91 protein-coding genes (1 of these 91 running past the window's edge) are annotated in these 115,343 nt (G+C 65.9%); 52 read left to right on the top strand and 39 right to left on the bottom strand.

All coding sequences use genetic code 11. The annotated features are described in order from the left end of the window. The 7 genes from QX108_RS21675 to QX108_RS21645 all read left to right on the top strand — a co-directional run. A protein-coding gene (locus QX108_RS21675) for a methylmalonyl-CoA mutase family protein (protein WP_315782438.1) crosses the window boundary here: on the top strand, positions 1-1,135 show its 3' portion. 728 nt of this gene lie to the left of the window's left edge; the window shows 1,135 of its 1,863 coding nt (coding positions 729-1,863); the start codon falls outside the window, past its left edge; the stop codon is at positions 1,133-1,135. 2 nt (positions 1,136-1,137) lie between these two features. Further along, positions 1,138-1,602 (top strand): GFA family protein, encoded by a 465-nt coding sequence (locus QX108_RS21670; RefSeq protein ID WP_315719267.1) that lies wholly within the window; start codon positions 1,138-1,140, stop codon positions 1,600-1,602. Between the two features lie 20 nt (positions 1,603-1,622). Then, positions 1,623-3,779, top strand: a complete 2,157-nt coding sequence (gene scpA / locus QX108_RS21665; protein WP_315782440.1) for a methylmalonyl-CoA mutase — start codon at positions 1,623-1,625, stop codon at positions 3,777-3,779. Positions 3,780-3,904: 125 nt separating this feature from the next. Beyond that, positions 3,905-4,681: a DUF3298 and DUF4163 domain-containing protein gene (locus QX108_RS21660; protein WP_315782442.1), complete on the top strand. Its 777-nt coding sequence runs from the start codon at positions 3,905-3,907 to the stop codon at positions 4,679-4,681. A gap of 35 nt (positions 4,682-4,716) precedes the next feature. Then, complete coding sequence (gene meaB, locus QX108_RS21655) at positions 4,717-5,709, top strand: methylmalonyl Co-A mutase-associated GTPase MeaB (RefSeq protein ID WP_315782443.1); 993 nt, start codon at positions 4,717-4,719, stop codon at positions 5,707-5,709. Then, complete coding sequence (locus QX108_RS21650; RefSeq protein WP_315782445.1) at positions 5,706-6,350, top strand: pyroglutamyl-peptidase I; 645 nt, start codon at positions 5,706-5,708, stop codon at positions 6,348-6,350. The genes meaB and QX108_RS21650 overlap by 4 nt, the downstream gene beginning before the upstream one ends. Positions 6,351-6,740: 390 nt before the next feature. Beyond that, on the top strand, positions 6,741-8,117 hold the full coding sequence (locus QX108_RS21645) for a TIGR03808 family TAT-translocated repetitive protein (protein WP_315782447.1): 1,377 nt from the start codon (positions 6,741-6,743) through the stop codon (positions 8,115-8,117). Between the two features lie 13 nt (positions 8,118-8,130). Here QX108_RS21645 and QX108_RS21640 read toward each other — a convergent pair whose 3' ends face one another. From QX108_RS21640 to QX108_RS21615, 6 genes are all read right to left on the bottom strand, one after another. Further along, entirely contained in the window at positions 8,131-8,997 is an 867-nt protein-coding gene (locus QX108_RS21640) for a DMT family transporter (protein WP_172180613.1), read from the bottom strand. A gap of 70 nt (positions 8,998-9,067) precedes the next feature. Then, on the bottom strand, positions 9,068-9,664 hold the full coding sequence (locus tag QX108_RS21635) for a TetR/AcrR family transcriptional regulator (RefSeq protein WP_315782449.1): 597 nt from the start codon (positions 9,662-9,664) through the stop codon (positions 9,068-9,070). Between the two features lie 142 nt (positions 9,665-9,806). Then, positions 9,807-10,448 (bottom strand): TIGR03809 family protein, encoded by a 642-nt coding sequence (locus tag QX108_RS21630; protein ID WP_315799603.1) that lies wholly within the window; start codon positions 10,446-10,448, stop codon positions 9,807-9,809. Positions 10,449-10,917: 469 nt separating this feature from the next. Further along, complete coding sequence (locus QX108_RS21625; RefSeq protein ID WP_315782453.1) at positions 10,918-12,591, bottom strand: S8 family serine peptidase; 1,674 nt, start codon at positions 12,589-12,591, stop codon at positions 10,918-10,920. A gap of 27 nt (positions 12,592-12,618) precedes the next feature. Then, entirely contained in the window at positions 12,619-13,467 is an 849-nt protein-coding gene (locus tag QX108_RS21620) for a hypothetical protein (protein ID WP_315719257.1), read from the bottom strand. After that, positions 13,464-14,033 (bottom strand): sigma-70 family RNA polymerase sigma factor, encoded by a 570-nt coding sequence (locus tag QX108_RS21615; protein ID WP_008961196.1) that lies wholly within the window; start codon positions 14,031-14,033, stop codon positions 13,464-13,466. Before QX108_RS21615 ends, QX108_RS21620 begins: the two co-directional genes overlap by 4 nt. A 315-nt stretch (positions 14,034-14,348) precedes the next feature. Here QX108_RS21615 and QX108_RS21610 point away from each other — a divergent pair, with 315 nt between their 5' ends. Continuing rightward, a complete protein-coding gene (locus QX108_RS21610; protein WP_172112104.1) occupies positions 14,349-15,497 on the top strand; it encodes a GGDEF domain-containing protein in 1,149 nt (382 codons plus the stop codon). 11 nt (positions 15,498-15,508) lie between these two features. After that, the gene (locus QX108_RS21605) at positions 15,509-16,618 is read left to right on the top strand and encodes a DUF2336 domain-containing protein (RefSeq protein WP_315782456.1); all 1,110 of its coding nucleotides are present in this window, start codon (positions 15,509-15,511) and stop codon (positions 16,616-16,618) included. A gap of 17 nt (positions 16,619-16,635) precedes the next feature. Here QX108_RS21605 and QX108_RS21600 read toward each other — a convergent pair whose 3' ends face one another. Next, positions 16,636-17,274 (bottom strand): DUF1109 domain-containing protein, encoded by a 639-nt coding sequence (locus tag QX108_RS21600; protein WP_315782458.1) that lies wholly within the window; start codon positions 17,272-17,274, stop codon positions 16,636-16,638. A 2-nt stretch (positions 17,275-17,276) separates the two neighbouring features. Further along, complete coding sequence (locus QX108_RS21595) at positions 17,277-17,822, bottom strand: sigma-70 family RNA polymerase sigma factor (RefSeq protein WP_172112101.1); 546 nt, start codon at positions 17,820-17,822, stop codon at positions 17,277-17,279. Between the two features lie 335 nt (positions 17,823-18,157). Here QX108_RS21595 and QX108_RS21590 point away from each other — a divergent pair, with 335 nt between their 5' ends. The 4 genes from QX108_RS21590 (at position 18,158) to QX108_RS21575 (ending at position 22,691) form a co-directional block, all read left to right on the top strand. Continuing rightward, entirely contained in the window at positions 18,158-18,532 is a 375-nt protein-coding gene (locus tag QX108_RS21590; RefSeq protein WP_315782460.1) for a hypothetical protein, read from the top strand. A 74-nt stretch (positions 18,533-18,606) separates the two neighbouring features. Continuing rightward, entirely contained in the window at positions 18,607-19,386 is a 780-nt protein-coding gene (locus QX108_RS21585) for an enoyl-CoA hydratase (protein WP_315719252.1), read from the top strand. A 466-nt stretch (positions 19,387-19,852) separates the two neighbouring features. Next, a complete protein-coding gene (locus QX108_RS21580) occupies positions 19,853-21,271 on the top strand; it encodes a TolC family outer membrane protein (protein WP_315719251.1) in 1,419 nt (472 codons plus the stop codon). Between the two features lie 460 nt (positions 21,272-21,731). Then, positions 21,732-22,691 carry an amidohydrolase family protein gene (locus QX108_RS21575; protein ID WP_315782463.1) on the top strand — a complete coding sequence of 320 codons (960 nt, stop codon included), beginning with the start codon at positions 21,732-21,734 and terminating at the stop codon, positions 22,689-22,691. A gap of 592 nt (positions 22,692-23,283) precedes the next feature. Here QX108_RS21575 and QX108_RS21570 read toward each other — a convergent pair. After that, positions 23,284-24,363, bottom strand: coding sequence for an AI-2E family transporter (locus QX108_RS21570; RefSeq protein ID WP_315719249.1), 1,080 nt, complete (start codon positions 24,361-24,363; stop codon positions 23,284-23,286). A 1,560-nt stretch (positions 24,364-25,923) separates the two neighbouring features. Here QX108_RS21570 and QX108_RS21565 point away from each other — a divergent pair. From QX108_RS21565 to QX108_RS21535, 7 genes are all read left to right on the top strand, one after another. Beyond that, positions 25,924-27,099, top strand: a complete 1,176-nt coding sequence (locus QX108_RS21565; RefSeq protein WP_315782465.1) for a transporter substrate-binding domain-containing protein — start codon at positions 25,924-25,926, stop codon at positions 27,097-27,099. A gap of 14 nt (positions 27,100-27,113) precedes the next feature. Beyond that, entirely contained in the window at positions 27,114-27,737 is a 624-nt protein-coding gene (locus tag QX108_RS21560; protein ID WP_011925683.1) for an ANTAR domain-containing response regulator, read from the top strand. A 240-nt stretch (positions 27,738-27,977) separates the two neighbouring features. Beyond that, a complete protein-coding gene (locus tag QX108_RS21555) occupies positions 27,978-28,853 on the top strand; it encodes a nitrilase family protein (protein WP_315782468.1) in 876 nt (291 codons plus the stop codon). A gap of 42 nt (positions 28,854-28,895) precedes the next feature. Then, complete coding sequence (locus QX108_RS21550) at positions 28,896-30,056, top strand: substrate-binding protein (RefSeq protein WP_315782470.1); 1,161 nt, start codon at positions 28,896-28,898, stop codon at positions 30,054-30,056. 75 nt (positions 30,057-30,131) lie between these two features. Continuing rightward, entirely contained in the window at positions 30,132-30,968 is an 837-nt protein-coding gene (locus tag QX108_RS21545) for a branched-chain amino acid ABC transporter permease (protein WP_315782472.1), read from the top strand. Between the two features lie 46 nt (positions 30,969-31,014). Continuing rightward, positions 31,015-32,775: a branched-chain amino acid ABC transporter ATP-binding protein/permease gene (locus QX108_RS21540; protein ID WP_315782474.1), complete on the top strand. Its 1,761-nt coding sequence runs from the start codon at positions 31,015-31,017 to the stop codon at positions 32,773-32,775. Continuing rightward, complete coding sequence (locus tag QX108_RS21535; RefSeq protein ID WP_315782475.1) at positions 32,772-33,473, top strand: ABC transporter ATP-binding protein; 702 nt, start codon at positions 32,772-32,774, stop codon at positions 33,471-33,473. Before QX108_RS21540 ends, QX108_RS21535 begins: the two co-directional genes overlap by 4 nt. Here the strand turns inward: QX108_RS21535 and QX108_RS21530 are convergent. The 6 genes from QX108_RS21530 to QX108_RS21505 form a co-directional block, all read right to left on the bottom strand. Beyond that, positions 33,470-36,592 (bottom strand): CusA/CzcA family heavy metal efflux RND transporter, encoded by a 3,123-nt coding sequence (locus QX108_RS21530; RefSeq protein WP_315782477.1) that lies wholly within the window; start codon positions 36,590-36,592, stop codon positions 33,470-33,472. The two genes, QX108_RS21535 and QX108_RS21530, sit on opposite strands and share 4 nt — an antisense overlap. A gap of 41 nt (positions 36,593-36,633) precedes the next feature. Further along, positions 36,634-37,881, bottom strand: a complete 1,248-nt coding sequence (locus tag QX108_RS21525) for an efflux RND transporter periplasmic adaptor subunit (RefSeq protein WP_315782479.1) — start codon at positions 37,879-37,881, stop codon at positions 36,634-36,636. Positions 37,882-38,711: 830 nt separating this feature from the next. Beyond that, complete coding sequence (locus tag QX108_RS21520; RefSeq protein ID WP_315782481.1) at positions 38,712-39,440, bottom strand: hypothetical protein; 729 nt, start codon at positions 39,438-39,440, stop codon at positions 38,712-38,714. 102 nt (positions 39,441-39,542) lie between these two features. Further along, complete coding sequence (locus QX108_RS21515; RefSeq protein ID WP_315782483.1) at positions 39,543-43,160, bottom strand: error-prone DNA polymerase; 3,618 nt, start codon at positions 43,158-43,160, stop codon at positions 39,543-39,545. A 364-nt stretch (positions 43,161-43,524) separates the two neighbouring features. Then, positions 43,525-45,114 carry a DNA polymerase Y family protein gene (locus tag QX108_RS21510; protein ID WP_315782485.1) on the bottom strand — a complete coding sequence of 530 codons (1,590 nt, stop codon included), beginning with the start codon at positions 45,112-45,114 and terminating at the stop codon, positions 43,525-43,527. After that, complete coding sequence (locus QX108_RS21505; RefSeq protein ID WP_315782487.1) at positions 45,014-45,802, bottom strand: DNA repair protein; 789 nt, start codon at positions 45,800-45,802, stop codon at positions 45,014-45,016. Before QX108_RS21505 ends, QX108_RS21510 begins: the two co-directional genes overlap by 101 nt. Positions 45,803-45,985: 183 nt before the next feature. On the opposite strand from QX108_RS21505, the gene QX108_RS21500 reads away from it, so the two are divergent. Continuing rightward, positions 45,986-47,224, top strand: a complete 1,239-nt coding sequence (locus QX108_RS21500) for a putative DNA modification/repair radical SAM protein (protein ID WP_315782489.1) — start codon at positions 45,986-45,988, stop codon at positions 47,222-47,224. 109 nt (positions 47,225-47,333) lie between these two features. Continuing rightward, positions 47,334-48,815 (top strand): UdgX family uracil-DNA binding protein, encoded by a 1,482-nt coding sequence (locus QX108_RS21495; protein WP_315782491.1) that lies wholly within the window; start codon positions 47,334-47,336, stop codon positions 48,813-48,815. A 68-nt stretch (positions 48,816-48,883) separates the two neighbouring features. Here QX108_RS21495 and QX108_RS21490 read toward each other — a convergent pair whose 3' ends face one another. Then, positions 48,884-50,053, bottom strand: a complete 1,170-nt coding sequence (locus QX108_RS21490) for a M20 aminoacylase family protein (RefSeq protein WP_315782493.1) — start codon at positions 50,051-50,053, stop codon at positions 48,884-48,886. A 185-nt stretch (positions 50,054-50,238) separates the two neighbouring features. Here QX108_RS21490 and QX108_RS21485 point away from each other — a divergent pair, with 185 nt between their 5' ends. Then, a complete protein-coding gene (locus QX108_RS21485) occupies positions 50,239-51,858 on the top strand; it encodes a GMC family oxidoreductase (RefSeq protein WP_315782495.1) in 1,620 nt (539 codons plus the stop codon). 437 nt (positions 51,859-52,295) lie between these two features. On the opposite strand, the gene QX108_RS21480 is transcribed toward QX108_RS21485, so the two are convergent. Then, positions 52,296-53,468: an acyltransferase gene (locus tag QX108_RS21480; protein WP_315782497.1), complete on the bottom strand. Its 1,173-nt coding sequence runs from the start codon at positions 53,466-53,468 to the stop codon at positions 52,296-52,298. A gap of 217 nt (positions 53,469-53,685) precedes the next feature. Between QX108_RS21480 and QX108_RS21475 the strand changes: the two genes are divergently transcribed. The 4 genes from QX108_RS21475 (at position 53,686) to QX108_RS21460 (ending at position 56,399) form a co-directional block, all read left to right on the top strand. Then, the gene (locus QX108_RS21475; protein WP_315719234.1) at positions 53,686-54,630 is read left to right on the top strand and encodes a metallophosphoesterase family protein; all 945 of its coding nucleotides are present in this window, start codon (positions 53,686-53,688) and stop codon (positions 54,628-54,630) included. Positions 54,631-54,641: 11 nt separating this feature from the next. Continuing rightward, positions 54,642-54,968: a cupredoxin family copper-binding protein gene (locus tag QX108_RS21470; protein WP_315719233.1), complete on the top strand. Its 327-nt coding sequence runs from the start codon at positions 54,642-54,644 to the stop codon at positions 54,966-54,968. Positions 54,969-55,065: 97 nt separating this feature from the next. Continuing rightward, positions 55,066-55,617: a sigma-70 family RNA polymerase sigma factor gene (locus QX108_RS21465; RefSeq protein WP_315782499.1), complete on the top strand. Its 552-nt coding sequence runs from the start codon at positions 55,066-55,068 to the stop codon at positions 55,615-55,617. Further along, on the top strand, positions 55,617-56,399 hold the full coding sequence (locus QX108_RS21460; protein WP_315782929.1) for an anti-sigma factor: 783 nt from the start codon (positions 55,617-55,619) through the stop codon (positions 56,397-56,399). Before QX108_RS21465 ends, QX108_RS21460 begins: the two co-directional genes overlap by 1 nt. 375 nt (positions 56,400-56,774) lie before the next feature. Here the strand turns inward: QX108_RS21460 and hpnO are convergent, their stop codons facing one another. Further along, positions 56,775-58,166 (bottom strand): aminobacteriohopanetriol synthase HpnO, encoded by a 1,392-nt coding sequence (gene hpnO / locus QX108_RS21455; protein ID WP_172112076.1) that lies wholly within the window; start codon positions 58,164-58,166, stop codon positions 56,775-56,777. A gap of 101 nt (positions 58,167-58,267) precedes the next feature. On the opposite strand from hpnO, the gene QX108_RS21450 reads away from it, so the two are divergent. Next, the gene (locus QX108_RS21450; protein WP_172134228.1) at positions 58,268-58,894 is read left to right on the top strand and encodes a DUF2147 domain-containing protein; all 627 of its coding nucleotides are present in this window, start codon (positions 58,268-58,270) and stop codon (positions 58,892-58,894) included. Positions 58,895-58,967: 73 nt separating this feature from the next. On the opposite strand, the gene QX108_RS21445 is transcribed toward QX108_RS21450, so the two are convergent. Beyond that, positions 58,968-61,556, bottom strand: a complete 2,589-nt coding sequence (locus QX108_RS21445; RefSeq protein ID WP_315782503.1) for an MMPL family transporter — start codon at positions 61,554-61,556, stop codon at positions 58,968-58,970. Positions 61,557-62,035: 479 nt separating this feature from the next. Here QX108_RS21445 and ispH point away from each other — a divergent pair, with 479 nt between their 5' ends. Together ispH and hpnH are read left to right on the top strand one after the other, a co-directional pair. After that, positions 62,036-62,962 carry a 4-hydroxy-3-methylbut-2-enyl diphosphate reductase gene (gene ispH / locus QX108_RS21440; protein WP_315719229.1) on the top strand — a complete coding sequence of 309 codons (927 nt, stop codon included), beginning with the start codon at positions 62,036-62,038 and terminating at the stop codon, positions 62,960-62,962. Between the two features lie 34 nt (positions 62,963-62,996). Further along, a complete protein-coding gene (hpnH, locus tag QX108_RS21435; protein ID WP_172112072.1) occupies positions 62,997-64,145 on the top strand; it encodes an adenosyl-hopene transferase HpnH in 1,149 nt (382 codons plus the stop codon). Between the two features lie 414 nt (positions 64,146-64,559). Here the strand turns inward: hpnH and QX108_RS21430 are convergent, their stop codons facing one another. The 5 genes from QX108_RS21430 to QX108_RS21410 all read right to left on the bottom strand — a co-directional run bounded on the left by QX108_RS21430 (position 64,560) and on the right by QX108_RS21410 (position 69,179). Next, positions 64,560-65,324, bottom strand: coding sequence for a phosphorylase (locus tag QX108_RS21430; RefSeq protein ID WP_376698580.1), 765 nt, complete (start codon positions 65,322-65,324; stop codon positions 64,560-64,562). Between the two features lie 439 nt (positions 65,325-65,763). Continuing rightward, positions 65,764-67,008, bottom strand: a complete 1,245-nt coding sequence (gene hpnE, locus QX108_RS21425; RefSeq protein WP_315782505.1) for a hydroxysqualene dehydroxylase HpnE — start codon at positions 67,006-67,008, stop codon at positions 65,764-65,766. Then, complete coding sequence (gene hpnD, locus QX108_RS21420; RefSeq protein WP_315719226.1) at positions 67,008-67,847, bottom strand: presqualene diphosphate synthase HpnD; 840 nt, start codon at positions 67,845-67,847, stop codon at positions 67,008-67,010. The genes hpnE and hpnD overlap by 1 nt, the downstream gene beginning before the upstream one ends. Then, positions 67,844-68,722: a squalene synthase HpnC gene (gene hpnC / locus QX108_RS21415; RefSeq protein WP_315719225.1), complete on the bottom strand. Its 879-nt coding sequence runs from the start codon at positions 68,720-68,722 to the stop codon at positions 67,844-67,846. The genes hpnD and hpnC overlap by 4 nt, the downstream gene beginning before the upstream one ends. 223 nt (positions 68,723-68,945) lie before the next feature. Further along, entirely contained in the window at positions 68,946-69,179 is a 234-nt protein-coding gene (locus QX108_RS21410; RefSeq protein WP_172112067.1) for a hypothetical protein, read from the bottom strand. A 482-nt stretch (positions 69,180-69,661) separates the two neighbouring features. Between QX108_RS21410 and QX108_RS21405 the strand changes: the two genes are divergently transcribed. Continuing rightward, on the top strand, positions 69,662-70,156 hold the full coding sequence (locus QX108_RS21405) for a hypothetical protein (RefSeq protein ID WP_172112066.1): 495 nt from the start codon (positions 69,662-69,664) through the stop codon (positions 70,154-70,156). Positions 70,157-70,391: 235 nt separating this feature from the next. On the opposite strand, the gene QX108_RS21400 is transcribed toward QX108_RS21405, so the two are convergent. Continuing rightward, entirely contained in the window at positions 70,392-72,749 is a 2,358-nt protein-coding gene (locus QX108_RS21400; protein ID WP_315782509.1) for an efflux RND transporter permease subunit, read from the bottom strand. A gap of 393 nt (positions 72,750-73,142) precedes the next feature. Next, on the bottom strand, positions 73,143-74,729 hold the full coding sequence (locus QX108_RS21395) for a B12-binding domain-containing radical SAM protein (RefSeq protein ID WP_315719223.1): 1,587 nt from the start codon (positions 74,727-74,729) through the stop codon (positions 73,143-73,145). Positions 74,730-75,166: 437 nt separating this feature from the next. On the opposite strand from QX108_RS21395, the gene QX108_RS21390 reads away from it, so the two are divergent. From QX108_RS21390 to lepB, 10 genes are all read left to right on the top strand, one after another. Then, positions 75,167-76,903, top strand: coding sequence for a methyl-accepting chemotaxis protein (locus tag QX108_RS21390; protein ID WP_315719222.1), 1,737 nt, complete (start codon positions 75,167-75,169; stop codon positions 76,901-76,903). A 106-nt stretch (positions 76,904-77,009) separates the two neighbouring features. Beyond that, on the top strand, positions 77,010-77,630 hold the full coding sequence (gene folE, locus QX108_RS21385) for a GTP cyclohydrolase I FolE (RefSeq protein ID WP_315719221.1): 621 nt from the start codon (positions 77,010-77,012) through the stop codon (positions 77,628-77,630). A 205-nt stretch (positions 77,631-77,835) separates the two neighbouring features. Next, complete coding sequence (locus tag QX108_RS21380; protein ID WP_315726065.1) at positions 77,836-78,381, top strand: sigma-70 family RNA polymerase sigma factor; 546 nt, start codon at positions 77,836-77,838, stop codon at positions 78,379-78,381. After that, complete coding sequence (locus tag QX108_RS21375) at positions 78,378-79,028, top strand: ChrR family anti-sigma-E factor (RefSeq protein WP_315782512.1); 651 nt, start codon at positions 78,378-78,380, stop codon at positions 79,026-79,028. The genes QX108_RS21380 and QX108_RS21375 overlap by 4 nt, the downstream gene beginning before the upstream one ends. Before the next feature lie 158 nt (positions 79,029-79,186). Beyond that, positions 79,187-79,789, top strand: coding sequence for a sigma-70 family RNA polymerase sigma factor (locus QX108_RS21370; protein ID WP_315719219.1), 603 nt, complete (start codon positions 79,187-79,189; stop codon positions 79,787-79,789). An 8-nt stretch (positions 79,790-79,797) separates the two neighbouring features. Further along, a complete protein-coding gene (locus QX108_RS21365) occupies positions 79,798-81,324 on the top strand; it encodes a cryptochrome/photolyase family protein (RefSeq protein ID WP_315719218.1) in 1,527 nt (508 codons plus the stop codon). A 112-nt stretch (positions 81,325-81,436) separates the two neighbouring features. Then, entirely contained in the window at positions 81,437-82,720 is a 1,284-nt protein-coding gene (gene nhaD / locus QX108_RS21360; protein WP_315782515.1) for a sodium:proton antiporter NhaD, read from the top strand. Positions 82,721-82,733: 13 nt separating this feature from the next. Continuing rightward, complete coding sequence (locus QX108_RS21355; protein WP_315782517.1) at positions 82,734-84,815, top strand: PQQ-dependent sugar dehydrogenase; 2,082 nt, start codon at positions 82,734-82,736, stop codon at positions 84,813-84,815. Between the two features lie 319 nt (positions 84,816-85,134). Beyond that, complete coding sequence (locus QX108_RS21350) at positions 85,135-86,022, top strand: SMP-30/gluconolactonase/LRE family protein (RefSeq protein ID WP_315782519.1); 888 nt, start codon at positions 85,135-85,137, stop codon at positions 86,020-86,022. Between the two features lie 148 nt (positions 86,023-86,170). Beyond that, the gene (gene lepB / locus QX108_RS21345) at positions 86,171-86,971 is read left to right on the top strand and encodes a signal peptidase I (RefSeq protein WP_172112056.1); all 801 of its coding nucleotides are present in this window, start codon (positions 86,171-86,173) and stop codon (positions 86,969-86,971) included. Positions 86,972-87,420: 449 nt separating this feature from the next. Here lepB and QX108_RS21340 read toward each other — a convergent pair whose 3' ends face one another. The 4 genes from QX108_RS21340 to QX108_RS21325 all read right to left on the bottom strand — a co-directional run bounded on the left by QX108_RS21340 (position 87,421) and on the right by QX108_RS21325 (position 94,655). Then, on the bottom strand, positions 87,421-87,801 hold the full coding sequence (locus tag QX108_RS21340) for a hypothetical protein (protein ID WP_315782522.1): 381 nt from the start codon (positions 87,799-87,801) through the stop codon (positions 87,421-87,423). Positions 87,802-87,903: 102 nt separating this feature from the next. Continuing rightward, positions 87,904-88,782, bottom strand: a complete 879-nt coding sequence (locus tag QX108_RS21335; protein ID WP_315782524.1) for a transglutaminase family protein — start codon at positions 88,780-88,782, stop codon at positions 87,904-87,906. Beyond that, on the bottom strand, positions 88,779-91,310 hold the full coding sequence (locus QX108_RS21330) for a circularly permuted type 2 ATP-grasp protein (protein ID WP_315782526.1): 2,532 nt from the start codon (positions 91,308-91,310) through the stop codon (positions 88,779-88,781). Before QX108_RS21330 ends, QX108_RS21335 begins: the two co-directional genes overlap by 4 nt. Before the next feature lie 30 nt (positions 91,311-91,340). Then, positions 91,341-94,655, bottom strand: a complete 3,315-nt coding sequence (locus QX108_RS21325; RefSeq protein WP_315782528.1) for a transglutaminase family protein — start codon at positions 94,653-94,655, stop codon at positions 91,341-91,343. A 434-nt stretch (positions 94,656-95,089) separates the two neighbouring features. Here QX108_RS21325 and QX108_RS21320 point away from each other — a divergent pair, with 434 nt between their 5' ends. Beyond that, positions 95,090-95,287 carry a hypothetical protein gene (locus tag QX108_RS21320; RefSeq protein ID WP_008964013.1) on the top strand — a complete coding sequence of 66 codons (198 nt, stop codon included), beginning with the start codon at positions 95,090-95,092 and terminating at the stop codon, positions 95,285-95,287. Positions 95,288-95,471: 184 nt separating this feature from the next. Here the strand turns inward: QX108_RS21320 and QX108_RS21315 are convergent, their stop codons facing one another. The 4 genes from QX108_RS21315 to hpaR form a co-directional block, all read right to left on the bottom strand. Continuing rightward, complete coding sequence (locus QX108_RS21315) at positions 95,472-96,995, bottom strand: UxaA family hydrolase (protein WP_172134217.1); 1,524 nt, start codon at positions 96,993-96,995, stop codon at positions 95,472-95,474. A gap of 111 nt (positions 96,996-97,106) precedes the next feature. Continuing rightward, entirely contained in the window at positions 97,107-97,886 is a 780-nt protein-coding gene (locus QX108_RS21310) for an HpcH/HpaI aldolase family protein (protein ID WP_315782530.1), read from the bottom strand. 130 nt (positions 97,887-98,016) lie between these two features. Next, positions 98,017-99,102, bottom strand: a complete 1,086-nt coding sequence (locus QX108_RS21305; RefSeq protein ID WP_315719209.1) for a malate/lactate/ureidoglycolate dehydrogenase — start codon at positions 99,100-99,102, stop codon at positions 98,017-98,019. A 167-nt stretch (positions 99,103-99,269) separates the two neighbouring features. Next, on the bottom strand, positions 99,270-99,785 hold the full coding sequence (gene hpaR, locus QX108_RS21300; RefSeq protein WP_172134215.1) for a homoprotocatechuate degradation operon regulator HpaR: 516 nt from the start codon (positions 99,783-99,785) through the stop codon (positions 99,270-99,272). 118 nt (positions 99,786-99,903) lie between these two features. Between hpaR and hpaH the strand changes: the two genes are divergently transcribed. Genes hpaH through QX108_RS21275 form a run of 5 tightly spaced genes read left to right on the top strand, consistent with a single transcriptional unit; the run spans position 99,904 to position 105,207 of the window. Further along, complete coding sequence (gene hpaH / locus QX108_RS21295; protein ID WP_315782532.1) at positions 99,904-100,710, top strand: 2-oxo-hept-4-ene-1,7-dioate hydratase; 807 nt, start codon at positions 99,904-99,906, stop codon at positions 100,708-100,710. Positions 100,711-100,734: 24 nt separating this feature from the next. Continuing rightward, on the top strand, positions 100,735-101,127 hold the full coding sequence (locus QX108_RS21290) for a 5-carboxymethyl-2-hydroxymuconate Delta-isomerase (protein ID WP_315782534.1): 393 nt from the start codon (positions 100,735-100,737) through the stop codon (positions 101,125-101,127). A 15-nt stretch (positions 101,128-101,142) separates the two neighbouring features. Continuing rightward, positions 101,143-102,681 (top strand): 5-carboxymethyl-2-hydroxymuconate semialdehyde dehydrogenase, encoded by a 1,539-nt coding sequence (gene hpaE, locus QX108_RS21285; protein WP_315782536.1) that lies wholly within the window; start codon positions 101,143-101,145, stop codon positions 102,679-102,681. Positions 102,682-102,693: 12 nt separating this feature from the next. Next, positions 102,694-103,563 (top strand): fumarylacetoacetate hydrolase family protein, encoded by an 870-nt coding sequence (locus QX108_RS21280; RefSeq protein WP_315782538.1) that lies wholly within the window; start codon positions 102,694-102,696, stop codon positions 103,561-103,563. 18 nt (positions 103,564-103,581) lie between these two features. Then, on the top strand, positions 103,582-105,207 hold the full coding sequence (locus QX108_RS21275; RefSeq protein WP_315782540.1) for a thiamine pyrophosphate-dependent enzyme: 1,626 nt from the start codon (positions 103,582-103,584) through the stop codon (positions 105,205-105,207). A gap of 15 nt (positions 105,208-105,222) precedes the next feature. Here QX108_RS21275 and QX108_RS21270 read toward each other — a convergent pair whose 3' ends face one another. The 3 genes from QX108_RS21270 to QX108_RS21260 form a co-directional block, all read right to left on the bottom strand. Then, complete coding sequence (locus QX108_RS21270; protein WP_315782542.1) at positions 105,223-106,449, bottom strand: MFS transporter; 1,227 nt, start codon at positions 106,447-106,449, stop codon at positions 105,223-105,225. A gap of 74 nt (positions 106,450-106,523) precedes the next feature. Next, positions 106,524-107,177, bottom strand: a complete 654-nt coding sequence (gene alkB / locus QX108_RS21265) for a DNA oxidative demethylase AlkB (protein ID WP_315782544.1) — start codon at positions 107,175-107,177, stop codon at positions 106,524-106,526. 5 nt (positions 107,178-107,182) lie between these two features. Next, the gene (locus QX108_RS21260) at positions 107,183-107,926 is read right to left on the bottom strand and encodes a 2OG-Fe(II) oxygenase (RefSeq protein ID WP_315782546.1); all 744 of its coding nucleotides are present in this window, start codon (positions 107,924-107,926) and stop codon (positions 107,183-107,185) included. A 204-nt stretch (positions 107,927-108,130) separates the two neighbouring features. Here QX108_RS21260 and QX108_RS21255 point away from each other — a divergent pair, with 204 nt between their 5' ends. Further along, positions 108,131-108,916, top strand: coding sequence for a transglycosylase domain-containing protein (locus QX108_RS21255; protein ID WP_315782548.1), 786 nt, complete (start codon positions 108,131-108,133; stop codon positions 108,914-108,916). Positions 108,917-109,113: 197 nt separating this feature from the next. On the opposite strand, the gene QX108_RS21250 is transcribed toward QX108_RS21255, so the two are convergent. Continuing rightward, positions 109,114-110,466, bottom strand: coding sequence for an amidase (locus QX108_RS21250; protein ID WP_315782550.1), 1,353 nt, complete (start codon positions 110,464-110,466; stop codon positions 109,114-109,116). 6 nt (positions 110,467-110,472) lie between these two features. Continuing rightward, complete coding sequence (locus QX108_RS21245; RefSeq protein ID WP_315782552.1) at positions 110,473-110,796, bottom strand: hypothetical protein; 324 nt, start codon at positions 110,794-110,796, stop codon at positions 110,473-110,475. A 190-nt stretch (positions 110,797-110,986) separates the two neighbouring features. Between QX108_RS21245 and QX108_RS21240 the strand changes: the two genes are divergently transcribed. From QX108_RS21240 to QX108_RS21225, 4 genes are all read left to right on the top strand, one after another. Then, on the top strand, positions 110,987-111,400 hold the full coding sequence (locus QX108_RS21240; protein WP_315782554.1) for a Zn-ribbon domain-containing OB-fold protein: 414 nt from the start codon (positions 110,987-110,989) through the stop codon (positions 111,398-111,400). A 4-nt stretch (positions 111,401-111,404) separates the two neighbouring features. After that, positions 111,405-112,544: a thiolase C-terminal domain-containing protein gene (locus QX108_RS21235; RefSeq protein WP_315782556.1), complete on the top strand. Its 1,140-nt coding sequence runs from the start codon at positions 111,405-111,407 to the stop codon at positions 112,542-112,544. Positions 112,545-112,657: 113 nt separating this feature from the next. Next, positions 112,658-113,572: an SDR family oxidoreductase gene (locus tag QX108_RS21230; protein ID WP_315782558.1), complete on the top strand. Its 915-nt coding sequence runs from the start codon at positions 112,658-112,660 to the stop codon at positions 113,570-113,572. Between the two features lie 127 nt (positions 113,573-113,699). Next, entirely contained in the window at positions 113,700-114,815 is a 1,116-nt protein-coding gene (locus QX108_RS21225; RefSeq protein ID WP_315782560.1) for an SMP-30/gluconolactonase/LRE family protein, read from the top strand. Positions 114,816-115,343: the final 528 nt, after the last annotated feature.

The following is a 115,343-nucleotide window of genomic DNA, read 5'->3' as shown; positions in this document are numbered from 1 at the left end:
AGCCGGCGGCATCGCGCTTGAGACGGCACGCGAGCTGATCTACGCTCGGCTCGCCGCCGACACCGATCAGTTCCTCACCTTGGCAAAATTCCGCAGCCTGCGCCGGCTGTGGGCGCGCATCGAGCAGGCCTGCGCTCTGCAACCGAGGCCGCTCTTCATTTCCGGCGAGACGGCGTGGCGCATGCTCACGCGGCGCGATCCCTATGTGAACATTCTGCGCGCCACCATCGCCACCTTCGCGGCCGGTCTTGGCGGCGCCAACGCAGTCACCGTCCTTCCGCACACTGCAGCACTCGGCCTGCCCGATGCGTTAGCGCGCCGCGTCGCGCGCAACACGCAACTGGTGCTGCTGGAGGAGAGCAACCTTGCCCGCGTCGCCGATCCAGCCGCCGGTGCCGGCGGCATCGAGGCGCTGACAACGGAGCTTTGCACCACGGCCTGGGCGCTGTTCCAGGAGATCGAGACGGCCGGCGGCGTCGTGGCCGCGCTACAGGCCGGGCTGATCCAGTCCAAGGTCGCCGTGGTGAAGCAGGCGCGCGATGCCAACATCGCCAAGCGCCGCGACGTGCTGACCGGGGCCAGCGAGTTTCCGAACCTCAACGAGGCCGAGGTCGCGGTCGAACCGGTCGCGCCGCTGGCTTCGCCCTCGCCTGCCAAGGCCGCGCTCAGCTTCGCGCCGCTGACGCCGATCCGTCTTGCCGATGCCTTCGAGCAGCTGCGCGATCGTTCCGACAGCCTGCTCGAGAGCAAGGGTCAGCGTCCTCGCGTGTTCCTCGCCAATCTCGGCACCGCCGCCGACTATACCGCCCGCGCGACCTTCGCCCGCAGCTTCTTCGAAGCCGGCGGCATCGCCGCGGTGGATGGCCCGGGTGGCTCCGATCCGGCTGCACTCGCAGAAGCCTACCGCGCCTCCGGCGCCGCCATCGTCTGCCTGTGCTCGTCCGACAAGGTCTACGCCGATACCGCGGTTCCAGCGGCCAAGGCCCTGCAAGCGGCCGGCGCGCGACATATCTATCTCGCAGGCCGCGGCGGGGAGCAGGAAGCAGCCTTGCGCGAGGCCGGGATCGGCAGCTTCGTGTTCGCCGGCGGTGATGCGCTGAAGACGCTCGAAGACGCCTATACGCATCTGGAGTGAGCATGACCGAGGCCAGCAAACCCGTCCTCACCGGCGGATGCCAATGCGGCGCGATCCGCTTCGCGCTGATGTCGGCGCCGACGCGCGTCAGCATCTGCCATTGCCGGATGTGCCAAAAGGCCTCCGGCGCGCCGTTCGCGTCCTTCGCCGACGTCAATCGCGAGAACTTCGCCTGGACGCGCGGCACGCCGGGGACGTTCCGCTCTTCCTCGATCGCCGACCGCTACTTCTGCGCCGCCTGCGGCACGCCGCTCGGCTTCGGCGCGATCGACGGGCCGCGGATCGAGATCATGACCGGCAGCTTCGACCGGCCCGACCGCGTCGTGCCGACGCGGCAGTTCGGCTCGGAATCCCGGCTCGGCTGGGTGGTCGCGATCGCCAATCTGCCGAGCCAGACCACGCAGCAGAACTACGGACCGGAGAAGATGGCGCGCATCGTCAGCCATCAGCATCCGGATCATGACTAACGCGATGAGGACACGAGGCCATGAGCCGCATTCCTGATTTCAGCGCCATCGCATTCGAACCGATCGCGGCGCCCGCGCCCGCAGGCGCCGCCGAGCCGTGGCTGACGCCGGAGGGCATTCCGGTGAAGCCGGCCTATGGCGAGGCCGATCTCGCCGGCATCGACTTCCTGGAGACATGGCCGGGCACCGCGCCTTTTCTGCGCGGTCCCTACCCGACCATGTATGTCAACCAGCCCTGGACCGTCCGGCAATATGCCGGCTTCTCCACGGCGGAGGATTCCAACGCGTTCTATCGCCGCAACCTCGCCGCGGGACAGAAGGGCCTGTCGGTCGCGTTCGATCTCGCCACCCATCGCGGCTATGATTCCGATCATCCGCGCGTCGGCGGCGACGTCGGCATGGCCGGCGTCGCGATCGACTCGATCTACGACATGCGCACCTTGTTCGCCGGTATCCCGCTCGACCAGATGAGCGTGTCGATGACCATGAACGGCGCGGTGCTGCCGATCCTCGCTTTGTTCGTCGTCGCCGCCGAGGAGCAAGGCGTGCCGCCGGAGAAGCTGTCGGGCACCATTCAGAACGACATTCTGAAAGAGTTCATGGTGCGCAACACCTACATCTATCCGCCGTCGCCCTCGATGCGGATCATCTCCGACATCTTCGCCTTCACGTCGCAGCGGATGCCGAAGTTCAACTCGATCTCGATCTCCGGCTATCACATGCAGGAGGCCGGCGCGACGCAGGACCTCGAGCTCGCCTACACGCTCGCCGACGGCGTGGAGTATCTGCGCGCAGGCATTGCCGCGGGCCTCGACGTCGACCGCTTCGCACCAAGGCTGTCGTTCTTCTGGGCGATCGGCATGAACTTCTTCATGGAGGTCGCCAAGCTGCGCGCGGCGCGCCTGTTGTGGGCCAAGCTGCTGAAGCCGTTCAATCCGAAGGACCCGCGCTCGCTGTCCTTGCGCACGCACAGCCAGACCTCGGGCTGGTCGCTGACCGCGCAGGACGTCTACAACAACGTGGTGCGCACCGCCGTCGAGGCGATGGCGGCGACGCAGGGCCACACCCAGTCGCTGCACACCAACGCGCTCGACGAGGCGCTCGCGCTTCCGACCGACTTCTCCGCCCGCATCGCCCGCAACACGCAGCTGTTCCTGCAGCAGGAGAGCGGTACCACCCGCATCATCGATCCCTGGGGCGGCTCGTACTACGTCGAGCGCCTCACCCGCGATCTCGCTGCAAAAGCCTGGGGCCACATCCAGGAGATCGAGCAGCTCGGCGGCATGGCCAAGGCGATCGAGGCCGGCGTGCCGAAGCTGCGCATCGAGGAGGCCTCGGCCAAGACGCAGGCGCGCATCGACACCGGCCGCCAGTCGGTGATCGGCGTCAACAAATACAAGCCGACCGACGAGCCGCCGCTCGACGTGCTCAAGGTCGACAATTCGACCGTGCGCCGGCTGCAGATCGACAAGCTGTCGCGGCTGAAGTCCGAGCGCAAGCAGGCCGAGGTCGATGCAGCATTGGCCGCGCTGACGCGGTCGGCCGGCGACGGCAACGGCAATCTGCTGGCGCTGGCGATCGAGGCGGCGCGCGCCAAGGCCACCGTCGGCGAGATCTCCGACGCGCTGGAAAAAGTGTTCGGCCGCCATCGCGCCGAGATCAAGTCCATCACCGGCGTCTACAAGCGGGAGATCGCCGCCATGTCCGGCAAGGCCGAGAAGTTGCAGGCGCTGATCGAGGCGTTCGAGGAGGCCGAGGGCCGCCGTCCGCGCATCCTGGTCGCCAAGATCGGCCAGGACGGCCACGACCGCGGCCAGAAGGTCATCGCGTCCGCCTTCGCCGACATCGGCTTCGACGTCGACATCGGACCGCTGTTCGCCACCGCCGACGAGGCGGCACGGCAGGCGGTCGAGAATGACGTCCACATTCTCGGCGTCTCTTCGCTGGCCGCCGCGCATCTCACCGCGGTGCCGGAGCTCAAGGCCGCGCTCAAGAAGCAGGGCCGCGAGGACATCATGATCATCGTCGGCGGCGTGGTGCCGCCGCAGGACTACGACGCGCTGTACAAGTCCGGCGCCGAGGCGATCTTCCCGCCGGGCACCGTGATCGCCGACGCCGCCGAGGAGCTGATCCACAAGCTCAACATGCGGCTGGGGCACAGCGAGGCGGCGGAATAGTCCTTCAAGCTTCGGAAGAACAGTCGTCGGCGCGCGGTCATGCGATCGCGCGCCGCTCCGTTTGCGGTCCTGAACCTCAGCAGTCCCTCGCGCTACGCATCTTTACTCACTGGATATCGATTGCCATGACCCGTTCCTCGCTCTGCATTGCCGCTCTCCTCGGCCTCTTTGCCGCGTCTCCCATGATCGCCGCCGAGCCCAAGCCGGACGCCACCATCAACAGCAAGGCGGTCGAGGCCAACGTCACGCTCGACGCGGAGATCAAGGCCGACGGGCCGCTCGCCGCCTATTGTCTTGCCGATGGCAGGAAGTGGATCGACCGGAACGCCGCCGACGCCGCCAAGGAGCGCAAGGAGGACCCGCAAGCGTTCCGCGACCGCAAATGGTCGTTCGAGCGCAAATATTCGCTCCGCTCGATCGTCGCCGACCGCTATGTCAGCGTGCTCAGGGACGACTACATGGACACCGGCGGCGCGCATCCGAACAGCGACGTCAACACCATCCTGTGGGACAAGGCCGCCGCCAAGCCGATCAGCATCCGCCCGTTCTTCACCGAGACCGCCGACAATGGCCCTGCGATGAAGGCCATGCTCGCGGCGATCATCACCTCGCTCAAGGCCGAGAAGAAGAAGCGCGATGCGACGGAGACCGCGACCGCCGAATGGTTCAAAGGCCTGGAGCCGAAGCTCCTGAAGATCGGTGCGGTGACGCTCGCGCCCTCCACCGAGGCCGGCAAGAGCTCCGGCCTGACCTTCCATTATCCGCCTTACGCGGTCGGCCCCTATGCCGAAGGCCAGTACGTCGCCTTCGTGCCATGGGAGACGCTGAAGCCTTATCTCTCGGCCGAGGGCCAGGCGATCTTTGCCGGCGCCAGGCCGAAGAAGGATGCGGACGACAACTAGCTGGCCGCGCGGCGCGCATCCGGTATAACGGGCGCATGTCCCCTCGCTCTCCGTCCTCGCCTGACATCACGGTTCTGGCCGACGACATCCGCGCCGGCAGCCGCGCGGCGCTGGCGCGTGCGATCACGCTGGTCGAGAGCCGGCGCGCCGACCATCAGGCGGCGGCCCGCGAGCTCGTACAGGCGCTGCTGCCGCAGACCGGAAGCGCGTTCCGCGTCGGCATCACCGGCTCGCCGGGCGTCGGCAAGTCCACCACGATCGACGCGCTTGGGATGTATCTGATCGCCGAGGGCCACAAGGTCGCGGTGCTCGCGGTCGACCCCTCCTCGGCGCGCACCGGGGGTTCCATCCTCGGCGACAAAACGCGGATGGCGCGGCTGTCGCATGACACCAACGCCTTCATTCGCCCCTCGCCATCGTCCGGCACGCTCGGCGGCGTCGCCGCCAAGACGCGCGAGGCGATGCTGCTGTGCGAGGCCGCGGGCTTCGACGTGGTGCTGGTCGAGACGGTCGGCATCGGCCAGTCCGAGACCGCCGTCTGCGACATGACCGATTTCTTCCTTGCGCTGATGCTGCCCGGCGGCGGCGACGAGCTGCAGGGCATCAAGAAGGGCCTGGTCGAGCTCGCCGACATGATCGCGATCAACAAGGCCGACGGCGACAACATCAAGCGCGCCAACATCACCGCCGCCGACTATCGCGGCGCGCTGCATCTCCTCAGCCCGCGCTCCGAGCATTGGCATCCGCCTGTCGTGACCTATTCGGCCATGGCGGGCTCAGGCATCGCGGAGCTCTGGCAGAAGGTCGTCGATCATCGCAAGGCGATGGTCGCCTCAGGCGACTTCGCCGCGCGCCGCAGGGATCAGCAGGTGAAGTGGATGTGGACCATGCTGGAGCAGCGCCTGATGGCGCGGCTGCGCACCGATCCGTCGATCCGCGCCAAGGTGAAGAAGCTCGAGACCGAGGTTGCCGAAGGCCGGATCGCGCCGGCGCTCGCCGCCGAGCAGCTTGCGGAGCTACTGAATTGAGCGATCGGGTCCGCATTCTCATCACCGGCTTCGGCCCGTTCCCCGGCGCGCCATCCAACCCGACCATGCCACTGGTCAAGCGGCTGTCGGAGCTGCGACGGCCTGCGCTGGATCACGTCGAGATCGGCAGCCACATCTTTCACGTCACCTACTCTACGGTCGATCGCGAGCTGCCGCAGTTGATCGCCGAACGGCGGCCACATGCGCTGCTGATGTTCGGCCTGGCCGGACGTACCTCCTATCTCCGCGTCGAGACCCGCGCCCGCAACGCCGTGACGACGACCTTCCCTGATGCCGATCGCACCGTCGCGCGCAAGGGCGTGATCGTGCCCGATGCGCATCCAGTGTCATTCGGCCCGCACATGGCGCGCCTGCTGCGCGCCGCCCGCGCCACCGGCATCGACGCAAGGCCGTCCCGCGATGCCGGCAGCTATCTCTGCAACTATCTGAGCTGGCGCGCGATCGAGTCGACGCAGATCGAAGGCGGCCCGCGCCTCGCCGGCTTCATCCACATCCCGCCGCTGCCACGCACGGGAACGGTGCTGCCACACGGCAGCTCACGCATCACCCTGGAAGCGCTGGTCGATGCCGGCGAGGCGATGCTGATGGAGCTGGTGAAGCTCGCGCGGATGAAGCGTTAGTCGAATTCGTCCACACGCCGGCCGGCTCGGGGGCGATCGACACTCTTCGTCTCTGGTCGATCGAAGCGAAACGCGGGACAGATCACCGAGCCTCAACCTGTGCTGGGCGGTCCTCGCCCTCTCCACGCGTCATTCCGGGGCGCGCGGAGCTCGAGCCCGGAATCCATACCCACCGGCCGCGCTGCTTCAAGATGGCTGGGCCATCTTGCGCGCGAATGCCCCGGAATGACGGCGTAGCGCCGGCGAGCCGATTCATGTCCACCGGCTTCGCGGCGGGTAAAGATTTAACCCTACCAGCAACAAACAGCTGCTGCGACGCCCCGCCCAAGCCTGTCGTGAGCGCATTTGCGTTATCCCAGACGCAATAGCCACCAACACGAGCCGGACATCATGGACGTCAACCGCCGCAACCTGCTGGGGGCCTCCGCGGCTGGCGCTGCGGGCGCGCTGGCGCTGCCGAGCGAGCCGGCACGAGCCGCCCCGTTGATCTCGCCCCTCGGCCGCGACGCCACGCAATACGGTGTCAAGCCCAACAGCCCGGACGACCAGACCCGCGCGTTGCAACGCGCGATCGACGAAGCGGCGCGGGCCCAGGCGCCGCTGGCGCTGCCGCCCGGCCTCTATCGCAGCTCGATGCTGCGCCTCGGCAGGGGCAGCCAGTTGGTCGGGGTGCGCGGCGCCACCAAGCTCGTATTCACCGGCGGTGGCCCCTCGCTGCTCTCCGCCGAAGGCGCCGACGGTCTCGGCATCAGCGGCATCTCGCTCGACGGCGGCCGCGTCGCCCTGCCCCAGCGCCGCGGTCTGCTCCATGTTGCGGCCGGCAACGATGTCAGGATCGTCGACTGCGAGATCACGCGCTCCGGCGGCAGCGGCCTCTGGCTCGAGCAGGTCTCCGGCGACGTCAGCGGCAACATCCTGACCGACATCGCGGTCACCGCGATTGTTTCCTTCGATGCCCTCGGGCTGATCGTCTCGCGCAACACCATCAAGGGCACCCGCGACAACGGCATCGAGATCCTGCGCACAGCACTCGGCGACGACGGCACGATGGTGCTCGACAACAGAATCGAGGACATCAAGGCCGGCCCCGGCGGCTCCGGCCAGTACGGCAACGCCATCAACGCCTTCCGCGCCGGCAACGTCATCGTCAGGGGCAACCGCATCCGAAATTGCGACTACTCGGCGGTGCGCGGCAATTCCGCCTCCAACATCCAGATCACAGGCAACAGCGTGACCGACGTCCGCGAGGTCGCGCTGTATTCGGAGTTCTCCTTCGAGGGCGCGGTCATCAGCGGCAACACGGTCGACGGCGCCGCCTTCGGCGTGTCCGTCTGCAACTTCAACGAAGGCGGCCGCATCGCCGTGGTCCACGGCAACATCATCCGCAATCTGATTCCGAAGCGCCCGATCGGCACCGCGCCCGACGACGACGCCGGCATCGGCATCTATGTCGAGGCGGATTCCTCGGTGACCGGCAACGTGGTCGAGAACGCGCCGTCCTACGGCATCGTCGCCGGCTGGGGCCGCTATCTCCGCGACGTCGTGATTTCCGGCAATGTCATCCGCAACGCGCTGGCGGGCGTCGGCCTCTCCGTCGTCCCGGGGGCCGGTGCGGCTGTCGTCAGCAACAACATGATCTCGGGCACGCCTGGTGGCGCCGTGATCGGGCTCGATCACATCAAGCCGGTCACCTCAGACCTGACCCAGGACGGCGCGCAGCGATTTGCGCAGCTCCTGGTCAGCGGCAACGCCGTGCGTCGAAGCTGAGCCTGCCCTCCGCTCAGGCGCGCATTGGTCGAAGGCCGGGCCTGACTTGCGTCAGGGCGACGCCGATGATTGCGAGCAGCCCACCCGCAATCAACTGGGGGGTCACGAGGTCGTCAAGGAACAGAACGCTCGAGCCGACTGCAAACACTGGAAGCAACAGGCCAAAGGGCGCCACGCGGCTCATCGAGCAGCGCTCTATCAACCAGAACCAAAGTCCGAACCCGACAATTCCTCCAATGAATATCGTGTAGGCGAGCGCCAGCCAGCCGCGCCCATCCGCTGCGACAAGGCTGCCCAGTTGCCCATGTTCGACGACCAACGACATCAGCATTACCTGCGGCACCGTGAGCAGCGACGACCATCCCGTCAGCATCAGAGGGTCAAAAGGGCCGTGGCGCTTGGTCAGCACATTGGACACTGCGAATGCGAAGGCTGCTCCAACCACCAGCAGCAGCGGAAGCACGTTGGCCGACAGCCCCGGCCCTGCGGCCAACACGACCACGCCGACGAAGGCAAGCACGACTCCAGCGGACGTTGTGAGAGACGGCCTCTCCGCGAGCAGCGGCCAGGCCAGCAGGACGGTGAAGGGCGTCGCGAGTTGATACGCAACGGCCGACATGCTGCCCGAGCCGAGCCCGAGGCCGACATAGAACAGCCCGAAATTCAGTCCGCCGAGAAAGAGGGAAATCGCCGCGATATGACCGAGCTGTCGACGCGTGGGCGTCTTGACGAAGGGGACGAGCAGCAGCGCGATCGCCAGAAAGCGGAGCGCGAGAAAGAACAGCGGCGGAAACTCCGTCACGCCGACCTTGATGACCACGAACTGATACCCCCAGAGCAAGGGGACGGCTACGGCGCAGACGATCTGAATGGCAGACATGGAATTCTTCCTTTCAAGACCAATCAGTCCAGATATCGACGCACTCATTGCCGAGGCCACGATCTGTGATCTAGCTGATGAAACGGTCGATTAGCGCGTCGACGGTGGCTTGCGATGTGGTGGGTGTCGGACCCGGCTTCGCGACCACGCGCAGCCCCTCGACGAAACAGACAAGGATACGAGCGGCGCTTGAAGGCTCGACCCCATCGGCCAGCCTGCCCGCCGCCTTCGCCCGGGACAATGCATCCGCCACCTTGACTTCCATGGCTTTGAAAAAGCCTGCGATGCGTCGGCCAACTTCGGCATCCTGGCCGGCAAGCTCCATGGCCGTGGCGACCAGCAGGCAGCCGCGCCGGCCATTGGTGCCGCGCGTGCGTTCGACGTAGCCGGTCAGGTAGGCCCGCAGGCCGTCGACGGGATCTCTGCCGGGGGCGAGCTCGCTCTCCATCCGTGTCAGGGCATCGGCGATGTAGCGATCGAGTGCGAGCAGGAACAGCGAGTGCTTGTCACCGAAAGCGGCGTAAAGGCTGCCACGCGAGAGCTTCGTTGCCTGAAGAAGGTCCGGGAGCGCGGTGGCGTGGTAGCCGCGCGACCAGAACACACCCATGGCCCGTTCGACGGCGGTGTCCACGTCGAAGCTTCGCGGGCGGCCACGTTGCAACTGCATCGGGGTTCGGCGGCTCATGGACGATATATAGACCGATCGGTCCTTAAATCGCAAGCAGCTGCTACTGCTACGAACTCGCCGGATATGAATGGTGCGCCATCAAGCAGCACTGCCGAACACGACGGCGTCCGAGGTCCGTTGCCTAGAACGCGACAGCCAGCGCCGGATAGCGGCGCTCGATGGCGTCGAGGTCGACCACCGGCTCGCCGTACTCGGCGTCGCCTTCGATCCCGATGCTCAACGCCTGCTCGAGCGCCGACATGTCGATGCGCAAGGGCGGGTCGGTAAGCTCCGGCGCGATGTCCTCTTCGACCACATCGTCGGGCGCGATGACGTCGTCGGGCTCGATGTCATCCCCTGCCAGCTCGATCTCGGGCTCGACGACGATCTCGGACTCCGCAAGGAGGGTTTCCAGCGAGCGCGGCAGCTCGATCGGGCGATGCGCGATCAGCCGGTGCTCGACGGGATGGTCCTGGATGAGACGGAGCTCGATCGGCTCCGGCGCCGCGAGGCGCAGCGGAGCTGGCGGCGCAGCCACCATCGGCACCGGCCTCTGGCTCGGCACGATGCTCACCTGCTCGGGCTCGACGCGGGATAGCGCCTGCCAAGTCTGGACCGCAGCCTTGGCGTGCCGAAGGTCGTCCAGGAACGATTGCTCGGTGTAGTAGCGGCGCCAGCGGCCGCTATCGAACAGCTCGGTGAGATGATCGAGGCGCCGCTCGGCAAGCGCGCACCAGCGCGCGGCCAGTTCGCGGCTGCAAGCCACGTCCGGTCGATGTGTCATAGATAAGCCCGTGGAAAAGGGGGACGGACGCACTCGGCACGAATCAACGCAACGTGACGTGAATATTTTGTGGAAAAGGTTAACAAAGTCTAGCTAACGCCATGTTCTTTGGCGGCCAAACCGTAGTCGTGCGGAATTTTCGTCCGCGTTCGAACGGGCCGCGGCCGCATCCGACAACGCAGGCGTGATCGCTCAGCTCATCCAGCAACCCGGACGTGCAGCGCTGCCAGTCGAACACACGGGTGGTCGGACGCAGCCTGCGCGAGCGCATCGCCTGAAAATGAAAGAGCCGTCCGGGGGGACAACCGGACGGCTCGAGCCATATGGGCGCTTGGGGTGGATGGGCGCTCGCGCCGTATATAGCCTTGGGGAGGGGATCACCGCTCCCACATACCTTCTGTCGTGATCGCCCGAACACACGTTCAAAATGAAGGTAGGAATTTTCCGGCGTTCACGAAAACGTTGACGTCTATTGCTGCGCGGGCCGAACGCCGCCTTCGGCCGGAGAGCCCCCGGTTGCCATCGCTGCGGCGGAGGCCGGGCGGAGCTCGCGCACGGGCGCTGCGTGCTGCTCCTCATCACGCTTCAATCCGGCCGCAGGCGCCGCCGAGACCGTTGGCTCATCCTGGGGCGACGCCACGGCCTGGACCGCAGCCAACGCATCCGCCTGCCCTGCCCCATACAGCTCGTCCTGTCCGGGCGCGCCGAGGTCGCGCGCGGTCCTGGTCAGCACCGTGCGCACCGTCTCCGGCTTCAGCGCAGGGTTGCGCTCCAGCACCAGCGCTGCGAGGCCGCTGACATAGGCCGCGGAGAACGACGTGCCTGAAATGATCTGATACTTGCCGTCCGGCGCCGGCAGGAAGATGTCAGCGCCGGGGGCCGCGAGCGCGACGTAGTTGCCGCGGTTCGACGCCGGCAGCAGCTGATCCCTGGTGTCGGTCGCACTGACGGCGATGACGTTCGGATTGGCGGCGGGATAGAGCGGCGGTGATTTCGCGCCGGCATTGCCGGCGGCGGCGATCATCACGACGTCCTTCGCCGCGACGGCCGCGATCGCCCGCTCGATCACTGCATCCTTCGGACCGGCGAAGCTCATGTTGACGATCTGCGCGCCGTGCAGCGCCGCGTAGTCCAGCGCCTTGAGGATCACGTAGGAGCTGCTCTCCGGGCCGCCGCCCTTCTTGACCACGCCGAACGCGCGGATCGCGATGATCCGCGCATAGGGCGCGCTGCCCATCAGCCGCTTGTGCGACACGATCACGCCGGCGATGCCGGTGCCATGGACATGCGGCGCTTCGTCTCCGCCGAGCGCGTCGAACGCATCGAAGGCGGCTTCGGCGAATTCCGGATGCTTGAGGTCGACGCCGGAATCGATCACGGCGATGGTGACGTTCGAGCCCTGGGCCAGCCTGTGCGCCTCGGGCAGCCGCAGCTTGGTCAGCGCATATTGCGCCGGATCGCCTTCGGCGGGCGGCGCGCTCTGCTGCAGCGTGTAGCGATAATTCGGCTGCACCGAACGGACGCTGCGATCGGCGGCAAGACGGCGGCTGACCGCCGCAAGCGAGCTTCGATCGGTGATCCGGAACAGCCCGACGGTGGCGCCGATCAGGGGAAAGCTCTGCGAGCTGATGCGCTGCAGGCCGTGACGGCGCGCCAGCGCGTCGGCCTGGTCCGGCGAGAGGTTGCCGTCGATCTCGGCGACCAGCTCGCCGGCGATGATGTTGGGGCTTGCGGCCGCCGTGACCTGAGGCGCGCGGCGCTGCGCGGCCTTGACGGATTTCGGCTTGCCCGACCGTCCGCCGTTCGACGTCTCCTTGTCAGGGCCGCTGTCGGCTGTCTGAGGCGGCCGCCTCAGACATTCACCCGACGCGCTGCGGTCGGGCGGGCTGCAGGATGTCTGCAGGTTTGGCGAGAAGCGCGCAGTTGGCAGCGCCGGCCGCAGGGCGATGCCGGAGCCGGGCCCCGGCGTGCGCATGGCCGCGCCCGGATTGAGGGTCGGTACGCGGCTCGGCATGTTGATGGCGGGCGAGCGCATCATCGCCTGCGCCGATGCGCTGACGGCTCCGCCCACGAGAGCGAGGGCCACGGCAGCGCTCAGTGCGGCCGGACGACGTGCGGAACGCAGCAACGCGCGGAACGACATGGAGCCTCCGATTGACGCCTCGGACGGCTATTGAGCAGCCACCGCAAGGTTGACGATCTTCTCCCGCGCAAGGCGGCCGATCAGGCCATCGGCGTCGGCCTTCGACAGCGGCTGGCCGCCGAGCTGCAGCTTGAACAGCCCGCCCTTGGCGCCCTCGACGATCGAGGCTTGGTAGCTGTCGAGCAGCGCCGTGATCTCGGCCATCCGCGCATCCGGCGCGAACCGCACCAGCGCATAGACGGGCGCCGTCGAACCGGCGACCTGCGGTCCGAGGCCGCGGATCAGCGGCGCAGCCGGTGCCGGGGCCTCGGCCATGCGCGACGACGCCATGCGCTCGGGCGCCCGCTCGACCGGAGCCGGGGCCGCGGCGCTGGGCGGCGGCGGAGCCGGCATCGGCTTGCTCGCAGGCTCGGGAGCGGCACTCTTGTCCTGGAGAACCGAAGCTGTCTGGTAGGTCGCAATCTGCGAGCGCATCAGCACGGTGCCGATGACGCCGGCCTGCGCCACGACGAGCAGCGCGCCCAGGCTCACGGTCCACACCAGCGTGCGCGGCGACAGGCTCTCGAAGAACGCCATGACGCGCGCACCGACGCCGGGCGCCGCCTTGGGCGCCTGCTCCGGCTCGGCCTCGATTGCCGCGAACAGCTTCTGCATCGCGCGCATCGACGGCGCGCCGAGGCTCTCGTTCAGCGCGATGGTCTCGGCATATTCCTTCTGGATCTCGGCATATTGCCGGGCGAGATCCGCGTCCTGCGCCAGCGCCTCCTCGACGCGGCGCATGTCGCGCGCATTCAGCGTGCCGGCGGCGTACCACGGCAACAGCAGCTCGACGTCACCGGGCTCTTGCTCCAGCATCTTCTTGCTCAAAGCCATCATGGCCAGCCTCTTTCAATGCCGGCCGCCTTCAGGAGTTCGGCCAATTTCTTGCGCGCATAGAACAGGCGCGTCTTGACGGTGTTTTCCGGAATTCCGACGATCTCGGCCACCTCCTCCACGGACTTCTCGTGGTAGTAGACGAGATCGACGATCTCCCGGTGATCAGGCGAAAGCGCCGTCAGGCACTTGCGCAGGGCTTCGCCGGTATTCTTCTTCTGGACCGCCACCTCCGGATCGTCGGACGTGTCCTCGATCGCGTTGGCGGCTTCGTCCTCCAGCTCAACGTCCTTGCGGCGCCGAAGTGCCGAGAGGGCCTTGAACCGCGTGATGGCCAGCAGCCAGGTGGAGACGGCAGAACGGCCCTCGAATTTGCCGGCCTGACGCCACACGTCGAGAAAGACCTCGCTGATGAGATCCTCCGCGACCTGTTCGTCCCGCACGAGCCGGAGCCCGAAGCGGTACACCCTGACATGATGCCGTCCGTACAGCACCTGCATGGCGAGCCGGTCGCCTTGAGCGATCCTGGCAATCAGGGTTTCATCTGACGCCGCTGCTGTCACGCTCAATGGCCGTCTCGCAAAGTTGGTCGGGAGGAACGAGCTTGCGGTTCGAATACAACCGCAAAATTCTTGAAAATACCGGAAAGATACGTCCCCACGTGTGAGCTGGCGCACAGACACGCGAATTTTGCTGCACCGATCGGGCCGATCGCGTCCTGCCGGTTCCCGGCTGCCATGCTACGCCCTACCCTCACCAACTGCCCCCAAAGCCGTGAATTCCCTGTCGCGGCACGACACCGGCGCGACCGTCGTCCCAGTTCCATAGATACCAAAGCTAAAGGCTTTCCCACGTAGATTTTTCGACGATCGATCAGCGAACAGATGGGCATTATGGCACCACCAGTTTCGATACCGCTCGTTGGCGAGACGGGTGGCTCGAAGTCGTCCCCGTCGGGCGACCTGCGCGTGCGCCGGGCCGGCCGCCGCCGGCAGATGCTGGCCCTGATCGCCGGTTGCTACCTGATCGACGCCGTCATCCTGCTGATCTACGCCCAGGCCGGAACCGTGCCGGTCACGATCGCGCCATCCTATGCCGCGATCGGCATTCTCACCGTCGCGCTGTGGACCGCCTTGTCGGAGAGCGGCTTCAACGACCGCTTCCGCGATCACTATCTCGTGGTGCCGCAATCGCTGGTCAGCATGATGGTGACGGTGGCCTTCTGCTACATCGCGCCTGAAGTCAGCATCCTGTTCCTGTGCACGCTGTACATCGTCGTCGCCTTCGCCTCGCTGCGCGCCACCCCGCGGCAGAGCGCGATCTGCTGGACGTTCCTGGCGCTCGGGCTCGCCGCCTTGTTCCTGCTCACCGACAAGCCGCTCGGCATGCCGCATGACAGCGGGTTGGAGCGGCTCGCGACGCTGCTGGTGTTCCTGCTGACGATCGCCGGCTGCATGTTCCTCGGAATCTTCTCCAGCGCGCTGCGCGAGACGCTGTATCAGCGCGGCCTGAAGCTGACGGAGGCCTATCGCCGCATCGAGGAGCTCGCCGAGCTCGACGAGCTCACCGGCGCGCTGAACCGGCGCTCCATCATGCACGTGCTGGACGAGGAGATGGCGCGATCGCGCCAGGCCGGCAAGCCGTGCTCAGTCGTGCTGATCGACCTCGACTGGTTCAAGCGCATCAACGACAGCCATGGTCATCCGACCGGCGACGACGTGCTGCGCACCTTCGCCATCACGATGTTCGCCAACATTCGCGGCAGCGACCGCTTCGGCCGCTATGGCGGCGAGGAATTCCTGCTGGTGCTGCCCGGCGCGCCGGCGGAGCCCGCGGCGCGGCTCGCCGAGCGCCTGCGCCGGATCGTCGCCGAGCTCGAATGGAGCGCGTTCTCGACCGGCCTGCAGGTCACGTTCTCGGCCGGCGTCGCGACCGCGCGTGGCGACGAAACCGCCGATTCGCTGCTCGCCCGTGCCGATCGCGCGCTCTATGATTCCAAGGCGCAGGGACGCAACCGCGTCACCAGCGCCTGAGCGATCCCAAGATGTCCGCGAAACCCGCCCGCAAACAAGGCCTGCTGGAGGAGCTGGAGGACACCCTCGCGCACGGCACCGTGGCGCGCCGGGTCGAGACCTTGCGCAAGGTGACCGACCTGTTCGTCGATGGCGCAGCCGACTTTGCCGACGACCAGGTCGCGCTGTTCGACGACGTGTTCGAATGCCTGATCGACCATATCGAGGTCTCGGCCCGTGCCCTGCTCGCGCGACGGCTCGCGCCGCTCGCGTCGGCGCCGCCGCGAACGCTGCACCGGCTGGCCGACGACGACGCCATCGAGGTCGCCGGTCCCGTGCTGTCGAAATCCGAACGGCTCGACGATGCGGCCCTGATCCGGACCGCGGAGACCAAGAGCCAGGCACACCTGCTGGCGATCTCGATCCGCCGCGTGCTCAGCCGCGCCGTCACCGACATTCTGCTCCGGCGCGGCAATGACGAGGTCGTTCACAGCACCGTCAGCAATCCCGGCGCCGACCTGTCGGACAGCAGCTACGACACGCTGCTCGACCGCGCCGCACTGGACGAGAACCTCGCCGCATGCCTCGCGATGCGGCCCAATCTGCCCCGCCACCACTATCTGAAGCTCGTCGCCAAGGCCTCGGCCACAGTGCGCGCACGGCTGGAAGCGGCCAATCCCAAGCTGGCGCAAGAGGTCTCGTCCGCGGTGCGGACCGCAGGCCGGCGCGCGCGATCGAGCGCCGTGGCGCTCACCAGCCAGACCGAGATCGCCCATGCCCTGGTGCGCTCGCTGCATGCCGATGGCCGGCTCGACGACCGTCTCGTCGTGCAGTTCACCGAGCAGCGCAAGTTCGACGAGGCCAATGCGGCGGTCGCCGCCCTGGCCAACGTTCCGGTCGCGACTGCCGAGAGCATCATGGTCGAAAGCCGCGCCGAGGGCGTGATGATCCTCGCCAAGGTCGCGGGCCTGTCATGGCCGGCGGTCGAGTCGATCATCCGGATGCGCGACGAGCTGGCCGGCTCCGCGCCGACCGACCTGATCGCCTGCAAGGCGACCTATGCGCAGCTGCGGCGCTCCACGGCGCAGCAGGTGCTGCGCTTCCATCGCGTGCAGGACACCGCGGCCGCGCCGCAGGCCTGATCGATCCTGCCGTCACCTCAGTAGCGCAGCACGCGTGCCCCGATGGCGGCGCCGAGCCCGGCGACGATCAGCGCTGCGGCCGTGTACCAGGTGGCGACGAACAGCGGTGAGTCGTCGTTGCAGTGCGCGGCGTAGAGCGTGGCCGCAACGCCCGCCGAGACCAGCCCGGCAATGGCGCCCGCAACCGCCGGGCGCGCCGGCGCGCCGTGGCGCAGCCCGAACAGCGCGGCCGCCAGGACCGGCAGCGACAGCGCGGGAATCGCGGCCATGCACAGCATCGAATTATGCCCCATCAGTCGCGTCATCATCGGCTCCCGCTGCGGCAGCATCATCTCGGCGGCGATGCCGCCGATCAGAACCACGATCGGTGCGATCAAGAGCCAGCTCCAGCCATGCAGCGACGCTTCGGGCCGCGACAAATGCAGGCTGAGGATCAACGCCGGGATGGCCAGCGCCGTGGTGACGATGAACTTCAGGTCGAAGAAGGGATTGCGGACCGCGATCCAGATGTCCGGCCGGACGCCGAGGCCGATCAGCAGCATCGCGGTCGACACCGGCGTCGCCGCCATCAGCGCCAATGCCATGACGATGCCGACGGGCTGCGCGCGCTGCCCATTGTCTGCGGCCAAAGTGCGGATGAGCTGATCGGTGTCCATGATCAATTGTCCCGTAGCTTGGCCGTGAGGGTTGAGAGCGCCCGGTGCAGCGCCACCCGCACCGCGCCCTCGCTCATTGAGAATTTCTGCGCCGTCTGCTTGATCGAGGCGGCCTCGACCGCGATCGACTGCAGCACGTCGCGCTGGCGCTGCGGCAGCGTCTTCAGCTGCGCCTCGACCTCGCCGGCGGACACGCTCGGCGCCGGCGGCTCGTCGGCCAGCGTCTCCGAGAAATCGTCGATGTCGACGAACACCCGCCGGCCGCGCCGGCGCAGCATGTCGATCAGCTTGTTGCGCGCGATCGCGAACAGCCACGGCGCGAACGGCGCGCTCGTGTCCCAGGTGTGCCGCTTCAGATGAACCGCCAACAGAATTTCCTGCACGATGTCCTCGGCCTGATCGGGGGGCTGACCGGCGCGCGACAGCCCGCGCCGTGATGCTGCCCGCAACACCGGCGTGATCGCCTTCAGCAGACGATGATAGGCCTCGTCGTCTCCGGCGACGGCCTGGCGCATCCAGGCTGTCCACTCGTCGTCACGCTCGCGCACCTACGCTCCCACCCCGATAGTTCGCCTCGGCCTGGAGTTTGTTACGTCACGAGGCCCGATGATCACAAATTCGTGATCATTCGTTTAGCCTCCGAACGATCCGAGTTGCGCCACACGGAGAGCACGCAACCGGGCAAATCTCGGAACCGCTCCATAGCACTGAATCGGTCCGCGCAGGATCGGTTTGTGAGCCGTGCCGCAGAGGCCGTCGACCGGGTTCGACGCCGCCTCGCTTTTGCCGTGAGCGGCAGGAAGATACCCATTTTCTGCCCCGTTCTCGACATCTGTCGAGGTCCAACTCCGTCATGGGCTGGCAGGATGGGGAGAAGGCCAACATGACGATCCAAGCCAGTGGACGTTCAGCAGTCATCATCGCCGCCGCGTTCGTCCTGAGCCTCGCCGGCACTGGATTGGCACGCGCGGCCGAAACGCAGACCTACAGTCCCTTCCTGCCGGTGGGGTCGGACAGCGCGCCCGCCGCCAAGCAGGACGTGTTCCCGGCGCCGCAGGCCGAGGCACAGGCGCAGCCGCAATCGGCCGACGCCGCAGCGGGTGATTCGGAGCAGGCCGAGCCCACGACCGTGAACATGGTCACCGTCAGCAATGACGACGGCTCCGGCTGGGACAGGGCCTCGATCATCGGCAAGATCTTCATCGCCTGCGGCACCCTGCTCACCCTGGGCTCGGCGGCGCGGATGTTCATGATCTGAGGCGCTGCGGCTACTTGATGCGCACCCCTGCAGCGGGCAGATTGCCCGCTGTTTGATTTTGCGGGGGTCGAATCATGAGCGTTTACGAGCACATCATCGTCGAGGGCAAAGGCGCGGTCGGTGTCATCACCTTGAATCGGCCGAAGATGCTCAACGCGCTGTCGTTCGGCGTCTTCCGCGAGATCGCCGCGGCGGTCGACGATCTCGAGGCGGACGACGCCATCGGCTGCATCGTCATCACCGGCAGCGAGAAGGCGTTCGCCGCCGGCGCCGACATCAAGGAGATGCAGCCCAAGAGCTTCATCGACATGTTCTCGAGCGACTTCACCGCCATCGGCGGCGACCGCGTCGCGCGCTGCCGCAAGCCGACGATCGCCGCCGTCTCCGGCTATGCGCTGGGCGGCGGCTGCGAGCTGGCGATGATGTGCGACTTCATCATCTGCTCCGATACCGCCAGGTTCGGCCAGCCCGAGATCACGCTCGGCACCATTCCGGGCATCGGCGGCACGCAGCGCCTGACCCGCGCCATCGGCAAGGCCAAGGCGATGGACCTCTGCCTCACCGGACGGATGATGGATGCGGCGGAGGCCGAGCGCGCCGGCCTGGTCAGCCGCATCGTGCCGGCCGACAAGCTGATGGAAGAGACCATGGCCGCCGCCGAGAAGATCGCCGCGATGTCGCGCCCCGCCGCGGCCATGGCCAAGGAGGCGGTCAACCGCGCCTTCGAGACCCCGCTCTCCGAAGGCATGAACGTCGAGCGCAACCTCTTCCACGCGACGTTCGCGCTGGAGGACCGCGCCGAGGGCATGGCCGCGTTCATCGAGAAGCGCAAGCCGGTGAACAAGAACCGGTGACGTGTCGCGACGTGGTTCGGTCGAACCGAGTCTTCCAAGATTGAGCTCGAGCTATCGCCCGCGTTCACAGTGCGCTCCCTCGCCCCGTTCTTTCGGGGAGAGGGTCGGGGTGAGCGGCAGCCGCACGGGTGGTGCATGTGGTTAGACCTGTACCCCCTCACCCGGATTGCATCTTCGATGCAATCCGACCTTTCCCCGCAAGCGGGGCGAGGTGCACTGAGCAAGCCGCAAGCTGCTCGCAAATGGCTGACGCGATTCGCGCCGAGCACTTGCAACCTCCCCTCGCCCGTCCACCCACCTACCGCGCGCCTATGCCACAGCACCTGCGACCAACGGTCTGTGGCGGGACCGCCACAACAATCCATGGAAAAGCCCGCCTAATTCCCCATCAGTGGTTTGTGTGTGGCCGCCCTCCGCCGTAAACAGGTAAACGACGGGTTAAGACAGTGGGACGCGGCGGAGTCGGATGGTGGGTCGAGCCAAAGAATTTGGCGTCGGCGGGGTGCGTGCAAAGCGGGTCGGTCTTGGCCTGACCGTGATTGCCGGCCTTGTCACAATCTGCTCGCCCGTGCGCGCCGAGGATCTCGCGGCTGCGCTGGCGAAAGCCTATCAGACCAATCCCGCGCTCAACGCCGAACGCGCCCGGCAGCGCGCCACCGACGAGAACGTGCCGCAGGCGCTGGCCGGCTACCGCCCGCAGCTCATCGCAAGCCTCGGCGCCGGCCTGCAGGCCGTCCGCAACCTCCTGCCCGCCAACACCGTCCAGACTGCGACCCTGAAGCCGTGGACGATCGGCGTGACCGTGACGCAGACGCTGTTCAACGGCTTCCGCACCGCCAACAGCGTGCGCGTGGCCGAGTTGCAGGTGCAGTCCGGCCGCGAGGCGCTGCGCAATGTCGGCCAGGGCATCCTGCTCGACGCCGTCACCGCCTACACCAACGTGCTGGCCAACCAGTCGCTGGTCGAGGCGCAGCGCTCCAACGTCGCCTTCCTGCGCGAGACCCTGTCGGTGACGCAGCGCCGCCTCAACGCCGGCGACGTCACGCCGACCGATGCGGCCCAGGCCGAAGCGCGGCTGTCGCGCGGGCTGTCCGATCTCAACGCCGCCGAGGTCAACCTCGCCATCAGCCAGGCCACCTATGCACAGGTCATCGGCATGGCTCCGGGGCAGCTTCGCACCGCTGATCCCATCGATCGCCTGCTGCCGCGCTCGCGCGAGGACGCGATCGCGCTTGCCAACAGGGAAAATCCGGCCGTGGCGGCGGCAAGCTTCGACGTCGACGTCGCCTCGACCGCGATCAAGGTCGCCGAGGGCGCGCTGCTGCCGAGCGTGACGCTGCAGGGCAGTGTCAGCCGCAGCCGCGATTCGGATCAGACGCTCGGCACCTTCGGCACCGACCAGGCCTCGATCGTCGGCAGCGTCACCGCGCCGATCTATGACGGCGGCACCGCGGCGTCGCAGACCCGGCAATCCAAGGAGCTTGCGGCGCAGAGCCGGCTCGTGCTCGACCAGGTCCGCAATCAGGCCCGCACCGCCGTGGTCAGCGCCTGGGTCGCCAATGAGGGCGCCAAGGTCGCCGTCAGCGCCTCCGAGTCCGAGGTGAAGGCAGCCACCGTCGCGCTGCAAGGCGTCTCGCGCGAGGCGCAGGGCGGCCAGCGCACCACGGTCGACGTCCTCAACTCGCAATCCGACCTCATCCAGGCCAAGGCCCGGCTGATCGGCGCCCAACGCGACCGCGTCATCGCCTCCTACACCCTGCTCAGCGCCGTCGGCCGGCTCGACGTCAAGAACCTCAACCTGAACACGCCGGACTATCTGCCTGAAGTCCACTACCACCAGGTCCGCGACGCCTGGCACGGCCTGCGCACGCCCTCGGGGCAGTAGGCACGGTGGGCCGGCGTGAAGGCCGGATTCGGTCGAGACGATCAGGATGACGCGGGCAAAGCGTTTACTCGCCGTGTAGATGCTCTCTCTCTGTCAGCTCGTGCGCCTATCTCGCCACACACTCCGCGCTCACCCTCCCCTGGAGGGGGAGGGTCGCTCGAGCGCGAAGCGGTCGAGCGGGGTGGGGTGATCTCTCCTCGGGCACAGGCGCTCGTGGAGAGATCACCCCACCCCGCCTCACGTTTCGCTTCGCTCCTCGTGAGGCGACCCTCCCCCTCCAGGGGAGGGTGGCACCGTCTCCTTGGTTGCTCGCCCGGAGTCAGAGGCATGGTTTGGATCAACGGCAGCGCGAGCCGTTCGGCTGTTCGCCCTTGCCCCCTGCCCCGCCCCGGTTCACGCTCCTCCCGCAACACCACGCGCGTCACGCTCAACGCACGCGCGACATCCGGGGAGACCCATCATGCTCGACCGCCGCAGCCTGCTGCTGGCCTCGCTCGCCGCCGGAGTGACGATGACGACAGCCCGCGCCAAACCCTCGCAGCCCGCCACCCCGGTCGACTTCGACGTGCCCGCCGATGCCTGCGACTGCCACACCCACATCCACGGCGATCCCGACAAGTTCCCGTTTGCGGCGACCCGCGTCTACACGCCCGAGCCGGCCTCACCGGAAGAGATGGCCGCCCTGCACAAGGCGCTGCACATCAAGCGCGTGGTCATCGTGACGCCGAGCGTCTACGGCACCGACAATTCCGCGACCCTGTTCGGCATGAAGGCCAGAGGCAACGACGCTCGCGGCGTCGCCGTGATCGACGACAAGACCACCGAGGCGCAGCTCGACGCGATGAACGCGGATGGCTTCCGCGGCATCCGCCTCAATCTCGCGACCGGCGGCATCAACGATCCCACCATCGGCCGCGCACGCTTCCAGGCCGCCGTCGAACGCATGAAAGCGCGCGGCTGGCACGTCCAGCTCTACACGACGCCTGCGATGATCGCCGCCATCAAGGACCTCGTGATGCAGTCGCCGGTCACGGCGGTGTTCGATCATTTCGGCGGCGCGCAGGCCGCGCTCGGCCTCGAGCAGCCCGGCTTCTCCGACCTCGTCGAGCTCGTCCGCATCGGCAAGGCCTATGTGAAGATCTCCGGCGCCTACCGCGCCTCGACGAAGGGTCCTGACTACACCGACGTCATCCCGTTCGCGAAAGCCCTGATCGCCGCCAACCCCGACCGCATCGTCTGGGGCACCGACTGGCCGCATCCGGACTCGTCGCCCCATCCCGAGCTGAAGGCGACGGATGTCAGGCCGTTCTATCCGATCGACGACGGCCGCCTGATGAACCAGCTGCCGGTGTGGGCACCAGACGCCGCGATCCGGAAGAAGATCCTGGTCGACAACCCGGCCCGACTTTACGGCTTCTGAGCCGAGACCGCGGCCTCAATCCCCGTCATTGCGAGGGGCGAAGCGACGAAGCAATCCAGTGTGGTGGGCGGGACCCTGGATTGCTTCCGCCGCCGCCCTTCGGGCTATGGCGGACACGTCGCTCCGCTCGCAACGACGGTTGGGCAAGCAGCCTGCGCCACTCTCCGCCGTCATCGTCCGCGAAGGCGGACGATCCAGTACACCGGGACGGTCGTGATCAACCCGTTACGCCGCGGCGTACTGGATGCCCGCCTACGCGGGCATGACACCGAGTTTTTGCCGCGCATGCTTTGCCGTAGCCCGCATGAGCGCAGCGACATGCGTGTTCTCACACGCCGTGCCGGAGAACCCGGGGCCGCTTCGCTCGCCCGGGGCTACGCACCTTTCGTCATTCCGGGGCGCGCGTAGCGCGAGCCCGGAATCCATAGCCACAACTATCTCGATCGAAGCGCGATGGATGTGGCCAAAACTCGTACAACGATCACCATTCGTGGTTATGGATTCCGGGCTCAGCCGCTCGCGCGGCTGCCCCGGAATGACGACCGTTTGCGTGACAACGAGCTTGGCTCACAAAAGCAGATGACGCTGCGCGCTAATTCGACCTACTCGTCACATCAGCTACCGCGCGATTCTCGCTCCGCACCGTGGTGAACATGTCCCAGATCGCGATGAACATCGCCGCGATGACCGGGCCGATGATGAAGCCATTCAATCCGAACACCTCGATGCCTCCCAAGGTCGAGATCAGCACCACATAGTCCGGCATCTTGGTATCCTGTCCGACCAGGATCGGGCGCAGCAGATTGTCGACGAGGCCGATGACCAGCGCGCCATAGGCGATCAGGATCACGCCATGCCAGATCGAGCCGGTGGCCAGCAGATAGAGCGCGACCGGAAACCACACGATCCCCGCGCCCACCGCGGGGAGCAGCGACATGAAGGCCATCACCACCGCCCACAGCAGCGGCGCGGTGATACCGAGGAACCAGAAGATCAGTCCGCCCAGCGCGCCCTGCGCCAGGGCGACGACCAGATTGCCCTTTACGGTCGCGCGGATGACGATGATGAACTTCGCGAGCAGCGCGTTGCGTTGCTCGTCGCGCAGCGGGATGGCGTCCGCGATCCGCTTCGACAAGGTCTCCTCGTCGCGCAGCAGGAAGAACAACAGATAGAGCATGAGAAAAAGGCTGACGAAGAACTCGAACGTCCCCTGCCCGATGTTGAGCGCTTGGCCCGCGATCACCTGGCTGCCGCGCAGCAGCAACGCCGACAACCGGTCTTTCAGGCCGGCCAAGCTGCCGAGCCCGAACCGATTCAGCAGATCGACGATCCAACCGGGCAGCGCGTCCAGCATCTTCTGAAAATACTGCGTGACGTCCAACTGGCCGCCCTGCACCTGCCCGTACACGCCGGCCGCCTGTTGCGCCAGCGCCGCCGCGACCAGCGAGAATGGAATGATGATGATCAGAATGACCAGCAGCACGACGATGGCCGCCGCCAGCCCGTCACGACCGTGCATCGACTGTGACAGCCGGCGGTGCAGCGGAGCGAACACGATCGCGCCGACCACACCCCACAGCAGCGCGCCATAGAACGGCAGCAAAATCCAGCCGAGCGCGAGCGTGATCACGGCGAGCAGGAACAGCAGGACTCGGTCTTCGAAGCTGCGCATGTCAATCTTTCGTCTGGCCGCGACTTCCGTTCACGCGCCCAGGTTTCAGGGAGGCTCGTGAGCCGGACATCGCCGCATTCTTAACGTCAACGCACGAACGCGCCAATCGGGCTCCAATCTCGTCGCGGACCAAGCGACCCGCGTGCGACATGATCATCGCAGCCCATATCACGCTCAGCGTGAGGGATACACGCCGCCTCCACATCGTCATTCCGGGGCGCGCGCAGCGCGAGCCCGGAATCCATAGCCACAACCGTCCAAGAGGAAGCGAGCTGCACGTGGCCCGATCCCGCCCGGCAACTGCAGTTCGGGAGTATGGATTCCGGGCTCAGCCGCTGTGCGGCTGCCCCGGAATGATGGCGGAACACGAGGTAAAGCCTTGCACTAGATTGGCCCAGGGACTGCACGGCGAGCAAAACAGCATCAAGGACGCGCGCTCCTCCCCGCGGTCATTCCGGGGCGCGCGCAGCGCGAGCCCGGAATCCATAACCACGACCGTCCGAGAGGGAGCGAGCTGCGCGTGGCAGCCGCTTCGCCCCGCACGGCAGTTCGTCAGTATGGATTCCGGGCTCAGCCGCTGCGCGGCTGCCCCGGAATGACGGCTGAGCAAGTGGCATGGAGTGCGCCAAAAGACTGATTTTACCAGCGCTGACAACAACAAAGCCCGTTTCAAGAGCCGACGCGAAAAATAAATCACTTCCGAAAATCAGCAAATCATGGGTATAACGTCCGCGTTCCGGCCCGGATGAGGGGCGTACGCGTCGTCACGACACGTTGGGCCGGCAATGCGGTGGACGTGAGGGCATCGGCGCGCATCCTGTGCGGACGAACGATGCACTGACGTACGTGAAGTCGCGTGGTCCTGGCCTCCCGGTGCTGAGGCCAAGGTTTGCGGAGGTCTGACGAGCTCTGCGGCCGACGGGGTCAATCAAGCCGGTCCCCGAGGAGAGCGCGTATAAGCGTGAAGCCCACCGCGCAGGGAATGCTGGGATGTCTCGGCTGACCTGTGGTGACTGCCGCCTGCTTTTCTTTCTGCAGGCGGGCCATGGGTGCGGCCAGCGCCCGGCATTCCCTGCGCCCTCATCATTATCGAGGGCCCGCCATCTGGATCAGCTCGGGCGCCCAGCGCCGCGGGATCGAGAGCGTGCGCCGATTGCTCGACTGGTTGTCGTACAAACGAGTCTCGATGCTGCCGCTCCACACGTGCAGAGGCAAGTGACGTCGATGATGAGATCGCTCGCGCAGCAATCACAGCCACCCTCCCCTGGAGGGGGAGGGTCGATCGCACGCGAAGCGGGCGAGCGGGGGTGGGGTGAGCCACGAGCGCCGTCGCATGTGGAGAGATCACCCCACCCCGGCTCACATTCGCTCCGCTCATGCGAGCCGACCCTCCCTCTCCAGGGGAGGGTGGCAGCCGGGTTCCCACGCAATTCGCGGTCAGAACCGAGAGCCAGCGAGTGCGCCGCCATCGCCTGCCCCGTTGCCAACCGCGCGGCAAGTCGCAATAAACAGCGCTTTCCGAGCCGGTCCCAGCCGGCCCGTCGACCTGGAGGCATGATGATGACGACGACACCGGCCGCAAAATCATCCGACAAGGATGTCTGGCGCGTCGGCGTGCTGTTCTCGCGCAGCGGCCTGATGCAGGTCACGGAGTCCGAGCACTTCTTCGGCACGGCGCTGGCGATCCAGGAGATCAACACCGCCGGCGGCGTGCTCGGCCGCGAGATCGAGGTCATCGCCTATGATCCGGGCTCACAGCCCGAGACCTTCCGCAAGCTCGCCGACCGCCTGCTGACCGAGGACGGCGCCTCCGTCATCTTCGGCTGCTCGACATCAGCGGAGCGCAAGGCGGTGCTGCCGGCGATCGAGCGCCGCAACGGGCTGCTCTGGTATCCCTCGCTCTACGAAGGCTTCGAATACTCACCGAACGTGATCTACACCGGGCCGGCGCCGAACCAGAACGCGTTCCAGCTCGCCGAATACATCGTGCGCAAGCACGGACCGCGCGTCTATCTGATCGGCTCCGACTACATCTATCCGCGCGAATCCAACCGCATCATGCGTGACCTCGTCGAGTCCTATGCCGGCCGCGTCGTCGGCGAGCAATATGTGACGATGGAAGCGACCGATGCCGAGCTGACGCGCGGCCTCGACGCCATCCGGGACGCCGCGCCGGACGTCGTGTTCTCGACCATCGTCGGCCGCACCGCGCAGCGCTTCTACCGGATGTATGCACAGGCCGGCTTCGATCCCAAGCGGCTGCCGATCGCGAGCCTCACCATGGCCGAAGGCGAGGTACGCGCCATCGGCGCCGAATATTGCGCGGGCCATCTCACCGCGGCGAGCTACTTCGGCACCTTGGCGCGCGAGAGCAACGATCGCTTCAAGGCGGCGTTCGCGGCCACCTTCGGGGCCGACACGCCGGTCAGCATGTGGAGCGCCTCGGCCTATGCGCAGATCAAGCTGTTCGCGCGGGCGCTCGAACAGGCCGGCAGCCTCGACACGCAGAGGCTGGTGGAGGCCGCGCTCGGTCTCAGCCTCGAGGCGCCGGAGGGACCGATCCGCATCGATCCCGACAACAACCATGTCTGGACCACGCCGCGGATCGGCCGCGTCCGCGCCGACGGCCAGTTCGACATCGTCTGGGAGAGCAAGAGCCCGATCAAGCCGGATCCGTATCTGTCGGTGTCGCCGATCGGGGGCCGCTGGCTGAGCGAAGAGGCGCTGTCAGCATGAGGCCGGATGACCGCATGAAGCCCGGCGTGCGCCGCCTGATCGAGGAGCTGCGCGGCGCCCGCGTGCTGGTGATCCATCCGCGCGACGCCGAGGGCGACGCGCTGATCGATCAGCTCAAGCGCATCGGCTGCAACGTGCGCGGCGTGTGGCCGCCGCCGGCCGCGATCCCGCACGATATCGACACGGTTTTCCAGCTGATCGAGACCTCCGAGGAGATGATCTTCCCCGAGGGCACCACCGAGCATCCGCTCACCTTCATCGCCATCGTCGACTACGAGAACCCGACGATCCTGAAGCGCCTGCTCGACAGCAATGCGCACGGCGTCGTCAACAAGCCGATCCGCTCGTTCGGTATTCTCTCCTCGCTCGTGCTGGCGCGCTCGCTGCGCGGCTACACGCGCCGGCTCGAAGGCAAGGTGCAGAAGCTCGAGGAGACGCTGAAGGCGCGACGCGACGTCGACAAGGCGGTCAAGATCCTGATGGGGTTGAAGCAGGTCGGCGAGGTCGAGGCCTATGAGCTGATCCGCGCCCAGGCGACGCAGAAGCGCGTCGCGATGGCCGACATTGCGATCTCCATCATCAATGCGCAGGAGACGCTGGGAGGATTGGGGGTGCTGGATGCGCCGGTGTCGCGCTGAGGGCAGATTGTCGCGCCCACGGGTTGGGCAGCCGCGGCCTCAAATTTTTGCAAGCGACGGCGTTGACTTCGCTTCGCGCATTTGAGTTACTTGAGGCCAGCGCGGACATCGAATGTCCGCCAATGGCCGGTCGGCCATTTCACATCAGGCTATGCAGCCCTCGTATTGCGCCGCAAGGCGCAGTCGGGGGCTTTTTGTTTGGCGCGCGCGACCCTCGCGAACGCAACGGAGACTCGTGCCTTGACGACGGATGACGACAGCAAACTGCGGATCGCCTGCATCCAGATGCAGCCGATGGTCGGCGAATTGGAAACCAACCTCGCCCACAGCCTCGATCTGATCCAACAGGCGGTGGCGCAAGGCGCCAAGCTCGTGGTTCTCCCCGAGCTCGCCTCCTCCGGCTACGTGTTCAAATCCCGCGAGGAGGCCTTCGCCGCCTCCGAGACCATTCCCGGCGGCCCCGCCGTGACCGCCTGGAGCGAGATCGCGGCCAGGCATGGCCTGCACCTCGTCGCCGGCATCTGCGAGCGCGACGGGACCAAGCTCTATAACAGCGCGGTGCTGATCGGGCCGAAGGGCTACATCGGCACGTTCCGCAAGGTGCATCTGTGGAACGAGGAGAACCTGTATTTCGAGCCCGGCAATCTCGGCTTCCCCGTCTACCACACCGAGATCGGCCGCATCGGCATGGCGATCTGTTACGACGGCTGGTTCCCCGAGAGCTACCGCCTCAACGCGCTGCAGGGCGCCGACATCGTCTGCGTGCCGACCAATTGGGTGCCGATCCCCGGCCAGGCCGAGGGCCGCGAGGCCATGGCCAACATCCTGGCGATGGCGGCCGCCCATTCCAACTCCATCTTCATCGCCTGCGCCGATCGCGTCGGCGTCGAGCGCGGCCAGCCGTTCGAGGGCCAGAGCCTGATCGTCAGCTACACCGGCTGGCCGGTCGCCGGCCCCGCGAGCCGTGACAAGGAGGAGATCGTGATCGCCGACGTGGCGCTCGGCGAGGCCCGCCGCGCCCGCAACTGGAACGCCTTCAACCAGGTCCTGCGCGACCGCCGCTCCGACGTCTACGACGAGATGCTCGGCAGCGAGGTGAAGCGCGGCTGGTACTGACAACTTCGCCTTTCTGTTTTCACCATTCACGGAGGACAATCGATGACATCGCGTTTGCTCACCACCTCACTCGCGCTCGCCCTCGCGGCGACCGCGCTCTCGTCTGCCTTTGCCGCCGATCCGATCAAGATCGGCGTCCCCGTCGGCCTGTCCGGCGCCAACTCCGTCGTCGCCCCGTCGGTGGTGCAGTCCGCCGAACTGGCGGTCGAGGAGATCAACGCCAAGGGCGGCGTGCTCGGCCGCAAGCTGGAGCTCGAGGTCGCCGATGACGCCTCGGGCGCGGCCGGCGCGCAGAAGGCGTTCGACGCGCTGATCTTCCAGAAGAAGGTCAACGTGCTGATCTCGATGGAGACCAGCGCCGCCCGCAACGCCGGCCTGCCGATCGTCGCCCGCGGCAAGACGCCCTACATCTACACCTCGTTCTACGAGGGCAAGTCCTGCAGCCCGTATCTCTACGTCAACGCCTGGGTACCGGACCAGCAGGTGCCTCCGATCGTCGACTACTTCAACAAGGAGAAGAAGGCGAAGAGCTACTTCCTGATCGGCTCCGACTACGCCTTCGGCCGCGGCATGCTCGCATTCACGAAGACGTATATCGAAAAGACGGGCGGAAAGGTCGTCGGCGAAGAATACCTGCCGATGGATGGCTCCGACTGGACCTCGATCATCTCCAAGCTCAAGGCCTCCGGCGCCGACGCGCTGATCACTTCCACCGCGGGCGGCGCGCCGAACGTGACGCTGACCAAGCAGCTCCGCGCCGCCGGCGTGAACCTGCCTTACGGCAATCTCGCCGTCGACGAAGGTACGGCCAAGGGCATGGGTGCTGACGCGGCCGGCATCTATCTGTCCGCCTCGTACGTCACGGGCATCGATACGCCGGCCAACAAGACCTTCCTGGCCTCGATGGCCAAGAAGTTCGGTGCCGAGCTGAAGACCCCCAACGATCTGTCGGTCCCGCAATACGAGGCGGTGTACGCCTACAAGGCGGCGGTCGAGAAGGCCGGCGGCATCGACCAGGACAAGGTGCTCAAAGCACTCGCCGAGGTCTCGGTCGACGGTCCGCGCGGTACGATCAAGATGGACAAGCAGCGCCATGCGCCGCTGACCATGTATCTCGGCCAGGTTCAGGCCGACGGCAGCGTCAAGGTCATCCAGAGCTTCAAGGACGTCGATCCCGGCGCGCAGTGCCCGGGCAAATCGTGAAACAGCACGCCTGATCGCGCATGATCCCGCGGGGCGGACGACAGCCCGCCCCGCTTCTCTCAAGTGGAAGTCACCATGCTGACCGTCGCTCTCGATGCCGTCACGACGGCCGCCATGCTCTTCATCATCGCCGCCGGTCTCCTGATCGTGTTCGGCGTGATGAAGATCATCAACTTCGCCCACGCCGCCTTCCTCACGGTAGGCGCCTATTCGGCCCTCGTCGGCGCGCAGTTGGGCCTGCCTTGGTTCCTGGTTCTGCCGCTGGCCTTCGTCGCCGGCGCGGTCTGCGGCGGCGTCACGGAGATCGTGATCGTCCGCCGGCTCTACAAGCGCCCGCTCGATGCGATCCTCGCGACATGGGGACTCGGCATCGTACTCGGACAGCTCATCACCCTGACGTTCGGCCGTGAGGTGCAGTTCGTGCGGGCGCCGATCTCGGGCACGGTGCATGTGTTCGGCGCCGACTACTCCGCCTATCGGCTGGTGATGATCGTTGCGGCCGTCATCGTCGGTTTGCTGTTCACTGGCTTGCTCAATGGCACCCGGCTCGGCCTGTCAACCAAGGCCGTGATCATGAACGAAATGCTGGCGCAGGGACTTGGCGTCGATTCCTCGCGCGTCCGGCTCATCACCTTCGCGCTCGGCAGCGGCCTCGCCGCGATGTCCGGCGCACTGATCACGCCGCTGTCGAGCGTCGATCCGAACATGGGCGTGCCCTGGCTGATCGGCGCCTTCATGCTGGTCATGGTGTCCGGCGGCTCGCTGCTGGCGCTGGCCGGCTCCTGCGCCGTGCTCGGGACGCTGCAAGTTCTGGTCTCGACCTTCATCAATCCGATCCTCGGCGGCCTGACCATTGCAATCTGCGCCGCCATCGTGCTGCGGATCCGGCCGGAGGGGTTTGCCCGTGCCTGATGCGCGTCCCCTCGCCTCTCCCGCGACAGCAGCGACGAGCCGCGCGATGCCGCGCCTGATCATCCCCGCTTTGCTGGTGGCGCTCGCTGCCGCCGTGATCCTCGTCGCGCCGCTGCTGCTCGACACCTATCTCGTGAACATCCTGGTGCGCGCCTGCTTCGTGGCGATCGCGGCGATCACCGTCGACATCATGTGGGGCTATTGCGGCACGCTGACTTTCGGGCAGTCCGCCTTCTTCGGCATCGGCGCCTACGCGCTCGCGATCATGTTCACCGAATATGGCTTCGGCACCTGGCAGATTTTTGCTGCGATCGGCGCCGCGGTCGCCGTTGCTGCGGCCGTTGCCGCCTTCACCGGCTGGCTGTCGTTCTATCCCGGCTCGACGCCGCTCTACGCCTCGGTGATCTCGCTGGTGGTGCCGATCGTGCTGGTGCAGATCCTCTACTCCGGCGGCACGTTCACCGGCTCGTCGAGCGGCCTCGTCGGCTTCGAAAGTTTCGACCTGGAGATCGAGACCTGGCTGCGCCTCGCGGGTCTTGGCCTGCTCGCGACGGCGGTGCTCGCGCTTATCGTGATGCGCAGCGACACCGGCCGGCTGCTGTCGGCGCTGCGCGACAACGACTCGCGCTGCACCTATCTCGGCATCGACACGTCGCGCCTGCGCATCGTCGTCCTGGTCCTGTCCGCGATCGTCTCCGCGCTGGCCGGCTTCTTCTATGCCGGCTTCGGCGCGGTCGCCGCGCCGGAGAATGCCAGCTTCGCCTTCGGCACCAACCTCGTGATCATGGTCGCGCTCGGCGGCCGCGGCACGGTGATCGGCCCTGTCATCGGCGCGCTGTGCATCGAGGTCGCCAGCGCCTATCTCGCCAACAGTCTTCCTTACGTTTGGGAGCTGATCGTCGGCCTCGCGCTGATCGTGGTGATCTTGGTGTTCCCCGATGGCCTGCTCGGCGCGGTCATGCGCCTGGTCAAGCGCGGGCGTTCGGCAGTCGCGACGACGATCCTGCAGCCCGCTATAGCCGCCACTGCTGTCAGCAATCCCGACGCCGTCGCCATCGAAGTGCGCGCGCTCGGCAAGCATTACGGCAGTCTTGCCGTGCTGGACGGCGTGCAGTTCACGGCCTACCGAGGCGAGTTGCTGAGCCTGGTCGGTCCTAACGGCGCCGGCAAGACCACCTTGATCCGCTGTCTGTCCGACGGCCGTGAGCGCTCGACCGGCAACGTCGCGATCGCCGGCCACGACATCGCCCGCCTGCCGCCGGATCGCGTCGTGCGCTTCGGCTTGGGACGCAAGTTCCAGACCGCGTCGGTGTTCGAGACGCTGACCGTCGCCGAATGCCTGCGCGTGGCGCGGACGCATGCCGATCCGCCTGCTCTCACGTCGCGCTCGGCCACCCTGGCGCTGCCGCCCGCGGCGATGTCGGTCGTCGAACGCTCCGGACTCGCCGAACGGCTCGACGAAGAGGCGCGCAATCTCAGCCACGGGCTGAAGCAGGCGCTCGAGCTCGCGATGGTGCTCTCGCTCGAGCCCGATGTGCTGCTGCTGGATGAGCCCACCGCCGGATTGACCCGCGCCGAGCGGCAAGGGTTTGCCGACATCCTGACCACCCTCGCCCGCCGCGACCGGCTCTGCATTCTCCTGGTCGAGCACGATCTCGATTTCGTCCGCGAGATCTCCTCGCGCATCATCGTCCTGCACCAGGGCCGGCTCGCGCTCGACGGCTCGGTCGACGAGGTCGTCAACAGCGAGCTCGTCCGCGAGATCTACACGGGTCAGCACGTGTCGCATGCGGAGGTGCCGGCATGAGCACGATGCTGGAAGTCAAAGAACTCGCGAGCGGCTATGGCTCCTCGGAGGTCATCAGCAATGTCGGCTTTGCGTTGGCGAAGGCCGAGACGCTGGCGATCGTCGGCAAGAACGGCATGGGCAAGACCTCGCTGCTCAAGGCCATTCTCGGCTTTCTGCCAGCGTGGCGCGGCAGCGTGAGGCTTGCCGGCAAGGACGTGACGCGGGTTGCGCCGCATCTGAAGCGCAAGATGGGGCTGGTCTATGTGCCGCAGGAACATGCGCTGTTCCAGGACCTCTCGGTGCGCGACAATCTTCGGCTCGGCCTGCTGTCGGACAAGGACATCGACGCGCTGTTCGAGCAGGTCGGCGGCTGGTTTCCCGTGCTGACCAAGCGGCTCGGCCAGCGCGCCGGAACATTGTCGGGCGGCGAGCAGAAGATGCTGATCGTGGCGCGGGCGCTGATGGCCAGGCCGGACGTGCTGCTGCTCGACGAGGTCACCGAGGGATTGCAGCCCTCCGTCGTCGATCGCCTGTCCGAGGTGCTGGTGCGGGTCCGCCGCGAGATCGGCACCTCCATGATCGTGGTCGAGCAGCATCTGCCTTTTGCCCTCTCGATCAGCGACCGCTACCTCGTGTTCAAGCGCGGCGAGATCGTCGATGCCGCCACTGTCGATGCTGATGCCGCGGCGCGGATCGACGAGCACATGCGCATCTAGCGGACCCTCCGGCGGGAGAACAGCGAGATCAAGACCGGCAGCGTGATCAGGATGACGACAGGCGCCAGCATCATGCCGGTCACGACCACGATCGCGAGCGGCTTCTGCACCTGCGAGCCGATGCCGGTCGACAGCGCCGCCGGCAGCAGCCCGATGCCGGCGACGACGCAGGTCATCAGCACCGGCCGTAGCTGCAGCTCGCCGGTGCGGATCACCGCCTCGATGCGCTCGACGCCCTCGTCGATCAGCTGGTTGAACTGCGACAGGATGATGATGCCGTCCATCACGGCGATGCCGAACAGCGCGATGAAGCCGATCGCCGCGGACACGCTGAACGGAATCCCCGACAGCACGAGGCCGACGACGCCGCCGAAGATCGCCATCGGGATCACGCTCATGGCGAGCAAGGTGTCCGCCATCGAGCCGAAATTGAACCACAGCAGCACGCCGATCAAAGCCAGGCTGATCGGCACCACGATCGACAGCCGCTTGATGGCGTCCTGCAGATTGCCGAACTCGCCGACCCACTCCAGATGCGAGCCCGGCGGCAGTTGCACCTGGTTGGCGACCTTCTGCTGCGCCTCCTGGATGGCGCTGCCGAGGTCGCGCTCGCGCACCGAGAACTTGATGGGGAGATAGCGTTCCTGCTGCTCGCGATAGATGTAGGCCGCGCCCGACACCAGCTTGATGGTCGCGACCTCGCTCAGCGGAATCTGCGTGATGCCATTCGGACCCTGCGCGCCGATGCGCAGATTCTCGATCGCCTCGGCGCTCTTGCGATATTCCGGCGCGAGCCGAACGATGATCGGGAAATGCCGGTCCGACCCCGGCTCGTACAAATCGCCGGCGGTGTCGCCGCCGATCGCGACCTTGATGGTGGCGTTGATGTCGCCGGGCGCGAGCCCGTAGCGGGCGGCCTTGGCGCGGTCGATGTCGATTTGCACCGTCGGCTGGCCGAGCGAGGTGAACACGGCGAGATCGGTGACGCCCTGCACCGTCGACAGCACCTGCTTGATCTTGTTGGCGGTATCGGTCAGCGCCTGCAGATCGTTGCCGTACAGCTTGATCGAGTTCTCGCCCTTCACGCCGGACACGGCCTCGGAGACGTTGTCCTGCAGATATTGCGAGAAGTTGAACTCCACGCCGGGGAAGCGGTCGTCGAGTTGCTTCAACAGCTCGGCCGTGAGCTGGTCCTTGTCCTTGGTGCCGGGCCAGTCCTTCACCGGCTTCAGCGGCGCGAAGAACTCGGCGTTGAAGAAGCCGGCGGCGTCGGTGCCGTCGTCGGGGCGGCCGTGCTGCGAGACCACGGACTCGACCTCCGGCCGGGCGCGGATGATCTTGCGCATCTCATTGACGTAGGCGTTGCCTTCCTGAAGCGAGATCGTCGGCGGCAGGGTCGCGCGAATCCAGAGATTGCCCTCTTCGAGCTTGGGCAGGAATTCCAGGCCGAGCAGCCGGCCGACCACCACGGTCAAAAGCACGAGCCCGATCGCGCCGGTCATCACCAGATTGCGGTTGCCGACGGCCCAGCGCAGCACCGGCCCGTAGATCGCATGCAACAGGCGCATCAGCCGCGTCTCGGTCTCCTCGACATGCGACGGCAGAATGATGGCACTCAGCGCCGGGGTGACCGTGAAGGTCGCGAGCAGGCCACCGGCGAGCGCATAGGCATAGGTGCGCGCCATCGGTCCGAAGATGTTGCCCTCGACGCCACTGAGCGTGAACAGCGGCAGGAAGGCGGCGATGATGATGGCCGCGGCAAAGAAGATCGAGCGCGACACGTCGGCGGCTGCCGAGAGGATCGCGTGGCTCTTCATGCCCATCATCGTCTCGGGCGAGATGTGGCTCTCCTCCGCCTCGGACAATGGCGTGGTCTGCGTCAGCCGACGGAAGATCGCCTCGACCATGATCACGGTCGCATCGACGATCAGGCCGAAATCGATCGCACCGACCGACAGCAGGTTGGCGGACTCGCCGCGCAGCACCAGGATGATGACAGCGAAGAACAGCGCGAACGGAATCGTCGCGCCGACGATCAGCGCGCTCCGGAGATTACCGAGGAAAATCCATTGCAGCAGCACGATCAGGCCGATGCCGACCACCATATTGTGCAGCACGGTGTGGGTCGTGGTGTCGATCAGGTCCTTGCGGTCGTAGATGCGCTCGATGCGGACGCCAGGCGGCAGGATGGTCGAGCTGTTGATCTGCTCCACCAGTTGCTCGACGCGGGCGATGGTCGGCGAGCTCTGCTCGCCGCGCCGCATCAGCACGATGCCCTGGACGATGTCGTCATTGTTGTTGAGGCCGGCGATGCCAAGTCGCGGCTTCTCGGCCACCGTGACGTTGGCGACGTCCTTGACCAGCACAGGATTGCCGCCGCTCTGCGACACCATAGTGTTGGCAAGATCCTCCATCGAACGGATCAGGCCGACGCCGCGCACCACCGCGGACTGCGTGCCGATCTCGACCGTGTTGCCGCCGACATTGATGTTGGAGTTGCCGACCGCCTGCAAGAGCTGCGGCAGGGTCAGGCCGTTGGCGACCAGCTTGTTGAAGTCGACCTGGATCTCATAGGTCTTGGTCTTGCCGCCCCAGCCGGTGACGTCGATCACGCCCGGCACGGCGCGGAAGCGCCGCTGCAGCACCCAATCCTGCAAGGTCTTGAGGTCGAGCACGCTGTATCCGGGCGGACCGCGCAGCCGGTAGCGATAGATTTCGCCGACCGCGCTGAGCGGCGAGATCTGCGGCGTGACGTTGCCCGGCAGCGGCGAGAGCTGCGACAGCCGGTTCAGCACCTGCTGCAAGGCTTCGTCGTAGGTGTAGTCGAACGAGAACTGCAGCTTGACGTCCGACAGGCCGTACAGCGAAATCGTTCTGATGGTGCGCAGGTTCTTGATGCCGGCGACCTGGGTCTCGATCGGGATGGTGATGTAGCGCTCGATCTCCTCCGCCGAGAGCCCCGGGCTCTGGGTCACGATGTCGACCATCGGCGGCGTCGGATCGGGATAGGCCTCGATGTTGAGCTGACGGAAGGCGATCAGGCCGCCGATGAGGATGGCGACGAATAGTCCAACCATCAGGAAGCGCCGCTGGACGGCGATGGCAACGAGGCGATCCATCAGGTCGGAACTTTCAGAACGTCAGGCAGGCGGATGGCATCTCAGCTGCCCGACGCGGCACGGTCGATGAACAGGCTGCCCTTGGTCACGATCTGCTCGCCCGCGCTCAGATTGCTTTCGACCGCGACCTGGTCGCCATTGATCAAGCCGACCTTGATCTTGCGAAGCTCGATCGACTTGTCGGGACGGGCGACCCAGACGCGAACCTGGTTGCCTTCATAGATCAGCGCCTGCCGGGGAACCGCGACGGCAGGCTGCTCGCCGGGCGAATAGATCGTGACGTTGGCGAACATCTCGGGCTTGAGCAGGCCGTCCTTGTTATCGATGGTGGCTCGCACCAGAAGTCGCCGCGTCGCAGGATCGATCGAGGTGGCCACATAATTGATGCTGGCCTTCAGCGGACGGCCGGGCAGCGCCAGCACGTTGACGAGAATCTCCTCGCCGATGTTCACCAGCGCCGCATCGCTCTCGCGGACGAAGGCGGTCAGCCACACCGTCGAGAGATCGCCGATGACGAACACCGGATCGCTCGCGCCGGAGTTGACGTACTGACCGGGACCGACCTTGCGCTGCACGACCGTGCCGCCGATCGGCGCGTGGATCGTGATCTCCCGGTCGATCGCGCCCTTGCTCTGAAAGTCGGTGATCGCGGCGTCGGTGAAGCCGAGAATGCGCAACTTGTTGCGCGCGGCCTCGAGCGCCGTTTGCGACGACCGCATGTCGTTCTGAGCCTGAACGGATGTCGCCTCGGCCTGCTGGAAATCCTTCAGCGGAATTGCCCGGCCTTCGAACAGGTCCTTGGCCCGCTTGTACTGGATGTCGGCGAGATCGAGGGCGGACTTCGCCTTGTTCATCGCCGCAATGGCGGCCATGAAATCGTTCTGGGCCTGCACGGTGTCGGCAGCCTCGATCACGAACAGCGGCTGGCCCTGGCGCACGGCCTCGCCAGGCCGGGCGAGCAGCTTGGTGACACGGCCGGCATAGGGGGAGAACACCGGCGTCGAGCGATCTTCGTCGACGGCAACCTTGCCCTCGGTGATGTGCTCGGCGCGGAATATCTTTTCGCAGACCGGCTCGATCGTCAGCGTCGCCCATTCGGCCGCCGACGGGGTGAAGGTGGTGCCGTTGCGCTTGGACTGGCTGGAGAGCTCGATGTTGTCCTTGGCCGGCGAGGATCCCAGCTTGGTGTAGCCATAGGCGCCCGCTCCGGCGATCGCCAGAGCGGCCAAGCCCATCACCAGCCGTTTGGTGCTGATCATCTGCGGAAGTGGGTTCGTGTCAGACGCCATGGCTCGTTTGATCCGTCGACGATTCCGGCATTGGCGGGCTCATCGTTGCGCTAATAGTGCGGAACTGGAGCTTTAAACAACCTAAAAATCGCCCAACTCGCCTCTGTTTTGCTTTAAAAATTTGAAACTTCAATGATGGCCGTTCAGCTTGCATTCAGCTCGTTCTTGGCAATCGCTGATTTCTTCGCGACGCACCATGATGTCATTCTACTGTCATGAATCCCGCGGACGATGCCGGGGCTTCACAAGCCAACCGTTGCGGGTAAGCGCCTACTCCTGGGCTCGAACCACGTTCCCACGTGCCGCGTCTCCGAGCGATCGCAATTCCTCGAGACATTCGAACGCAGCCTCGCGGCGCGGATGCGCCCGAGTTGTGCGGATCGTTTCACCCTCTCGTGAGGAGGGCGCAGGGAAGGCCAGGCGTCGACTGACGCCTGCGGCCCGCCTGCGAAAAGAATGCAGGCGGCAGGTACCACAGGTGCAGCCGAGATCACCCGGCCTTCCCTGCGCGATGGTTTTCACGCTTATGGCGCGCTCTCCCCGGTGTCCGGCTCGTTAGCCACCGTCGTCAGCAGGATCATCATCACCCGCGGACTTGGCGCCAGCATCGGGGCGCCAGGACCACACGCTTTCGCGTCCGCGTCATGCCGTTCGTCCACGCAGCCAGGCTACGCTGCGGCATGAACACAGCCATCGCTCCCCGCCCCGCGTGTCGTGACGGTCGCGCGCTACGCCCCTTCTCGATGGAGCGGGATGCGCAGGAATAGATCATAAATTCTGAAAAAAAGAAAGTCTTTTTTTTGCGAGAGCGCGGTCGGGCCGATGGCACGTCATGCTGCCGGCGTCAGCGACCTCACCGAAAGCTCGCTGCGCGCCGCCGGCTCGCTGACGTATCGCCCGATGGCTTGCGCGAGGAGCGTGGGATCCATCAGGTACTGCTGGGCCGGAATGGCGATGTGAGCTCCGAGGAGAGCTTCGGATCTGGCGATCTGCTTGAGAGCATCGACATGCTTTTCGGGCGGCGTCACCACGACGATGTCGGGTTGATGCAGCCGGATGCACAGGAAAGGATTGCGGTTCATCTCGGCCACGGCCAGCCCCGCAATGTTGTCGAACGCCACGACATAAGAAAAGCCACGATGACCGAACGTGATCCCGGACGCGTCGAACTGGATGTAGGTGCTCGGCAGCCAGCCGACCAGCACGGCGGCCAGCAGATAGCATCCGAAGATCAGGGACGCGATCGACAGACCTCGAAACACGATGCCGTAGGACCAGCCGAACACCGTCAATATCACGCCGAGAGCTGCAAGCCAGGCGCCGAGACCACCGATCAGCATGCGCGAGGGGCGAACGGGAACGCCGCCGGAAATCATGACCCGCTCGGCCTTCGGTGCGGAGCGCCATTTGCGCAGGATGACGCTGCCCGCGAAGACGGCGCCCGATCCGAAAAACGCGATGGTGACGATTCCGACGTCGGGCTTGGAGGGCAGCATGAGCACGCCAATGACGACGAACGCCATGTTCAGCAGGAAGAGAGACCGGTCGGAAAGCTGCATGGTAAAAGCTTGGTCGCAGAGGGAAGGAACGGACGATTTGATAGCCCGACGATGAAGGCCGCAAGATGTCGTCGGACCCGTTACGGACTGCCTCGGGAAACGTCAGTGAAAATCCCTGGAACGCGGCAGGATGCGGACGTTGCGGGGGTGGCTGACGCGCTGGGAGGGGTTTTCGGGGTGGTCGCGGCGGTCGTCGTTCAAGGGCTCGGCCGGCATCTGACCTTGCGGGATGGCGCCGAGCCGGTCGTCCGACAGCAGCGCGAGATCGGCAGTGCGGTCGACCAGGCGCTCGGCGACGAGATGCACGACCTTCTCGGGGCTGCTCTGGATGCGGCCTTCGACCAGCACGAGGCGTGCGCCCATCACCTCCTTGCGGTAGGTCTCCATCACCTTCGGCCACACCACGATGTTGGCGATGCCGGTCTCGTCCTCCAGCGTCATGAACACCACGCCCTTGGCGCTGCCCGGCCGCTGCCGCACGAGCACCACACCGGCGCAACGGATACGGCGGCGGTCGTTGGCGTCGCTGACGTCGCGGCAGGCCAGCACGCCCTCGGCGGCGAAACGCCGGCGCAGGAACTCCATCGGATGACCCTTCAAGGACAGGCGGATGGTCTGATAGTCCGCGACGACATGCTCCGGCAGCGGCATCTCGGGAAGCGGCTGCGCCCCCTCGTCCGGCTGCTCGCGGGCGATCGCGGCCTCGAACAGCGGCAGCGGTACGTCGTCGGGCAGCCGGCGCACGGCCCATAGCGCGGCGCGGCGATCGAGCCCGAGCGAGCGGAACGCATCGGCATCGGCCAGCAGCAGCAGCGCGCGCTTGGGCAGCGCGGTGTCGCGAGCGAAGTCCTCGAGCGAGGTGAACGGACGGCGCTCTCGCGCGCGGATGATGCGGTCGGCCCAGTCGTCCTCGCGGTCGGAATCCGACAGCAACATGTGAGTTTGTTGTTCGTTGTCATTCCAGGGCGCATTTGCGTCGTGCTCTCGAAACGCATCTGCTGATTGTAAGTTGGACACGCCTCCATCCGCGCCGTCATTCCGGGATGCGCCCTCTTGGGCGCAGGCCCGGAATCCATAACCACGATCCGGGGTTATGGATTCCGGGCTCGCGCTCCGCGCGCCCCGGAATGACACCGAGGGGATGGCTGGCAAGGAATGTGTGGAAACAGTCATCGCCTCCCTCCGCGCCGCCTCCGACAACTTCCTGATCCGCTCCTCGTCGCGGTCGATCCAGCGGAAGCCGTCGATCTGGCGGAAGCCGAGGCGGACGGCGCAGTATTTGCCATCCGTGTTCTCCAGCGTGTTGTCGGCAAAGCTGTGGGAGACGTCGATGTCGCGGATCTCGACGCCGTTCTTGCGGGCGTCGCCGACGATCTGGGCCGGCGCGTAGAAGCCCATCGGCTGCGAGTTCAACAGCGCGCAGCAGAACGCATCGGGATGAAAGTGTTTCAGCCAGGACGAGACATAGACCAGCTGCGCGAAGCTCGCGGCATGGCTTTCCGGGAAGCCGTAGGAGCCAAAACCCTTGATCTGGTCGAAGCAGCTCTTGGCGAAGGCCGGGTCATAGCCGCGCACGATCATGTTCGAGACCATCTTCTCCTCGTAGGAGCCGATGGTCCCGACATTGCGGAACGTCGCCATCGCGCGGCGCAGGCCGTTGGCCTCCTCGGGCGAGAATTTTGCGGCCTCGATCGCGATCCGCATCGCCTGCTCCTGGAACAAGGGCACGCCGAGCGTCTTGTGCAACACCTTGTAGAGCTCGTCGGCCGGACCGTGATCCGGCGACGGCGAGGGATAAGTGACCTTCTCCAGCTTGTTCCGGCGGCGCAAGTATGGATGCACCATGTCGCCCTGGATCGGGCCGGGACGGACGATCGCGACCTCGATGACGAGATCGTAGAAGGTGCGCGGCTTGAGCCGCGGCAGCATGTTCATCTGCGCCCGGCTCTCGACCTGGAACACGCCGAGCGACTCGCCCCGCTGCAGCATCTGGTAGACCTCGTTGTCGTCCTCCGACTTGATGTCGGAGAGCACGTAGCGCCTGCCCTTGTGATCGACGATCAGGTCGAAACTCTTGCGGATGCAGGTCAGCATGCCCAGCGCAAGCACGTCGACCTTCATCATGCTGAGCGCGTCGACATCGTCCTTGTCCCACTCGATGAAGGTGCGGTCGTCCATCGCGGCGTTGCCGATCGGGACGTAGCTGTCGAGCCGGTCCTGCGTCAGCACGTAGCCGCCGACATGCTGCGACAGATGGCGCGGAAAGGTGATCAGCTCCGAGGCCAGCTCGACCGCGCGGCGGATCATCGGATTGGCAGGATCGAGCCCGGCCTGGCGCACCTGCATGTCGGAGAGGCCGTCGCCCCAGCTGCCCCACACGGTGTCGGCGAGCACCGAGGTGACATCCTCGGTCAGGCCCAGCGCCTTGCCGACGTCGCGGATGGCGCTGCGCGGGCGATAATGGATGACGGTGGCGATGATCGCGGCGCGGTGGCGGCCGTAGCGGCGATAGACATATTGCATCACCTCCTCGCGCCGCGAATGCTCGAAATCGACGTCGATATCCGGCGGCTCCAGCCGCTCCTTGGAGATGAAGCGTTCGAACAGCAGGTCGATCTTGGTCGGGTCGACCGAGGTGATGCCGAGCACGTAGCACACGGCCGAATTGGCCGCGGAGCCGCGCCCCTGGCACAGGATGCCCTGGCTGCGCGCGTAACGCACGATGTCGTGGACGGTGAGGAAGTAATGCGCGTAGTTGAGCTCGGCGATCAGCGCCAGCTCCTTGTTGAGGACCGCGCGCAATTTGTCATCGAGGGCATCGCCGAAATAGGACTTGGCGCCGGCCCAGGTCAGGTCCTCCAGATGGCCCTGCGCCGTCTTGCCCGGCGGCACCGGCTCGTCGGGATATTGGTATTTGAGCTGGTCGAGCGAGAAGCTGATGCGGTCGGTGAAGCGCAGCGTCTCGGTGATCGCGTCCGGGTGGTCGCGGAACAGCCGCGCCATCTCGTGTCCCGGCTTGAGATGGCGCTCGGCATTGGCTTGAAGGCGGCGGCCGATGCTCTCGATCGAGGCCTTCTCGCGGATGCAGGTCAGCACGTCCTGAAGCATGCGCTGCTGCGGATGGTGATAGAGCACGTCATTGGTGGCGATCAGCGGCACTTTGGCGGAAGCCGCCAGACGCGCGAGCCGCGCCAGCCGGCGGCGGTCGTCGCCGCGATACAGCAGGCTCCCGGCGAGCCATACGCCTTCGGCGGCGCTGTCTTTGAGGCGAGCCAGGATCTTGCCGAGAGCGTTCTCTTCAAAGCGATGCGGCGGCATCAGGACGAGGAGCTGGCCATCGATGAAATCGAACAGATCCTCGAAGCTCAGGCGGCAATCGCCCTTCGCGACCTTGTCGAGGTCGCTGCCGCGCTTGCCGCGGGTGAGCAGCTGGCACAGCCGGCCGTAGGCGGCGCGGTCGCGCGGATAGACCAGAATATCCGGCGTGCCGCAGGTGAACACCAGCCGCGCGCCGTACAGCAGTTTTGGCTTGTAGCTCAGCCGGTCGTTGTTCAACTCGCTATAGGCGCGCACGATACCCGCAAGCGTGTTGTGATCGGCGATGCCGATGGCGGTGAGGCCGTCATCGGCGGCTTGGTGCACATAGGCTTGGGGATGCGAGCCGCCGTGCAGGAAGGAGAAATTGGTGGTGACGCCGATCTCGGCGTAGGCGGGTTTCATGACGCTGCTACCAGTATTGGACTGATAGCGGCGGGCGCCCCTCTGTCGTCATGGCCGGGCTTGTCCCGGCCATCCACGTCGTGCGTCATCCCGGGAACCACGTGGATGCCCGGGACAAGCCCGGGCATGACGGAGCAACTCATTAACGAGGTTGCTCGTTGACACAGCCCGCTCGCCTCATATGAGACGGCTTTGACGTTTGCGAGTAGAGTAAGACTTTCCAGGAGCTCGGTGCGTAGTGAGACGGTACAGGTCTTTCCGCCAGCACTTCCCGTGCCGCCGCCCCTCACCCCAACCCTCTCCCCGTGAAGAACGGGGAGAGGGAGCGCACCGTCCGTACTGCAAATATCCCGGTCCCCTGCCCTCATGCGAATAGTCCATGCATGTACCAGGCGGGTTGTACCGGCGGGCCGTTCTCCGGCTGCTCGAACTCGCGGTCGTACAGACCATCGCGATACAGCCAGAAGCGCAGGCCGTGCTCGTCCTCGACGCGGAAATAGTCGCGGGTGAGGCCCTGGCCGTCAGGGCGCCACCATTCCATCGCGATGCGCTCGGGGCCTTCGGCGCGCACCACCGCATGGGCGGCGCGGCGCCAGACGAAGCGTGCCGGCGGGCCGTCGGGGACGCCGGCGATCACTTGGATCGCCTCGGGGCGCGCGAACAGCCTTAAAGGGCGCAGCGGCGGCTCGCCGTCGGTACGTTCGGGCCAGGCGGCGGTGCTGGTGGCTGCGAGATGGTGCTGGGCCGGCAGCGACAGCGCCGCGCGTTCGGGAACGTGCGTGTCGACCGGCAGGTGCACGACGACGCGTTTGCCGCCGATGCGCGCGGCGATGCGGTCGATCAGGGCCGACAGCTCGTCATTGTCGTGGACGTGGGCGTCGAGATCGCGCTGCTGCTGCACCACGATCTCGCTGCGGCCGGCGGCAAGCCGGATCATGTCGAAGCCGAAGCCGGGATCGAGCGGATCGTTCAGCGCCTCCAGCCGCTCGCGGAACAGCCGGTCGATGACGGCGGCGTCCGTCACCGGCTGGCCGGTGTCGACCGCGATGCCGCGGACCAGTCCGTCGGTGCGGAAGAAGCAGGCCTCCAGCCGCCGCGCGCCCTTGCCCTGCTGCGCCATCGCCGCCACCAGCATCGCGGCCAAGCTTGAGAGGCTCGCCGCGATCACGGTGTCGGTCGCGACCGGCTCGGCGAAACGTTTTTCGACGATGTAGTCCGGCGGGACTTTGCGCGGGCTGATCGGCGCATCGGCTTCGCCCAGCGCCTGGGCCAGCACGCGGGTGAAGGCGGCGCCGAAGCGCGCGGTGATCTCGTTGCGGCCGCGCGAGGCGACGTCGCCGATGGTCTTGAGGCCGGCGCGGCGCAGGCCGAGCGTGATCGCGTCGCTGCCGCCGAGCGCGGCCACCGGCAGGGCCGAGACCGCCACCGCCTCCTCGCCATCAGCAACGATGCGGCCATGGACCTGCCGGTTCAGCGTGCGCGCGCACACCGCGTTGGAGGCGATCGCCGCGGATACGCTGAGGCCGTGCGCGGTCAGCGCATCGCACACCGACTGCATCAGTTTTGTCTCGCCGCCGAACAGATGCACGCAGCCGGTAATGTCGAGCGACAGCCCGTGCGGCGGATCGAGCGCCACCAGCGGCGTGAAGCGGTCGCACCAGTCGGCGATGCTCTCCAGCAGCTTGGCGTCGGCCGCGAGATCGGCCTCATGGGCGACGAGGTCGGGACAGACCGCGCGGGCATTCGCCAAGGGCTGGCCGAGCGACACGCCATGACGCGCCGCCGCCTCGTCGAGCGAATGGATCGAGAGCGCATTGGCGTCCTTGATGACGACGACCTGCGGCTTGCCTTGCTCAAGCGGATCGGCGCCGCGGCTCCGCTTGATGCGCTCGATGGGCAGGCGCGGCAGCCACAGGCTGAGGATCCGCCGCCGGTTCGCTGAAACGGCACGCATCGGGCATCCACTCCATGATCCATCGTCCGGTCTGGCCGTGACGGTTGCGAATGAGCTCGGCATCGAGACGCGGCGCGCCCCACGCCATCCATGGCGCCACCGCCGGCGACGGCGCGGTGCGCACCATCCAGCGCGTCTCCGCGGTGGAGGGCTCCGGCGTCGCGGCGACGCGCAGCAGCAGCGCGGTCACGCCGGACTCCTGCGCCGCCAGGGTGAGCTTGCGGCTGGCGACGAGATCGAGCTTCTGCGTCTCGCCCCACACCTCCAACATCACGCCGCCCAGCGCATCGCAGGCGAGCGCGTCCGCCGCGGTGCGCAGGGCGTGATCGAGATCGGGCGCGCGCACGACCACCAGACGGCGCGGATCGAGGCCGAGCTCGGCGAGCCCGCTCATCGACAGCGCGCCGGCCTCGCGCTCGGCAAAGTCCTGCCGGATCCAGATCAGCGGCTTCCGCGCAGCCACACGCGCAGCCAAGCCGCACACGAATCCGGTCGCGGCCGCCGCCTGGCGGCCGGCCTCGGCGAACACCTCGTGCAGCGCGCCGGTGGCAAGACCGCCCTGCAGCACCGCGTCGGCCTCGTCATGACCGAGCGCGACCCGGCGCAGATCATGCGCGCCATCGGCCGCCTCGAGCCGGGAAATGCGGCCGCGCAGACGCGCGAGTGTATCCATGCGTGCGCCGGGCATCCGTCGCCGCTCCTTTCATCCATCGTGCGGGTGCTGCCGTTCTCTTTGTGAACGCAGGCAATGAACCCGCGACGATCTCCTTTGTTCATGATACGTTCTAATATAAAGCTAACGCGTCCGAGAGAGTCAATCGGGATTGACCCGGTGCGGATTCAACGAGTGGAATCAAAGGGATTCAAAAGCATGGAGCTGCTGCGCAAACTCGAGATCCTGGCCGATGCCGCCAAGTATGACGCGTCCTGCGCCTCCAGCGGTACGGAGATGCGGGATTCCCGCGACGGCAAGGGGCTCGGCTCGACCGCGCCGGGCATGGGCATCTGCCACTCCTATGCGCCGGACGGACGCTGCATCTCGCTGCTCAAGATTTTGCTGACCAACGCCTGCAACTTCGACTGCCTGTATTGCGTCAACCGCGCCTCCTCCAACGTGCCGCGCGCGCGCTTCACGGTCGACGAGGTCGTGAAGCTCACGATCGACTTCTATCGCCGCAACTACATCGAGGGGCTGTTTCTCTCGTCGGGCATCATCCGAAGTCCCGACTACACGATGGAGCAGGTCGTCTCCGTTGCGCGCAAATTGCGCGAGGAGCATCGCTTCCGCGGCTACATCCATCTGAAGACGATTCCGGAGGCTGATGAGGCGCTGATCGCGGAGGCCGGCAAATATGCCGACCGGCTCAGCATCAATATCGAGACGCCGCTGGAGGACAGCCTGACCAGGCTGGCGCCGGAGAAGGACCAGCGCGCGATCCGCCGCACCATGGGTCGCCTCCGGCTCAAGCTCGACGAGACGGCGGAAGCCAAGAAGACGGTGCGCCGCGCCCGGCCGCCGCGCTTCGCGCCGGCCGGCCAGAGCACGCAGATGATCGTCGGCGCCGATGCCGCCAACGACCGCACCATCCTGTCGACCTCGGCCAATCTCTACGGCGCCTACAAGCTGAAGCGCGTGTATTACTCGGCCTTCAGCCCGATCCCCGATGCCAGCCGCGCGCTGCCGCTGCAGGCCCCGCCGCTCGTGCGCGAGCACCGGCTGTACCAGGCCGACTGGCTGATGCGGTTCTACGGCTTCGACGCCGAGGAGATCGTCGAGGAGAACGAGGGCATGCTGCCGCTCGACATCGACCCCAAACTCGCCTGGGCGCTGCGCCACCGCGACCGCTTCCCGCTCGACATCAACACAGCGAGCCGCGAGGAGCTGCTGCGCGTGCCCGGCTTCGGCACCCGCACCGTGCAGCGCATCCTCGCCACGCGACGCACGACGACGATCCGCTTTGCGGATCTCGCCCAGCTCAACGTCGTCAGGAACAAGGCGCTGCCGTTCATCGTTCTCTCCGACCACCGGCCGTCACCGTCGCTGCTGGACGGCGCCAGCCTCAGGGCCCGGCTGCGGCCGAAACCGCGACAGCTGGGATTTGGATTCTAATTGACCCGTCATGGCCGGGCTTGTCCCGGCCATCCACGTCCTTGTTTGAGGCACGACGTGGATGCCCGGCACGGGGGCCGGGCATGACGACGCGGAGAGTATGTGCCAAATGCACGTCGTAACCCTCGACAGCGACACCGATTTCGACGGCTGGCGTCGGGCGGCGCGGGCGCTGGCGATGAACGACGTCAGGGCCGCCGATGTGAGCTGGCGGGTCAAGGGCGCGGCGGCTGATCTGTTCGACGATCAGTCGGAGACACGGCTGCCCGACGTCCCCAAGGGCGCATTCTCCGTGCCCGCGAGCTTCATGGAGCTGGCCGAGAGCGCGATCCTGCACAGCGATCCCATCCGCTTCGCCCTGCTCTACCGGCTGCTGTGGCGTCTGCGCACCAACCACGACCTGATGGACATCGCGACCGATCCCGACGTCGCGCAGGCCAATGCGCTGGCGCGCGCGGTGCGCCGCGACGTCCACAAGATGCACGCCTTCGTCCGCTTCCGCGAGGTCGGCCGCGAGCGCGAGGCGCGCTACGTCGCGTGGTTCGAGCCGGAGCATCACATCGTCGAACGCGCCGCGCCGTTCTTCGCCCGCCGCTTCGCCGACATGCCCTGGTCGATCCTGACGCCGGAGCTCTGCGCCCATTGGGACGGCAGCCGCGTCTCGTTCACACCGGGGGTGAGCAAGGCTGAAGCCCCGACTGAAGACCGGCTCGAAGAGGTGTGGCTGCGCTATTACGCCAGCATTTTCAATCCGGCACGGCTGAAAGTGAAGGCGATGGAAAAGGAGATGCCGAAGAAATATTGGCAGAACCTGCCCGAGGCGAAGCTGATCCAGCCGCTGATCGCGGAAGCCAGCCGGCGCACATCCATGATGATCGCCGATGAAGGCACCGAGCCGCACAAGCCGCAGAAACGCGTCGAGGAGACCGCGATGACCCGCAAGCCGAAGGTGCACGCGCCTGCTGCTCAGACCTCACGTGATGTCGAGGCGACCGATCTTGAGACCTTGCGTGAAGAGGCTGCCGCCTGCCGCGCCTGCCCGCTGTGGAAGGACGCCACGCAGACCGTGTTCGGCGAAGGCCCGGAGCATGCACCACTGATGCTGGTCGGCGAGCAGCCCGGCGACAAGGAGGATCTCGCCGGCCATCCCTTCGTCGGCCCGGCCGGCCAGATGCTCGACCGTGCGCTGGAGGAGGCCGGCATCGACCGGACCAAAGTCTACGTCACCAATGCCGTGAAGCATTTCAAGTTCGTGCCGCGCGGCAAGATCCGGCTGCACCAGAAGCCGGCGACGCCAGAGATCAAGGCCTGCCGCCCGTGGTACGAGCGCGAGCTCGCCGCCGTCCGGCCCGCTCTGGTCGTGGCGATGGGTGCAACCGCCGCGCAGGCGGTGTTCGGCAAGATCACGCAGGTCACCAAGAACCGCGGCCACATCGTTGACTTGGCCGACGGTCCCCAGGCGATGATCACCGTGCACCCATCCTATTTGCTCCGCCTGCCCGACGCCGAGGCCAAGGCGCGGGAATACGCGCTGTTCGTGAAAGACCTGAAGATCGCCGCGGCCGCGCTCAAGCGCGCCCACGCGGCCTGACGCTACGGCGTAAACGCAAATGGCCGGGTCGAGCCCGGCCATTCGACGAGAGCGCTCCTGGCCGAAGCTCACGCCGCCAGCGTGTTCTCCACGACCTTGATGAAGAACGAGGTGCCGTAGACGATCGCCTCGTCGTTGAAGTTGTACGCCGGATGATGCAGGCCGGCGCTGTCGCCGTTGCCGACGAAGATGAAGGCGCCGGGGCGGGCCTCCAGCATGTAGGCGAAATCCTCGCCGCCCATCATCGGCGGCATCTCGTGCACGTTGGCATCGCCCGCGACTTCCTTGGCGGCGCGGATCGCGATCTCGGTCTGCTCGGCGTGATTGACCACCACCGGATAGCCGCGGGTATAGGCCAGGTCGATCTTGGCGCCGGTCATCTGGGCCACGCCGGCGACGACCTCGCGCACGCGCTTCTCCATCAACTCGCGCACCCTGGGCGTCAGCGTCCGCACCGTGCCGCGCAGCACCGCGCTCTGCGGGATCACGTTGCGGGCATTGCCGGCGTGGAACTCGCAGATCGAGAGCACGGCCGCCTCGAGCGGATCGACGTTGCGCGCGACGACCTGCTGCAGCGCGGTGACGAGCTGGGCGCCGACCATCAGCGAGTCGATGCAATTATGTGGCTTGGCGGCGTGGCCGCCATGGCCTTCGATGGTGATGTCGACCGAGTCGGTCGAAGCCATCAGCGGCCCCTGGCGGATCGCGAAGGCGCCGACCGGAAGGCCCGGGCCGTTGTGCATGCCATAGACCTGGTCGATCTTGAAGCGCTCGATCAGGCCGTCCTTGATCATCGCATCGGCACCGCCGCCGCCCTCCTCGGCCGGCTGGAAGATCACGGCGACCTCGCCGGCGAAGTTGCGGGTCTCGGCGAGATAGCGCGCGGCTCCAAGCAGCATCGCGGTGTGGCCGTCATGGCCGCAGGCGTGCATCATGCCCGGAGTCTTGGAGGCATAAGGCAGCCCGGTGATCTCTTCGATCGGCAGCGCATCCATGTCGGCGCGCAGGCCGAGCACCTTCACATCGCCATTGCCGGGCTTGCGGCCCTTGATGACGCCGACCACGCCGGTCTTGCCGAGACCGGTCACCACCTCGTCACAGCCGAACTCGCGCAGCCGGTCGGCCACGAAGGCCGCGGTCCGGTGCACTTCATAGAGCAGCTCGGGATGCGAATGGATATCCCGCCGCCAGGCCTGGATATCGGGCTGCAGATCGGCGACGCGGTTGACGATGGGCATGGGAAATCTCGTAACTCCAGAAGGGATTTGAGCCGTTCTAGCATGCAAAAGTCGCACCGCCCAAGATCTGAGCATGATCTGGGCTGCGCCAGCCTCATGGCTCGGTCAACCAGCCATGAACGTGGCGCTTGTCCGGCCCCGCCCCCGCTGACTAAAAGCCTCGCAAAGACGGGAAGGGAATGCCGATGGGACGCCAGCTCGACGGGGAATACGACTACATCGTGGTGGGCGCCGGCACCGCCGGCTGCATCCTCGCCAACCGGCTGTCGGCCGATCCGAACACCCGGGTGCTGATTCTCGAGGCCGGCGGCAACGACAACTGGATCTGGTTCCATATTCCGGTCGGCTACCTCTTCGCGATCGGCAATCCGCGCTCCGACTGGATGTTTCGCACCGAGGCCGAGCCCGGCCTGAACGGCCGTTCGCTCGCCTATCCCCGCGGCAAGGTGATCGGCGGCTGCTCGGCCATCAACGCCATGATCTCGATGCGCGGCCAGGCGGCCGATTACGACCATTGGCGCCAGCTTGGCCTGTCCGGCTGGTCCTATTCAGACGTGCTGCCGGTGTTCCGGCGGCTGGAGGACCATTTCCTCGGCGAGAGCGAGCACCACGGCGTCGGCGGCGGCTGGCGGATCGAGGCGCCCAGGCTGTCCTGGGCGGTGCTGGACGCGGTCGGCGACGCCGCCGAGCAGATGGGCATCCGCCGCATCCCGGACTTCAATACCGGCGACAATGAAGGCATCAGCTATTTCCACGTCAACCAGAAGCGCGGCCGGCGCTGGTCGTCGGCGCGGGGATTCCTCAAGCCGGCACTGAACCGGCAAAATCTGAGGCTTGAGACCAACGTCCTGGTCGAGCGGCTGATCATCGAGAACGGTCGTGCGGTCGGCGTGCGCTTTCAGCAGAACGGCGAGACCATCGAGGCCCGCACCACGGGCGAGGTGATCCTGAGCGCCGGCTCGATCGGGTCGGTGCAGGTGCTGCAGCGCTCAGGCATCGGGCCGGCGGACTGGCTCGGCGAACTCGGCATCGATGTCGTCCTCGACAAGCCCGGCGTCGGGCGCAATCTGCAGGACCACCTGCAGCAGCGCGCGATCTACAAGGTCACGGGCGTCAAGACGCTGAACGAGACCTACTACTCGCTGATGCGGCGCGGCCTGATGGGTCTCGACTACGCCTTCCGCCGGCGTGGCCCGCTGACCATGGCGCCGTCGCAGCTCGGCATCTTCACGCGCTCGGATGGCACGCGCGACCGCGCCAACATCCAGTTCCACGTGCAGCCGCTATCGCTCGACAAGTTCGGCGATCCGCTGCATCGCTTCCCCGCGATCACGGTGAGCGCCTGCAATCTGCGGCCGAGTTCGCGCGGCACGGTGCGGATCAGATCCGCCAGGATCGACGAGGCTCCGTCGATCGCGCCGAACTACCTGGCCACCGCGGACGACCGCCAGGTGGCGGCGGACGCCATCCGCGTCACGCGGCGGCTGATGAAGCAGAGCGCGCTGTCGGCGTACAAGCCGGAGGAGTATCTCCCCGGCCCCGCTGTCGGCGACGACGACGCCGCGCTCGCCAAGGCCGCCGGCGACATCGGCACGACGATCTTCCATCCGGTCGGCACGGCCAAGATGGGCACCGCCGACGATCCGATGGCGGTGGTCGACGAACGGCTGCGCTTCCGCGGCCTTGACGGCCTGCGCATCGCCGACGCCTCGATCATGCCGACAATCACCTCAGGCAACACCAACACGCCGACGGCGATGATCGCGGAGAAAGCGGCGGGGATGATTTTGGAGGATGGGCGCTGACGATCTCCATGCCGCCCGCCTGTCACGGGCGGCATGACGCGAGATCGAACTCCTGACGATGGGCTGTACGCTTACGCCGCGCGAACCTGCAGAGGTGTAACGGCCCAAGCTGACACGTCTCTGACAGCACGCGACCATCGGACGCGATACAGCACAGTGGGAATAACGTCTGAGCCGTCATCCGCCTGTCGTCACTTCATGCAGCGAATACGTAGGGTAGGCAAAGCGACGCCGAAAAGCGGCGCGTGCCCACCATCGTACGGCAGATGATTGCCACGGCGACGAAGCGCCGGACGCATTCAACAGTCGCGTCCGTGGCCCCTGGATCGCGTCGCTACGCTCGCGATGACGGCGTTCGTGGCGGCGCTCGGTGCCGGCCACAATCGTCATTGCGAGCGAAGCGAAGCAATCCAGGGCCCCAACCCAACTCTCTGCTTTCAGATGATCCGCGCAACCAACGGCACTCGCCGCAACAGCGCAGCCGCTCCCCAGCTCACGATCAGCGTCCCCACCAGCACGATGGCGAACTTCACCGCGGCGGGCCACGCGGGATCGAACACCAGATATTGCAACCAGAGCAGCGGCAGGAAGTGCAGGAGATAGATGCCGTAGGCCGAGGGCTGCATGCGGTCCATCATCGAAAGCGGCGCCCTCGCCCAGCGCAGGAAGAAGGTCGGCACGCCGAACGCCATCGACGCGCAGAAGCTTGCGACCGCGCCCCCATAGGCCGCCCGCCACCACAGCGGCGGCGAGTCGAAATCGGCGATCCAATTGTGATGAGCGTAAGCGAGCAACAGGATCAGGCCATAGCAGGCGTAGGACAGACCGAACCAGACCGCCCAGCGCCGCACCAGCGCGCCGTCCTGCGCGAACGGGCCGGTGCGCAGGCCGGCGGCACCGATCGCGATACCCGCGATGAAGAACGTCGGATAGAGCAGCGCGCGGCTGGCCTGCAGCGGCAGCGGGAAATGGCCGGGCATGAACCACAACCCGTCGCCGAAGATGAGATGCGGCGGCAGATAGGCGGCGTTGGCGATGGCCAGGAAGACCAGGAAACCCGTCAGTGGAGAGCGCAGCAGCGTGCCGGCGAAGCGCCCGAGCGCCGGGATCGCCCGCGGCGCCAGAGTCCAAGCGAGGGCCGCGAACAGGTCGAAGATCAAGAGCACGCCGAGAAACCATGCCGAGCCCGACGGCCACGGGCCCGTGGAGATCATTCGTTCCCACACCGTCGTGAACTGGTCTTCCGCCACGTAGTAACGGTAATAGGCGATCGGCATGATCACGAAGATCGACACGATGTAGGGCACGCCGAGCCGCAGCGTGCGGCGGCCGAGATAGCCTCCGGCGCCCCTCCTCTCCAGGCTCGCCGGCACGAACAGACCGGAAATAAAGAACATGCACGACATGAAGTAGCTGTCGTTAAACAGCGCGACCAGATCGAAGCCGAGCCAGTGCATGCGGTCGCCGCCCTGGCCGAAATAAGTGTAGTTGATGGCGGAGTGATACAGCACGACCGACAGCGTGATGAAGGTTCGGGCGCGGTCGAGCGGCACGATGCGGCCGCTGGCCGTGTCGGCCTGCTGGATATTCGGAGTCAGGCGGTCATGCATTGGCTTTGCATCCAACATCAGCAGCCACGCTGCCGCTGGCCGTTCTATGGTCCATGCGCTGCCCGGCCGATATCATGCTTGAGTATGCGAACCGCGTGCCATCAAAGGCATGATCACGAACGCGTCATCTCGCAAAGACCTGCATTCGCCGGGAATAAATCGTCGCCTGCTCCGCTCTCCTCGCTTGTCAGCCCCGTGCGGGCGATGGGAGAGCACCATGAGCTTCGACAATCACGATGACCGAGGCGCCAGCCGCCGCAAGGTCCTGGAATGCATGACCTGGGCCGGGACCGGCGTGCTGTGGACGATCGCAGGCGGCGTGCCACGGTCGCTGGGCCTGATCGATGCGGCGCAAGCGGCCGAACAGCGGGCGCAGGGCCTCTCCTTCCTGCAAATCAGCGACAGCCATGTCGGCTTCGACAAGCCGGCCAATCCGAACGCGATCGGGACGCTGGAAGAAGCCGTCAACCGCATCAAGGCGATGCCGGCCAAGCCGGCCTTCATGATCCACACCGGCGACATCTCGCACCTGTCGAAGGCGGCGGAGTTCGACGACGCCGACCGCATCATCTCGCAGACGCGGCTCGACGTGCACTACGTCCCAGGCGAGCATGATTTCCTCGACGAGGACGTCAAGCTCTACAAGGAGCGCTACGGCAAGGGCACGCGCGGCGCGGGCTGGTATTCGTTCGATGCAAGCGGCGTGCACTTCATCGGGCTCGTCAACGTCGTCGATCTCAAGGCCGGCGGGCTCGGCAATCTCGGCGCTGAACAGTTGGCCTGGCTGGAGCAGGACCTGAAGGGTCGCTCGAAATCGACGCCGATCGTGGTGTTCGCGCACATCCCGCTGTGGACGGTGTATCCGCAATGGGGCTGGGGCACCGAGGATGGCGGCCGGGCGCTCGACATGCTCAAGGGCTTCGGCTCGGTGACGGTGCTGAATGGCCACATCCATCAGGTGATGCAGAAGGTCGAGGGCAACGTCACCTTCCACACCGCGCGCTCGACCGCGTTCCCGCAGCCGGCGCCGGGCACGGCGCCCTCGCCTGGGCCGATGAAGGTCGAGGATGCCCGGCTGCGCAGCCTGCTCGGCATCGCCAGCATCGACTTCAAGGTCGGCGACGAGCGGCTCGCGATCATCGACACACCGCTGGCGGGCTGAGGATCGATCGCATGACGATATCAGTATCGCTGGGGCGGAGCATTCGCCTCGCTCTCTCTGCCGCCACGCTCGGCATCGCGCCGCTGCACGCCGAGACCATCAAGGTCGCGATCGACAACTTCACCTTCGCGCCGGCAGAGGTGACGGTGAAGGTCGGCGACACCGTCACCTGGACTAATCACGACGACATCCCACATACGGTGGTGTCAGCGGGCAAGTACCGCTCGAAGACACTCGATACCGACGACAGCTTCTCGTTCACTTTCGTGTCCCGCGGCGACTACAAGTACTTCTGCTCGCTGCATCCGCACATGACGGGGATGGTCAAGGTTGAGTAGCTTCCCAAACCAGGGCATGAGCATTGCGTCGTGGCCGGGCCGGCAGCGAGCTGTCGCCCCGGCGGTGACGCCACGAACCGAACCGGAAAGGACGGCGGTGTCCCCATCGCAAGACGATCCCGAGAGAGCGCGGCGCTTCCGCGAGGCGGCGCTGCCCTATCTGGACGACGTCTACACGCTGGCGCGCTATCTGCTGCGCAATCCCGCAGACGCTGAGGACGCCGTGCAGGAATGCTATCTGCGCGCGCTGAAGCACTTCGACACCTATCGCGGCCCGGCGATGAAGCCGTGGCTGTTCGCGATCCTGCGCAACGTCTGCCACGCCGAGTTTGCCAGGCGCGCCGTCGCGCCGGTCAAGATGCTCGACGATACGCCCGAGGCTGCCGAGCAGGCGCCGATCTGGCAGGAGAGCGCCGAGACGCCGGAGGGCACCGTCCTCCGCGAGCACGATGCGTCGGCGATACAAGCGATGATCGCCACGCTGCCCGAGCCGTTTCGCGAAACCTTGGTGCTGCGCGAGATCAACAATCTGTCCTATCGCGAAGTCGCGGAGGCTGCCGGCGTTCCGGTCGGTACCGTGATGTCGCGGCTGGCGCGCGCCCGTGCGATGCTGCGCGCCGCGTGGCTCGCGCAGGAGGAGCCACAATGATGACCTGCGATGAAGCCGAGATCCTGATCCACGCGCTCGCCGACGGCGAGCTCGACGCCGGCCATGCGCGCGAGGTCGAGGCCCATGTGGCGAGCTGCCCGCGCTGCGCCTCGGAGTTCGCGGCCATCAATGAAATGAAGCGGGCACTGGCCGGCGCTGACCTGACTTACGAGGCGCCCGCCGCCTTGCGCCAGCGGATCGAGGCCGAGTTGCCGCCCGCGCAGATCTCGAACGTGACGGCGCTCGCGGCGGCGCCGAGCCGCCGATCGTTGCTGAAAGGCTTCGCCATCGGCTCAGCCGTGTCGGCTCTTGCCGCCACCGGCCTCGTCGCGATCGTGCTGCGCAACGACGATCAGCAGCGCATCGAGGCCGAGATCGTCTCGGCGCATCTGCGCTCGCTGCAGGCCGGACACCTGACCGATGTGATCTCGACCGATCAACACACGGTGAAGCCGTGGTTCAACGGCAAGCTCGATGTCGCACCACCGGTGATCGATCTCACTGCGCAGGGATTCACCCTGATCGGCGGCCGGCTCGATTACGTCGATGCGCGCGCGATCGGTGCCGTGGTCTATCGCCGCCGTCAGCATGTGATCAATCTGTTCGTAGCGCAGACGTCGTCAACCGAGCGCCGGACTGCCCGGCTCGATGCTCTGCAAGGCTTCAACATCCGCTCGTGGCGCGACCGCGGCCTGAGCTACTGGGCTGTGAGCGACATCAATGTCGACGAGCTCAACGAGTTCGGCGAACGGTTCGAGCGGGCGATGGGTGGGAGCAGCTGAGTCTCTCGCTTCGTCATTGCGAGCGCAGCGAAGCAATCCAGAGTCCTTGCGCAGCCCTGGATTGCTTCGCTGCGCTCGCAATGACGGAGATTTTATCTGAAACCGTAGGGCGGGCAAAGCGAAGGGTGCCCGCCGCGAACGAACGAGCAATCAGATGGTGGGCACGGCGCTCCCCGCCTTTGCCTCTCCCTCGCAGCCGCATCCCCGCTGTCATGCCCGCGCAGGCGGGCCTCCAGTACGCCGCGGCCCATCGAGGTGATCACAATGTCTCGGCGTACTGGATCGCCCGGTCAAGCCGGGCGATGACAGTGAGTATGCCGCGAGGGTGCCTCTTTGTACTGACCAGCCGCTCGTTGTACTTACAAGCCGCTCGGTTCACGCCGACTTGCGGATGGCGTTGTCGACCAGGGTCTTGCCGAGCGACCAGATCGCGCCGGGGACCTTGTGGCTCTGGGCGATGACGTCGTCGAAGGCCCGTTCGATCCAGGTGCAGTCCTCTTCCGTGATCGTCAACGGCGGCAGCAGCTTGATGGTGTGCAGGCCGTGGCCGGCAACCTGGGTCAGGATCTTGTGATCCTTGAACAGCGGCACCGTGATCAGCTGGCAGAACAGGCCCTTGTTGGCGCTTTCCAGCATGGTCCAGGACGCCTTGAGGCGCAGCGATTTCGGCGGACCGAATTCGACGCCGATCATCAGGCCCTTGCCGCGCACTTCCTTGAGCAGCTCGTAGCCGGGCACCATCCGCGTCAGCGCCAGCCGCAGCTCGGCGCCGCGCTTGGCGGCGGCCTCGACCAGCTTCTCCGCCTTCATCACCTCGAGGGTCGCGATGCCCGCGGCCATGGCCAGATCGTTCTTGGCGAAGGTCGAGCCATGCACGACCGCGCGATCCATGCGGTTGAAGATCTTGTCGAAGATCTGCTTGCGCGTGAGCAGCGCGCCGACCGGAACGTGACCGCCCGACAGTGCCTTCGACAGCAGCACCATGTCAGGCTCGACATTCCAGTGTTCCACCGCGAGGAACCGACCGGTCCGGCCCATCCCCGTCTGGATCTCGTCGGCGATGAAGATGGTGCCGTATTTCTTGCAGAGCGCGGCAGCGCCGGGCAGGAACTCGTCGGAGGGCATGTTGACGCCCTTGCCCTGGATGGGCTCGACGATGAAGGCGGCGATCTCGCGTGACGACAGCGCCTGCTCAAGCGCAGCGAGATCGTTGAACGGAACCGCTGTGCAGCCCGGCAGCAGCGGCTCGAAGCCGTTGCGGAAGTTCGGATCCTCGGTCAGCGACAGCGCGCCATAGGTCAGGCCATGATAGGAGTGCCCGCAATAGACGATGCCAGGCCGCCCCGTCGCGCCCCGCGCGAATTTGATTGCGGCTTCGACGGTCTCGGCACCCGAATTCGCGAAGAACACCTTGTCCAGGTACGGGACATATTCCAGCAGCCGCTCGGCAAGAACGCCCGCGAGTGTGGAGACATCGAGCTGGACGAGGTTCGGCAGGTCGCTGTCGAGAACGCTCTTCAGCGCGTCACGGAGAGTCGGATGGTTGCGCCCGATGGCGAAGACACCAAAACCGCTGAGCAGGTCAAGATAGCGGGCCCCGTCACGATCGTAGAGATACTGCCCTTGTCCCTTCTGGAACCCGACATCATATCCAATCGTTTTGAGAACCCGGACCAGTTGCTCGTTCAGATGCCGAGAGTGCATCGTGCTGCGCTGCGCTTGGCGCTCCACAAACATCTCGGAAACGTCTAGATTGGGTTTTAGCATCGGCTACATACTTCGGTTGATGGACGTGACGTCAACTGAAAACGCGCAATGCGGCGTTTTGCCCTCATTCGCACCATCAAAGCAAGCACGGGTTTCTGCCAATGTTGCATCGCCTTAGATCTCTCATGTCGACAACGATAGCATACTCCGCAGTGGTGTTCGCAGCAGGAATTTCTTCTGCGCTCGCGGCTGATCCCACAGGCGACTGGCGGGTCGCCGACGGCGTCGCCAACATCCGAGTCGCACAATGTAATGGCAGCATGTGGGGCGTGGTGGCCTGGGAGAAGACCCCGGGCGGCCGGGACGCCAACAATCCCGATCCGGCCCGGCAGAGCCGGCCGACGCTCGGCATGCCGATCCTGATCGACATGAAGAAGAAGCCGGGCGCCGAGGCGTGGGAAGGCCAAGTCTACAACGCCAAGGACGGCCAGCTCTACAGTTCGACGATCACGCCGACCGACGCCGATCATCTGGAAATCAAGGGCTGTGTGCTCGGCTTCCTGTGCGGCGGCGAGACCTGGACGCGGGTTGGCCCGCCGATCCCGTCGAGCCCCGTCAACAGCATGGCCAAAGGTACACAGAAACCAATTGCACCGGCTCCTGCTCCGGCTCCGAAAGCGGCAGCCGGCCACAGCAGCGGCACGGTTGCCGCGGCCAGACCGGCGCCGAAGCCCGCCGATCAAATCGGCGACATCTGCCTGCTGCCCGACGTGGCACGGCCCCGCTAAGTCGTCCGACACCCATCAATAAAAAAGCGGCCGAGTGCATCGGCCGCTTTTTCCTTTTGCGCCTCGCTCGCCGCTATTCGTGGACCTCGCGGGGCTTGCCCATCAAGGCCGGCTGGAACAGCAGCACGGCGGCAAGCGTGGTGACGAGCGACAACGCCAGCAGCTTGCCCATGCTGGATGTGCCGGGATGGCTCGACAGCCACAGGCTGCCGAAAGCGGTCGCCGTCGTCAGCGCGCTGAAGAAGATCGCCCGGGTCAGGCTGGTCTGCAGCAAATTGGTGCGGCCGCCGCGCCACGCCACCACGTAGTAGATCTTGAACGCGACGCCGATGCCGAGCAGCAGCGGCAGCGCAACGATGTTGGCGAAGTTCAGCGGCAGCTTGATCAGGACGCAGATCTCGAGCGTGACGGCGCCGGCAACCAGGAGAGGCACCAGCGTCATCAGCACGTCGGAGAAGCGCTTTAGGGTGACCCACAACAGCAGGCTGATCACGACCAGCGAGTAGATGCCGGCGTGGATGAACGCCTTCACGATCGTGTCACCCGATTTCAGGATCGAGACCGGGCCGCCGATCGCATTGGGCTCCGCCGTCAGCACGGCATTCGCGAACCGCCTGAGATTGTCGTTGTCGTTCGGATCGCCCTTGGGCTGCGCCTCGACGCGAATCAGGCCGTCCTTGCTCTTCCACTGCGACACGAGCTCAGGCGGCAGATTGGCCAAGGTGACCGGCTGCGCCTGCAACGTGGCGCTGAGTTGCGCGAGCGTGATCTTCCACGGCTCGACGAACACGGCCTGGGCCTTGCTCCGCACCGCTTCGCTCGCGCCCGCGAGCTTGGCAAGCGCGTCTGCGAGGCGCCGCGCCGCCGCAGCGCCGGGGCCCTTGTCTTCCCCCGCCGTGCGCCGGAGATTGTCGACGGTCGAGTTCAGCGCCTCGATGTTTTCCTTGTCGCTCGGTGCCGCATCGACCTGATCGGGATTGAGCGCCGGTCCCAGCACCTTGGCGCCCTGTGCGATCAGCTTCAGCTTGGCCGGCTGGTCCTGGGGCACGAAGCTGTCGAGCGACATCACGCGCGCCACTTCCGGCAGCTTCTCGAGCTTGGCCTCGATTGCCTTCGCTTCGCTCTCCGAGCGGGTCAGCACGTCGATCGCGTTCGCCCCGGTGTTCGGATCCTTTCGCAGATCGAGATAGGTCGCAATCGACTCGGCGTGGGGATTGCGCAGGTTCATCGGGTTGAAGTCGAACTTCATGTAATAGAGCAGCGGCAGGCCGGCGATGACGAGGCCGAGCGTGCCGACGATGATCGGCACGCGGTGCTTCTCCAGGAAATCGTCGAGCGGTGCCAGGAAGGCGTAGCCGACCGGCTCTTTCTCGCCGGGCGGATTGAGGATCTTGAGCAGCGCCGGCAGCACCGTGATCGAGGACAGGAAGGCGATGATCATGCCGGCGCCGGCGATGGCGCCGAGCTCGGAAATGCCCTTGTAGTCGGTCGGCAGGAAGCACAGGAAGCCGGCAGCCGTCGCCATCGCCGCGAGCGACAGCGGCACGGCGGAGCGCCGCGCAGCTTCGGCGAGCGCCTCGGGCAGGTCGTCATTCTTGAAGCGCTCGGAGCGATAGCGCACGCTGAACTGGATGCCGAAATCGACGCCGAGGCCGATGAACAGCACGGCGAACGCCACCGACAGCAGGTTGAGCGATCCCACCATCATCAGGCCGACCGCCGTGGTGAGGGCAAGGCCGATGAACAGGTTGATGAACACGGCCGAGATGATCTTGGCCGAATGCAGCGCCAGCCACAGGATGATCAGCACGACGACCACGGTGCCGATGCCGTTGACGACGGCGCCCTCCTGCACGGTGGCGTATTCCTCGTTGGCGATCGGCACCGGCCCGGTCAGGCGCACACGGGCGTGAAAGCGGTTCGGGAAATCGAGCTCGGCCGCGGCTTGGCGAATCGCATCGGTCGCGGCCTTGCCGGGCTCCAATGCCTGGTAGTCGAGGATCGGCTTGAACTGGATGAAGGCGCGCTTGTCGCTGTCCTCGAGCGGCTTGTCGGAGATCAGCTGGCGCCAGGAGAAGGTCGCATCGCCCTTGTCGAGCACGGTCTCGACGGTCTGCGAGATGTAGTCGAACGGACGCGCGGCGTTGTCGAGCTTGACCTGGCCGCGCTTGACGCCGGCAAGGCCGGTCTCGAGCGCGCCGGTCAGGCCGCGGATCGAGGGATCGCCGGCCATGATCTCGACCAGGGGCGCCGCCGCGGTGAACTGCTCGGTGAGCTGCTTGACCTCCTCGGTCGGCAGGAACAGCAGGCCGTTCCGGGCGAAGAACTCGCCGCCGCCGAGCAGCTCCACGGACGAGAAGTTGGCGGTGTCGCCCTTGAGCTTCTTGGCGAGCGCGTCCGCCGCCACACCGGTCAGCTCGGGGGTCGCCGCCTCGACCACGCCCAGGATCATGCGGTCGCGATCGAACGCCTGCTCATACTGCTGGTCGCGCTTGCGCCAGTCGAGCTCCGGGGAGATCAGCTTGTTGATGTCGGTGTTGATGGAGAAATGGCGGGCCGTGTAGACCCCCGCGCCTACCGACAACAGCAGGCCCGCAATCAATGTCGGCCAGGCGAACCGGGTGCAGGCCTTGACGATCGAGACGACAAACGTGGTCAGCACTTCGTGACTTTCTAATGTTTAAAGAGCTGGGCGGAAACGTCCGCTTCATGGCGGAGTTCCGTGGCCAGCGCCAGGGCTCGGAGCAAGCCCCAGCCCGGTTTGGCCCAGCCTTCGGAGACGAGGATGGTCCCTGGACGGCGGATCAGGTCGAACGATGCGCGGAACCGTCGGGGCGGCTGATATAGCGGCTGTTCTCGGCGGTAAAGTGACGAACGAGTGAGAGCATAAGTAGCTCAGTTGACTGAATTAATTTATAATTACTAAATTACCTTCGAGGCCTGGATCGCTGTGTGCCGGCGGTCACATGCGATCGAGTTGCAAACCGGCTTTCCTCTCTGCTCGATTTTTGACACAAAGCCCTGCGCTTCCATGGTCATGCGGGCAAATTGGGGCATTCGCCCTGGTGCGGATATTGCACCCCACTCGCACGCACGGAGGTAGCAGGTCGAAAGTGAGGCAACGTGGCTGACGGACGTCCCTTGCAAGTGTATCTCGCGCAACCGCGCGGGTTTTGTGCTGGCGTTGTGCGCGCGATCGAGATCGTCGAGCGCGCGCTGGAGAAGTACGGCCCGCCGGTCTATGTGCGCCACGAGATCGTGCACAACAAGCACGTGGTCGAGAGCCTGAAGGCCAAGGGCGCTGTTTTCGTCGAGGACCTTTCGGAAGTGCCACCGCGCGCTGTGACCGTGTTCAGCGCCCACGGCGTGGCGCGAACGGTCGAAGAAGAGGCAGCCGCCCGCGGCCTGCCGGTCCTCAATGCCACCTGCCCGCTGGTGACCAAGGTTCACAACCAGGGCAAGCGCTACATGGCCAGGGGCCGTACCCTGGTGTTGATTGGCCATGCCGGCCATCCGGAGGTTGAGGGAACCATGGGACAAGTTCCCGGACCGGTATACTTGGTGCAGAACACCGCCGATGTGGCGGCCCTGCCCCTGCCGCTGGACACCCCGATGGCCTATATCACCCAGACCACGCTGAGCGTGGACGATACCAAGGACATCATTTCAGCCCTCCAGGCCCGCTTTACAGACCTTCAAGGTCCCGATATCCGGGATATCTGCTATGCGACACAGAACCGGCAATCTGCGGTAAGGGACTTGAGCAAGCTGGTGGACGTCATCCTGGTGGTGGGCGCCGCCAACAGCTCCAACTCGAACAGACTGCGCGAGATCGGCACCGAGGCCGGGATCGCGAGCTATCTGATCGCAGACGGGAGCGAGCTGAATCCGGTTTGGCTGAAGGACGCCAAGGCCGTCGGCATCACCGCCGGCGCCTCGGCCCCTGAAGTGCTCGTCGACGACGTGATACAGGCTTTGCGGCGCATTGGACCGGTTGAGGTCGCGGTGGTCCCGGGGCGGGAAGAAAACATTGAATTCCGCCTGCCGGCCGAGCTGGTCGCGGGCTGATCGGTCCTCGTTTGGTCCAGAAAGAAGAGACGTAATGGCAATCCCCTTCCATAAGGAACTGCGTATCGGGGCCTATCTGATGAAGCAGAAGCTTCTCGGCCGCAAACGCTATCCCCTCGTTCTGATGCTGGAGCCGCTGTTCCGCTGCAATCTGGCATGCGCCGGCTGCGGCAAGATCGACTATCCCGACGCGATCCTCAACCGCCGCATGAGCGCGCAGGAGTGCTGGGATGCGGCCGACGAGTGCGGCGCGCCGATGGTGGCGATCCCCGGCGGCGAGCCGCTGATCCACAAGGAGATCGGCGAGATCGTGCGCGGCCTGGTCGCGCGCAAGAAGTTCGTCTCGCTCTGCACCAACGCGCTGCTGCTGGAGAAGAAGCTCGATCTGTTCGAGCCCTCGCCCTATCTGTTCTTCTCGGTGCATCTCGACGGCCTGCGCGAGCATCACGACAAGGCCGTGTCGCAGAAGGGCGTGTTCGACCGCGCCGTCTCCGCGATCAAGGCGGCCAAGGCGCGCGGCTTCACCGTCAACGTCAACGCCACCGTGTTCGACGGCCACCCGGCCGAGGAGATCGCCAAGTTCCTGGACTTCACCACCGAGCTCGGCGTCGGCGTGACCATGTCGCCCGGCTATGCCTATGAGCGCGCACCGGACCAGGAGCACTTCCTGAACCGCACCAAGACCAAGCAGCTGTTCCGCGACGTCTTCAAGCTCGGCAAGGGCAAGAAGTGGAACTTCATGCATTCCGGCCTGTTCCTCGACTTCCTCGCCGGCAACCAGGAGTTCGAGTGCACGCCCTGGGGCATGCCCGCGCGCAACATCTTCGGCTGGCAGAAGCCCTGCTATCTGCTCGGTGAGGGCTACACCAAGACCTTCAAGGAGCTGATGGAGACCACCGACTGGGACTCCTACGGCACCGGCAAGTACGAGAAGTGCGCCGACTGCATGGCACATTGCGGCTACGAGGCCACCGCCGCCAACGCAGCGCTGAGCAATCCGATCAAGGCCATGGCGGTGTCGCTGCGCGGCATCCGCACCGAGGGCCCGATGGCACCGGAGATCGACCTCTCCAAGCAGCGCCCGGCGCAGTACGTGTTCTCCTCCGAGGTGCAGAAGCGCCTCTCCGAGATCCGTCGCGACGAGGCCGTCGAGGCGCAGCAGAAGGCGTCAACCGCGGCCTGATCCGCTATCACCAAACAGCAAAAAGGCCGCCGAGCAATCGGCGGCCTTTTTTGTTGTGGCGGATGCGCACCTCTACTTCTCCGCAAAGAAGCTCGGTGTTGCCTGGATCGCTGTTAGTCGGATGCGAGATCGAGCTGCGCGAGCGGAGCGCTCCCTCTCCCCGTCCTTCACGGGGAGAGGGCTGGGGTGAGGGGCAGCCACACCCACCGACCGTGCGGAAAGTCCCCCTCACCCGGATCGCATCTGACGATGCGATCCGACCTCTCCCCGCAAGCGGGGCGAGGTTCGGACGAAGCAAGCCGCGACGGACGCGTGTTCTGTTGACTGCAATTGATGATCGGCCGAAGTATACGCTCCGGATCAACCGAAACGCACGAGCTCACTTCGCGCGTGACATCGTCCAGACGCTACCGCTCACGCCTCGGCGGCGGCCAGGGTCTCGGACTCGAGGAAATGCTCGGCCGCGAGCAGACCGCTCAGCAGCAGGTCCCGGGCGCCGCGAAGCGAGCGGAGGGCACGGTTGAACTCGATGCCGGTCGACACCAGGCCGCCCAGCACGGTCGGATTGCGGGCGAGGCCGCGCAGGATCATCGGAAGGTCGATGTCGCCGTTCGGCTTGATCGCATCCTTGGCGAGCGACGGCAGCGTGCGATGGGCAGGATCGGAGATCACGCGCAGCGCGGCGAAGGGCAGCCCGTATTCGGCAGCATAGGCGGCGGCGATGTGGCTCTCCATGTCGACGGCGGCCGCACCGGTCTTCATCCGCAGCGCGGCCTTGCGGGCCTGCGCCACCACCACCTCCTCGGCGCCGGCAAGCACGCCGCGCACGACACGGCGCTTTTTCAGGGCGGCGCGGGCAATATGCTCCTCGCGCAGCGACAGGCCCGAGAGCCAGCGGGCGTCACCGGCGGTCACTTCGGTGGCGACGACGATGTCGCCGGCCTTCAGGCTCGGATCGAGGCCGCCGGCCACGCCGAAGCTGACGACGCCGCGGATCGAGGTGGGATCGAACACGGTGAGCAGCGAGCGCAACTGCTTGGGATCGCTCGAGCTGCAGATGACCATCATGCCGGGCCCGGCCGCAATGCGAGCCTCCTGCACCAATCCCGTCACGACCAAGACCGGCCGCGGATCAATCGGGCGATCCGCGGACGTTTCGTCCCCCATCCCCAACTTCACAATCCGACCCCTGACACCTTATTCGACATCACTTGCCGACGTCGCTTCGTCATTGTTCCAAGCCCCAATCGCGGTGGCGCCAGAGCGGAAAGACCTTAACAAACCGAGGATTACGCAGAAAAAATCCGCGAGGAAACCCTGTTTGCGCCGCACTGCACCCGCACACGATGCGTTTTTTGCCCGGTGTTGCCATTTGGTCCCGCCCATTGCTGTTCCGCGCTGGAACAGACCGATGGAAGCATCACCTGCGATGGAACTTTAAGCAAAAACTGCGCCACGAAAATGTGAGACTCGCGTCATTCACCTCAGTCTCGCGAGAACAATCGGTGTCGTCCCGGACAAGCCCGGCAACGCGAAAGCGTTGGCGGGCGCCGATCCGGGAGGACACCGAGGGTGGAGCGCCGGCTCGATCCCGATGCGCAGATGGGCCGGACGATCCCTAACCCAGCAGCAGATCGGCCGCGCGATCACCCGATCGCACAGAGCCTTCGATCGTGGCCGGCAGGCCGGTGTCGGTCCAGTCGCCGGCGAGAGCAAGGTTGCTGAAGGCTGTCTTGGTGCCCGGGCGTAGCGCGTTCTGCTCCGGCGTCGCCTCGAAGGTGGCCCGGCGCTCGCGCACGATCTGCCACGGCGGCAGCTCGCCCGAGATCCCGGCGGCCTTGCAGACGTCGGCCCAGATCGCGGCGGCGAGCTCCTCTCTGGGCATGTCGACCAGGCGGTCGCCATTGCTGATGGTGACGGAGAGCCGCTGCGGGAAGGCGAACAGCCACTCGACCAGGCCGCCGACGACGCCGAGCAGTGGCGGCGAATCCTTCGGCGGCGTGATGCGGAAATGAGCATTGACGATGGCGCGATACTTGGTCGGCCCGGTCAATCCCGGCAGCAGTGCCATGGCGGGCCGCGGTGGCACCGCCAGCACGACGACATCGGACGACCCGAGCGCGACGGTCTCGTCGCCGCCGAATTTGAGGCCGGTCACACGGCCGGCCGCACTCTCCAGCCCGCGCAACTCGCGGCCGATCCGGACGCTGCCGCCCTTGCCTTCCAGGAATTTGACCGCGGGGTCGATCAGCACACCCGACAGGCCGTCGCGCGCGATCAGAGGACGACAGGCCTGCCCTCCCGCGAGCAAGGTCTCGCGGACGATGGCGCCGGCGAGCCCGGCGGAGCCTTCCGGTGGATCGCAGTTCAGCGCCGCCAGCAGCAGCGGCTGCACCAGGCGGTCGTACAGCGTCCCCTTGCAGGGAATGGTCGTGCCGATGGTCTTGGAGGTGCCGGCCCAGATCAGCGGCGACAGCGCGAGGTAGTCGCCGAGCCCGGTGTCAGGCACGCGGCGGCTCTCGTCGAACACCCACAGCGGCAGCCGGCCGCTGCCGAGATCGAGCAGCCAGCGCTGCCCGGTCTTGATGTCGGCAAAGGCGAACTGCGCCTTCTCCGGCCCGACCAGCCCGGCCTCCGAGCCGATCGCACGGGCATAGGACAGCACGTGATGATTGGCCGACAGCAGCAGATGGTTGCCGTTGTCGATCACCAAGTCAGTCGCGGCGTCGTAATAGGAGCGGCAGCGGCCGCCGAGCTGCTGCGTTGCCTCGTGGACGTGGACGATGTAGCCCGCATTGGCGAGCCGCACGCCGGCGGAAAGGCCGGACACGCCGGCGCCGATGATGTGAGCTGTCTTCTGCATCAGATGATTGCGTAGCGGAGGATGATGCCGATCTTCGTGAGCTTGCTCACGCGGACGGGCTCGCGCGGCAGCGCGAAGCCGCGTTCGAGCAAGAGATCGAACACGGCGCGATAATATTTCGACATGATCCGCGGCGCCCGCACGGCGCGTCGGCGATTTCGCCGCATGATCTCGTCGGCCTTCTCGAAATGCGTCTTGGCCCTGACCGCAACCGAGTTGCAGACCTTGGGCAGCGCCCGCTCCTGCATCACCTTGACCGGATCGTCGCCGGTGATGCCGGCGAACAGCAGCGCTTCGCGCGGCAGATAGAGGCGGCCGATGCCGGCATCCTCGTCGATGTCGCGCAGGATGTTGGTGAGCTGCAGCGCGCGGCCGAGATGATGCGCGAGCAGAATGCCGTCCTCCTCGGGCATGCCGAAGATGCGCACCGAGAGCCGGCCGACCGCGCTCGCCACCCGGTCGCAATACAGGTCGAGCGTGGCGAGATCCGGCGCGCGGATCTCCTGCGGCACGTCCATCTCCATGCCGTCGATGATGGCCAGGAAATCCTCGCGCTTCAGCCCGAACGTCTTGACCGAGCTGACGTAGTCGCGCAGCCGCGGCGGCGGGTTGCCCTGGTACAGCGCATCGATGTCGTCGCGCCATTTCTGCAGCGCCGCCAGCCGCTCGGGCCGCGGGCCGTCGGAATCGGCGATGTCGTCGACCTCGCGGCAGAAGCTGTAAACCTGGAACATCGCATCACGCTGGGCGCGTGGCAGGATACGCATGGCGGCATAGAACGAGCTGCCGGACGCAGCGGTGCCGTGATCGACGTTGTCTGCGGTCGCCTCGAGGGTCATGCGCCGGCCGCCGATTTGCTGACGGGATGACGACCGGCCACGCGGCGGCCGATCTCGCCCATGACCGAGGTGAAGGTGAGGCCGAGCATGCCCGTGGGCGAAAGATGGACGCGCTGGCTGAGCGGATCGCGCACCTGGAGCAGCGCCACGATACGGTCGGCGAAAGCCTGGATCACGGCAATCTCCAGTCCAAAGCGGAAATCCTTGACGCCGCTGTTGAGGTCCCTGCCCTCCTCGAGCAGCGCCGCGTTGCGCACGGCGAGCTTGTGCAGGCAGGTCAGCAGCGGCGGCGGCGACTTGGCCTCGCCGAGCATCTCGACCGTGGCGCCGGCCTCGGCCAGCGCATCGCGCGGGAGATACACGCGGTTGAGCGCCTTGTAGTCCTTGCCGCAGTCCTGCAAATGGTTGTTGATCTGCAAGCCGGCGCAGATCGCGTCCGATGCCGGCCAGGTCGCGGTGGACTCGCCGTGCACATCCAGCATGAAGCGGCCGACCGGCATCGCCGAATAACGGCAGTAGTGGATCACTTCGTCCCAGTTCTCGTAGCGCAGCTTGGTCACGTCCATGCGGAAGGCGACCAGGAGATCGAGCGCGTGACGCGGCGGCATTCCGCGCGTGGCCAGCGCGCGACGCAAATTGACGGCGACATCCTGGGTCTCGCCTGCCCCGGTGAGCTCGGCTTCCAGCACATCGAGCAACCGCAACTTCTCGTCACCCGGCAGACTGGGATGATCGGCGATGTCGTCGGCCGTGCGCACGAAATTGTAGAAGGCGAGGATCAGCCCTCGATGCTCCGGACGGATGATCCAGGAGGCCACCGGAAAGTTCTCGTCCCGGTGTGTCTTGCCGGATCGCAAATCGCTCGCGGTGGTCATGGACGAAACAGCTATCAGGTTGAAAGGGGCTTACGGAAAACAATGCCCGCCGCTTCGCTCATGCGAACGGATTGCTGGCCTCCATATAGGCGAAGATCCAGCCAAAACCAATGCAATCGATATCGGACAGCCCATACGGCCCGGCCGCCGCTTCCCCTGACGGGGCAAGCCGGCGGCCGTTAACCAAAACAGATCGGAAGCAACGGCTCCGAACGGCAACCGCTTACTGGTTGTGGGTCTTCAGCACCTTGTCGCAATCCGCGCTGATCTTGGAGCGGTTCTCCTTCAGGCACGCCAGGATGGTGAAGTCACCCTGATCGATCACAGCACGGCAGAACTTCTGAACGTCACGCGTGCACGCCGCCTGCTCCTCGGCAGTCCCACGCGCGCCTTGCGCGAAGGCCCCGGTGGAAACGGTCAGCGACAGCAGGGAAAGTGCCAGGAAAATCTTACGCATCGTGTTCCTTCATTTTGACAGCAGAGGTCACCTCCCGGATCGCCGTCGCTGCCCGGGAAAAACCTGTTTGGTTTGGCAAGGACCGCAAGCCCCCCAGCGCCGGAGGTACGCTGCCAAATGCGGCCAAATTCGCGCCCTATGGTCCGAGCAGTTCAAGCTCGGCCATCACAGCTTTGGCACAAACAAGGCGTTGATACTAGGGCATTATTCTGAGGCCGCGTTTTTCGCATTTGGCTGTTGCAAGCATGCCGCGGCCACCGTTAGATGCGGCGGCCGCCGGGGGCTGCGGTTGCAGCGGTTTTGCGACGAAAGGCCTTTGGCCCGACCCATCGCACCTGCGGGCAGGCGTGTTGACATCATGGCATCCGGTCGCACCGCCCGACCGGCCGTCATTTGAACCTAACCTTCGGCGAGAACACCAAAGTGTTCGAAGCGGCGTCACACGCCGGCACAACGGTGTCATTTTGGATGGGAAACTCGATATGAAACTGTTCGGCTCACCTTTCTCCGGGCGCCTCGTCAGGGCCGCCGGTCTCGGCGCAGCGCTGGTCATCTCGGCGACGGCCGTCCATGCGCAGTCAGGCCCGTTCGCCGGCTTCGACGGATCGTGGTCGGGCAATGGCACGGTCGCGCTGTCCGACGGCACCACCGAGCGCATCCGCTGCAAAGCCAGCTACAAGGTAGCCGGCGCCAATCTGAAGCAGAGTCTGCAATGCGCCAGCGACAGCTACAAGTTCCTGCTGTCCAGCGACGTCACCAGCCAGGGTGACCGCATCTCCGGAAATTGGAGCGAATCGAGCCGCAACGTGAACGGCGAACTGCAGGGCACCGCCGGCAACGGCCAGATCGACGTGTTCGTTCAGGCCGCCGGTTTCGCCGCCAGCATCACCCTGAAGACCAGCGGCAACAAGCAGGTCGTGCAGATCTCCTCGAAGGGCGAGATCCGCGGCGTCAACATCACGATGTCGAAGACCTGAGCGACGCGATCAGCCTGTAAAGACGCCAGCGGCCCTGACGATGTCAGGGCCGTTTTGTTTTGCGTGCCTGCGTAGCAATCAGTCGCCGATCCCATCTCCGCTGTCATCGCCCGGCTTGACCGGGCGATCCAGTATTCCAGAGGCGGTTGTGATAGGGCCGATTGGCTGCGGCGTACTGGATCGCCCGGTCAAGCCGGGCGATGACAGTTGTGTGTGGAGCCCACAGCCTGCCCTCTCACACCGGCTTGCGCTTCAGCTTTTGCGACAGGTTGATCAGGAACATCGCCGTCGGGCGGAGGATGAAAAGATCCGCGAACAGCGCAGCCACCATCGAGAACGCGCTCAGCCAGCCGAACAGCCGCAGCGACGGCAGGTCCGAGAACACGGTGACGACGAGGCCGCAGGCCAGCACCACCGTGGTGAGGATCAGCGCCGGACCGACCAGCACAGTGGCGCGCTCCACCGCGACGGCCGCGCTCACGCCCGGCGCGCTCTCCATCCGCAGACGGTTGAGGAAGTGAATGGTCGCCGACAGGCCGAGGCCGAAGGAGACCGTCAGCGCGACGACGCTGGCGAATTGCAGCCCCTCCCCCATCGCCCATAGCAGCGTTCCTGACATCACGACCGGGAAGATCCCCGGCAGGATACAGGCGAGCATCACCACCCAGGACCGGAAGGCAAGACCGATGAACATCGCGACCAGCGCGAACTCGATGGTGAGCCCGTGGTTCAGCTTCTGGATCATGCTGGCGGAGTTGCGCGCGGCGATCGCGGCAAGGCCGGTGACCGCGACCTCATAGCCGGGGTGCTTCTTGCGCACCGCGTCGAGTTCGTGATCGAGCTTGTCGACCACCGGCAGCAGCTGGCTGGAATCGAGGTCCGGCACGCGGCCGGCAACGACCACGGCGTCCTGCTCCTTGTCGATGAAGCGGCGCACCAGATGCTCGGGGATCAGGTTGACGTATTCCTGCAGGGTCGCGGTATCCGACGAGCCGGCCTTCTCTGCCAGCCAGCGCCGGAGCGTTTCCACCGACCACACGTTGCCGACGCCCGCCGTCTTCTCGACCGTGGCGTGAACGTCGGCGATCGTCTGCAACGTCTCCGGCGCATACAGGGAGGCGCCCTTGGGGAACTGGATCAGCACGTTGACCGGGTTGGCGCCGGTCAGCTTGGCGTCGAGACGATTGCTCGCCGCTACGGCCTGCTGCTTGTCCGGCACCTGGTCGGCAAGACGGTAGCGCGGCTCCAGGCTCGCATAGACCACCGCCAGACCGCCGACGAACACCACCGCGATCAGGCTGAACAGGCCGGGGCGGCCGACCATGCGCACCGCGATCCAGTAGCAGAAATTGCGCAGCGCCTGGACGCCGGCATCGGCACCCTGGAATTTGACCGCGAACGTCTTTTCGTTGCGCACCAGCAGCACGCCGAACACCGGCACCAGCGACAGCACCGCCAGCAGCGCGATGATGGTGGCGGCGAGCCCCGCCTCGCCGAACTTCCGGATCAGGTCGCTGTCGGAGAACTGCAGGGCGATGAAGGAAATGCCGGCGGTGGCGTGGGTCAGCACGCAGGCGGGGCCGACGACCAGCACGGCGTTCTTGAATGCCGTCACCTTGTCCTGCCCCGCGATCAGGCGGTCGCGCGCCGCGAAGGTGAGCTGCATCGAGTCGGAGAAGCTGATGACCATGATGAGCGGCGTCATCACGTTCAGGAACATGTTGAGGTTGAAATTGGCCCAGCCGAGCGCGCCGAGCGCGAGCAGGATCGCGATCAGCGGCGGAAACGCCGCCGCGATCATGAAGGAGACCTTGCGGAAGAAGATGATGGCAATGATGCAACCGGCGAGAATGCCGAGCACGTTGTAGGTCAGCCCGTCGCGCTCGACCGCGTTGCGGATCTCGAGCTGCATGACCGGCACGCCGGACAGCTGCACATTGAGCCCGGTACTGGCGAGGTCATCGGCCATCAGCTTTCTGATCTCGCCGACCACCTTGCCGAGGTCGTTCGAGGCGACCACCTTCGGCTCCAGCGACAACACGATCAAGGCGAGCGTCCCGTCTTCCGACAACAGCTTGCCGCGGATGATCTCGTTGGATTTCACCGTCTCGATGAACTTGTCATAGGCCTCGCCCTCGGGCAGATCCGACGGGAAGAGCGCGGCCGGAAGCTTGCCGGGCGCCGGCGCCTGGCGGGCCGAGAACAGCGAAACCAGTCCGCGCGTCCCCTCGACCAGTTGCAGGTCGGTCACGAAGTCGCGGAGCTTCTCGAGGTTGGGCCGGGCGAGCAGGGTCTTGCCTTCGACCACGACGAGGACGTCGAACTCCTCGGCCGGGAACTTCTTCGTGACCTCCTCGTACTGATGGAATTCCTTGCTGTCGGAGCGGAACAGCTGGCTGAGCGAATCGTCGATCTGGATGCGCTTGATGCCGAAGACCGCGGCCACGATCAGGACCAGGAGGACGATGCAGGAAAGGATCGGCACCTTGACTGCGAGCAGGCCGACGCGCTCGATCCCAAAGGCGATGCTGTCGGCCGGCCGGTGCTCGACCTTCTCGACATGGACTTCGTTGTCGTGCCTGACTTCCAGCATACGGGGTCCAGTGGGTTACGGCGTGGCCCAATTCGGGAGGCCTGAGCGCATAGGGCAGAAATAAGGCCGCTCGGCGAAGCAGAGATGACCGCATTGTGGCCCGCAGCCGAAGCTAATCCTTGAAAACACGCAGAAATTTGTCGGAGCCGGGTCTAGCAGGGTTCACACCCCGGCCGCAACCATGCGCGGCCACACAACACGGCGAGCCAGCATCTGCCGCCGATCACGCCACGATTCTGCCGCGCTTGAAAAGACCTCGTGCGCGCGCCGTCGTCGCAAGTCCCAGGCGGATGCCTGACTTGCTCACTCAATCGGGGTCAAACGTCACACGCTGCCTGGCACTGCCGCAGGCAGCCGCGCCAACCGGGCTTCCTCCGGCCGGCGGGGTGATCGTCACCCCGCCGGAACGGCCGCCTCGCGCAGCCGGATCGAGTAGTTCGACGCGTTCTGATGGCCACGCGAGGCGGCGCGCGCGAACATGATCAGATGGTGCGCGATCATGGCCACCGCGATGAAGTTCTCGACATTGCCCCGGCTCAGCTGGCCCCAGGCGAAGCGCCAGAATGGCCGCCTGTAGTCGCCGAGCACGCCGACCTTCCAGATGATCTTCCCCAGCATCACGAGCCCGCGCTTGATGTTCGGCCAGCTCTTCATCTCGTCGCTGACCGGGACCTTGATGCGGTTGGCATAGGTATGGTCGCATTGATGCTGGTAGCGCGCATAGAGCCGCTCCGGCTCATAGGCCACGTCCATGCAACGCCGCCACGCCGCAACCACCTCGTCATACGGCATCAGGAATTTGACGTTCGAATCGCGGCCGTCGTCATGAACGAGCCTCGCCTCGCGCTCGAGGCGATCCCACAGCGGCGTCTTCGGGAGCGCCTGCAGCAGATTGATGGTGAGCAGCGGAATCCGGCTTTCCTCGACGAATTGCAGCAGCGCATCCGCCGTCTGCGGCGTATCCGTGTCCAGTCCCATGATGATGCCGGAGACGACCTCCATGCCGTAGCTGTTGATGGTCCTGATCCCCTCCAGGATCGGCACCATCATGTTGTGGTCCTTCTGCATCGCCGTCAGCGCGTCCGGATCGGGCGTCTCGATGCCGCAGAAGATGGTGATGAAATAGGCCTCGCGCATCTTCTCCAGGATCTCCGGACGCTTGGCGATGTTGAGCGTCGCCTCGCAGGCGAGCCGCATCACATAGCCGGTGCGCTTCTGCCATTCGATCAGATGCGGCAGCAGCTCCATCGTGGCCTTGCGGTTGCCGATGAAGTTGTCGTCGACGAAATAGACCGAGCCGGTGACGCCGCATTCCCGGAGCTTGTCGAGTTCGGCGATGATCTGCTGCGGCGTCTTGATGCGCGGGTTGCGGCCGTAAAGGCCGGGGATGTCGCAGAACTCGCACTGATAGGGACAGCCGCTGGAATATTGGATGCTGCCCAGGAAGTACTTGCTGACCTCGGCCAGCTCGTAGGCCGGCACCGGGAAGTCGGTCATCGCAACGCGCTCTCCGGTGCGCAGCACGATCTGGCTCGCAGGCCGCGAGACGTCCTCGGCCAGGCGCGCGATGAGCGCATCGGTCGCATCGCCGAGCTCGCCGACATGCAGGTAGTCGAAGTCGGGATAGTAGTCCGGACAGGCACTCACCGACGGACCGCCGAGCGCGACCGGCAGATCGAACTCATGCGCCCGCCGGCAGATGTCGTTCATCTGCTGGCGCTGGATGTGCATGCCGCTGACGAACACCGCTTCCGCCCAGTCAAAGTCCTCAGGCTGCGCGGGGCGGATGTTCTCGTCGATGAAGCGCACCTCCCAGGAGCTGGGCAGATAGGCGGCGATCAGCAACAGCCCCTGCGGCGGCATGAAGGCCTGGATACCGTCCGTGAGCGGATAGGCGTGCTCGAAGGTTCCGAACGAGGAGGTATAGCGCGGAAACACACAAAGGATGCGGCGCTTGGTTTCGATGCGTGCGAATCTCATCGATTGTCCTCGCAACAAACTGTTATCCCGTTACCTTACGGCGACAGACGCAGCTTCGCCACCCCTTCCGGAAAAGTTGAGCCGCAGCCACGCCTTGCGTCGAGGCCGGTCGGCGCAAATGCCGGCGGCGTTGCAAAGTTCCACTCGGCTCCACGGGCGATCGAGAGCCTGGAGGTTCTCGCCACGCACCAGTTGCAATGCGTTTGCAAGGTAACGGAACACTGGAAGACGGCATCCGCCCTCCGTAGTCGAACGGATGCGGCAGGGCCCAACCGCGCTGCGAAGCACCTACTAATCGATTGAAATATCAGACGAAGTACGCGGGGGTTGCATCATACTGACAGCGTCCACTTAACGCTTTTTCCATGAAGCTTTTGCATAACTACTAATCATCAAGCGTTCCGGCGTTGTTGCCAAACCCTGCGGTATTCGCTCTCATGACCCCACGTCCGACGTCGACGAAGACGGCCACGCGCCAGTCCATCGCTGTCAAGCTCTACGCCATCTTCGCGTTGTTTGCCCTGCTGACCGCTGCGATCACCTGGCTGTCCGACTACAATTCGCGGCGGGCCACGGAGCTCATCAAAGCCATCGAGACGGCCAATCTCGCCGCTCACAACGTTCAGCTGGTCAACGGACTCGTCTACGCCGTCGTCATGGAGTCGCGCGGCGTCTATATGTCGACGGACCCGGCCGTCGTGAAGCAATACGGCAACGGCCTGCTCAAGTTCAATGCCGAGATTCTGAAGGTCGTCGACAAATGGAAGGCGATCGTCCAGGCCGACGACGCCCAGCAATTCGCAACCTTCAAGAAGCGGATCGAGCAGTTCGTCGAATTCCGCGCCGAACTGGTGCGCCGTGCCAATGAAATCAGCCCGGCTGCGGGACGCGAGTGGGGCGACAACGACGCCAATCGCTCGGTGCGCAAGGCGCTCAACACGGACCTCGAAGCGCTGTCCAAGGTCTATGTCGAGCGCGGAACAAAGATCGCCGAGGAAACGGCGCTGAACAACAAGCTCTCGCTCATGCTGACCGGACTCGGCGGCTTGATGTTGATTCTGGTCGCAGCCGGCGTGGTGATCATCGCCCGTTTGATCGCTCGGCCGCTGTCGCAGATCACCGATACGATCCGCCGCGTCGCCACCGGCGCCGAGAACGTCGAGGTGCCCTATGCCGGGCGCGGCGACGAGGTCGGCGAGTTGGCCCGCGCCATCGGCGTGTTCCAGCAGGCAATGGCCCATAACCGCGACCTCAATGTCCAGGTCTCGCAGGACTCCGAAATCCGCGAAGCCCGTGCCCGCCACATCGAAAGCGCCGTCGAGGAGTTTCGGACGGCCATCGGCGGCGTCATGCGGACCGTCACCGAGAACGCCGCGGCGATGCGCAGCACCGCCGAGGCCATCACGCGGCTGACCGCCAACGCCAACGAGCGGGCGGACACCGCGGCCGGCGCCACCTCGCAAGCGTCGACCAACGTCTCCGCCGTCGCCAGCGCGGCCGAGGAGCTCTCAGCCTCGGTCGAGGAGATCGGCCGGCAGATCCGGCAGTCGGCCGGCGCCGTCGAGCAGACCGGCCAGCGCACCGAGAAGTCGATCACCGAGATCGAAGGCCTCGCCGCCGCCACCCAGCGCATCGACGGCGTGCTGACGCTGATCCAGACCATCGCCGAGCAGACCAACCTTCTCGCCCTGAACGCGACCATCGAAGCCGCGCGCGCAGGCGAGGCCGGCCGCGGCTTTGCGGTGGTCGCCCACGAGGTGAAGGCGCTGGCCGGACAGACCGCCAAGGCGACCGAGGAGATCAGCCAGAACGTCGGCCTGATCCAGGCCTCGACCAAGACCGCGGTCGATGCCGTTCGCGAGATCGGCCAGGCGGTGCGCGGCATCAACGAGATCACCTCCAACATCTCCAACGCCATCCAGCAGCAGGATCAGGCGACCCGGGAGATCTCGGCCAACGCGCAATCCACCGCCCATGGCAACCAGACGCTGGTCATGAACATCGGCTCGCTGCGCGACGCGATCGGCGAGACCTCGACCGCCGCCTCCTCCGTTCTGTCGGCCTCCGGCGACCTCAACTCGACCGCACAGACGCTCGCCCACGAGGTCGAGAAGTTCTTCCAGAACCTGCGCTCGGGTCCCTCCGGGCAAGAGGGTCTGCGCAAGGCCGGTTGATCGGCGGGCGACCGCGGCGGCCAAGGCCGTAGCGCCGCCCGCGATCGACGCCGCGGGGTGATCCAGTCGGGAACGGGAACCGTTTCCTGATTTTCGGAGAGCCCCCGTGCGCAACACAGCCAAGAAACTCCCCTTCGCCTGCGACCCGGTCCCCGTCACCCAGGATGACGTCGAGGACGCCATCCGCACCATCCTGACCTGGATCGGCGAGGACCCGTCGCGCGAAGGTCTCTCCGAGACGCCGGCCCGCGTCGCCCGCGCCTACAAGAGCTACTTCGCCGGCTACGACCAGAACCCGGAAGATTATCTGCGCAAGACGTTCGAGGAGACTGCAGGCTACGACGAGATGGTGCTGCTGCGGAACATCCCGTTCCAGAGCCATTGCGAGCACCACATGGCGCCGATCATCGGCCGAGCCTGGGTGGGCTACGTCCCGCACAGCCGCGTCGTCGGCATCTCCAAGCTCGCCCGCGTCGTCGAGGCCTATGCCAGCCGGCTGCAGATCCAGGAGCGCATGACGGCGGAGATCGCCAACATCATCGACGAGGTGCTGCAGCCGCAGGGCGTGGCCGTCGTCATCAAGGCCGCGCATCACTGCATCAGCTCCCGCGGGGTCAAGAAGCACGGGGTCGACCTCACCACCAGCCGCATGCTCGGCTGCTTCCGCACCGATCCGATGAGCCGGCAGGAGTTCCTGGCGATGGTCAATTCCGACCTGAAGGATTGAGGTCGCGAAAAATGAGCCCCCGCCTGTGATCCAGCCCGCCATGACCGGCGTTTTTCGGCATGGACGATATTTGCCGGGAACCATGACCACGCGATTGAGAGCGGCTAGATTAGCGCCATGGAACGTGGCATCGTCCCGGCAGAGACTTGCGCGGGCATCCGGAGCCCGTTCTCGGGTGAATGCGAGCAGAGGGCCTAAGGCGACTGTGGACTGGGCGGATTTGATCGGACGCGTCGCCGCGCGCGGCGACCGCGAGGCGTTCAAGGCCCTCTTCGCGCATTTCGCGCCGCGCATCAAAGGCTTCCTGATCAAGACCGGCAGCAATGCCGACGATGCCGAGGAAATCGCCCAATCCACGATGGTGGCGGTCTGGACCAAGGCGGCCCAGTTCGATCCCTCGACGGCGGGTGTTGCAGCCTGGATCTTCACCATCGCGCGCAACCAGCGCATCGATGCCGCCCGCAAGTCGATCCGTGAGGGGCGTCTGAGCAAGGAGGTCGTCCTCGACGAGGAGGCCGATCCGACGCTCGCCGCCGACCAGATCATGTCGCGTGTCGAGGATGCCACACGGGTGGCCGCGGCGATCGAAAGATTGTCGGTGGAGCAATCCACCGTGATCCGCTTGTCGTTCATCGAGGAGCGACCGCATTCGGAAATCGCGGCAGTGCTCGGCCTGCCGCTCGGTACGGTAAAATCACGAATCAGACTGGCGATGAATCGCCTGAGAGACCTGTTGGACGACGCGACATGACGATCAGCCATCACCCGCCGGAAGACCTGCTGGCCGACTTCGCCACGGGGACGCTCGATGAGGCCGAGCGTCTCGTCGTCGGCGTCCACGTCGCCGGCTGCGGCCGCTGCCGTCGCTTCGTGCGCGCCGTCGAGCAGCTGGCCGGCGCCTCGCTCGATCAGGCCGAGCCGGTCGCGATGGGCGCGGACGCTTTCGACGCCATCATGGCGCGCATCGACCGGCGCCCGCAGGACGCCCCTGTTGTCAGCGAGGTGGCCGAGATCGACCCGGAGCTCGCCGACCTGCCCGAGATGGTCAAGCGCTGCAAGATCGGCAAGCGCCGGCGCGTCGCGCCGGGCATCAGCATGCGCCCGATCATGCTCTCCGGCGCCGGCAAGTCGCGCGCCTTCCTGCTGCGCTCGGAGCCCGGCGCGCGGATGCTGGAGCATACGCATTCCGGCAATGAGCTGACCTGCGTGTTGAAGGGAAGCTTCAGTCATCTCGGCGGCTATTACGGTCCCGGCGATTTCGACTACGGCGATGACGAGGTCGATCATCGTCCCGTGGTCGGCGACGAGGGCCCCTGCCTGTGCCTCGTGGCCATGACCGGCGATCTGCGCATGCACGGCCTGCTCGGCCGCCTGATCAGCCCGTTCGTTCGGCTCTAAGCATCTCGGCACGTCATTGCGGTCGGGTGCAGCCATCCCGAGACACCCATCCGCTGGATGATTTGCCACTTGCCTCGCCGCGAGGACGACCGCACGCTGGCGGTGATCCGCATCCGACTCTGACCCGTTTCCGCTCACAGAGCGCACGGAGGAGAATGATGCGATCAGCACGCGCGGATCAGAAGTCTTACGTCACGCATCTCAGCAGCCTGCTGGCCCGCGCCGGACGCAATGATGAGCAAGCCTTCGCCGAACTCCATGCTGCAACGGTCGTGAAGATGCGGAAGACGGTCCGCGTCCTGCTGCCGTCGACGGCCGATCTCGATGACATCCTGCAGGACGGCTATCTCAAGATCTGGCGTCACGCGGCGAGCTTCGATCCGGCCCGCGCGTCGCCCATCACCTGGATGTGCACGATCATGCGCAACACCGCCATCGACGCGCTGCGTACGACCGGCATTCCGACATCGGAGCTCGACGAAGCGCTGGCAATCCCTGATCCCGCCGACCGCGCCGCCGACGACGAGTTCGACTACGCACAGGCGGAGCCGATCGCCCGCGAGGCGCTCGAGCGGCTACCGGAGGAGCGCCGGCAACTGCTGGCGCTTGCCTATCTCGAGGGCGAAAGCCGGACGCGGCTGTCGGAGCGCTTTGGCGTGCCGGTCGGCACGATCAAGACTTGGCTGCATCGCAGCCTGGCCGCAGTGCGCAAGGACTGCGCCGGCCACGCCCACAACACCGTCACGGCTGCGGCGGCGTGATCGATCGCATGGCTCGCACACGTCAGGTCAGACATCTCGTCGTCGTGCTGGGCGACCAGCTCGACGCCGATTCGGCTGCATTCGACGGCTTCGATCCGGAGCAGGACGCCGTGCTGCAGATGGAGGTCACCGACGAGGCGACCTATGTCCCGCAGCACAAGATGCGCATCGCCTTCTTCTTCGCGGCCATGCGCCACTTCCGTGCCGATCTCGAGAGCCGCGGCCGCGTCGTCCACTACGTGCGGCTCGACGATCCCGCCAACACCGGCGCGCTCGACAGCGAGGTCGCGCGCCATCAGGCCGCGCTGCAGCCGCAGGCCACCATCGTGCTCGAGCCCGGCGACTGGCGCGTGCGCGAGGGCTTGCGCAAGCTGCCGCAGCAACTCGAATTCCGCGCCGACCGTCACTTTCTATGCACGGCGGACGAATTCGACGCCTTCACCGAGCGCCATCCCCGCCCGATCATGGAGACGTTCTATCGCGCGATGCGGCGCAAGACCGGTCTTCTGCTCGACGAGAGCGGGCGGCCGGTCGGCGGCAGCTGGAATTTCGATGCCGAGAACCGCAAGGGATTCGGCAAATCGCGTCCGCCGATTCCGGCCGCGCGGTCCTACGCGCCCGACGCCATCACGCGAGATGTGCTCAAGCTGGTGTCGGCACGCTTCTCCAACAGCCCCGGCAAGCTCGACCGCTTCGACCTTCCGGTGTCGCGCGTCGACGCACTGACCGAGCTGTCGGATTTCGTCGCCTGGCGGCTGTCGCTGTTCGGCACCTATCAGGACGCGATGCTGACCGACGAGCCCTTCCTGTATCATTCGCGGCTGTCGGGCGCGCTGAACCTGCACATGCTCGATCCGCGCGAGGTGGTCCAGGCCGCGCTCGCCAACCGCAACGCGCCACTGAACGCGCTGGAGGGATTCGTGCGCCAGATCATCGGCTGGCGCGAATTCGTGCGCGGCATCTACTGGCAGCGCATGCCGGACTACGCCGACGAGAACGCGCTCGACGCCAATCTGCCGATGCCGCGCTTCTATTGGACCGGGGAGACCGAGATGCGCTGCCTGGCGCAGGCGATCGGCCACACCATCGATCACGCCTACGCCCATCACATCGAGCGGCTGATGGTGCTGGGCCTGTTCGCGATGCTGCTCGGCGTGCGCCCCTATGAGGTGCATCAATGGCACATGTCGATGTTCCATGACGCCATCGACTGGGTGTCGCTGCCCAACACGCTCGGCATGAGCCAGCATGGCGACGGCGGCGTGGTCGGCACCAAGCCCTATGCGGCGTCGGGCCACTACATCGACCGCATGAGCGACCATTGCCGCAACTGCCGCTACGACCCCAAGCAGGCGACCGGTGACAGGGCCTGCCCGTTCACGACGCTGTATTGGAGCTTCCTCGCCAAGCACCGCCGCCGCTTCGCCAACAACGGCCGGATGCGCAACCAGTACGTCAATCTGGAGCGCCGCAGCGCCGCGGAAATCCGCGCCATCCGCAGCCACGCGGACACCATCGCCGCCGCGATGCTATGATCCACCCCTTCCCGCCCTGAACAACGCTCACGGCTTGCTGGAGGGCGGGCGATCGGTCATATCTTGGGCAGTTCCTTCCTGCCCCGCCGATCCAGCCCGGAATGTCCCGCAAATGACCGCCGCCATCGTCGCCGTCTTCACGCTCGCCTATGCCGTGGTGGCGCTCGAACATCCGTTCCGGATCAACAAGGCAGCGACCGCCCTGGTCGGGGCCGGGCTGATGTGGACCATCTATGCCGTCATGGGCGCCACGGCTCCGGCCGTAGCGGCCGAGCTCAACGAGTCCGTGGCCTCGACCGCGCAGATCATCTTCTTCCTGATCGGCGCCATGACCATTGTCGAGGTCATCGATGCCCATAACGGCTTCGAGGTCGTGACCTCGCTGATCGGCACCCGCAACCAGGTCACCCTGGTCTGGCTGGTGGGCTTCGTCACCTTCTTCCTCAGCGCCATGCTCGACAATCTCACCACCGCGATCGTGATGGTCTCGCTGATGAAGAAGCTGTCCGGCCGCGACGAGGACCGGCTGGTGTTCGCCGCGATCATCGTGATCGCCGCCAATGCCGGCGGCGCCTGGTCGGCGATCGGTGACGTCACGACGACCATGCTGTGGATCGGCGGCCAGATCACGCCGCTTGCGATCATGAAATCCGTCTTCATCCCGTCGCTGCTGAATCTCGTTGTGCCGCTCGCCGTCGTCGGCTTCACCCTGCGCGGCAAGCAGCTCGTGCCGCCGGCAAGCGCAGGCCTTGCCTCGATCAGCCCGATCCTGCCGTTCGAGCGCAATCTGATGTTCTTCATGGGCCTCGGCATCCTGGTCGCGGTGCCGGTCTTCAAGGCGGTGACACATCTGCCGCCGTTCATGGGCATCCTGTTCGGCCTCGGCCTGTTGTGGATGGTCGGCGAGATCATCCATCGCGAGAAGGCCTCCGAGCAGAAGCAGCGCCTGACGCTCGTCCACGCGCTGACCCGCATCGACATGCCCTCGATCGTGTTCTTCATCGGCATTCTGCTGGCCGTTGCGGCGCTCGAGCACACCCACATCCTGCAGGCGCTCGCCCAATGGCTCGACCGCACCGTCGGCCGGCTCGACCTCATCGTGATCGTGCTCGGGCTTGCCAGCGCCGTGATCGACAACGTGCCGCTGGTGGCCGCCTCGATGGGCATGTACAGCCTGAGCCAGTTTCCACCGGACAGCTTCCTGTGGGAGTTCGTCGCCTATTGCGCCGGCACCGGCGGCTCGATCCTGATCATCGGCTCGGCGGCGGGCGTCGCTGCGATGGGGCTCGAGAACATCCACTTCTTCTGGTACGTGCGCCGCATCAGCGGCATCGCGCTGCTCGGCTATTTCGCCGGTGCCGCGGCCTATATCGTCCAGTACAATCTGCTGCATTGAGCGGATTGATGGCATGCGACGGTCGTGGCGCATCCCTGCAAACGTCGCGACCGTCCTGCTCGGCGCAATTGTCGTGCTCGGCGCAATCTTCCTGCTCGGCGCAAGCCTGGGCCGCGCCGACGATGCTACGCTCCGAAGCGGCTACGCGCTGAGCTCCGCCAACTGCGGCGAAGGGGCCCTCGCCTTTCCGCGCCTGCAGATCGACATGAAGGCCGGCTTCTGCGCCGGGCTGGTCGCCAGCCGCGAGGACGGCCTGAGATTCCCGCGCAACATCGTGCAGATTCCCGGCAGGCCGCTGTTCGTGGTCGCCGACATGGGCGGCTGGGGCCATGACGACGGCCGGCTGCTGATCCTCGATCCCGCAGCGCCCGCCGGCCAGCGCATCCGCGAGGCACTCACGCGGCTGTCCTATCCATTCGGTCTCGCGGCCGGTCCTGATGGAAAGATCTACGCCTCCACCGACACCTCGATCTTCCGCGTCGATCCGCTCGCCCCCAATCCAAGAGCGACGGTCGAGACCATCATCCGCGACCTGCCCGGACGCAAGCTCACCTCGCCGGACGGCACCGGGGTGAGCGAGAGCGCCCATCCGCTGAAGGCCTTTGCCTTCGATCGCACGGGCCGGCTGTTCGTGAACATCGGCTCGCACAACGACAATTGCCTCTCGCCGGCGCCGATCACGCGGCCTTGCGCCGCGGGCGAAGGCGCCTCTCCGCTGGCCGCGATCTGGCTGTTCACGCCCCCCGCTGGCGGCGTCTTTCCGGCAGTGAAATCCGGCGCGCCCGATCCGCCGCATCAGGTGTTCGCGCGCGGCCTGCGCAACTCGATGGCGCTGGCGCTGCATCCGCGCTTTCCCGATCCGGGCATGGCCTTCCTGCAGGGCGAGAATGCGCGCGATCTCCAGGACGTCTTCGCACCGAACGAGGAGATCAACGCGATCGAGCAAGGCCGTCACTATGGCTGGCCCTATTGCTACGATCTCGCCACCCAGAGCCCCGAGTTCAAGCGCGTGTTGCAGTCGGGCCCCTTGAAGAACCTCTGCAACGACAGCGCGCTCTACAAGCAACCCTGGTCGCTGCTGCCGCCGCATGGCGCGCCGCTCGGCATGCTCTATTACACCGGCGACCGCTTTCAGGACCTCAAGGGCAAGCTGCTCGTCGGCCTGCACGGCTACCGGCCGACCGGCAGCCGGCTGCTCGCCTATGACGTCGACGAGAACGGCTTGCCGAAAGTGAGCCCGGCGCCGGTGCGCTATCACGTCAGCTGCGCGGCCGAGCCGACCCGCGCCTTCCAGACGGCGTCGGGCCCCGCGCCCGCTGCCGCCTTCGACGAGATCATCTCCGGCTGGCACCGCGTCAACGGCATCCGGCCGCAGGGCGCGCCCGTCGGCCTGACGATCGCCAGCGATGGCGCGCTCTGGCTGGTCGAGGACAAGAACCAGACCGTGATCCGCATCGACCGCTCCAGCGCGGCGGCGCCCGATCCGCTGCCGTGCGAGACCAGGAGCGATCACCTGATCGATCGGCTGGCAGCCCTGGTAATGGACAATGCCGCGAGCCGCGCGCGGCTGACGACGGTTCGCAAGGATCTGGTCGAGAAACACTGCAGCGGCTGCCATTCGGATTTCGGTCTCGAGGCCGGCCAATCCGAAGCCGAGAAGGACAAAGCGCTGCTGCGCTTCCTGCTGGCGCAGGATGGCTGGATCTATCCCGGCGATCCCGCCGCCGGCCGGCTGCGGCAGCGCCTGCGCGGCCTCGGTAGCGAGCGGCAGATGCCGCCGGGCACAAATCTCGTCAAGACGGAACCGGGCTACGCCAGGCTGCTTGATGTCGCCGACGACCTCGTCGCGCGCATGGTTCCGGGGATCCGGATGCGCGTCAAACCGGGCGGCCCGCCGCACCGCAAGTTCGTAGCCGCCGACGGCCGCGAATGCGGCGACATTCCGTACGGCAAGGTCGTCGTGGTGACGGAGCGGTTCGCCGTCAATAAGCCCGGCTTCAGCCGTTTCTTCCGGCCGGCCGACACCCATCTCAACGGCGCCTGCACGGACGACAATGGCTATTACATCCAACAGCAGTTTCTGGTGCCGCTCTGACAGCAAGCTGCGCCCGTTTCCGCCGCGGCCCATCCTGCGAGACGCCCGCCTCCGGCGGGCTCCTCAGGATGAAGGCGTCGTGCGCGGCGCCTCTGATGATTCTCATGGTGAGGAGCGCCGCGCGCGGCGCGTCTCGAACCATGAGGCCACAGATCGTAGGGTGGACAAAGCGACCGCCACCGGTGGCGCGTGCGAACCGGCCGCGAACGTCGGCGGTCGTGATGGTGGGCAGGCCGCGCAGGAGACCGCGTTTGGACGCTGGATGCGTCGTCTTGCGCCTTTGCCCACCCTACGCATCTCGCGTTGGGTGTTGATCGCAATGCTCACCGTTGCGCCCGCCCTCGCCGCCCCCAAGCTGTTCGAGAGCAGCCAGCTTACGCCGTCAGGCGAATACACCTTCGGCATCGAGGGCCCGGCCGTCGACCGCGACGGCAATCTCTACGTCGTGAATCTCGGCAAGCCCGGCACCATCGGCCGGCTTGCCCCCCAAGCGACCGCGTCGGAGAAATTCACCGAGCTGCCCGAGGGCAGCATCGGCAACGCGATCCGCATCGACGCCACCGGCACGATGTTCATCGCCGACTACAAGAAGCACAACATCTTCGCCATCGCGCCCGGCACCACCGAACCCCGCCTCGTCTTCCATGCCGACGAGATGAGCCAGCCCAACGACATCACCCTGGCGCGCGACGGCACGATCTATGCGAGCGACCCGAGCTGGAAGGCGCGCAGCGGCCGCATCTGGCGGATCGCGAAGGGGCCCGATGGAACGATGCAAGGCGTCGCGATGACGTCACCACGCGCCATGGGCACCACCAACGGCATCGATCTCAGCCCCGACGGCCGCACGCTCTATGTCGGCGAATCCAACAGCGGTGAGATCTGGTCATATGCGATGCAAAACGATGCGCTGGCCCAGCCCAGGCTGATCGCGAAATTCGAGCCGAACACCATCGACGGCCTGCGCACCGACGCGAGCGGCCGCCTGCTCGTCGCGCGCATTCTGAAGGGCACGATCGCCGTGCTCGCGCCAGACGGCCGCATGGTCCGGGATATTGCGCTGAAAGCCAAGGAGCCGACCAACCTCGCCTTCGGCGGCAGCGACGGCAAGACGGTATATGTGACGCAGCGCCAGGGCGGCTTCATCGAGTCGTTCCGGACTGATGTCGAGGGACGTGAGCACTGCCTGCAGATGCGGAAATGCTGACTCGTCCTAAGCTCATACGACCTGCGAAGGACCAAACCTTCATCCGCGACATCTACGCGTAGGCCGAACTTCACGCTTGCCCGAACAATCAGGACATCGCTACATTTGCTTGGCAACTGACGACATTTCGTCGGCGATGGAGGCACAGGTGGCGAAGAACGTTGTGCTGCCGGCAATCGTTCTTGCGATCATAGGCATCGCTCTCGTTGTGCTTGCTGTCGTCGCCATCTCCCTGTTTGCCTTACCAGGCTGGATCGGACTTGTCGCACTCGGCGCGTGGCTGATCATCGCTTGCATCTATGTCCTGCTCGTTCCCAAACCCGAACAGAACACCGACCCTCTGGCAGGGATCCTGGATGACCCGGCCGAGAGATCGCCGGTCATCGACCGGCTGCTGGCCGTTGCTCTCAGCATCGTGCTCTTCCTGGCGTTTCGAAGCTTGGCTTTTCAAGCGGAAGTCGTCGCAGGTCATTCGATGCTTCCGGGATTTCGGGACGGGCAGGTATTCGTCATTTCGAAATTCGCCTATGGCTACGGCCGATACTCCTTTCCGCTCGGCCTCGTCGACTTCGAAGGTCGGCTTCTCGGAAAAACGCCGGGGCTGGGCGACGTCATCGTCTACCGCAATGTCGAAACTGACCAGGACGCGATAAGTCGGGTGATGGGAAAAGAAAACGACCAGATCGAACTGTCGAACGGGACGCTCCGGATCAACGGCAAGCCGGCCCAGGTTGAAGACGGCGAACAAATGAACCCGAACGTTCGGCGAGAAACATTACCAAACGGCGTCGACTACCCTATCCGGTCCAACCCGAGCCTATCGAATGGCCGTACATACCGTGTACCAGCAGGAAACGTCCTGGTGATGGGCGACAATCGCCAGCTTGCCGCACCAACCGTCGTGCCGCTCAAGACCGTCATCGGAAGAGTAGCGTTTCAACTCAGATGAACTCGGGCTTGTTTCCGACCTAATGCATCGCGGCCTTACTGCTCTTTGTTCGCAGGCGGACCATGGGTGATCACCCGGCATTCCCTGCGCCCTCTTGCCATCAAGAAGGTCGAGCTCATCAGCATGACTCCGACACATCGTGTCGCGAGACTGCACCCGCATATCCACGATCAGCCATCGGGAACAGACGTGCAAAAAACTCGCTGCCATCCCGGACAAGCTGTGCCAACGCGACAGCGTTGGTGCGGCGCCGACCCTGGGTCCATACTCACAGGCCGCGGCGCGAGGCACAGTCTTGGTTGGCCAGCGCGCTCAATGACGGACGTCGGTGGTGATCGGTCCCGGCTTTCGCCGGGATTGTGAGGCAGGCCGCTCGCCCCTCGCCGGCACGAATCGTCCATCGCATGCGTGCTGACGAGGACGACGGGCCGAGCGTCACCGTGAAACGACTACCGCCCGTAGACCACCGGCGCGCGGCGGACGATCAGCGGCGGCGGCAGGTCGCGCTGCCAGACGCGGCCGTCATCGAATTGGATGCGCATGCCGTCGGGCGAATACACCGCGCTCTCGTCACGCGCATCGATCCAGAGCCGGCTGTTGGGCGCATTCCAGTCCGGCCAGGCCTGCAGCGACTCGCCGGTCTCGGTGGTCAGGTTCACCGAATCGCCGTTCTGCGTCACGAAGGCCGGCGCGCCGATCATGCCGTCGCGGCACATCTGGATGCAGCGGTAGGTGCCGGTGAGGTTGGCGCTCGGCTGGGCCGAGGCAGAGCCGGCGACGCAGGCGCCGACCAGGCCAATGAGGATTGCAACGCGTTTCATCTCGATCACTCCATCGCTCGAAAGGGTCAGCCAGCCCCCATTCGGGCCCCTCGGGCGGATCAAGCGCGATGCGAGAAAAATGTTCCGGATGTTCCCGGCGAGGGAACTGCCCTACTCGACCAGCACGACGTCGACGGCGACGCCGAGCTTCTGCTTCGGCGAGCCGACGATGATGCCGTCGATCGGCGAGACGTCGGAGAAGTCACGGCCCATGCCGAGCATGATGTGATCGTTGCCGACGACGAGATCGTTGGTCGGATCGAAGCCGATCCAGCCGAGCGCCTCGCCGCACCACAGCGACACCCAGGCGTGGGTGGCATCGGCGCCCTGCAGCTGCTTCTCGCCCTCCGGGGGAATCGTCCTCAGATAGCCGCTGACATAGGCCGCCGGCAGACCGAGGCCCCGCAGGCCCGCGATCATGACATGGGCAAAATCCTGGCAGACGCCGTGGCGATTGTCGAACACCTCGCGCAGCGGCGTCGAGATCACCGTCGCCTTCGGGTCGTATTTGAACTCGTTGCGGATGCGCCGCATCAGGTCGGCGGCGCCGGCCACGATGCCGGTCTCCGCCTTGAAGCTCGCGGCTGCATAGTCGGTCACCGGCTGCAGCACCGGGACCAGCGCACTGGCGAACACGTAGCCGATCGGCGAGGCCGGGCCGAGGCTGGTCGCCTCGAAGGCATCGTCGCGAACGCTTTCCCAGCTCGCGCTGGTCGCGTCGCGCTCGGGCGGTGTGCGCATCAGCTTGACCCGCGAGCGCGAGTCGATGCGCAAATGGCGGTGCTGGGTGTCGATCACGACGCTCTCGGTCAGCGTGCCGAAGAAGTCGCGCCGCGCCGTTCGCTCCGATGGGCGGGGCCGGATGTCGACGCTGTGCGAGATCAGCTCCTGGCCGTCGCCGCTGAGCGGCTCCAGCCGGAGCGAGCAGCGCGCGAAGCTGACCGCGCTTTCATACTCATAGGTCGTGACATGCCGGATGTCGTAGATCACGCGAGGCCCGTGAGCTTTTCCGGCCGAGTCGCATTCGGGCCGTGCGGGAAATAATGCTGTCCGATCGCTTCTGCCAGATTGAGCAGGTCCTGCTCCAGCGCAAACAAGGTGCGACCATCGAGATGGGCGGCCTCCGCAGCCGTCAGCCGCGCGCCGAGCGAGATGGCGAGCCGCTGCGGCCGTTCGATCAGGCCGTTCTCCTTCAGCACCGGCAGCCCCGCGATGTGCTCGTTCAGAACCTCGATCTGGAAGGCGACCGATCGCGGATTGTAGAGGTCGAGCACGACGAGATCACGGATCGGCGCCAGCGACGGGCCGATCAGATAGCGCGAGCGATAGGTGATCTGGCAGTCGACCAATGTGAGCAGGACGTCGAGATCCTCGGGCGTTGCCTCGTCATAGCCGAACTGGCGCGCGAAGCGCGCGGTGTTGATGGCGCGCTCGACGCGCCGCCCCATGTCGAGGAAGCGCCAGCCGGCGGCGCGGTTCATGTTCTCCTGGGCGAGGCCGGCGAAGCTCGCGAGCTTCTCGAGCAGCAGCTCGGCCGTGCTGACGACAGCATCGTCATCATCGATGTCCTGGGCGAGCCGGTTCGACATCTCGGTGATGACCTGCCACGCATCGGGCGACAACCGCTCGCGCAGCGAGATCGCGGTGCGCTGCGCCGATTTCAGCAGCGACAGCGCCGAGCCGAATTGATCTTCCGCCTGCAGCGCCTCGTCGGCGACGCGCGCCCCCTGCGTGCGCGAGGTCTGCGCGATCGCGCCCCAGGCCAGCAGCAGCCGTTGGATGCGCTCGGCCGTGTTGAGCTGCGCCGGCGACCCCTTGCCGGGATCGCGGTGCTGGGCGGCGAGCGCGCGGATCAATCGCAGCGTCGCCTCGGCGCGCTCGAGATAGCGGCCGAGCCAGAACAGATTGTCGGCGGCGCGGCTCGGCAGCACGCCGGCGATGCGGCGGATCCGGACGTTGTCGGAGCCCGGCAACAGCGTCCGCGCGGCCACCGCCTTGTCGGAGACGACCCAGACGTCGGCCGCCCGCGCGCCGTCGCCCATCGACACCGCGCGCGCATCGAGCTTGTCGGCGATGCGGCAGAAGCCGCCGGGCATCACGGTCCAGCCGTCCGGCGTGGCGGCGGCGAACACGCGCAGCACGAACGGACGCGGCGCGATCCTGCCATCCTCCCACACCGGCGTGGTCGACAGCCGCACCACCTCCTGGCCGACATAGTCGATGCCGCGCTGGCTGATCGCAGCCCGCAGCCGCTCGCGCTCGGGGGCCGAGAGCTCGCTGGCCAGCACCGGGCCGCTTGCAGCGAATCCCGGCACGGCGCGGCCATAGGCGCCTTCGATGGCGAACTCGTCGAGCCGCGACAGCACCTCGTCGCGCGCCGATTTCTGGCCGCACCACCAGGTCGCGATGTGCGGAATCTTGAGATCCTCGCCGAGCACGCGCCGGCACAGGCTCGGCAGGAAGCCGAGCAGCGCGCGCGCCTCGAGCACGCCGGAGCCCGGCATGTTGGCGAGCACGACGCCGCCCTTGCGCACCACGTCCATCAGCCCGGCGACGCCGAGCCGCGAGGCGGCATCGAGCTCGAGCGGATCGAGCGAGTTGGAATCCAGCCGCCGCAGCAGCACGTCGACGCGCTTCAACCCGGCGACGGTGCGGATGTGCACGCGGTCGCCGCTGACGGCGAGGTCGTCGCCTTCGACCAGCAGGAAGCCGAGATAGCGCGCCAACGTGGCGTGCTCGAAATAGGTCTCGCTGAACGTGCCCGGCGTCAGCACGCCGATGCGCGGCTCGTCGCGATCGGCGCTGGCGCGCAGCGCATCGCGGAACGCCTCGAAGAACGGCGCGAGCCGCTCGACATTCATCGACTTGTAGATCGAGGAGAAGGCGCGCGACTGCACCAGCCGGTTCTCCAGCGCATAGCCCATGCCCGACGGCGCCTGGGTGCGATCGCTGAGCACCCACCAGCGGCCATCGGGACCGCGGCCGATGTCGGCGGCATAGATGCTGAGAAAGCGGCCGCCGGGTGGTTTGACGCCGCAGACCGGGCGCAGATATTCGCTGGAGCCGGCGACGGCCGCGGCCGGCAGCGCGCCGCTCGCCACCAGCCGGCCCGCGCCGTAGATGTCCTGCAGCACGCGTTCGAGCAGCTCAGCGCGCTGAACGATCCCCTGAGACAGCTGCGTCCACTCGGTCTCGTCGATCAGCAGCGGCAGGTGGCTCAGCGGCCAGGAGCGCTCGGCATTGTCGCCCGGCGAGCGGTAAGTGACGCCGGCCTCGCGCAGATGACGATCGGCCGAGGCAAAGCGGCGGTCGATGTCGGTCGGCGCGAGCGCGGCGAACGTATCGGCAAAGCGATTCCAGACCGGGCGCGGCTCGCCGTCGGCGCCGATGAACTCATCCGGAATTCCGGGCAGCCGGGCATAGTCGCGGGCCCAGTGCGCGGCCCGGCGCAGAGGAGGACGTGCCGTCGGCCGACCGGCGGCGCTCGCTCTCTGGTCCTGGCCACTCGGGCCGTCCATACCCTGGTCCTCCGCACCAACTCCGTTTCATCAATGCAGGAGCGGCCTGCGCAAGTCGAGGGTCATCGGGAATTCATTTGTGCGTTCCTCGGGCGGCATGGCGATTCGTCCGGGAGTGTGGCCGTGATCCTGGAATCGGGCCAGCCGCCGGGCCTCCGCCTCATAGGAGTTGATCGGCTTGGTGTCGTAGTTGCGCCCGCCCGGATGGGCCACGTGATAGACGCAGCCGCCCAGCGAACGGCCATTCCAGGTGTCGATCAGGTCGAAGGTGAGCGGCGAATGCACGGGAATGGTGGGGTGCAGGCCGGAGGCCGGCTGCCATGCCTTGAAACGAACGGCGGCGACCGCCTCGGCAGACCGGCCGGTCGCCGTCATCGGCATCCTCCTACCATTGCAGGTGATGAGATGGCGGCCTTCGATGAAGCCTTCAGCTTTCACTTGAAGCCGCTCGACCGAGGAATCGACGTAGCGGACGGTGCCGCCGGCGGCGCCCTCCTCGCCCAGCACGTGCCATGGCTCCAGCGCCTGCCGCAGCTCCAGCGTCACCCCACCATGCTGAACGCGGCCGAAGGTCGGAAAACGGAACTCGAGCTGCGCCTGATACCAGTCCGGCGAGAAGTCGTAGCCGGACGACCGGAGCTCATCCAGCACATCAAGAAAGTCTTCCCAGATGAAGTGAGGCAACATGAAGCGGTCATGCAGCGCCGTGCCCCAGCGCACGAACTTGCCCTCCTGCGGCTCGCGCCACAATTTGGCGATCAGCGCGCGGATCAGCAGTTGTTGCGCCAGCGACATGCGCGGATCGGGCGGCATTTCGAGCGCGCGGAATTCGACGAGGCCCAGACGGCCCGTGGGACCTTCCGGCGAATACAGCTTGTCGATGCAGATCTCGGAGCGGTGGGTGTTGCCGGTGATGTCGACCAGCAGGTGACGGAAGAGCCGGTCGACCAGCCATAGCGGCACGCTCTGCCCGACATGGGGCACATTGGCCAGCGCGATCTCCAGCTCATAAAGGCTGTCATGCCGCGCCTCGTCGATGCGCGGGGCCTGGCTGGTCGGTCCGATGAACATGCCCGAGAACAGATAGGACAGCGCCGGATGTCGCTGCCAATAGAGGACGAGGCTCTTCAACAGATCCGGGCGGCGCAGGAACGGCGAGTCCGGCGGTGAAGAGCCGCCGACCACAACATGATTGCCGCCGCCGGTGCCGGTGTGGCGGCCGTCGATCAGGAAGCGGTTGGCGCCGAGCCGCACCTTGGCGGCATCCTCATAGAGTCCGAAGGTGATGTCGACGGATTGCCGCCAGCTCGTAGCCGGCTGAATGTTGACCTCGATCACGCCCGGATCGGGCGTCACCTTGATCACGTCGATGCGCGGATCGAACGGCGGCGCATAGCCTTCGACATGAACCTTGATCTGCATCGCCTCGGCCGTCGCTTCGACCGATGCAATCAGCTCGAGGTAGTCCTCGATGGTTTCGACCGGCGGCATGAACACGCAGAGAATGCCGTCGCGGATCTCGACCGACATCGCGGTGCGCACGCCGAGCCCGCCCCAGTACTGATACTGCACATCCTGCTGCGGTTGCGGCGGGCGGTCGAGCGCCTTCAACGGCGGGACCTGCGGCACGATGACAGGACGCCCCTGCGTGTAGGCCGGCAGCGGGCCGCGCTGCTCCATCGGATCCTGCTCGTGGACAAACGGAAAATCTTCCGGCGGAATGTAGACCAGCGAGCCGATCGGCAACCGCAGCCCGAGCGGCGAGTCGCCGGGGATCAAGAACAGCCGCTTGCGCCGCAGCCCCCAGCGCTCGCTGCGCCAGCGCCGCGGCTGTGCATTCCAGCGCTGGATCGGCAGGACGAAGCCGCGCGGGATGTGCAGCCCTTCGTCGAACACCCTCGCCATGCGCGCACGCTCCTCGGGATCGGCGAGCTTGGAATCGAGCGCGTCGACGTTCTCGGGCAGCGCAGCTTCCTTCTGCAGCCAGTGCGCGGGGTCCTCGAACGCCGGCATCACGTAGTCGGGCTCGAGCCCGAGCGTCTCCGCCGTCGTGTCGAGGAAACGCTGGGCGTCCGCGATCGTCGCCATGCGCGGACCATCGACGCTCGCGATCAGATCGGGATTGCGCCAGATCGGCTCGCCGTCCTTGCGCCAATACAGTCCAAACGCCCAGCGCGGCAGGCTTTCGCCGGGATACCACTTGCCCTGGCCGTAATGCAGCAGGCCACCGGGCGCGAACCGCGACCGCAGGCGCCGGATCAGGCTGTCGGCAAGCCCGCGCTTGGCCGGACCGACCGCCGCCGTATTCCACTCTGCCGATTCCATGTCGTCGATCGACACGAAGGTCGGCTCGCCCCCCATCGTCAGTCGCACGTCGTGAGCGGCGAGGTCGGCATCGACGGCTTCGCCGAGCTGATCGAGCTTGTCCCAGGATTCATCGGAGAAAGGCCGGGTGATGCGCGGCGCCTCGCGGATGCGCCGCACATTCATCTCGAAGGCGAACTCGACCTCGGCAATGCCGGCACTGCCGCTGATCGGCGCGGCCGAGTGATAGTGCGGCGTCGCCGCCACCGGGATATGCCCCTCGCCCGCGAGCATGCCCGAGGTCACATCGAAGCCGATCCAGCCGGCGCCGGGCAGATAGACTTCGGCCCAGGCGTGCAGATCGGTGAAGTCGCTCTCGACCTCCACCGGGCCCTCGACCGGATCGATGTCGGGACGGAGCTGTATCAAATAGCCGGAGACGAAACGAGCGGCGAGGCCGAGATGACGCAACGTCTGGATCAGTAGCCACGCCGAGTCGCGGCAGGAGCCGGCTCCGGACGACAGCGTCTCCTCCGGAGTCTGAACGCCGGGCTCCATCCGAATGATATAACGAATCTTTTTCTGCAACTGTGCATTGAGCTCGACGAGATAGTTGACGGTGTTGTCGGCCTCGCGGGGAATCGACTTCAAGTATTCGGCGAACAACGGCCCCGGCTCGATCGTTTCCAGATAAGGCGCCAGTTCCACCTTGAGACCGTCGGGGTAAGCGAACGGAAAACTGTCGGCATAAGGCTCGACGAAGAAGTCGAACGGGTTGATCACGGTCATCTGTGCCGTGAAATCGACCTCGATTTTGAGTTCGTTCACCTTCTCCGGGAAAACATAGCGCGCAAGCCAGTTTCCCTGCGGGTCCTGCTGCCAGTTCACGAAATGATTGGGCGGCGTGACCTTGAGCGAATAGCTCAGCACCGGCGTCCTGGTATGTGGTGCAGGGCGCAGACGGATGGTCTGCGGGCCCAGCTCGACCGGACGATCATATTTGTAATGGGTGACGTGATGTAATGCGACGTAGATTGACACGTGTTCGGCGCTCCAGCAACTTTTTTAAGCAGACCATTGCCATGCCCAGGGATCAAGCACTAACAAAGGGCAGAGCTGCCTATTGAACCATCCTAAGGCCCGACACACGGCATTCACCGACGGACTCAGGGTCCTATCAGGCGCCGATCATGTGTCTCGACTGCACGTACCGGTCGCTTTTCCGGCCGGCGCGCGCCCCAATTCGAGCCCGCATGAAGAACGAGAGAGGAACAAACAACCCGCGACAGCGGCATTCCCCATACTTGTCCACAGGCGAGGGCCGCAGGCTCACGGAAGATTGACCAGTTTGTCAAAGACGGGATTAACCCCCAATGATGAACTAACAAGAACTAATAGCGTTGCATTTGCCGCAATCGCTTGATAGCTCGACTACACGTGCTATTTAGAGCCCACATTGCCAAAAGGAGAATCAAGTGGCGAAGACAGCTAAGAAGGCAGCTACCAAGAAGTTGGCGCGGAAACCCTATACGCCCGCCGACATCAAGCTGCTGAAGCAGCACTCGAAGTCCAAGACCCCGGTTGCCAAGATCGCCAAGGCGATGAAGCGGACTGAAGGCTCGCTCCGTCAGAAGGCCCTGGCGCTCGGCATCGGCCTCGGCCACCAGCGGTAAATTGTTCGGCGCCGCTGTCGCGCGCGCGTCAGCGCGGCCAGCCCACGGCGGCGCTCCCGACCTGTCATCTGATCTCAGTTGCGATCCAGTCTCAGCACGGTGACGATCTCAGCTGCGATCAGATGCCGGCACGGAAACGTCCGGCAACATCATTTTCAACAGCCGAATAGCTGAGCGATGCCGGCTACATCGTCGCGCCGAGCACCCAGGGTGCGAACTCCGCCCCGCCAAAATCGAAGCTCTCGCTCTTGGTCGGCTGCCCCGAGGCGGTCTTCAACATCAGTTCGAAGATGCGCTGCCCGCACTCCTGCACCGTCTCCTCGCCATCGAGGATGGTGCCGCAGTTGACGTCCATGTCGTCTTCCATCCGCCTGTACATCGGCGTGTTGGTCGCAAGCTTGATCGACGGCGCCGGCTTGCAGCCGAACACGCTGCCACGCCCGGTGGTGAAGCAGACGAGATTGGCGCCGCCGGCCACCTGCCCGGTCGCTGCAACCGGGTCGTAGCCGGGCGTATCCATGAACACGAAGCCCTTCTTGGTGACGGCTTCGGCATAATGCAGCACATCCACCAGATTGGTGCTGCCGGCCTTGGCCATCGCGCCGAGCGACTTTTCGAGAATCGTGGTCAGGCCGCCCGCCTTGTTGCCCGGGCTGGGATTTGCGTTCATCTCTGCGCCCTCGCGCGCCGTATACTCTTCCCACCAGCGCATCAGGGAGACGAGCTTCTCGCCGACGTCGCGGCTGACGGCGCGGCGCGTGAGCAGATGCTCGGCGCCGTAGGTCTCGGGCGTTTCCGACAGGATCACCGTGCCACCATGCCGCACCAGAAGATCGCTGGCGGCACCGAGCGCCGGGTTGGCCGAGATGCCGGAATAGCCGTCGGAGCCGCCGCACTGGAGTGCGACCGTCAACTCGCTCGCCGGAACCGTCTCGCGTCTGACCTTGTTGGCATCGGTCAGCGCCTCCTTGACGAAGGCGATGCCGGCCTCGACGGTCTTGCGGGTACCGCCGACCTCCTGAATGTCCATGGCGCGCAGGCGGCCGGCGAGCTTCTGCTCCTCCATCAATCCGCCGATCTGATTGGCCTCGCAGCCGAGCCCCAGCACGATCACCGCAGAAAAATTCGCGTGCCGCGCGTAGCCGCCGAGCGTTCGCCGCAACAGTTTGAGCGGCTCGTCGAGCGTCATGCCGCAGCCGGTCTTGTGCGTCAGCGCGACGACGCCGTCGACATGGGGGTAGTCGGCCAGCGGATCGTCGCCGGTGAACGGATTCCGCTTGAAGACGTCGGCCACCAGGCTCGCGACATGCGCGCTGCAGTTCACCGAGGTCAGCAGCCCGATATAGTTGCGGGTCGCGACCCGCCCGTCCGGGCGGCGGATGCCCTCGAACGTGGCGGGGAGATCGAAGTTCGGCGTCGGCTTGACGTCGACGCCATAGGCGTAGTCCTTGGCGAAATCGCCCATGCCGCAGTTCTGTGTATGAACATGCTGCCCGGGCGCGATCGGCGCGGTGGCGAAGCCGATGATCTGGCCATAACGGCGGATCGGCTCGCCCTGCGCGATCGGCCGCACCGCGACCTTATGCCCCGCCGGAATCCTGTCGACCGTCATCACCCCATCGGCAACCGCGAGCCCCGGCGGCAGGCTCGCGCGCGCGATCAGCACGCTATCCTCGGGATGAAGCCGGATGACGGGGGCGGGAGCCATGGCAGTCTCTCTCGTTTGGGTCGATCGGTCGCAACCAGAAATGCGCATAGCGAGTCGCGAATAGCGAATGGATGAGTCCCCTATTCGCTACTCCCTATTCGCAATTCGCTCTCAGGCCTTGCCGCCGGACTCGTTGCGGGTCTGCGCGACCTGCTGGCGGGCATAGACCTGCATCAAGCCGACCTCGTTCGACAGCGTGACCAGCTTGAAGCCCATGTTGATGGCCCGGACCGCGCCTTCGGCGCCGCTGCAATGGATGCCGGGATTGAGGCCGCGCTTGCCGCATTCCTTCACGATCTTCTCATAGATCTGGAGGATCTCCGGCTCGTCACGGTCGAGCTTCGGCACCAGGCCATAGGAAAAGCCGAGATCGGACGGACCGATATAGACGCCATCGATGCCTTCGACGTCGAGGATGGCCTCCATGTTCTCGACCGCCGTCCGCGTCTCCATCATCGGCAGCAGCACGATCTCGTCATTGGCCGTCTTCTGGTACTCGCCGGCGCCGCCATACATGCCCGAGCGGATCGGACCGTTGGAGCGAACGCCCTTCGGCGGATATTTGGAATAGGAGACGAGGTTGCGTGCTTCCTGCGCCGTGTTGACCATCGGGCAGATGACGCCATAGGCGCCGCCGTCGAGCACCTTGCCGATGATGCCGGGCTCGTTCCACGGCACGCGCACCATCGGGGTCACGGGATGGGCGTGCATCGCCTGGAAGCACTGCACCATCGACAGATAGTCCTGCACGCCATGCTGCATGTCCACGGTGACGCTGTCGAAGCCGCACTGCGCCACGACCTCCGCGGAGAATCCCGAGGGGATCGCGAGCCAGGCATTCACCACCGTCTTGCCTTCGGCCCAGAGCTGCTTGACCTTGTTGTTCGCCACGACTGCGTTTCCTTCCCTTGTTGTTCAATCGATCTGTGTTGTTGAATTCGTTCTCGCCGATCGTGCAGCACGATGCAATCCCGAACGTCCGGCTGCAGATTGCATCACGCCGTCGGCAATCACACGGCCATCACGATGTCGCCCGCTGGATGCTCGCTTCGCTGACGCCGACCTCGCGGGCCGTGCTCACGATGGCCGCCCACGTGTCGTCAGGCAAGGGCACACCGTTGGCCGTGCGCTCGGCCCGCATCTTGCGCTCGGGGTCACCCGGCACCAGCACCTGATCGACGCCCGAGACGGGCTTGGTCTCCCGGATGAAATCGGTGTAGCGCGTGATCTCGCCATCGAAGAAATTGGCGGGATCGACCACCTTGGGATCGATGTAGATCGCGAGCATGCCGTTGGCGAAGCGCCGGCCGGCCGAGGTCGCCCCGGTGCCGGTCAACGCACCGCCCAGCAGCTCGCAGATGAAGGCAAGGCCCGAACCCTTGTGCTCGCCGAAGGCGCGGATCGCGCCCGTCCCCTTGGTGTGGTCGCGCGTCCCCTCTGCCTCGTAGGGACCATAGAGCACCGCCGGATCCTCGCTGAGCGTGCCGTCGGCATCGATCAACGCCCCCTTGGGCAGCTTCTTGCCGCCGCGGCTCGCCACCAGCACCTTGCCTTCGGCGACGATCGAGGTTGCGAAATCGAGCACGATCGGATCCTGTCCCTGGCGCGGGATGCCGACGCAATACGGCGCGGTCGAGAACCGCTTCTCGACGCCGCCATAGGGCGCGACCAGCAGCGAGCCCGCGGCCGTGACGAAATGGATCGAGACGAGCCCTTCTGCCGCAGCCATCTCGGCCCAATCGCCGACGCGGCCGAGATGGCCGGAATTGCGCAGCGCCATCGCCGCGAGCCCGCTGCTCTTGCAGCGCTCGATGCCGATCTTTACCGCCTGCGGCGTCACCGTCTGGCCGTAGCCGAACTTGCCGTCGACCACCACCAATGACGGCGTATCGACGACGATCTCCGCGGTCTGGTTGGGCACGATCGAGCCCATTTTCTGCCAGCGGATGTAGACCGGGACCCTGATCACGCCATGGCTGTCGTGCCCGGTCAGGTTGGCCGTGGTGAGATAGGTTGCGATCCGGCGCGCCTCCTCGGGCGAGGAGTGGGCATGCTCGAAGACGTCGGCGACGAAATCGATGAGGTGCGCAACCTTGATAGTGACCATGACAACTCGCGGGTTAGATCAGCATGCGAAAACAGAGTTAGCATGGTTTGCCATGCCTGCGACGCACGCCATCTCCGCTCCATTGCATCGCTTCTTATCAAACTGTCGAACAGCCTGCCAAGCAGGACGGCCGCATCAGGACGAAATTGCGTGATGTTTGCACCGCCTCATTCGTCGGTATCACTGCCGAGCGCGACATCGCTCCCCATGCTGCGCTCCAGCTCATCCAGCATTTTGTGCAACGCGGCAAGCTTGCGTGCGCCAAACCGCCGCGCAATCGACGCGTAGATCGCCTCCGAGTTCGGCGCCACCTGCGCAATCAGCTTCAAACCCTTCGTGGAGATCGACAGCACCCCTCTGCGCAGGTCGCGGACGTCGGCCTCGCGTTGGATCAGACCGCGCGCTTCGAGATCGCGCAGGATACGCGACAGGCTCGGACCAAGCAGGAAGGCGACCCGCGCCAACTCCGTCACCTCGATGGCGTCGACCGCTGCCAGCGCACGCAGGATGCGCCATTGCTGCTCGGTCAAGCCATGCTGCCGCAGGCTCGGCCGGAATTGCCGCATCACCGCCTCGCGCGCCCGCAACAGTGCCATCGGCAATGATTGCGAGAAGTCGCGCATCGGCACCTGCCGCGCCTCCCTGGCGACCGGCTTCACGGTCCTGGCCTTGCGTTGGCTCATAGCGGTGCCCGTGCTCCCCACCCGGATATTCGCACTGCAGCAAATCTGCTTTCGATTTGCCCGCCAAAACTTAACATGTTAATCATTCGCCGGCATCCCTTTTTCGCATGGTTTGTTCATGCCCCTGTCGAGCGACCAAATCAGCAGCTGCGCCCAACGCCTGGATCTGGCTGAGAAGAGCCGTCGCCAGATCAGGCAGATCTCCCAGGAGCATCCGGACATCACGATCGCGGATGCCTATGCGATTCAGAAGGCCTGGATCGACATCAAGGTCGGCGAGGGACGCATCATCAAGGGGCACAAGATCGGGCTGACGTCGAAGGCCATGCAGAGCGCGCTCAACATCGACGAGCCCGACTCCGGCGTGCTGCTCGACGACATGTTCTTTGCGGATGGCGGGCTCGTTCCATCCGATCGCTTCATCGCGACACGGATCGAGGCGGAGCTGGCCTTCGTCATGAAGCACCGCCTGTCGGGACCGGACTGCACGCTGTTCGACGTGCTCAACGCAACCGACTTCGTGGTGCCCGCGCTGGAAATCCTGGATACGCGGATCGAGCGGGTGGATCCCGCGACCAAGGCGACACGCAAGATCTTCGACACGATCGCGGACAATGCGGCCAATGCCGGCATCGTGCTCGGCGGCCGGCCATTGCGACCGCTCGACGCCGACCTGCGTTGGATCGGCGCACTCTGCTATAAGAACGGCCAGTTGGAAGAGACTGGTCTGGCTGCCGGCGTCCTGAACAACCCGGCGACGGCCGTTGCCTGGCTCGCCAACAAGATCGCGGCGCACGGGCTTGCCCTCGAACCAGGCCAGGTGGTCCTCGCCGGCTCGTTCATCCGGCCGATCGAGGCGCGCAAGGGCGACACGATCCAGGCCGACTACGGCCCGTATGGAACGGTGAGCTGCTACTTCGCCTGACGCCTGCACCGGAGCTGTCGCACCATGCCGCATTTCAGCATCGAATACTCCGCCAATCTCGACGGCTTTGTCAGGATGGACAACGTCTGCGAGCTGGTCCGCCAGGCCGCCAGCGAGACCGGGATATTCCCGATCGGCGGCATCCGCGTGCGCGCGATCCGCTGCGAGCACTACGCGATTGCCGACGGCAAGCCCGACGCCGCCTTCCTCGCCATGCTGCTGCGGCTCGGCGAAGGCCGCGACCTGCCGGCGCGGCAGAAGGCCGGCGAGCACGTGTTCAAGGCGCTTTCGGACTACCTCGATCCGGTGTTCGCCAGCAGCAAGTTCGCGCTGTCCTTCGACATGCAGATCAACGACGCCGCGACCAGTTGGAAGCGCAACAACATTCACGACGCCCTGAAAGCCACAACGCCCTGAAAGCGGAGGCATCCCATGGATAAGGCCAGCCCCAAAGCCGATATCTACAAGGCCAATCTCGACCGCGCCGCGCCCCTGCTCGCGAAGCTGAAGGACGAGGGCATCGGCCACTTCATCGACGGCAAGGTGGTGCCAGCCATCTCGGGCGCGACGTTCGAGACGAAGTCGCCGATCGACAATACCGTGCTGGCTACCGTCGCGCGCGGCAATGCCGAGGATATCGACCGCGCAGCGACGTCGGCCGCGCTCGCCTTCAAATCCTGGCGCGACATGGCGCCTTCGATGCGGCGCAAGCTGCTGCATCGGGTGGCCGACGCGATCGAGGATCATGCCGACGACATCGCCGTGCTCGAATGCATCGATACCGGGCAGGCCTATCGCTTCATGGCCAAGGCCGCGATCCGTGCCGCGGAAAACTTCCGCTTCTTCGCCGACAAATGCACCGAGGCGCGCGATGGGCTGAGTACGCCGAGCGACGAGCATTGGAACATCTCGACCCGGGTGCCGATCGGCCCGGTCGGCGTGATCACGCCGTGGAATACGCCGTTCATGCTGTCGACCTGGAAGATCGCGCCGGCGCTCGCGGCCGGCTGCACGGTCGTGCACAAGCCGGCGGAATGGTCGCCGGTCACGGCGCAGTGGTTGGCGAAGCTCGCCAAGGACGCCGGCATTCCCGACGGCGTGCTGAACACGGTGCATGGCTTCGGCGAGGAGGCCGGCAAGGCGCTGACCGAGCATCCCGCCATCAAGGCGATCGGCTTCGTCGGCGAAAGCTCGACGGGCTCCGCCATCATGGCGCAGGGGGCGCCGACCCTGAAGCGTGTGCATTTCGAGCTCGGCGGCAAGAACCCGGTGATCGTGTTCGACGATGCCGATCTCGAGCGTGCGCTCGATGCGGTGGTGTTCATGATCTACTCGCTCAACGGCGAGCGCTGCACCTCGTCGAGCCGGCTGCTGGTGCAGCAGAGCATTGCCGAGACCTTCACGGCCAAGCTTGCCGCGCGCGTTCGTGCGCTGAAAGTCGGCCATCCGCTCGATCCCGCGACGGAGATCGGGCCGCTGATCCATGAGCGGCACCTCGCCAAGGTCTGCTCCTATGCCGACGTCGCGCGGCAGGACGGCGCGATCATCGCCGTCGGCGGCAAGCCGTTCGCGGGTCCCGGCGGCGGACATTATGTCGAGCCGACGCTGGTGACCGGCGCGAGCCAGACGATGCGCGTGGCGCAAGAGGAAGTATTCGGGCCGTTCCTCACCGTGATCCCGTTCCGCGACGAAGCCGACGCGGTCGCGATCGCCAATGACGTGCAGTATGGCCTCACCGGCTACGTCTGGACCGGTGACATGGGCCGCGCGCTGCGCGTCGCCGACGCGTTGGAGGCCGGCATGATCTGGCTGAACTCGGAGAACGTGCGACATCTGCCGACCCCCTTCGGCGGCATGAAGGCGTCCGGCATCGGCCGCGACGGCGGCGATTATTCGTTCGACTTCTACATGGAAACCAAGCACGTCTCCTTGGCGCGCGGCACCCATAAAATCCAACGGCTCGGCGTGTAAGGAGAGATGCTCATGACCTCCCCTCGCCTCGCTACCTATGCCGTCAACGGCTCAGTCCGCTACGGCCTCGCGACCGACAAGGGCCTCATCGATCTCTCGGTGCGCTTTGCGAAAGACTATCCGACCTTGCGCGAAGTCATCGCGGCGGGCGCCCTGCCACGGCTGATCGAGACCGCCGCCGGCCTGTCGCCGGATCACGGCCTCGATGCGATCACCTGGCTGCCGCCGATCCCCTCGCCCGAGAAGATCATCTGCATCGGCGTCAACTATCCCGATCGCAACGCTGAGTACAAAGACGGTCAGGACGCGCCTAAATATCCGTCGATGTTCATGCGCACGCCGCGTTCCTTCGTCGGCCACGAGACGCCGCTGGTGCGCCCGCGCGTCTCGCCGCAGCTCGACTATGAAGGCGAACTGGTGCTCGTCGTCGGCAAGGCTGGCCGGCACATCCCGGAGGCCCGGGCGCTGGATCACATTGCCGCGCTGACGCTGTGTAACGAAGGCACGATCCGCGACTGGGTGCGGCACGCCAAGTTCAACGTCACGCAGGGCAAGAATTTCGATTCCACCGGCAGCCTCGGGCCCTGGATCGTGCCCTACACCAGCGAGAGCCAGATCGCCGATGTCCGGCTGACCACCCGCGTCAACGGCGAACTGCGGCAGGACGATCGCACGTCGCGACTGATCTTCGGCTTCCGCTATCTCATCAACTACATCTCGACCTTCACGACGCTTCAGCCGGGTGACGTGATCGTGACGGGGACGCCGACCGGCGCCGGTGCGCGGTTCGATCCGCCGCGCTATCTCAAGCCCGGCGATGTCATCGAAATCGAAGTCGAAGGCGTCGGCGCTTTGCGCAACGGCGTCGTCGACGAAAACTGATCAAGACGGAAGTTTAGCATGACCATCATGACCGGCGGCGAAGCCATCGTCAGCGGGCTCGTCGCCCACGGCGTCGACACCGTGTTCGGCCTGCCCGGCGCGCAGGTCTACGGCCTGTTCGACGCCTTCCACCAGGCGCAGCTCAAGGTCGTCGGCGCGCGCCACGAGCAGGCCTGCGGCTACATGGCATTCGGCTATGCCCGCGCCAGCGGCAAGCCTGGCGTGTTCAGCGTCGTCCCCGGCCCCGGCGTGCTCAATGCCGGCGCGGCGCTGCTGACTGCCTTCGGCTGCAATGAGCCGGTGCTGTGCCTGACCGGCCAGGTGCCGACGGACTATCTCGGCCGCGGTCGCGGCCATCTGCACGAGATGCCGGATCAGCTCGCCACCTTGCGCACCTTCGTCAAATGGGCCGAGCGCATCGAATATCCTGACAGCGCGCCGACGCTGGTCGCGCGCGGCTTCCAGGAAATGCTGTCGGGCCGGCGCGGGCCCACCGCGCTGGAAATGCCGTGGGACGTGTTCACGCAGAAGGCCGAGACGTCAGCCGCGAAGCCGCTGGCCCCGTTCACGCCGCCGCAGCCCGATCCCGACCGCATCGCCAAGGCGGCGGCGCTGATCGCGGGCGCCAAGGCGCCGATGATCTTCGTCGGCTCCGGCGCGATCGAGGCGCGCGAGGAAATCCTCGAGCTCGCCGAGATGATCGACGCGCCAGTCGTCGCCTTTCGCTCCGGACGCGGGATCGTCTCCAATGCGCATGAGCTCGGCCTCACCATGGCCGCCGCCTACAAGTTGTGGCCGACCACCGATCTGATGATCGGCATCGGCACCCGCATGGAGCTGCCGACCACGTTCCGCTGGCCGTTCAAGCCTGACGGTTTGAAGTCGATCCGCATCGACATCGATCCGGCCGAGATGCGGCGCCTGATCGTCGATGCCGGCATCGTTGCCGATGCCAAGGCCGGCACGGCTGCGCTCGCTGCGGCCGTGAGCAAGGCTGGCACTCGCAAGACCTCCGGCCGTCGCGCGGCCATTCGCGAGGCCACCGCGGCGACCTTGCAGGAGATCCAGAAGGTGCAGCCGCAAATGGCTTACCTCAACGTGCTGCGCGAGGTGCTGCCGCCAGAGGCCATCGTCACCGACGAATTGTCCCAGGTCGGCTTCGCCTCCTGGTATGGCTTCCCGGTCTATCAGCCGCGCACCTTCATCACCTCGGGCTATCAGGGCACGCTCGGCGCGGGCTTCCCGACCGCCCTCGGCGCCAAGGTCGCGCATCCCGACAAGCCGGTCGTCGCGATCACCGGCGACGGCGGCTTCATGTTCGCCGTGCAGGAGCTGGCGACCGCCGTGCAGTACAACATCGGCGTGGTGACGCTGGTGTTCAACAACAACTCCTACGGCAATGTCCGGCGCGACCAGCGCGAGCGCTTCGACGGCCGCGTCGTCGCCTCTGACCTGGTTAATCCCGATTTCGTCAAGCTCGCCGAATCCTTCGGCGTCGCCGCGAGCCGGGTCACCGCGCCGGATCAGTTCAAGGCGGCGCTCGAAAAGGCCCTGGCGCATGGCGGGCCGTATCTGATCGACGTCGAAGTGCCGCGCGACAGCGAGGTCTCGCCCTGGGCCTTCATCCACCCGGCGAAGCCCTGAGGGCGCTTGAGGATCTCACGGCGGCGACGCGCGGCGTCCCTGCCATCCGGCGGCGGCCATCACCAGCAGGCCGGCGCCGGCCACGAACCAGCACGCGACCGGCGCCCATTGCACCAGCGGCGCATAGTCCGGCAGCTTCTGCAGGCCGCCCGCGACGGCCGCGATCCGCGCAAACGTGGCCAGCGCCAACGCCGAAAACACCAGCCCCGTCACCTTGCCCTCGGCGCCGGTGGTCCCGATCGCCAGCGCCGCCGAGATCGCGCTCATCATCATGCAGCCCCAGGCCGCACCGGCGATGAACTGCGCCACGATCAGCACCGTGAGCGCGCCCGCGAGTTCGGCGATCACGATCGCGATCGCGCCGAGCAGCCCCGCGATGCCCATGACGATCAGGCCACCGCGATGCTTGACGACCACGCTGGCGGGAAACAGCACGAGATTGAAGCCGATCCAGAACACCGGCATCAGCCAGGGCAGATCCTCCGGCCTGGCGAAGCGCAGATAGAAGGCCGAGCTGTTGATGCTGAAATGCAGCTGATAGCCCAGCGCGAGGACCACCATCGCGCCGATGAACAACAGCGACAGGCCCCGCAGCGGCTTCGGCGCGGCCTTGGCCGCCGCCGGCGCCGCGGCCGGACCGCCGGCCTGTGCGACCCGTGAGAGTCCGAGCGCGGTCAGCAGCAGCACGGCCGAGGAGATGATGAAGGGCAGCCGGGCGTCATAGTCGCGCATGATCACGCCGAGATACGGCGACACCGCGCCTGCCACGCCATAGCCGAGCATCACCAGCGCCATCAGGAACGGCACGGCCGGCCGCGCCGCATGGCGCCCGAGCAGAGTAAGAGGCGGCGCGCGCAGCACCGACGACGTCAGCGCCCACACCACGATCAGTCCGATGAAGGCGGCCGGACCGGCGGTCGCCGCCACGAACGGCAGCGCGATGAAGGCGCCGCAGGATACCGCGGTGACGAGACCAATGAAGACGCCGAACCGGCTGGCGACCGGCCCGATGCGGTCAGCGGCGATGCCCATCGCCGTATCCGACAGCGTGAAGATCGCCTGGTCGAGCATCAGGATCAGGATCACGGCGGACGGCGAAATGCCGGCCTGCGCCGCCAGCTTGGGCAGATAGATCACATAGGTGGTCCACAGCAGGCTGAAGACCAGTTGCAGCAGCGCGAGGTGAAGTCCGAGCCGCGTCGCCGCCGGCGCGCGCTCGTCCGCAAGTTCGACAGTCGTCATGGCCCCTCTCCCGCGCGCAGCATAGAGCGAGGGCCGCGTATTGCAAAATGCGCGACATCACACAGCGGCCGGGATTACCGCGCGCGGCGAAACGTCAGGTTGATGCGCCGGCGGCCGAGCAACGCGTGCTCGCCATCGGCGAGCGGCGCGACGCCGTGAAAGGCGAGCCGCGCCGGCCCGCCCCAGACGACGACGTCGCCGTGGACCAGGCGATGACGCTGCGTCTTGTCGGTGCGCTTGAGGCCGCCGAACAGGAACGTGGCGGGCAGGCCGAGCGACACCGACACGATCGGCGCACCCACGTCGCGCTCGTCGCGGTCCTGGTGCAGCGACATTTTCGCGCCGGGCTCATAGCGGTTGATGAGGCAGGCGTCGGGTGCGAAGCCTGGAAAGCCAGCCTCGCGCGCGGCATTCTCGGCAAGCTCACGCAGCAGCGGCGGCATCGCCGGCCAGGGCTGCCCGCTCTCCGGGTCGACGGGATCATAGCGATAGCCGCTGCGGTCCGTCACCCAGCCGAGCGGCCCGCAATTGGTCATCGCGACCGACATCTGATGGCCGCCGGGCGTGATCATGCGTCGGAACGGCGCCTGTGCAGCGATCGCCTCGATCGCGGACAACAGCTCCGCCTCGTGCGGGCGGGCAAAGCTGCGCAGCAGCACCGCGCCGGGCGCGAGCTGTTCGCGCGCGGGTCCTGTCGCCTCGAGACTATCGAACAAATCAGCCGTCATGCGCCTCACTTTGCATCATGAAAGATCACGCCCAGCGTATGCCGCCGGCCGGAGCGCAGCCGGCTGACGCCATGGCGCATGGTGACGCGGTAGCTGCCGCGCGTGCCCTGCACCGGGCGATGGTGGACCGCGAACACCACGGCATCGCCGCGGCCCAGCGGCACCACCTCCGCCCGCGACTGCATCCGCGGCCGCTGCTCCGTCAGCACGAACTCGCCGCCCTCGAAATCGCGCCCGGGCTCGGACAGGAGGATCGCGACCTGCAGCGGAAACACGTGTTCGCCATAGAGGTCCTGATGCAGGCAATTGTAGTCGCCCTCGTCATATTGCAGCAGCAGCGGCGTCGGCCTGGTCTGGCCGGCGGCATGGCAGCGGGCGAGGAAGTCGGCATGCTCGCTCGGGTAACGCACATCGATGCCCATCGTCGTTTTCCAGCGATTGGCGATCGCGACCAATTGGGCATAAAGCTGCGGCCGCAGCCGCGCGATCGGCTCCGGCAGCGGATAGCTGAAATACTTGTACTCGCCGCGCCCGAACCCGTGCCGCGCCATGACCACCCGGCTGCGGAAGTGGCCGTCCTCCGGATAGAGCGACGCCAGCGTGCGGCACGCCTCGGGCGAGACCAGCTGCGGCAACACCGCGCAGCCGCTGGCGTCGAGGTCGCGTTCAACCATCGCCCAATCGATCGCATCGATCCCGGTCGCGACGGGAGAATCGATAAGGGGCGCTGCCCGTGTGAGTCTGGCCATGGATCAATCCCAGCTGTCATTCCGGGGCGTCGCGCAGCGACGAGCCCGGAATCCATAGGCACGATCGTGGTTATGGATTCCGGGCCTGCGCGCAAGGGCGCGCATCCCGGAATGACGAGGATGCGACAGAATGGGGAGCACGGCCACCCGTTTCCTGGCGCTCTGGCCTCATCGCGCCGGAACGCTCCGATGAACCGAAGCGCTGTGAGCGGAACCAATCCTGTGACGATGCAACGTCCACGCACCCGGCGCTTCCTCATCCTGTTCGGCAAGTCGATCCTGGCCGTGCTCTCGCTCGCTGTCCCCCTGCTGCTCTACGCCGAAGCCTATGCGATCTGGTACGCCGAGTATCATCTTGGCGTACCCACCGAAGCCGAGATCGCGGCGCTTCCTGCCACCGGCCATCTTTGTCCGCTCGAAGCGGGATCGCCCTACGTCCCGCTGGCCGACATGCCCCCGCTGCTGCGTCAAACCGTCATCAAGTCGACTGGCTCCGACTTTGAGACGCGGCCCAATCTCGTTCTGCCGGCGATGTTGGCGGCCATTGTCAAGGGTGACGGCCGACGGCCCGATACGAGGATCACATTTGCGGTCACCCGCCATTGCCTGCATGTCCTGGCTCCAGACTGTTGTCGCGGCCTGGATTGGCACATCGGAAACACGGTCTTCATGGGCCGTCTGGAACGAACCCTGTCGCGCGAGCGAATTCTCGATTCCTACCTGAACGACAGCTATCTCGGCCGCAATGCCTATGGCGTCGCAGCGGCGGCCACCGCGCATTTCGGCAAGCCCCTGGCAGGCCTCGACGTCGGCGAGATCGCCCTGCTCATCGCGCGTTTCCAAATGCCAAGGCCCTCTGAGCGCGACAACGAGCGACGCAGTTACATCCTCGACAAAATGCTGACCGCCGGCCTGATCGATCAGGCCCAGGCGACAGCCGCCAGGGCCGCGCCGCTGCCCCCGATCGATGGCCCGCCGCGCAATCCCTGATCGCTCTCGCGCCCAGCCCAGCCTATCGCATTCACGATCGCTGTTTTGGGCCCGCTTTTCTCACCATCGTCATGGCCGGGCTTGTCCCGGCCATCCACGTCATCCGGCATGCTGAGAACGACGTGGATGCCCGGGACGAGCCCGGGCATGACGGAGTGACTAAAGGCGCGCATCTTCATATGCGCTAGCCTTGTGGCTCAGCCGCGCACCACGCCCTCGATGCCGGCCGCGACCTCCAGCAGCTTGCGATCCTGGCCGCCGGACTGCGCCAGCATCAGGCCGACCGGCACCTCGCCGTGGCGATGGGCCGGCAGCGAGATGGCGCAGCCGTCGATCATGTTGATGAAGGTGCAGTTGCGCAGCGCGCGGATGTTCTCGCGGGCGAAGGCGGCGTCGTCGGCGAGATCGGCGATCTTGGGCGGCGCGTTCGCCGTGGTCGGCATGACCAGCGCGTCGTAAGGCGCGATGCGCGCGGCGGCGCGCGTCACCAGGGAGCGGCGGGCGTTGAGCATCTCGATGTAGTCCGGCACCGTGATCGCCTCGCCGCGCAGGATGCGCACGGAGACGCGCGGATCGTAGACGTCGCCCTTCGCGGTGAGCAGGACGCGGTGCCAGGCGTAGCTCTCGGCGGCGGCGAAGCCGCCCTTGGCGCCGATGATGCCGACGTCGAGAAACTCGGGGAATGCGATGCGCTCGATCAGCGCGCCCTGGCGCGACAGCGTTTCCAGCGCGCGCTCGAACGTTGTGGCCACCTCGGCATCGAGCTCGTCGAGCACGATCGTCGTCGGCACCGCGAGCCGGAGGCCCTTCACCGGGCGCGGCGCCAGCGGCCGGATCGGCTCGTCGGCGAGCACGGAATCCAGCACCGCACAGCAGGCCACCGTGTTGGCGAGCGGGCCAAAGCTGTCCAGCGTGGTCGACAGCGGCACGCCGCCGTCGAGCGGCACCCGCGACTGGGTCGGCTTGTAGCCGGTGATGCCGTTGAACGCCGCGGGGATGCGGCAGGAGCCGCCGGTGTCGGTGCCGAGCGCGCCATAGGCCATGCGGTCGGCGACGGAGACCGCCGCGCCCGAGGACGAGCCGCCGGGCACATAGCCGACGTCGCGCTTCCAGGCGCTCTTCGGCGTGCCGTAATGCGGATTGATGCCGATGCCGGAATAGGCGAACTCGGTCATGTTGGTGCGGCCGATCACGACGAAGCCGGCCTTGCGCAGCCGCGCCACCGCGGGTGCATCGGCCTCGGCCGGCGCGGAATCCTCCAGCGCGCGCGAGCCGGCGCGGGTCACCTGGCCCTTGATGTCGAACAGGTCCTTGATCGAGACGGGAATGCCGGCAAAGGGCGACGGCGCCGCATTGGCCTTGCGCAGCGCATCCATGCCGTCAGCGGCCGAAAGCGCCGCCTCCTTGTCGACGTGGATGAAGGCGCGCTGGCCCTCGCCGGCGGGATCGGCGATGCGGGCGAGACAGTCCTCGACCAGCTTGCGGGAGGTCGTGCGTCCCGCGGCGAGATCGTCGGCGAGCGCGGCGAGGGTCGGATTGGCAGCGGTCATGGCATCCTATCGAGGGTGAGCGGCATCGGCCGAAATGTCGAGATCGAGCAGCGCGGAACTCAGCGACTTGCCGTGCGCATCCAGCGCAAGCGAACGGGTGACCCCGCCGCCGAGCGCCCGGCTCACCACGAAGTTCAGCGCCGCGATGTTGGGCAGCTCATAGCGGACCACCTCGCCCTGGACAATGCCGGCGAAGTGCGCCCTGACCCGCTCCGCCGTCACCTCTGCGAGCAGCAGCGGATAGTGCTTGGGATCATAGGCGATGACCGAGATGTTCGAGGTGTCCCCTTTGTCGCCGGTCCTGGAATGGGCGATGTCACGCAGCTTCATCTCGTCTCCGATCATGTGATCGTATCAAAGACCAATTTTCACCGCGCGGCAATTGCCGCCAAGACACCTCTGCACCACCAGGAGGGCCGCATGCGCGGCGCGATGGACCGTTGACGCCCCCTCGCCAAATGGCGCATCAAAACGGCAAAGCAGCGGGCGACGGAGCCCGCCTCACGGGAGGATCACCGGGATGGCCGAGCCGATGCGCGCACGCCCCAAGCCGACGCCGGAGACGCAGCATTTCTGGGACGGCACACGCGCCGGCGAGTTGCGGCTGCAGCGCTGCGACGCCTGCGCTCACGTCTACTTTCCGCCGCGGCCGTTCTGCCCGTCCTGCGCCAGCCGCAAGGTCACCGTGTTCAAGGCGTCGGGAAAGGGCACGCTGTACAGCTACGTGATCAATCACCGCCCGGCCGCGCCAGGCTTCACGCCGCCTTACGCGATCGCCGTCGTCGCGCTGGCGGAAGGTCCGCGGATGATGAGCAACATCACCGGCTGCCCGCAGACACCGGAGGCGCTCGAGCTCGACATGCCGCTCGAAGTCACCTTCGAGGCGCTCGACGAGCAGATCACCCTGCCCTTGTTCCGACCGGCGAAGGGATAACGCCATGCGTCGTAACCAGGTTGCCGTCGTCGGCGCGGCCGAGACCACCGAGCTCGGCGTCATCCCGAACATGTCGCAGATCCAGCTGCATGCGGATGCCGCGCTGAATGCGATCGCCAATGCCGGTCTCAAGCTATCCGACATCGACGGCTTCGCCACCGCGGTCGAGACGCCGCAGCAGATGTGCCATTACCTCGGCATCACCCCGACCTGGGTCGACGGCACCTCGGTCGGCGGCTGCTCGTTCATGCTGCACGTCCGGCACGCCGCTGCGGCGATCGAGGCCGGGCTGTGCAAGACCGTGCTGATCACCCATGCCGAGAGCGGCAAGTCGATGATCGGCAAGCTGCCGCGTTCGATTCCGGCCGACAGCCTGCAGGGCCAGTTCGAGGCGCCGTTCGGCGTCTACGGCCCTCCCAGCATGTTTCCGATTCCCGTGCTGCGCTACATGAAGACCTACGGCATCACCCATGAGCAGCTCGCAATGGTCGCCGTCGTGCAGCGCGAATGGGCCGCGAAGAATCCGCGCGCGATGATGAAGGACCCGATCACGGTCGACGACGTCCTGAACTCGCGCATGATCGCCTATCCGTTCCGGCTGCTGCAATGCTGCCTCGTCACCGATGGCGGCGGCGCGCTGATCCTGACCTCCGCCGATCGCGCCAAGGATTTTCCGCGCAAGCCGGTGTACATTCTCGGCACCGGCGAGAGCGTGGAGACGCCGATGGTCAGCCAGATGGAGACGTTCACCTCGTCGCGCGCCTTCAAGGTCGCGGGCCCCCTCGCCTTCAAGGAAGCCGGCATCAACCATGCCGACGTCGATCACCTCATGATCTACGATGCGTTCGCGCATCTGCCGCTGTTCGGCCTCGGCGATCTCGGCTTCATGCCGCATGAGGAGACCGGCCCGTTCATTGCGGCGGGCCATACGCGGCCGGGCGGCAAGCTGCCGCTCAACACCAATGGCGGCGGCCTGTCCTACATGCATTCGGGCATGTACGGCATGTACGCGCTGCAGGAGAGCGTCCGACAGATGCGCGGCATCGCTCCGGCGCAGGTGCCGAATGCCAAGATTTCCGTGTGCCACGGCGTCGGCGGCATGTTCGCCGCGTCGGGCACGATCATCTTCACCAACGAAAGATAGTCAGCTTCCGTCATTCCGGGGCGGTCCGCAGGACCGAACCCGGAATCTCGAGATTCCGGGTCTGGTGCTTCGCACCATCCCGGAATGACGGAGCCCAACAAGGAGAACCTCTCATGGCCAAATCGCTCCAGGACAAAGTCATCATCGTCACCGGCGCGGGCCGCGGCATCGGGCGCGAGATCGCGCTGCTGTGCGCCGCCGAGGGCGCCAAGGTCGTGGTCAACGATCCCGGCGTGGCCTCCGACGGCTCGGGCACCAGCGCAGCGCCGGCGGAAGAAGTGGTCGAGGAGATCCGCAAGGCCGGCGGCACGGCGGTTGCCAATTTCGAGAGCGTGTCCGAAGCGATCCCGGCCAGCAAGATCGTGAAGGCCGCCACCGATCACTTCGGCAGGCTCGACGGCGTCGTCAACAATGCCGGCATCCTGCGCGACATGATCTTCCACAAGATGAGCATCGAGGCGTTCGAGGCCGTCATCAAGGTGCATCTGATGGGCTCGTTCTACGTGTCGCACTCCGCGGCGCGGCTGTTCCGCGAGCAGGAGAGCGGCTCCTTCGTGCACTTCACCTCGACCTCCGGCCTGATCGGCAATTATGGCCAGGCGAACTACGCCGCCGCCAAGCTCGGCATCGTCGGCCTGTCGAAGTCGATCGCGCTCGACATGGGCCGCTTCAACGTCCGTTCCAACTGCGTCTCGCCGTTCGCCTGGAGCCGCATGATCGGCACCATCCCGGCGGAGACCGAGGCCGAGAAGGAGCGCGTCGAGCGGATGAAGCGGATGGGGCCGGAAAAGATCGCGCCGGTCGTCGCCTATCTCCTGGGCGATGCCTCGAAAGACGTCACCGGCCAGATCTTCGCTGTCCGCATGAACGAGATATTCCTGATGGGCCAGTCGCGTCCGCTGCGCTCGGTGCATCGCGGCGAAGGCTGGACGCCGCAGACGATCGCCGAGCACGGCATGCCGGCGCTGAAGCCGTCGTTCTATAAGCTCGATCGCTCGGCTGACATCTTCGGCTGGGATCCGATCTGAGATTTGCAGCGCGCAAAATCGTCTCGCAGCGCAAACTATCTCAAGTTGTTTTTTATCCGAACAACCCGCTGAAAGCCACGATTCCGTCGTATGGTCGCCTCCCAACAAAAAACGTTCGGAGGAAACCATGACGAATTCACGGCACGACATCCTCAAGGACTTGCCGGCCGAAGCCGACCGCTTCGACCGGCGCACGCTCCTCAAGGGTGTCGCCGGCTTTGCCGCCGCGGCAGCAGCGGTCTCGCCGGCGATGGCGCGGGATTTCGGACCGGGCGCGCAGCCGCAGCGCTATCCCGATCCCGACATCGTCGTGATCGACGAGAAGCGCTTCAAGGCCAAGGTCGGCAACACCGTCATCAAGCGCCTGTTCACCGGATGTCTGTGGGCGGAAGGACCGGCGTGGAACACGCAGGGCCAGTATCTCGTCTGGAGCGACATCCCGAACAATCGGCAACTGCGCTATCTCGACGACGACGGCCACATCTCGCAGCAGTTCCGCAAGCCCTCGAACGAGTCCAACGGCAACACCTTCGACTACGAGGGACGGCAGATCACCGCGGAGCGCACGCGTCTGGTCCGCTTCGAGCACAACGGCACGGTGACGGTGCTGGCCGAGAAGGCCAACGACAAGCCGCTGAACGGCCCGAACGACATGGTCGTCAATCCCGCCGACAAGTCGATCTGGTTCACCGATCCCGGCTACGGCGCGATCAACCTCTACGAGGGTCAGAACGTCCGCAACGGCTCCAACCAGCCGTTCCAGAAGGAGGCCGTCTATCGCGTCGACGCGCAATCGGGCGCAGTCACCAAAGTGGCCGACGAGCCGTTCAAGCCGAACGGCATCGCCTTCAGCCACGACTACAAGAAGCTCTATGTCTGCGACACCGGCATCACGCATTATCCCAATGCGAAGAACGTGGTGTGGCAGTACGACATCAACGGCGACAAGCTGTCGAACCCCAAGCCGTTCATCGACATGACGCTCGACGGCAAGTCGGGTTTCCCCGACGGCCTGCGCGTCGACATCGACGGCAACATCTGGGTCGGTGCCGGCTGGGTCGGCGAAGGCTATGACGGCGTCCACATCTTCGCACCGGACGGCCAGCGCATCGGCCAGATCAAGCTGCCGGAGATCTGCGCCAACGTCTGCTTCGGCGGCAAGAAGCGCAACCGCCTGTTCATGACCGCGAGCCAGTCGCTGTACGCGGTGTATGTGGAGACGCAGGGCGCGCATATTTGTTAGGTCGGCGATCGCTCATTGTGATGTCTTGTTACTCAAGGCGTCCTGCACGTCGACCATGAATACGCCGGTCGGCGTTTTCATGGAGAAGGACGGTCTGAGATCGCCGCTGCGCATTGACCATGAGCAGCCCACGGTGAGGCTGCATGACGCCGTGGCGGCGATGTCGGTGCGCCCCCTCTCCCCGTTCTTCACGGGGAGAGGGTTGGGGTGAGGGGCAGCCACGCGCACCGACTTCGCGGCGAGCCCCCCTTACCCGGACTGCATCTGACGATGCAATCCGGCCTCTCCCGAACGCAAGGAGAGGCTGGCAGCGAGCTTGGCCGCATGGCCGCCGTGCCGACGTCTTTCTCGTGACTTCTAAAAAATATAAAACACTTGCGCTTTTTCCGCATTCATGCTTTTCTCTCCCGATCCCGCCTCAAGCAAGGGGCGTAGCGCGCGATCGTCACGACACGCGAGGCGGGGATGCGATGGCCGCGATGGAGCCGCAGCGTGTCTTCACGGATGCGCGGACGAACGGCTTTGTTG

The organism is Bradyrhizobium sp. SZCCHNR1002 (assembly GCF_032381435.1).
Lineage (GTDB): Bacteria > Pseudomonadota > Alphaproteobacteria > Rhizobiales > Xanthobacteraceae > Bradyrhizobium > Bradyrhizobium aeschynomenes.
This window is presented reverse-complemented; position numbering and strand designations above follow the sequence as displayed.

Excerpts from the sequence above, each read along its gene's own strand:
- QX108_RS21510 (WP_315782485.1), bottom strand. The coding sequence starts at position 45,114 with ATGCGTGCCGTTTCAGCGAACCGGCGGCGGATCCTCAGCCTGTGGCTG.
- QX108_RS21270 (WP_315782542.1), bottom strand. The coding sequence starts at position 106,449 with ATGACGACTGTCGAACTTGCGGACGAGCGCGCGCCGGCGGCGACGCGG.
- QX108_RS21585 (WP_315719252.1), top strand. The coding sequence starts at position 18,607 with ATGAGCGTTTACGAGCACATCATCGTCGAGGGCAAAGGCGCGGTCGGT.
- scpA (WP_315782440.1), top strand. The coding sequence starts at position 1,623 with ATGAGCCGCATTCCTGATTTCAGCGCCATCGCATTCGAACCGATCGCG.
- hpaR (WP_172134215.1), bottom strand. The coding sequence starts at position 99,785 with ATGAGCCAACGCAAGGCCAGGACCGTGAAGCCGGTCGCCAGGGAGGCG.
- QX108_RS21240 (WP_315782554.1), top strand. The coding sequence starts at position 110,987 with ATGGCCGAGCCGATGCGCGCACGCCCCAAGCCGACGCCGGAGACGCAG.
- QX108_RS21645 (WP_315782447.1), top strand. The coding sequence starts at position 6,741 with ATGGACGTCAACCGCCGCAACCTGCTGGGGGCCTCCGCGGCTGGCGCT.
- QX108_RS21640 (WP_172180613.1), bottom strand. The coding sequence starts at position 8,997 with ATGTCTGCCATTCAGATCGTCTGCGCCGTAGCCGTCCCCTTGCTCTGG.
- QX108_RS21290 (WP_315782534.1), top strand. The coding sequence starts at position 100,735 with ATGCCGCATTTCAGCATCGAATACTCCGCCAATCTCGACGGCTTTGTC.
- QX108_RS21580 (WP_315719251.1), top strand. The coding sequence starts at position 19,853 with ATGGTGGGTCGAGCCAAAGAATTTGGCGTCGGCGGGGTGCGTGCAAAG.
- QX108_RS21590 (WP_315782460.1), top strand. The coding sequence starts at position 18,158 with ATGACGATCCAAGCCAGTGGACGTTCAGCAGTCATCATCGCCGCCGCG.
- QX108_RS21405 (WP_172112066.1), top strand. The coding sequence starts at position 69,662 with ATGAAACTGTTCGGCTCACCTTTCTCCGGGCGCCTCGTCAGGGCCGCC.
- QX108_RS21600 (WP_315782458.1), bottom strand. The coding sequence starts at position 17,274 with ATGGACACCGATCAGCTCATCCGCACTTTGGCCGCAGACAATGGGCAG.
- QX108_RS21365 (WP_315719218.1), top strand. The coding sequence starts at position 79,798 with ATGGCTCGCACACGTCAGGTCAGACATCTCGTCGTCGTGCTGGGCGAC.
- QX108_RS21660 (WP_315782442.1), top strand. The coding sequence starts at position 3,905 with ATGACCCGTTCCTCGCTCTGCATTGCCGCTCTCCTCGGCCTCTTTGCC.
- hpnC (WP_315719225.1), bottom strand. The coding sequence starts at position 68,722 with ATGACCACCGCGAGCGATTTGCGATCCGGCAAGACACACCGGGACGAG.
- QX108_RS21605 (WP_315782456.1), top strand. The coding sequence starts at position 15,509 with ATGTCCGCGAAACCCGCCCGCAAACAAGGCCTGCTGGAGGAGCTGGAG.
- QX108_RS21390 (WP_315719222.1), top strand. The coding sequence starts at position 75,167 with ATGACCCCACGTCCGACGTCGACGAAGACGGCCACGCGCCAGTCCATC.
- QX108_RS21610 (WP_172112104.1), top strand. The coding sequence starts at position 14,349 with ATGGGCATTATGGCACCACCAGTTTCGATACCGCTCGTTGGCGAGACG.
- QX108_RS21375 (WP_315782512.1), top strand. The coding sequence starts at position 78,378 with ATGACGATCAGCCATCACCCGCCGGAAGACCTGCTGGCCGACTTCGCC.
- QX108_RS21410 (WP_172112067.1), bottom strand. The coding sequence starts at position 69,179 with ATGCGTAAGATTTTCCTGGCACTTTCCCTGCTGTCGCTGACCGTTTCC.
- QX108_RS21550 (WP_315782470.1), top strand. The coding sequence starts at position 28,896 with ATGACATCGCGTTTGCTCACCACCTCACTCGCGCTCGCCCTCGCGGCG.
- QX108_RS21490 (WP_315782493.1), bottom strand. The coding sequence starts at position 50,053 with ATGCCCATCGTCAACCGCGTCGCCGATCTGCAGCCCGATATCCAGGCC.
- QX108_RS21545 (WP_315782472.1), top strand. The coding sequence starts at position 30,132 with ATGCTGACCGTCGCTCTCGATGCCGTCACGACGGCCGCCATGCTCTTC.
- QX108_RS21535 (WP_315782475.1), top strand. The coding sequence starts at position 32,772 with ATGAGCACGATGCTGGAAGTCAAAGAACTCGCGAGCGGCTATGGCTCC.
- QX108_RS21670 (WP_315719267.1), top strand. The coding sequence starts at position 1,138 with ATGACCGAGGCCAGCAAACCCGTCCTCACCGGCGGATGCCAATGCGGC.
- QX108_RS21520 (WP_315782481.1), bottom strand. The coding sequence starts at position 39,440 with ATGCAGCTTTCCGACCGGTCTCTCTTCCTGCTGAACATGGCGTTCGTC.
- QX108_RS21245 (WP_315782552.1), bottom strand. The coding sequence starts at position 110,796 with ATGAAGCTGCGTGACATCGCCCATTCCAGGACCGGCGACAAAGGGGAC.
- QX108_RS21625 (WP_315782453.1), bottom strand. The coding sequence starts at position 12,591 with ATGTCGTTCCGCGCGTTGCTGCGTTCCGCACGTCGTCCGGCCGCACTG.
- QX108_RS21480 (WP_315782497.1), bottom strand. The coding sequence starts at position 53,468 with ATGCATGACCGCCTGACTCCGAATATCCAGCAGGCCGACACGGCCAGC.
- QX108_RS21450 (WP_172134228.1), top strand. The coding sequence starts at position 58,268 with ATGTTGCATCGCCTTAGATCTCTCATGTCGACAACGATAGCATACTCC.
- QX108_RS21565 (WP_315782465.1), top strand. The coding sequence starts at position 25,924 with ATGACGACGACACCGGCCGCAAAATCATCCGACAAGGATGTCTGGCGC.
- QX108_RS21330 (WP_315782526.1), bottom strand. The coding sequence starts at position 91,310 with ATGGACGGCCCGAGTGGCCAGGACCAGAGAGCGAGCGCCGCCGGTCGG.
- QX108_RS21475 (WP_315719234.1), top strand. The coding sequence starts at position 53,686 with ATGAGCTTCGACAATCACGATGACCGAGGCGCCAGCCGCCGCAAGGTC.
- meaB (WP_315782443.1), top strand. The coding sequence starts at position 4,717 with ATGTCCCCTCGCTCTCCGTCCTCGCCTGACATCACGGTTCTGGCCGAC.
- QX108_RS21505 (WP_315782487.1), bottom strand. The coding sequence starts at position 45,802 with ATGCCCGGCGCACGCATGGATACACTCGCGCGTCTGCGCGGCCGCATT.
- nhaD (WP_315782515.1), top strand. The coding sequence starts at position 81,437 with ATGACCGCCGCCATCGTCGCCGTCTTCACGCTCGCCTATGCCGTGGTG.
- QX108_RS21460 (WP_315782929.1), top strand. The coding sequence starts at position 55,617 with ATGACCTGCGATGAAGCCGAGATCCTGATCCACGCGCTCGCCGACGGC.
- QX108_RS21530 (WP_315782477.1), bottom strand. The coding sequence starts at position 36,592 with ATGGATCGCCTCGTTGCCATCGCCGTCCAGCGGCGCTTCCTGATGGTT.
- QX108_RS21260 (WP_315782546.1), bottom strand. The coding sequence starts at position 107,926 with ATGGCCAGACTCACACGGGCAGCGCCCCTTATCGATTCTCCCGTCGCG.
- QX108_RS21575 (WP_315782463.1), top strand. The coding sequence starts at position 21,732 with ATGCTCGACCGCCGCAGCCTGCTGCTGGCCTCGCTCGCCGCCGGAGTG.
- hpnE (WP_315782505.1), bottom strand. The coding sequence starts at position 67,008 with ATGCAGAAGACAGCTCACATCATCGGCGCCGGCGTGTCCGGCCTTTCC.
- QX108_RS21305 (WP_315719209.1), bottom strand. The coding sequence starts at position 99,102 with ATGGTCACTATCAAGGTTGCGCACCTCATCGATTTCGTCGCCGACGTC.
- hpnH (WP_172112072.1), top strand. The coding sequence starts at position 62,997 with ATGGCAATCCCCTTCCATAAGGAACTGCGTATCGGGGCCTATCTGATG.
- QX108_RS21395 (WP_315719223.1), bottom strand. The coding sequence starts at position 74,729 with ATGAGATTCGCACGCATCGAAACCAAGCGCCGCATCCTTTGTGTGTTT.
- QX108_RS21315 (WP_172134217.1), bottom strand. The coding sequence starts at position 96,995 with ATGGCTCCCGCCCCCGTCATCCGGCTTCATCCCGAGGATAGCGTGCTG.
- QX108_RS21355 (WP_315782517.1), top strand. The coding sequence starts at position 82,734 with ATGCGACGGTCGTGGCGCATCCCTGCAAACGTCGCGACCGTCCTGCTC.
- QX108_RS21230 (WP_315782558.1), top strand. The coding sequence starts at position 112,658 with ATGGCCAAATCGCTCCAGGACAAAGTCATCATCGTCACCGGCGCGGGC.
- QX108_RS21635 (WP_315782449.1), bottom strand. The coding sequence starts at position 9,664 with ATGCAGTTGCAACGTGGCCGCCCGCGAAGCTTCGACGTGGACACCGCC.
- QX108_RS21525 (WP_315782479.1), bottom strand. The coding sequence starts at position 37,881 with ATGGCGTCTGACACGAACCCACTTCCGCAGATGATCAGCACCAAACGG.
- hpaH (WP_315782532.1), top strand. The coding sequence starts at position 99,904 with ATGCCCCTGTCGAGCGACCAAATCAGCAGCTGCGCCCAACGCCTGGAT.
- QX108_RS21280 (WP_315782538.1), top strand. The coding sequence starts at position 102,694 with ATGACCTCCCCTCGCCTCGCTACCTATGCCGTCAACGGCTCAGTCCGC.
- QX108_RS21630 (WP_315799603.1), bottom strand. The coding sequence starts at position 10,448 with ATGACACATCGACCGGACGTGGCTTGCAGCCGCGAACTGGCCGCGCGC.
- QX108_RS21235 (WP_315782556.1), top strand. The coding sequence starts at position 111,405 with ATGCGTCGTAACCAGGTTGCCGTCGTCGGCGCGGCCGAGACCACCGAG.
- QX108_RS21620 (WP_315719257.1), bottom strand. The coding sequence starts at position 13,467 with ATGATGGCTTTGAGCAAGAAGATGCTGGAGCAAGAGCCCGGTGACGTC.
- QX108_RS21400 (WP_315782509.1), bottom strand. The coding sequence starts at position 72,749 with ATGCTGGAAGTCAGGCACGACAACGAAGTCCATGTCGAGAAGGTCGAG.
- QX108_RS21515 (WP_315782483.1), bottom strand. The coding sequence starts at position 43,160 with ATGAAACCCGCCTACGCCGAGATCGGCGTCACCACCAATTTCTCCTTC.
- QX108_RS21275 (WP_315782540.1), top strand. The coding sequence starts at position 103,582 with ATGACCATCATGACCGGCGGCGAAGCCATCGTCAGCGGGCTCGTCGCC.
- QX108_RS21540 (WP_315782474.1), top strand. The coding sequence starts at position 31,015 with ATGCCGCGCCTGATCATCCCCGCTTTGCTGGTGGCGCTCGCTGCCGCC.
- QX108_RS21370 (WP_315719219.1), top strand. The coding sequence starts at position 79,187 with ATGCGATCAGCACGCGCGGATCAGAAGTCTTACGTCACGCATCTCAGC.
- QX108_RS21560 (WP_011925683.1), top strand. The coding sequence starts at position 27,114 with ATGAAGCCCGGCGTGCGCCGCCTGATCGAGGAGCTGCGCGGCGCCCGC.
- alkB (WP_315782544.1), bottom strand. The coding sequence starts at position 107,177 with ATGACGGCTGATTTGTTCGATAGTCTCGAGGCGACAGGACCCGCGCGC.
- QX108_RS21500 (WP_315782489.1), top strand. The coding sequence starts at position 45,986 with ATGGAGCTGCTGCGCAAACTCGAGATCCTGGCCGATGCCGCCAAGTAT.
- QX108_RS21470 (WP_315719233.1), top strand. The coding sequence starts at position 54,642 with ATGACGATATCAGTATCGCTGGGGCGGAGCATTCGCCTCGCTCTCTCT.
- QX108_RS21225 (WP_315782560.1), top strand. The coding sequence starts at position 113,700 with ATGACGAATTCACGGCACGACATCCTCAAGGACTTGCCGGCCGAAGCC.
- QX108_RS21485 (WP_315782495.1), top strand. The coding sequence starts at position 50,239 with ATGGGACGCCAGCTCGACGGGGAATACGACTACATCGTGGTGGGCGCC.
- hpaE (WP_315782536.1), top strand. The coding sequence starts at position 101,143 with ATGGATAAGGCCAGCCCCAAAGCCGATATCTACAAGGCCAATCTCGAC.
- QX108_RS21350 (WP_315782519.1), top strand. The coding sequence starts at position 85,135 with ATGCTCACCGTTGCGCCCGCCCTCGCCGCCCCCAAGCTGTTCGAGAGC.
- QX108_RS21495 (WP_315782491.1), top strand. The coding sequence starts at position 47,334 with ATGCACGTCGTAACCCTCGACAGCGACACCGATTTCGACGGCTGGCGT.
- QX108_RS21570 (WP_315719249.1), bottom strand. The coding sequence starts at position 24,363 with ATGCGCAGCTTCGAAGACCGAGTCCTGCTGTTCCTGCTCGCCGTGATC.
- hpnO (WP_172112076.1), bottom strand. The coding sequence starts at position 58,166 with ATGCTAAAACCCAATCTAGACGTTTCCGAGATGTTTGTGGAGCGCCAA.
- QX108_RS21250 (WP_315782550.1), bottom strand. The coding sequence starts at position 110,466 with ATGACCGCTGCCAATCCGACCCTCGCCGCGCTCGCCGACGATCTCGCC.
- hpnD (WP_315719226.1), bottom strand. The coding sequence starts at position 67,847 with ATGACCCTCGAGGCGACCGCAGACAACGTCGATCACGGCACCGCTGCG.